The sequence below is a fragment of the Escherichia sp. MOD1-EC5990 genome, assembly GCF_002965285.1.
Taxonomy (GTDB): Bacteria; Pseudomonadota; Gammaproteobacteria; order Enterobacterales; family Enterobacteriaceae; genus Escherichia; species Escherichia coli_F.
In genome coordinates this window covers 1-115,343 of record NZ_PTRV01000005.1, presented here as the reverse complement: position 1 = coordinate 115,343, position 115,343 = coordinate 1, and the positions used below count along the sequence as shown (strand labels likewise).

85 protein-coding genes, 1 tRNA gene, 1 pseudogene and 1 other annotated feature (1 of these 88 running past the window's edge) are annotated in these 115,343 nt (G+C 53.1%); of the genes and pseudogenes, 47 read left to right on the top strand and 40 right to left on the bottom strand.

Annotation, left to right across the window (positions count from 1 at the left end; translation table 11 throughout):
- Positions 1–1,355 carry the 5' end (the start) of an efflux RND transporter permease AcrB gene (acrB, locus tag BEB42_RS07730; protein ID WP_001132492.1) on the bottom strand. The gene continues 1,795 nt to the left of window position 1, outside the view, so the window shows 1,355 of its 3,150 coding nt (coding positions 1–1,355); the start codon lies at positions 1,353–1,355; its stop codon lies off the left edge, out of view.
- 22 nt (positions 1,356–1,377) lie between these two features.
- Positions 1,378–2,571, bottom strand: coding sequence for a multidrug efflux RND transporter periplasmic adaptor subunit AcrA (gene acrA / locus BEB42_RS07725; protein ID WP_001353399.1), 1,194 nt, complete (start codon positions 2,569–2,571; stop codon positions 1,378–1,380).
- Between the two features lie 141 nt (positions 2,572–2,712).
- Here acrA and acrR point away from each other — a divergent pair, with 141 nt between their 5' ends.
- Complete coding sequence (gene acrR, locus BEB42_RS07720; RefSeq protein WP_000101739.1) at positions 2,713–3,360, top strand: multidrug efflux transporter transcriptional repressor AcrR; 648 nt, start codon at positions 2,713–2,715, stop codon at positions 3,358–3,360.
- A 127-nt stretch (positions 3,361–3,487) separates the two neighbouring features.
- Positions 3,488–6,850: a mechanosensitive channel MscK gene (mscK, locus tag BEB42_RS07715; RefSeq protein WP_105267264.1), complete on the top strand. Its 3,363-nt coding sequence runs from the start codon at positions 3,488–3,490 to the stop codon at positions 6,848–6,850.
- Between the two features lie 211 nt (positions 6,851–7,061).
- On the opposite strand, the gene rsmS is transcribed toward mscK, so the two are convergent.
- Entirely contained in the window at positions 7,062–7,223 is a 162-nt protein-coding gene (rsmS, locus tag BEB42_RS07710) for a pleiotropic regulatory protein RsmS (RefSeq protein WP_000051146.1), read from the bottom strand.
- A gap of 13 nt (positions 7,224–7,236) precedes the next feature.
- Positions 7,237–7,764: a primosomal replication protein N'' gene (priC, locus tag BEB42_RS07705; RefSeq protein ID WP_105267263.1), complete on the bottom strand. Its 528-nt coding sequence runs from the start codon at positions 7,762–7,764 to the stop codon at positions 7,237–7,239.
- 69 nt (positions 7,765–7,833) lie between these two features.
- Here priC and BEB42_RS07700 point away from each other — a divergent pair, with 69 nt between their 5' ends.
- From BEB42_RS07700 to hemH, 9 genes are all read left to right on the top strand, one after another.
- On the top strand, positions 7,834–8,211 hold the full coding sequence (locus BEB42_RS07700; RefSeq protein WP_001188905.1) for a DUF454 family protein: 378 nt from the start codon (positions 7,834–7,836) through the stop codon (positions 8,209–8,211).
- A gap of 152 nt (positions 8,212–8,363) precedes the next feature.
- Positions 8,364–8,915, top strand: coding sequence for an adenine phosphoribosyltransferase (gene apt, locus BEB42_RS07690; RefSeq protein WP_000127356.1), 552 nt, complete (start codon positions 8,364–8,366; stop codon positions 8,913–8,915).
- A gap of 128 nt (positions 8,916–9,043) precedes the next feature.
- Positions 9,044–10,975, top strand: coding sequence for a DNA polymerase III subunit gamma/tau (gene dnaX / locus BEB42_RS07685; RefSeq protein WP_105267262.1), 1,932 nt, complete (start codon positions 9,044–9,046; stop codon positions 10,973–10,975).
- Positions 10,308–10,372: a sequence feature (DnaX frameshifting element), on the top strand. (Overlaps the previous gene by 65 nt.)
- A 52-nt stretch (positions 10,976–11,027) precedes the next feature.
- A complete protein-coding gene (locus BEB42_RS07680) occupies positions 11,028–11,357 on the top strand; it encodes a YbaB/EbfC family nucleoid-associated protein (protein ID WP_000467098.1) in 330 nt (109 codons plus the stop codon).
- Positions 11,357–11,962, top strand: coding sequence for a recombination mediator RecR (recR, locus tag BEB42_RS07675; RefSeq protein ID WP_001195025.1), 606 nt, complete (start codon positions 11,357–11,359; stop codon positions 11,960–11,962). The genes BEB42_RS07680 and recR overlap by 1 nt, the downstream gene beginning before the upstream one ends.
- A 109-nt stretch (positions 11,963–12,071) precedes the next feature.
- Positions 12,072–13,946, top strand: a complete 1,875-nt coding sequence (gene htpG, locus BEB42_RS07670; RefSeq protein ID WP_000678201.1) for a molecular chaperone HtpG — start codon at positions 12,072–12,074, stop codon at positions 13,944–13,946.
- A gap of 180 nt (positions 13,947–14,126) precedes the next feature.
- Positions 14,127–14,771 (top strand): adenylate kinase, encoded by a 645-nt coding sequence (gene adk / locus BEB42_RS07660; RefSeq protein WP_001220233.1) that lies wholly within the window; start codon positions 14,127–14,129, stop codon positions 14,769–14,771.
- 181 nt (positions 14,772–14,952) lie between these two features.
- Positions 14,953–15,456: a hypothetical protein gene (locus tag BEB42_RS07655; RefSeq protein WP_198444728.1), complete on the top strand. Its 504-nt coding sequence runs from the start codon at positions 14,953–14,955 to the stop codon at positions 15,454–15,456.
- Between the two features lie 151 nt (positions 15,457–15,607).
- On the top strand, positions 15,608–16,570 hold the full coding sequence (gene hemH, locus BEB42_RS07650; RefSeq protein ID WP_001250099.1) for a ferrochelatase: 963 nt from the start codon (positions 15,608–15,610) through the stop codon (positions 16,568–16,570).
- Here hemH and aes read toward each other — a convergent pair.
- Complete coding sequence (aes, locus tag BEB42_RS07645) at positions 16,567–17,526, bottom strand: acetyl esterase (RefSeq protein WP_074501004.1); 960 nt, start codon at positions 17,524–17,526, stop codon at positions 16,567–16,569. The two genes, hemH and aes, sit on opposite strands and share 4 nt — an antisense overlap.
- 151 nt (positions 17,527–17,677) lie before the next feature.
- Between aes and gsk the strand changes: the two genes are divergently transcribed.
- From gsk to BEB42_RS07630, 3 genes are all read left to right on the top strand, one after another.
- Positions 17,678–18,982: an inosine/guanosine kinase gene (gene gsk / locus BEB42_RS07640; RefSeq protein ID WP_000671574.1), complete on the top strand. Its 1,305-nt coding sequence runs from the start codon at positions 17,678–17,680 to the stop codon at positions 18,980–18,982.
- 194 nt (positions 18,983–19,176) lie between these two features.
- Positions 19,177–19,473, top strand: coding sequence for a hypothetical protein (locus tag BEB42_RS07635; protein WP_000875258.1), 297 nt, complete (start codon positions 19,177–19,179; stop codon positions 19,471–19,473).
- Between the two features lies 1 nt (position 19,474).
- A complete protein-coding gene (locus BEB42_RS07630) occupies positions 19,475–19,927 on the top strand; it encodes a hypothetical protein (RefSeq protein WP_001195402.1) in 453 nt (150 codons plus the stop codon).
- A 24-nt stretch (positions 19,928–19,951) separates the two neighbouring features.
- On the opposite strand, the gene ybaL is transcribed toward BEB42_RS07630, so the two are convergent.
- Positions 19,952–21,628, bottom strand: a complete 1,677-nt coding sequence (gene ybaL / locus BEB42_RS07625) for a YbaL family putative K(+) efflux transporter (RefSeq protein WP_000546224.1) — start codon at positions 21,626–21,628, stop codon at positions 19,952–19,954.
- Between the two features lie 237 nt (positions 21,629–21,865).
- Positions 21,866–23,086, bottom strand: coding sequence for a fosmidomycin MFS transporter (fsr, locus tag BEB42_RS07620; RefSeq protein WP_001251627.1), 1,221 nt, complete (start codon positions 23,084–23,086; stop codon positions 21,866–21,868).
- A 217-nt stretch (positions 23,087–23,303) separates the two neighbouring features.
- On the opposite strand from fsr, the gene ushA reads away from it, so the two are divergent.
- Complete coding sequence (gene ushA / locus BEB42_RS07615) at positions 23,304–24,956, top strand: bifunctional UDP-sugar hydrolase/5'-nucleotidase (RefSeq protein WP_000771772.1); 1,653 nt, start codon at positions 23,304–23,306, stop codon at positions 24,954–24,956.
- 134 nt (positions 24,957–25,090) lie between these two features.
- Here ushA and BEB42_RS07610 read toward each other — a convergent pair whose 3' ends face one another.
- The 5 genes from BEB42_RS07610 to copA form a co-directional block, all read right to left on the bottom strand.
- Positions 25,091–25,468 (bottom strand): hypothetical protein, encoded by a 378-nt coding sequence (locus BEB42_RS07610; RefSeq protein ID WP_001353395.1) that lies wholly within the window; start codon positions 25,466–25,468, stop codon positions 25,091–25,093.
- On the bottom strand, positions 25,465–26,265 hold the full coding sequence (locus tag BEB42_RS07605; RefSeq protein ID WP_000439795.1) for a DUF6896 domain-containing protein: 801 nt from the start codon (positions 26,263–26,265) through the stop codon (positions 25,465–25,467). The genes BEB42_RS07610 and BEB42_RS07605 overlap by 4 nt, the downstream gene beginning before the upstream one ends.
- Positions 26,266–26,288: 23 nt before the next feature.
- Entirely contained in the window at positions 26,289–26,768 is a 480-nt protein-coding gene (ybaK, locus tag BEB42_RS07600) for a Cys-tRNA(Pro)/Cys-tRNA(Cys) deacylase YbaK (protein WP_000186628.1), read from the bottom strand.
- Positions 26,769–26,971: 203 nt separating this feature from the next.
- Positions 26,972–27,766: a TraB/GumN family protein gene (locus BEB42_RS07590; RefSeq protein WP_105267261.1), complete on the bottom strand. Its 795-nt coding sequence runs from the start codon at positions 27,764–27,766 to the stop codon at positions 26,972–26,974.
- A 328-nt stretch (positions 27,767–28,094) separates the two neighbouring features.
- A complete protein-coding gene (gene copA, locus BEB42_RS07585; RefSeq protein WP_000083933.1) occupies positions 28,095–30,599 on the bottom strand; it encodes a copper-exporting P-type ATPase CopA in 2,505 nt (834 codons plus the stop codon).
- A 261-nt stretch (positions 30,600–30,860) separates the two neighbouring features.
- On the opposite strand from copA, the gene glsA reads away from it, so the two are divergent.
- The 7 genes from glsA to cueR all read left to right on the top strand — a co-directional run bounded on the left by glsA (position 30,861) and on the right by cueR (position 60,300).
- A complete protein-coding gene (gene glsA, locus BEB42_RS07580; RefSeq protein WP_000883054.1) occupies positions 30,861–31,793 on the top strand; it encodes a glutaminase A in 933 nt (310 codons plus the stop codon).
- A gap of 2 nt (positions 31,794–31,795) precedes the next feature.
- The gene (locus BEB42_RS07575) at positions 31,796–33,088 is read left to right on the top strand and encodes an APC family permease (RefSeq protein ID WP_000982158.1); all 1,293 of its coding nucleotides are present in this window, start codon (positions 31,796–31,798) and stop codon (positions 33,086–33,088) included.
- A 337-nt stretch (positions 33,089–33,425) separates the two neighbouring features.
- Positions 33,426–34,781, top strand: coding sequence for a TolC family outer membrane protein (locus BEB42_RS07570; RefSeq protein ID WP_074501005.1), 1,356 nt, complete (start codon positions 33,426–33,428; stop codon positions 34,779–34,781).
- Between the two features lie 108 nt (positions 34,782–34,889).
- Positions 34,890–56,558: a BapA-related adhesin SiiEA gene (gene siiEA / locus BEB42_RS07565; protein WP_105267260.1), complete on the top strand. Its 21,669-nt coding sequence runs from the start codon at positions 34,890–34,892 to the stop codon at positions 56,556–56,558.
- Between the two features lie 3 nt (positions 56,559–56,561).
- Positions 56,562–58,724: a type I secretion system permease/ATPase gene (locus BEB42_RS07560; protein WP_000739046.1), complete on the top strand. Its 2,163-nt coding sequence runs from the start codon at positions 56,562–56,564 to the stop codon at positions 58,722–58,724.
- The gene (locus tag BEB42_RS07555) at positions 58,721–59,896 is read left to right on the top strand and encodes an HlyD family type I secretion periplasmic adaptor subunit (RefSeq protein ID WP_001014326.1); all 1,176 of its coding nucleotides are present in this window, start codon (positions 58,721–58,723) and stop codon (positions 59,894–59,896) included. Before BEB42_RS07560 ends, BEB42_RS07555 begins: the two co-directional genes overlap by 4 nt.
- A complete protein-coding gene (gene cueR, locus BEB42_RS07550) occupies positions 59,893–60,300 on the top strand; it encodes a Cu(I)-responsive transcriptional regulator (protein WP_001026752.1) in 408 nt (135 codons plus the stop codon). The genes BEB42_RS07555 and cueR overlap by 4 nt, the downstream gene beginning before the upstream one ends.
- On the opposite strand, the gene BEB42_RS07545 is transcribed toward cueR, so the two are convergent.
- From BEB42_RS07545 to BEB42_RS07530, 4 genes are all read right to left on the bottom strand, one after another.
- The gene (locus BEB42_RS07545) at positions 60,301–61,524 is read right to left on the bottom strand and encodes a hypothetical protein (RefSeq protein ID WP_000898613.1); all 1,224 of its coding nucleotides are present in this window, start codon (positions 61,522–61,524) and stop codon (positions 60,301–60,303) included.
- Positions 61,525–61,612: 88 nt separating this feature from the next.
- On the bottom strand, positions 61,613–61,807 hold the full coding sequence (locus tag BEB42_RS26470) for a hypothetical protein (protein ID WP_000779039.1): 195 nt from the start codon (positions 61,805–61,807) through the stop codon (positions 61,613–61,615).
- Positions 61,804–62,226, bottom strand: coding sequence for a hypothetical protein (locus BEB42_RS07535; RefSeq protein WP_001353390.1), 423 nt, complete (start codon positions 62,224–62,226; stop codon positions 61,804–61,806). The genes BEB42_RS26470 and BEB42_RS07535 overlap by 4 nt, the downstream gene beginning before the upstream one ends.
- Positions 62,227–62,279: 53 nt before the next feature.
- A complete protein-coding gene (locus BEB42_RS07530) occupies positions 62,280–63,296 on the bottom strand; it encodes a YadA family autotransporter adhesin (RefSeq protein ID WP_000859811.1) in 1,017 nt (338 codons plus the stop codon).
- A gap of 366 nt (positions 63,297–63,662) precedes the next feature.
- On the opposite strand from BEB42_RS07530, the gene BEB42_RS07525 reads away from it, so the two are divergent.
- A complete protein-coding gene (locus BEB42_RS07525; RefSeq protein WP_001001644.1) occupies positions 63,663–64,025 on the top strand; it encodes a hypothetical protein in 363 nt (120 codons plus the stop codon).
- A gap of 102 nt (positions 64,026–64,127) precedes the next feature.
- Here BEB42_RS07525 and BEB42_RS07520 read toward each other — a convergent pair whose 3' ends face one another.
- Together BEB42_RS07520 and BEB42_RS07515 are read right to left on the bottom strand one after the other, a co-directional pair.
- The gene (locus tag BEB42_RS07520; protein WP_000970318.1) at positions 64,128–64,586 is read right to left on the bottom strand and encodes an NfeD family protein; all 459 of its coding nucleotides are present in this window, start codon (positions 64,584–64,586) and stop codon (positions 64,128–64,130) included.
- Positions 64,583–65,500, bottom strand: a complete 918-nt coding sequence (locus tag BEB42_RS07515; RefSeq protein ID WP_000904502.1) for an SPFH domain-containing protein — start codon at positions 65,498–65,500, stop codon at positions 64,583–64,585. The genes BEB42_RS07520 and BEB42_RS07515 overlap by 4 nt, the downstream gene beginning before the upstream one ends.
- Before the next feature lie 145 nt (positions 65,501–65,645).
- Between BEB42_RS07515 and fetA the strand changes: the two genes are divergently transcribed.
- Positions 65,646–66,323, top strand: coding sequence for an iron efflux ABC transporter ATP-binding subunit FetA (gene fetA / locus BEB42_RS07510; protein ID WP_001157552.1), 678 nt, complete (start codon positions 65,646–65,648; stop codon positions 66,321–66,323).
- Positions 66,310–67,089, top strand: coding sequence for an iron efflux ABC transporter permease subunit FetB (gene fetB, locus BEB42_RS07505; protein WP_001353389.1), 780 nt, complete (start codon positions 66,310–66,312; stop codon positions 67,087–67,089). The genes fetA and fetB overlap by 14 nt, the downstream gene beginning before the upstream one ends.
- Positions 67,090–67,151: 62 nt before the next feature.
- On the opposite strand, the gene cnoX is transcribed toward fetB, so the two are convergent.
- From cnoX to tesA, 3 genes are read right to left on the bottom strand one after another with little or no spacing between them, the layout of a single operon-like run.
- Positions 67,152–68,006, bottom strand: a complete 855-nt coding sequence (gene cnoX / locus BEB42_RS07500; RefSeq protein ID WP_001295322.1) for a chaperedoxin — start codon at positions 68,004–68,006, stop codon at positions 67,152–67,154.
- 60 nt (positions 68,007–68,066) lie between these two features.
- Positions 68,067–68,876: an NADP(+)-dependent aldehyde reductase gene (gene ybbO, locus BEB42_RS07495; RefSeq protein WP_000148935.1), complete on the bottom strand. Its 810-nt coding sequence runs from the start codon at positions 68,874–68,876 to the stop codon at positions 68,067–68,069.
- Positions 68,866–69,489: a multifunctional acyl-CoA thioesterase I/protease I/lysophospholipase L1 gene (tesA, locus tag BEB42_RS07490; RefSeq protein ID WP_001295836.1), complete on the bottom strand. Its 624-nt coding sequence runs from the start codon at positions 69,487–69,489 to the stop codon at positions 68,866–68,868. The genes ybbO and tesA overlap by 11 nt, the downstream gene beginning before the upstream one ends.
- Between tesA and ybbA the strand changes: the two genes are divergently transcribed.
- Positions 69,460–70,146: a putative ABC transporter ATP-binding protein YbbA gene (ybbA, locus tag BEB42_RS07485; protein WP_001110573.1), complete on the top strand. Its 687-nt coding sequence runs from the start codon at positions 69,460–69,462 to the stop codon at positions 70,144–70,146. The genes tesA and ybbA overlap by 30 nt on opposite strands.
- A complete protein-coding gene (gene ybbP, locus BEB42_RS07480) occupies positions 70,143–72,557 on the top strand; it encodes a putative ABC transporter permease subunit YbbP (protein WP_000561888.1) in 2,415 nt (804 codons plus the stop codon). Before ybbA ends, ybbP begins: the two co-directional genes overlap by 4 nt.
- A gap of 218 nt (positions 72,558–72,775) precedes the next feature.
- Here the strand turns inward: ybbP and dinQ are convergent, their stop codons facing one another.
- From dinQ to allS, 3 genes are all read right to left on the bottom strand, one after another.
- A complete protein-coding gene (gene dinQ, locus BEB42_RS27190) occupies positions 72,776–72,859 on the bottom strand; it encodes a damage-inducible type I toxin DinQ (RefSeq protein ID WP_349808740.1) in 84 nt (27 codons plus the stop codon).
- A 411-nt stretch (positions 72,860–73,270) separates the two neighbouring features.
- Positions 73,271–74,365, bottom strand: coding sequence for a tRNA 2-selenouridine(34) synthase MnmH (gene mnmH / locus BEB42_RS07475; RefSeq protein WP_001157980.1), 1,095 nt, complete (start codon positions 74,363–74,365; stop codon positions 73,271–73,273).
- Between the two features lie 68 nt (positions 74,366–74,433).
- Positions 74,434–75,360, bottom strand: a complete 927-nt coding sequence (allS, locus tag BEB42_RS07470) for an HTH-type transcriptional activator AllS (RefSeq protein WP_000460135.1) — start codon at positions 75,358–75,360, stop codon at positions 74,434–74,436.
- 228 nt (positions 75,361–75,588) lie between these two features.
- Here allS and allA point away from each other — a divergent pair, with 228 nt between their 5' ends.
- The 9 genes from allA (at position 75,589) to glxK (ending at position 86,173) form a co-directional block, all read left to right on the top strand.
- Complete coding sequence (allA, locus tag BEB42_RS07465) at positions 75,589–76,071, top strand: ureidoglycolate lyase (protein WP_000776388.1); 483 nt, start codon at positions 75,589–75,591, stop codon at positions 76,069–76,071.
- 77 nt (positions 76,072–76,148) lie between these two features.
- Positions 76,149–76,964 (top strand): HTH-type transcriptional repressor AllR, encoded by an 816-nt coding sequence (allR, locus tag BEB42_RS07460; protein ID WP_033873180.1) that lies wholly within the window; start codon positions 76,149–76,151, stop codon positions 76,962–76,964.
- Positions 76,965–77,053: 89 nt separating this feature from the next.
- Complete coding sequence (gene gcl / locus BEB42_RS07455; RefSeq protein ID WP_001353387.1) at positions 77,054–78,835, top strand: glyoxylate carboligase; 1,782 nt, start codon at positions 77,054–77,056, stop codon at positions 78,833–78,835.
- A 12-nt stretch (positions 78,836–78,847) separates the two neighbouring features.
- On the top strand, positions 78,848–79,624 hold the full coding sequence (hyi, locus tag BEB42_RS07450) for a hydroxypyruvate isomerase (RefSeq protein ID WP_000943560.1): 777 nt from the start codon (positions 78,848–78,850) through the stop codon (positions 79,622–79,624).
- Between the two features lie 99 nt (positions 79,625–79,723).
- A complete protein-coding gene (glxR, locus tag BEB42_RS07445; RefSeq protein ID WP_000765839.1) occupies positions 79,724–80,602 on the top strand; it encodes a 2-hydroxy-3-oxopropionate reductase in 879 nt (292 codons plus the stop codon).
- Between the two features lie 169 nt (positions 80,603–80,771).
- Positions 80,772–82,226, top strand: a complete 1,455-nt coding sequence (locus tag BEB42_RS07440) for an allantoin transporter (RefSeq protein ID WP_000401118.1) — start codon at positions 80,772–80,774, stop codon at positions 82,224–82,226.
- Between the two features lie 60 nt (positions 82,227–82,286).
- Positions 82,287–83,648 (top strand): allantoinase AllB, encoded by a 1,362-nt coding sequence (gene allB / locus BEB42_RS07435; RefSeq protein WP_000006898.1) that lies wholly within the window; start codon positions 82,287–82,289, stop codon positions 83,646–83,648.
- A gap of 56 nt (positions 83,649–83,704) precedes the next feature.
- Positions 83,705–85,006: a uracil/xanthine transporter gene (locus BEB42_RS07430; protein WP_001353386.1), complete on the top strand. Its 1,302-nt coding sequence runs from the start codon at positions 83,705–83,707 to the stop codon at positions 85,004–85,006.
- A 21-nt stretch (positions 85,007–85,027) separates the two neighbouring features.
- Positions 85,028–86,173, top strand: coding sequence for a glycerate 3-kinase (gene glxK, locus BEB42_RS07425; protein WP_001353385.1), 1,146 nt, complete (start codon positions 85,028–85,030; stop codon positions 86,171–86,173).
- 129 nt (positions 86,174–86,302) lie between these two features.
- Here glxK and allE read toward each other — a convergent pair whose 3' ends face one another.
- The 3 genes from allE to allD are packed head-to-tail and all read right to left on the bottom strand — an operon-like array spanning position 86,303 to position 89,405.
- Positions 86,303–87,088, bottom strand: a complete 786-nt coding sequence (gene allE, locus BEB42_RS07420; RefSeq protein WP_000540959.1) for a (S)-ureidoglycine aminohydrolase — start codon at positions 87,086–87,088, stop codon at positions 86,303–86,305.
- 10 nt (positions 87,089–87,098) lie between these two features.
- Complete coding sequence (gene allC, locus BEB42_RS07415; protein ID WP_001353384.1) at positions 87,099–88,334, bottom strand: allantoate deiminase; 1,236 nt, start codon at positions 88,332–88,334, stop codon at positions 87,099–87,101.
- A 21-nt stretch (positions 88,335–88,355) separates the two neighbouring features.
- A complete protein-coding gene (allD, locus tag BEB42_RS07410; RefSeq protein WP_000703884.1) occupies positions 88,356–89,405 on the bottom strand; it encodes an ureidoglycolate dehydrogenase in 1,050 nt (349 codons plus the stop codon).
- 316 nt (positions 89,406–89,721) lie between these two features.
- Here allD and BEB42_RS07405 point away from each other — a divergent pair, with 316 nt between their 5' ends.
- Genes BEB42_RS07405 through BEB42_RS07390 form a run of 4 tightly spaced genes read left to right on the top strand, consistent with a single transcriptional unit; the run spans position 89,722 to position 94,377 of the window.
- Positions 89,722–91,389: an acyl-CoA synthetase FdrA gene (locus BEB42_RS07405; RefSeq protein WP_074501008.1), complete on the top strand. Its 1,668-nt coding sequence runs from the start codon at positions 89,722–89,724 to the stop codon at positions 91,387–91,389.
- Between the two features lie 9 nt (positions 91,390–91,398).
- Complete coding sequence (locus BEB42_RS07400) at positions 91,399–92,658, top strand: DUF1116 domain-containing protein (RefSeq protein WP_105267259.1); 1,260 nt, start codon at positions 91,399–91,401, stop codon at positions 92,656–92,658.
- Positions 92,659–92,668: 10 nt separating this feature from the next.
- Positions 92,669–93,484: a DUF2877 domain-containing protein gene (locus BEB42_RS07395; protein WP_001353383.1), complete on the top strand. Its 816-nt coding sequence runs from the start codon at positions 92,669–92,671 to the stop codon at positions 93,482–93,484.
- Positions 93,481–94,377: a carbamate kinase gene (locus BEB42_RS07390; RefSeq protein ID WP_105267258.1), complete on the top strand. Its 897-nt coding sequence runs from the start codon at positions 93,481–93,483 to the stop codon at positions 94,375–94,377. Before BEB42_RS07395 ends, BEB42_RS07390 begins: the two co-directional genes overlap by 4 nt.
- Before the next feature lie 233 nt (positions 94,378–94,610).
- Here BEB42_RS07390 and purK read toward each other — a convergent pair whose 3' ends face one another.
- The 4 genes from purK to ppiB form a co-directional block, all read right to left on the bottom strand.
- Entirely contained in the window at positions 94,611–95,678 is a 1,068-nt protein-coding gene (gene purK, locus BEB42_RS07385) for a 5-(carboxyamino)imidazole ribonucleotide synthase (RefSeq protein WP_000815519.1), read from the bottom strand.
- On the bottom strand, positions 95,675–96,184 hold the full coding sequence (gene purE, locus BEB42_RS07380; RefSeq protein ID WP_001295318.1) for a 5-(carboxyamino)imidazole ribonucleotide mutase: 510 nt from the start codon (positions 96,182–96,184) through the stop codon (positions 95,675–95,677). The genes purK and purE overlap by 4 nt, the downstream gene beginning before the upstream one ends.
- 116 nt (positions 96,185–96,300) lie before the next feature.
- The gene (lpxH, locus tag BEB42_RS07370; protein WP_000212256.1) at positions 96,301–97,023 is read right to left on the bottom strand and encodes a UDP-2,3-diacylglucosamine diphosphatase; all 723 of its coding nucleotides are present in this window, start codon (positions 97,021–97,023) and stop codon (positions 96,301–96,303) included.
- A gap of 2 nt (positions 97,024–97,025) precedes the next feature.
- Positions 97,026–97,520 carry a peptidylprolyl isomerase B gene (gene ppiB, locus BEB42_RS07365; RefSeq protein ID WP_000256002.1) on the bottom strand — a complete coding sequence of 165 codons (495 nt, stop codon included), beginning with the start codon at positions 97,518–97,520 and terminating at the stop codon, positions 97,026–97,028.
- 173 nt (positions 97,521–97,693) lie between these two features.
- Here ppiB and cysS point away from each other — a divergent pair, with 173 nt between their 5' ends.
- A complete protein-coding gene (gene cysS, locus BEB42_RS07360) occupies positions 97,694–99,079 on the top strand; it encodes a cysteine--tRNA ligase (RefSeq protein WP_000912345.1) in 1,386 nt (461 codons plus the stop codon).
- A gap of 35 nt (positions 99,080–99,114) precedes the next feature.
- Here cysS and BEB42_RS07355 read toward each other — a convergent pair whose 3' ends face one another.
- The 3 genes from BEB42_RS07355 to folD form a co-directional block, all read right to left on the bottom strand.
- Positions 99,115–99,636 (bottom strand): metal-dependent hydrolase, encoded by a 522-nt coding sequence (locus BEB42_RS07355; protein ID WP_001143557.1) that lies wholly within the window; start codon positions 99,634–99,636, stop codon positions 99,115–99,117.
- A 107-nt stretch (positions 99,637–99,743) separates the two neighbouring features.
- Positions 99,744–99,956, bottom strand: coding sequence for a ribosome-associated protein YbcJ (gene ybcJ, locus BEB42_RS07350; RefSeq protein WP_000190284.1), 213 nt, complete (start codon positions 99,954–99,956; stop codon positions 99,744–99,746).
- A 1-nt stretch (position 99,957) separates the two neighbouring features.
- Entirely contained in the window at positions 99,958–100,824 is an 867-nt protein-coding gene (gene folD / locus BEB42_RS07345; protein ID WP_000729155.1) for a bifunctional methylenetetrahydrofolate dehydrogenase/methenyltetrahydrofolate cyclohydrolase FolD, read from the bottom strand.
- Positions 100,825–101,295: 471 nt separating this feature from the next.
- Between folD and fimA the strand changes: the two genes are divergently transcribed.
- The 5 genes from fimA (at position 101,296) to sfmF (ending at position 106,936) form a co-directional block, all read left to right on the top strand.
- A complete protein-coding gene (gene fimA / locus BEB42_RS07340; protein ID WP_000776555.1) occupies positions 101,296–101,838 on the top strand; it encodes a type 1 fimbrial major subunit FimA in 543 nt (180 codons plus the stop codon).
- Between the two features lie 219 nt (positions 101,839–102,057).
- Positions 102,058–102,750: a type 1 fimbria chaperone FimC gene (fimC, locus tag BEB42_RS07335; protein WP_000988389.1), complete on the top strand. Its 693-nt coding sequence runs from the start codon at positions 102,058–102,060 to the stop codon at positions 102,748–102,750.
- 30 nt (positions 102,751–102,780) lie between these two features.
- Positions 102,781–105,390 (top strand): fimbrial biogenesis usher protein, encoded by a 2,610-nt coding sequence (locus BEB42_RS07330; RefSeq protein ID WP_074501009.1) that lies wholly within the window; start codon positions 102,781–102,783, stop codon positions 105,388–105,390.
- Between the two features lie 12 nt (positions 105,391–105,402).
- Positions 105,403–106,410, top strand: coding sequence for a type 1 fimbria D-mannose specific adhesin FimH (gene fimH / locus BEB42_RS07325; protein WP_000691081.1), 1,008 nt, complete (start codon positions 105,403–105,405; stop codon positions 106,408–106,410).
- A 10-nt stretch (positions 106,411–106,420) separates the two neighbouring features.
- On the top strand, positions 106,421–106,936 hold the full coding sequence (gene sfmF / locus BEB42_RS07320; protein WP_001353380.1) for a fimbria assembly protein: 516 nt from the start codon (positions 106,421–106,423) through the stop codon (positions 106,934–106,936).
- A 2-nt stretch (positions 106,937–106,938) separates the two neighbouring features.
- Here the strand turns inward: sfmF and fimZ are convergent, their stop codons facing one another.
- Positions 106,939–107,571: a fimbria biosynthesis transcriptional regulator FimZ gene (fimZ, locus tag BEB42_RS07315; RefSeq protein WP_000805420.1), complete on the bottom strand. Its 633-nt coding sequence runs from the start codon at positions 107,569–107,571 to the stop codon at positions 106,939–106,941.
- A gap of 242 nt (positions 107,572–107,813) precedes the next feature.
- On the opposite strand from fimZ, the gene BEB42_RS07310 reads away from it, so the two are divergent.
- Positions 107,814–107,890, top strand: a tRNA-Arg gene (locus BEB42_RS07310).
- Positions 107,891–107,935: 45 nt separating this feature from the next.
- Here BEB42_RS07310 and envY read toward each other — a convergent pair.
- The 5 genes and pseudogenes from envY to BEB42_RS07275 all read right to left on the bottom strand — a co-directional run.
- The gene (gene envY, locus BEB42_RS07300; RefSeq protein WP_001177464.1) at positions 107,936–108,697 is read right to left on the bottom strand and encodes a DNA-binding transcriptional regulator EnvY; all 762 of its coding nucleotides are present in this window, start codon (positions 108,695–108,697) and stop codon (positions 107,936–107,938) included.
- A gap of 182 nt (positions 108,698–108,879) precedes the next feature.
- Positions 108,880–109,770 (bottom strand): DUF4434 family protein, encoded by an 891-nt coding sequence (locus tag BEB42_RS07290; protein ID WP_001224565.1) that lies wholly within the window; start codon positions 109,768–109,770, stop codon positions 108,880–108,882.
- Positions 109,771–112,743, bottom strand: a complete 2,973-nt coding sequence (nfrA, locus tag BEB42_RS07285; RefSeq protein WP_001353378.1) for a bacteriophage adsorption protein NfrA — start codon at positions 112,741–112,743, stop codon at positions 109,771–109,773.
- A complete protein-coding gene (gene nfrB / locus BEB42_RS07280) occupies positions 112,730–114,967 on the bottom strand; it encodes a cyclic di-3',5'-guanylate-activated glycosyltransferase NfrB (RefSeq protein WP_105267257.1) in 2,238 nt (745 codons plus the stop codon). Before nfrB ends, nfrA begins: the two co-directional genes overlap by 14 nt.
- Positions 114,968–115,224: 257 nt before the next feature.
- Positions 115,225–115,343 (bottom strand): annotated as a pseudogene (locus tag BEB42_RS07275) (ISAs1 family transposase); the annotation flags it as partial.

The following is a 115,343-nucleotide window of genomic DNA, read 5'->3' as shown; positions in this document are numbered from 1 at the left end:
ACCGCCGACAGTACCATCGCGATACCGACCAGAGCGCCCTGAATCTGCCCCATCGACTTACGGGTGGCTTCTTTTGGCGGTAAACCTTCTTCCGCCATCACACGCTCAACGTTTTCTACCACAACGATGGCGTCATCCACCAACAAGCCGATGGCGAGCACCATCCCGAACATTGTTAGCGTGTTTATCGAGAAGCCAAAGGCGGCAAGGACGGCAAAGGTCCCCAGCAATACCACCGGTACGGCAATGGTCGGAATCAACGTCGCGCGGAAGTTCTGCAAGAACAGATACATAACCAGGAAAACGAGGATGATCGCTTCGACCAGCGTTTTAACCACTTCGTGAATAGAGATTTTCACGAACGGCGTGGTGTCGTACGGGTAAACAATTTTCAGACCTGACGGGAAGAACGGTTCCATCTTCGCCAGTTCAGCACGGATTGCCGCAGCGGTATCCAGCGCGTTCGCGCCCGTCGCCAGCTTGATCCCCAGACCAGAAGCCGGTTGGCCGTTAAACTCTGCGATGATGTCGTAGTTCTCACCACCCAGCTCAATTTTCGCCACATCACGCAGCAGCACGCGGGAACCATCCTGATTCACTTTCAGCAGGATTTTGCCGAACTCTTCAGTAGAGGTCAGACGCGTCTGAGCAATAATAGAGGCGTTAAGCTGTTGGCCTTTCACCGGCGGCGTACCACCGAGCTGACCCGCCGCAACCTGGGCGTTCTGCGCTTTGATGGCGGTAATGACATCAACCGGCGTTAGCTGGTATTTGTTCAGTTCATTCGGGTTCATCCAGATACGCATCGCGTACTGAGAACCGAACAGCTGAACGTCACCCACGCCCGACGTACGGCTGATGGCGTCTTTCATATTCGCCGCCACGTAGTCGGAGATATCCTCCTGCGTCATGGTGCCATCGGTGTTGATAACGCCGACAACCATCAGGAAGCTACTGGACGATTTCTCAACGCTCACCCCTTGCTGCTGTACTTCTTGCGGCAGCAACGGCATTGCCAGCTGCAGTTTGTTCTGCACCTGAACCTGCGCGATATCCGCATCAGTACCAGACTCAAAGGTCAGGGTGATCTGCACGGTACCCGTGGAGTCACTGTTAGAGGACATGTACATCAGGTTATCGATACCATTCATATTCTGTTCGATAACCTGTGTCACCGTGTCCTGCACTGTTTTCGCATCAGCGCCGGGGTAGGAGGCGGAGATCGTTACTGCCGGCGGAGCAATCGTAGGATATTGCGCCACCGGCAGTTTGAGGATCGCCAGCCCCCCTGCCAACATGATGATGATGGCGATCACCCACGCAAAAATCGGGCGATCGATAAAGAAATTAGGCATGTCTTAACGGCTCCTGTTTAAGTTAAGACTTGGACTGTTCAGGCTGAGTACCGCTTGCGGCTTGCTGGTTATTATCAGCGGTAACTTCTTGTGCTTTTACCTGGACACCAGGACGCACTTTCTGCAGCCCACTTATTACTACGCGATCGCCTGCTTTCAGACCTTCTGTCACCAGCCACTTATCGCCAATAGCCTGGCTTGCAACGATCGGACGGGTTTCCACTTTGTCATCCGCGCCTACCACCAGTACGGTAGCATCGCCACGCGGCGTACGGGTTACACCCTGTTGCGGGACTAAAATGGCGTTTGGATTAAGCCCTTCTTCCAGACGTGCGCGCACGAACATACCCGGCAGCAGAGTGTGATCCGGGTTCGGGAAGATAGCGCGTAGGGTGATAGACCCGGTGGTCTGATCGACAGTAACGTCAGAGAATTCCAGCGTACCGTCCTGTGGGAACTTAATGCCGTCACTGGTGATCAGCGACACTTTGGCTTTGCCGTTCTCTTGTTTCAGCGTGCCATTTGCCAGTTCCTGTTTCAGGCGCAGGAAGTCGTTGCTGGACTGAGTCACATCAACGTAGATCGGATCAAGTTGCTGCACGGTTGCCAGCGCAGTCGCCTGACCGTTTTGCACCAGGGCACCTTCCGTCACGTTTGACTTACCAATGCGGCCGCTAATTGGAGAGGTGACTTTGGTGTAAGCCAGATTGATACGCGCAGTTTCAACGGCAGCTTTCGCCGCAGTTACCGCGGCATTCGCCTGTTGCGCATCAGCCAGAGCCTGATCGTACTCTTGCTTACTGATGTACTGCGTACCCAGCAGTTTCTGATAACGATTCACCGTCAATTGCGCGATATTGGCTGCAGCCTGGGCTTTCGCTAAATCGCCTTTCGCACTGTCGTATGTCGCCTGATAGGTCGCAGGATCAATCTGATAGAGAGAGACACCTGCTTCGATGTCGCTACCTTCTTTGAAATTACGCTTCAGGATAATCCCGCTAACTTGAGGACGAACTTCTGCGATCCGGTAGGCACTGGTGCGACCCGGAAGCTCGGTTGTGATCTGCAGAGGTTCAGTTTTGACTGTAACTACGCCAACGGCGGGCATCTGCTGGCCACCTTGTTGGGCCTGTTTGTCGTCACATCCTGTTAGGGCTAAGCTGCCTGAGAGCATCAGAACGACCGCCAGAGGCGTAAACCCTCTGTTTTTGTTCATATGTAAACCTCGAGTGTCCGATTTCAAATTGGTCAATGGTCAAAAGTTAATAAACCCATTGCTGCGTTTATATTATCGTCGTGCTATGGTACATACATTCATAAATGTATGTAAATCTAACGCCTGTAAATTCACGAACATATGGCACGAAAAACCAAACAAGAAGCGCAGGAAACGCGCCAACACATCCTCGATGTGGCTCTACGTCTTTTCTCACAGCAGGGGGTATCATCCACCTCGCTGGGTGAGATTGCAAAAGCAGCTGGCGTTACGCGCGGTGCAATCTACTGGCATTTTAAAGACAAGTCGGATTTGTTCAGTGAGATCTGGGAACTGTCAGAATCCAATATTGGTGAACTAGAGCTTGAGTATCAGGCAAAATTCCCTGGCGATCCACTCTCAGTATTAAGAGAGATATTAATTCATGTTCTTGAATCCACGGTGACAGAAGAACGGCGTCGATTATTGATGGAGATTATATTCCATAAATGCGAATTTGTCGGAGAAATGGCTGTTGTGCAACAGGCACAACGTAATCTCTGTCTGGAAAGTTATGACCGTATAGAACAAACGTTAAAACATTGTATTGAAGCAAAAATGTTGCCTGCGGATTTAATGACACGTCGCGCAGCAATTATTATGCGTGGCTATATTTCCGGCCTGATGGAAAACTGGCTCTTTGCCCCGCAATCTTTTGATCTTAAAAAAGAAGCTCGCGATTACGTCGCCATCTTACTGGAGATGTATCTCCTGTGCCCCACGCTTCGTTACCCTGCCACTAACGAATAACCCTGAATCTGACTCCAGGATTTTTCCTGGACATTTTCGCCGTTGCTATTCTGGTTCATTGCGTCGTGATATTCTTGCGGTTTGACTTTTTCAGGTCGTTCTTCAGGTTCAGAAACCTTCATTCATCATGACTATGTTCCAGTATTACAAACGATCACGGCATTTTGTTTTTTCAGCATTCATTGCTTTTGTTTTGGTTTTGTTATGCCAGAATGCGGCGTTTGCGCGGGCGCCATCGAATGGTGATCTGCCGACAAAAGCGGACCTGCAGGCACAACTTGACTCACTGAATAAACAAAAAGATCTTTCTGCTCAGGACAAACTGGTGCAGCAGGATCTGACAGATACATTAGCCACCCTCGATAAAATCGATCGCATAAAAGAAGAGACAGTTCAGCTACGGCAAAAAGTCGCTGAAGCGCCGGAAAAAATGCGTCAGGCGACCGCGGCGTTAACAGCACTTAGCGATGTCGATAACGACGAAGAAACGCGCAAAATTCTGAGCACGCTTTCGTTGCGCCAGCTGGAAACTCGCGTTGCCCAGGCGCTGGACGATTTGCAAAACGCACAAAACGATCTGGCGTCTTATAACAGCCAGCTGGTTTCGTTACAGACGCAGCCCGAACGCGTGCAAAATGCGATGTATAACGCTTCGCAGCAGCTGCAACAAATTCGCAGCCGCCTGGATGGCACTGATGTTGCCGATACTGCCTTACGTCCCAGCCAGAAAGTGTTGATGCAGGCCCAGCAGGTTTTGCTGAATGCTGAGATTGACCAGCAGCGAAAAAGCCTGGAAGGGAACACCGTCTTACAGGATACCTTGCAAAAGCAGCGTGATTACGTGACGGCGAACAGTGCTCGTCTGGAACACCAGTTGCAACTGTTGCAAGAAGCGGTAAACAGTAAGCGCCTGACCTTAACCGAAAAAACGGCGCAGGAAGCCGTCTCTCCGGATGAAGCTGCACGTATTCAGGCTAATCCTCTGGTGAAACAGGAACTGGAAATTAACCAGCAGTTGAGTCAGCGTCTGATTACCGCGACTGAAAACGGTAATCAGCTAATGCAGCAAAACATTAAAGTCAAAAACTGGCTTGAGCGGGCGCTGCAATCGGAACGAAATATTAAGGAGCAGATTGCCGTCCTGAAGGGCAGTCTGCTGTTGTCTCGTATCCTTTACCAGCAACAACAAACGCTGCCCTCGGCGGATGAACTGGAAAACATGACCAACCGCATCGCGGATTTGCGTCTCGAACAGTTTGAAGTCAACCAGCAGCGTGATGCGCTCTTCCAGAGTGATGCGTTCGTTAACAAGCTGGAAGAAGGCCACGCCAACGAAGTTAACAGTGAAGTTCATGACGCATTACTCCAGGTTGTGGATATGCGTCGCGAACTGCTGGATCAGCTTAATAAACAGTTGGGTAACCAGTTGATGATGGCCATTAACTTGCAAATCAACCAGCAGCAGTTAATGAGCGTGTCGAAAAACCTGAAATCGATCCTGACTCAGCAAATCTTTTGGGTGAACAGTAACCGTCCAATGGACTGGGACTGGATCAAAGCGTTCCCACAAACGCTGAAAGATGAATTTAAGTCGATGAAGATCACGGTAAACTGGGAAAAAGCCTGGCCTGCCGTCTTTATCGCTTTCCTCGCTGGTTTGCCACTGCTATTAATTGCCGGGCTGATCCACTGGCGTCTGGGCTGGCTGAAAGCGTATCAACAAAAACTGGCTTCCGCTGTGGGCTCCCTGCGTAACGACAGCCAGCTCAACACACCAAAAGCGATCCTTATCGACCTGATCCGCGCGCTGCCGGTGTGCCTGATTATTCTCGCGGTTGGTCTGATTCTGCTAACCATGCAACTCAACATCAGCGAACTGCTATGGTCGTTCAGCAAAAAACTGGCGATTTTCTGGCTGGTGTTTGGCCTGTGCTGGAAGGTACTGGAGAAAAACGGTGTTGCCGTGCGTCACTTCGGCATGCCGGAACAGCAGACCAGCCACTGGCGTCGGCAGATTGTCCGCATCAGTCTCGCGTTGCTGCCAATTCATTTCTGGTCTGTGGTGGCAGAACTTTCCCCGCTGCATCTGATGGATGATGTGCTGGGGCAGGCGATGATTTTCTTCAACCTGCTGCTGATTGCCTTCCTGGTATGGCCAATGTGCCGCGAAAGCTGGCGTGATAAAGAGTCGCACACCATGCGACTTGTCACCATTACCATACTGTCGATAATCCCGATTGCGTTGATGGTGCTGACCGCCACGGGTTATTTCTACACCACGCTGCGCCTCTCCGGACGTTGGATTGAAACCGTGTATCTGGTGATTATCTGGAACCTGCTGTACCAGACGGTATTGCGCGGCTTAAGCGTAGCGGCGCGGCGTATCGCCTGGCGTCGTGCGCTGGCGCGTCGACAGAATCTGGTGAAAGAGGGCGCAGAAGGTGCCGAACCGCCGGAAGAACCAACCATTGCACTGGAGCAGGTTAACCAACAGACGCTGCGTATTACTATGTTGCTGATGTTTGCGCTGTTCGGTGTCATGTTCTGGGCGATTTGGTCCGATTTGATCACCGTGTTCAGCTATCTCGACAGCATCACGCTCTGGCATTACAACGGCACTGAAGCTGGCGCTGCGGTGGTGAAAAACGTCACCATGGGCAGTCTGTTGTTTGCGATTATCGCCTCAATGGTAGCCTGGGCGTTGATTCGCAACCTGCCTGGTTTGCTGGAAGTATTGGTGCTCTCGCGACTGAATATGCGCCAGGGCGCGTCGTATGCCATTACTACCATCCTTAACTACATCATTATTGCCGTTGGTGCGATGACGGTGTTCGGATCGCTGGGTGTCTCGTGGGATAAACTCCAGTGGCTGGCCGCAGCATTATCCGTAGGTCTTGGTTTTGGTTTACAAGAAATTTTCGGTAACTTCGTCTCCGGTTTGATCATTCTGTTCGAACGTCCGGTGCGTATTGGCGATACGGTAACCATTGGTAGCTTCTCGGGGACAGTAAGTAAGATCCGTATTCGTGCGACAACGATTACCGATTTCGATCGCAAAGAAGTGATCATCCCGAACAAAGCGTTTGTTACCGAGCGTCTGATCAACTGGTCGTTGACTGACACTACTACGCGTCTGGTGATCCGTCTCGGCGTGGCCTATGGCTCCGATCTGGAAAAAGTGCGTAAAGTGTTACTGAAGGCGGCGACTGAGCACCCAAGGGTGATGCACGAACCCATGCCGGAAGTCTTCTTTACGGCGTTTGGTGCCAGCACGTTGGATCATGAGCTGCGTCTGTATGTGCGTGAACTGCGTGACCGTAGCCGTACTGTCGATGAGCTGAACCGTACTATCGATCAGCTGTGCCGTGAAAACGACATCAACATTGCCTTTAACCAGCTTGAAGTGCATCTGCACAACGAGAAGGGCGATGAGGTGACGGAAGTAAAACGCGACTACAAAGGCGACGATCCGACACCAGCGGTTGGGTAATAACCAAAGGGGGCGACATTTAGTTGCCCCGAGATTACTGACAAAGTGCGCGTTGTTCATGCCGGATGCGGCGTGACCGCCTTATCCGGCCTACGAAACCGCAAGAATTCAATATATTGCAGGAGCGGTGTAGGCCTGATAAGCGTAGCGCATCAGGCAGTTTTGCGTTTGCCCGCAATCTTAGGGGACATTTAGCGGCCCCATTTATTTCTCACTTTTCCGCCTCATCATCGCGCGTTAATTTCTTTTCATAATCGCGTTTTACAATATCCAGCGCGCGCAGCACGGTGCGCGCTGGGATCTGATTTTCTTCCAGCAGCACAATCAAATCGACAGCCAGTTTGACATCGTCAGGGGCATTTTCCAGTGACATACTCTCTCCATTGCTAGCGGGTTAAACGCGCTAACCTGTTTTCGATTTTTTCCAGCGCATGGCGGCAGCGTGCCAGGCGCGCTTCATAAGCTTCTACTTCACGATGCAGCGTTTGCTGTTCCACGAGATCGGTCACCCGCGCCAGGCGGGCTCGACGTTCGGCTACCATCTCACGTAGCCGCCGCTCAAAATCCTGATGCTGAATACGTTTACGCTGCCAGCGGGCAATTTTCGGTGGCGCACTGTCCCACTCGCGCAATGACCAGGCGGCGGCTTCTCGCGCGATGGCTTCCAGTTGTGCAGCCAGATGTTCCGCCAGCCAGGCCACTTGCGGCAGCTGTTGCTGCTCAACCGCATGACGAAGCGCAGCCAGATTATCGCCCGCCTCATCGAGACAAGCCTGTAGCGTTGTCGCACGGGTCTGAAAAAGGTGCCTGTCAAAACGGGCGCTTAGCGTGGCAAATTGCGCTACCGGGGCACAACGCTGACGCAGCGTGGCGAGCTGCCCTTCCAGTTTTTCCAGCAGCAGGGCGGTTTTCACGATAAGACCTCAATGAAAATGATAATTGTTATGCTAAAGTAGCCACTCTGTAAGCTGACAACACTCAATATGCAACGAATCATTTTAATCATCATTGGCTGGCTGGCGGTAGTGCTGGGTACGCTGGGCGTGGTATTACCGGTATTACCGACGACGCCGTTTATCCTGCTGGCGGCCTGGTGCTTTGCCCGTTCTTCCCCGCGCTTTCACGCCTGGTTGCTGTACCGCTCATGGTTTGGCAGCTATCTACGTTTCTGGCAGAAACATCATGCGATGCCGCGCGGCGTCAAACCGCGGGCGATTTTGCTTATTTTGCTCACGTTTGCCATTTCTCTGTGGTTCGTCCAGATGCCATGGGTGCGCATCATGTTGCTGGTAATTCTCGCCTGTTTGCTTTTTTATATGTGGCGAATTCCGGTGATTGATGAAAAGCAAGAAAAGCACTGAAGCACAACAATCGCAGTTGCAATTATTGCGTACAGCCAGTACATTCTGGCGTTTTCGAGCACAGGCGCAGGCGGTCAAAGGTTAAACAATTGTTACTTTTGATACGTTTAAGACGCGCCGTGAGTACCACCGTAACAAGCAGGCATACACTTATGACCGCGACTGCACAGCAGCTTGAGTATCTCAAAAATAGCATCAAAAGCATTCAGGACTACCCAAAACCCGGCATTCTTTTCCGCGATGTCACCAGCTTACTGGAAGACCCGAAAGCTTACGCTCTCAGCATCGACTTACTGGTTGAGCGTTACAAAAATGCGGGCATTACCAAAGTTGTCGGCACCGAAGCGCGTGGCTTCTTGTTTGGCGCTCCGGTAGCTCTGGGTCTGGGCGTTGGCTTTGTACCGGTCCGTAAACCGGGCAAACTGCCGCGTGAGACCATCAGTGAAACTTACGATTTGGAATACGGCACCGATCAGCTGGAAATCCACGTTGATGCCATCAAACCGGGCGACAAAGTTCTGGTGGTGGACGACCTGCTGGCAACCGGCGGCACTATCGAAGCGACCGTTAAACTGATCCGTCGTCTGGGTGGTGAAGTGGCTGATGCTGCGTTCATTATCAACCTGTTCGATCTCGGCGGCGAACAGCGTCTCGAAAAACAGGGCATTACCAGCTACAGCCTTGTTCCGTTCCCGGGCCATTAATTATCGTCAGTCTTGCGCTGCTCACGCTACGGGCAGCACAAGATGTGCATTCAGCCTCGCCGTTCTGACGGGGCTGTGTTAGCATTACCCCTTCGTGAATCCACCTTCCAGCGTTTCAGAGCCTGCCAATGAGTTATCAGGTCTTAGCCCGAAAATGGCGCCCACAAACCTTTGCTGACGTCGTCGGCCAGGAACATGTGCTGACCGCACTGGCGAACGGCTTGTCGTTAGGGCGTATTCATCATGCTTATCTTTTTTCCGGTACCCGTGGCGTCGGAAAAACCTCTATCGCCCGACTGCTGGCGAAGGGGCTAAACTGCGAAACTGGCATTACCGCGACGCCGTGCGGCGTGTGCGATAACTGTCGTGAAATCGAGCAGGGGCGCTTTGTCGATCTGATTGAAATCGACGCCGCCTCGCGCACCAAAGTCGAAGATACCCGCGACCTGCTGGATAACGTCCAGTACGCGCCAGCGCGTGGTCGTTTTAAAGTTTATCTGATCGACGAAGTGCATATGCTGTCGCGCCACAGCTTTAACGCACTGTTAAAAACCCTTGAAGAACCGCCGGAGCACGTCAAGTTTCTGCTGGCGACGACCGATCCGCAGAAATTGCCGGTGACGATTTTGTCACGCTGTCTGCAATTTCATCTCAAGGCGCTGGATGTCGAGCAAATTCGCCATCAGCTTGAGCACATCCTCAACGAAGAACATATCGCTCACGAGCCGCGGGCGCTGCAATTGCTGGCACGCGCCGCTGAAGGCAGCCTGCGAGATGCCTTAAGTCTGACCGACCAGGCGATTGCCAGCGGTGACGGCCAGGTTTCAACTCAGGCGGTCAGTGCGATGCTGGGTACGCTTGACGACGATCAGGCGCTGTCGCTGGTTGAAGCGATGGTCGAGGCCAACGGCGAGCGCGTAATGGCGCTGATTAATGAAGCCGCTGCCCGTGGTATCGAGTGGGAAGCGTTGCTGGTGGAAATGCTCGGCCTGTTGCACCGCATTGCAATGGTGCAACTTTCCCCTGCTGCACTTGGCAACGACATGGCCGCTATCGAGCTGCGGATGCGTGAACTGGCGCGCACCATACCGCCGACGGATATTCAGCTTTACTACCAGACGCTGTTGATTGGTCGCAAAGAATTACCGTATGCGCCAGACCGCCGTATGGGCGTTGAGATGACGCTGCTTCGCGCGCTGGCGTTCCATCCGCGTATGCCGCTGCCTGAGCCAGAAGTGCCACGCCAGTCCTTTGCGCCCGTCGCGCCAACGGCAGTAATGACGCCAACCCAGGTGCCGCCGCAACCGCAATCAGCTCCGCAGCAGGCACCGACTATACCGCTCTCAGAAACCACCAGCCAGGTGCTGGCGGCGCGCCAACAACTGCAGCGCGCACAGGGAGCAACCAAAGCAAAAAAGAGTGAACCGGCAGCCGCTACCCGCGCGCGGCCGGTGAATAACGCTGCGCTGGAAAGACTGGCTTCGGTCACCGATCGCGTTCAGGCGCGTCCGGTGCCATCGGCGCTGGAAAAAGCGCCAGCCAAAAAAGAAGCGTATCGCTGGAAGGCTACCACTCCAGTGATGCAGCAAAAAGAAGTGGTCGCCACGCCGAAGGCGCTAAAAAAAGCGCTGGAACATGAAAAAACGCCGGAACTGGCGGCAAAGCTGGCGGCAGAAGCCATTGAGCGCGATCCTTGGGCGGCACAGGTGAGCCAACTTTCGCTACCAAAACTGGTTGAACAGGTGGCGTTAAATGCCTGGAAAGAGGAGAGCGACAACGCAGTATGTCTGCATTTGCGCTCCTCTCAGCGGCATTTAAACAACCGCGGTGCACAGCAAAAACTGGCTGAAGCGTTGAGCACGTTAAAAGGTTCAACGGTTGAACTGACTATCGTTGAAGATGATAATCCCGCGGTGCGCACGCCGCTGGAATGGCGTCAGGCGATATACGAAGAAAAACTTGCGCAGGCGCGCGAGTCCATTATTGCGGATAATAATATTCAGACCCTGCGTCGGTTCTTCGATGCGGAGCTGGATGAAGAAAGTATCCGCCCCATTTGATCGTAAGCACAGCTTACGTTCGTCATCCTTAACGTGATTGAGAGAGAAACCTATGTTTGGTAAAGGCGGTCTGGGTAACCTGATGAAGCAAGCCCAGCAGATGCAAGAAAAAATGCAGAAAATGCAGGAAGAGATCGCGCAGCTGGAAGTGACCGGCGAATCTGGCGCAGGTCTGGTAAAAGTGACCATCAACGGTGCACACAACTGCCGTCGCGTAGAGATCGACCCGAGCCTGCTGGAAGACGACAAAGAGATGCTGGAAGACCTGGTGGCTGCAGCATTCAACGACGCGGCACGTCGTATCGAAGAAACGCAGAAAGAAAAAATGGCCTCTGTATCCTCCGGAATGCAGCTGCCGCCTGGCTTTAAGATGCCGTTCTGATGCAAACCAGCCCGCTGTTAACACAGCTTATGGAAGCACTGCGCTGTCTGCCGGGCGTTGGCCCGAAGTCGGCGCAGCGTATGGCGTTCACGCTGCTTCAGCGCGATCGTAGCGGCGGGATGCGTCTGGCGCAGGCGCTCACCCGGGCGATGTCGGAAATCGGCCACTGCGCCGATTGCCGCACCTTCACCGAACAGGAAGTCTGTAACATCTGTTCGAATCCGCGTCGTCAGGAAAACGGTCAAATCTGCGTGGTGGAGAGTCCGGCGGACATTTATGCCATTGAGCAGACGGGGCAGTTTTCAGGTCGTTATTTTGTGTTGATGGGACATCTGTCACCGCTGGACGGCATCGGTCCGGATGATATCGGCCTTGATCGTCTGGAACAGCGTCTGGCAGAGGAAAAAATCACTGAAGTGATCCTCGCCACCAACCCAACGGTTGAAGGTGAAGCTACCGCTAACTACATTGCCGAGCTTTGCGCGCAATATGACGTGGAAGCCAGCCGAATCGCTCATGGCGTACCGGTTGGCGGCGAGCTGGAAATGGTCGATGGCACCACGCTGTCACACTCCCTTGCCGGGCGTCATAAGATTCGTTTTTAAGCAAACGAGAGTAGGATCACCTGCTCTCGCTTGAAATTATTCTCCCTTGTCCCCATCTCTCCCTCATCCTGTTTTTAACCTTAAAATGGCATTATTGAGGTAGACCTACATGAAAGGACAAGAAACTCGTGGTTTTCAGTCAGAAGTGAAACAACTTCTGCACCTGATGATCCATTCTCTCTATTCCAATAAAGAAATCTTCCTGCGTGAGCTTATCTCTAACGCCTCCGATGCGGCGGACAAGCTGCGTTTCCGCGCGCTCTCTAACCCGGACCTGTACGAAGGTGATGGCGAACTGCGCGTTCGTGTCTCTTTCGATAAAGACAAGCGCACGCTTACCATCTCCGATAACGGCGTGGGGATGACCCGCGACGAAGTGATTGACCATCTGGGGACTATCGCTAAATCCGGCACCAAATCATTCCTCGAATCCCTGGGTTCTGACCAGGCGAAAGACAGCCAACTGATCGGTCAGTTTGGTGTTGGTTTCTACTCTGCGTTTATCGTGGCCGACAAAGTGACCGTGCGTACTCGCGCGGCAGGCGAAAAACCAGAAAACGGCGTCTTCTGGGAATCGGCTGGCGAAGGTGAATATACCGTTGCCGACATCACCAAAGAAGATCGTGGTACTGAAATCACCCTGCATCTGCGTGAAGGCGAAGACGAGTTCCTCGATGACTGGCGCGTGCGTTCCATCATCAGCAAATACTCCGACCATATCGCGCTGCCGGTAGAGATCGAAAAACGCGAAGAGAAAGACGGCGAAACCGTTATCTCCTGGGAGAAAATCAACAAAGCGCAGGCGCTGTGGACCCGTAACAAGTCGGAAATTACCGATGAAGAGTACAAAGAGTTCTACAAACACATCGCTCACGACTTTAACGATCCGCTGACCTGGAGCCACAACCGTGTCGAAGGTAAGCAGGAGTACACCAGCCTGCTGTACATCCCGTCGCAGGCACCGTGGGATATGTGGAACCGCGATCATAAGCACGGCCTGAAACTGTATGTTCAGCGTGTGTTCATCATGGACGACGCAGAACAGTTCATGCCGAACTATCTGCGCTTCGTGCGTGGTCTGATTGACTCCAGCGATCTGCCGTTGAACGTTTCCCGTGAAATCCTCCAGGACAGCACCGTAACCCGCAACCTGCGCAATGCGCTGACCAAGCGTGTACTGCAAATGCTGGAAAAACTGGCGAAAGACGACGCGGAAAAATACCAGACCTTCTGGCAACAGTTTGGCCTGGTACTGAAAGAAGGTCCGGCGGAAGATTTCGCTAACCAGGAAGCGATCGCCAAACTGCTGCGTTTTGCTTCTACCCATACCGATTCTTCTGCGCAGACCGTGTCTCTGGAAGACTACGTTTCCCGCATGAAAGAAGGGCAGGAGAAAATCTACTACATCACCGCAGACAGCTATGCGGCAGCGAAGAGCAGCCCGCACCTGGAACTGCTGCGTAAGAAAGGCATCGAAGTTCTGCTGCTTTCCGACCGCATCGATGAGTGGATGATGAACTATCTGACTGAGTTCGACGGTAAACCGTTCCAGTCTGTGTCTAAAGTTGACGAGTCGCTGGAAAAACTGGCTGACGAAGTTGATGAGAGCGCGAAAGAAGCGGAGAAAGCACTGACTCCGTTCATCGACCGTGTGAAAGCCCTGCTCGGCGAGCGCGTGAAAGATGTCCGTCTGACTCACCGTCTGACCGATACGCCAGCGATTGTCTCTACCGACGCGGACGAAATGAGCACCCAGATGGCGAAACTGTTCGCTGCGGCGGGCCAGAAAGTACCAGAAGTGAAATACATCTTCGAACTGAACCCGGATCACGTACTGGTGAAACGTGCGGCAGATACTGAAGATGAAGCGAAGTTCAGCGAGTGGGTAGAACTGCTGCTGGATCAGGCGCTGCTGGCAGAGCGCGGTACGCTGGAAGATCCGAACCTGTTTATTCGTCGTATGAACCAGCTGCTGGTTTCCTGATGTAATGCCGGATGACCCTCGTGTCATCCGGCATTTTTCTTTTCATCATCTGTCCTTTCCGCAAATTATCTCGCCATTAACCGTTTCAGCCCCAGGTGCCTTTCTTGAGGCAATCGCCTGATGGTGGTATCGTTTATCGCTTTTTCAAAAAATTCGACACATTTTAAGGGGATTTTCGCAATGCGTATCATTCTGCTTGGCGCTCCGGGCGCGGGGAAAGGGACTCAGGCTCAGTTCATCATGGAGAAATATGGTATTCCGCAAATCTCCACTGGCGATATGCTGCGTGCTGCGGTCAAATCTGGCTCCGAGCTGGGTAAACAAGCAAAAGACATTATGGATGCTGGCAAACTGGTTACCGACGAGCTGGTGATCGCGCTGGTTAAAGAGCGTATTGCTCAGGAAGACTGCCGTAATGGTTTCCTGTTGGATGGCTTCCCGCGTACCATTCCGCAGGCAGACGCGATGAAAGAAGCGGGCATCAACGTTGATTACGTTCTGGAATTCGACGTACCGGACGAACTGATTGTTGACCGTATCGTAGGCCGCCGCGTTCACGCGCCGTCTGGTCGTGTATATCACGTTAAATTCAATCCGCCGAAAGTAGAAGGCAAAGACGACGTTACCGGTGAAGAACTGACTACCCGTAAAGACGATCAGGAAGAAACCGTGCGTAAACGTCTGGTTGAATACCATCAGATGACTGCGCCGCTGATCGGCTACTACTCCAAAGAAGCGGAAGCGGGTAACACCAAATACGCGAAAGTTGACGGCACCAAACCGGTTGCTGAAGTTCGCGCTGATCTGGAAAAAATCCTCGGCTAATTCGAAAGCGCGCACGGACAGTCCCTTCGCTCCTTCGGGGAGAGGGGGAGGGGAACAGGCCTACAAACTTGTCAGTTTGTAGGCCGGATAAGGCGTTCGCGCCGCATCCGGCATGAACAAAGCGCACTTTGCCAGCAACTGGAGGCTGGATACGCTTCCGGCCTTTAACAAGGACGTAAATATGCGTTATCGCTGTTTATTACCAACAGGTATTTTATTGCTTGCGTCATTGCTGACAGGGTGTGAAATGCCTATGTGTTACGTCGGTGTAGCTCTTTCTCATGTTACAAGTAATGATAAAGTTAATGAAAAACAAGAGCTTCCTGATGCTCAGGTGGGCCAGTATTACGAAACCGTCGTAAAAACGACCATAAGTTGGTATGAAGCCCCGGACATTCGTCCCGAAAAGCCTGAAACTTTGCCTGAAGGCATACAAATGTCATTGTGGGCAAAAAACAAAGAGGGTGAACTTTTCCCCATCACGGAAGAAAATGCAGAGTTTCTGAAAAAGAATACAGATTCTCTGACCGAAGAGGCGTGGGTAAAATTTTCAGGCACTCCCCAGAAAGCCGGAGAGTATACGATCAGGACCACTTTCAGAACGCCTACACCAATGTGTGGTAGGGCATCAAATTTAATCTGGCCATATACACTTAACGTCAATGGTACCCCCGTGACGCAATAGCACCTTCTGGAAAATCTGGCGCTGGCAAAAATCTCTCATTAAAGATACAGCGCCTTATGATATTTTCTGATTTAGCCTCTCACAGCAATTAGTTCTTCTTCTTCACTTTTCCGCTACAATTATCAACAAGTTGAATCGATAAGAGGCGGTAATGCGTCAAACTAAAACCGGTATTCTGCTGGCAAACCTGGGTACACCCGATGCCCCCACTCCTGAAGCGGTAAAACGCTACCTGAAACAATTTTTAAGCGACAGACGCGTGGTTGATACCTCACGGCTGTTGTGGTGGCCGTTGCTGCGCGGCGTGATTTTGCCGCTGCGCTCGCCGCGTGTGGCGAAGTTGTATGCCTCTGTCTGGATGGAAGGTGGCTCGCCGCTGATGGTTTACAGCCGTCAGCAACAGCAGGCGCTGGCACAACGCTTACCGGATATGCCCGTGGCGCTGGGAATGAGTTATGGCTCGCCATCACTGGAAAGCGCCGTAGATGAACTCCTGGCAGAGCATGTAGATCATATCGTGGTGCTGCCGCTTTATCCGCAATACTCCTGTTCAACGGTCGGTGCGGTATGGGATGAGCTGGCACGCATTCTGGCGCGCAAACGTAGCATTCCGGGGATATCGTTTATTCGTGATTACGCCGATAACCACGATTACATTAATGCACTGGCGAACAGCGTACGTGCTTCTTTTGCTAAACATGGCGAACCGGATCTGCTGCTGCTCTCTTATCATGGCATTCCCCAGCGTTATGCAGATGAAGGCGATGATTATCCGCAACGTTGCCGCACAACGACTCGCGAACTGGCTTCCGCACTGGGGATGGCACCGGAAAAAGTGATGATGACCTTTCAGTCGCGCTTTGGGCGGGAACCCTGGCTGATGCCTTATACCGACGAAACGCTGAAAATGCTCGGAGAAAAAGGCGTAGGTCATATTCAGGTGATGTGCCCGGGCTTTGCTGCAGATTGTCTGGAGACGCTGGAAGAGATTGCCGAGCAAAACCGTGAAGTCTTCCTCGGTGCGGGCGGGAAAAAATACGAATATATTCCGGCGCTTAATGCCACACCGGAACATATCGAAATGATGGCTAATCTTGTAGCCGCGTATCGCTAAAGCTGAGCGGTAAAGAACTGAGCGCCGTCGCGAAGAGCCTCGTCGGCGGCTTTCATCATCCGTGAATAATGCAAAAAGGCGTGCAGCGTGCCTGGGTAGAGTTTGAACTTACAAGGCTGCTGATGTGCCGCTAACGTCTGGTAAAGCAGACGGCTGTCATCCAGCAGAGGGTCGAACTCTGCCCCAGCGATAAAGCAGGGCGGTACTTCGCGGGTGAGATCATTATTAAACAGGCAGTAATACGGCGACTCGCGGTCTGTGTCGTGGCTTAAATACGCCTCTTCATACATCTGTAAATCCTGTTGCGTTAAGCCATCCCAAACACCGCCCAACAGACGACGAGTCACGGAATCCCGTAATCCGTAAAGCCCATACCACAGCAAAACGCCCGCAACTTCACCGCAATCTATCTGTTTATCACGCAACCACAACGCACTGGCGAGCGCCAGCATTGCGCCTGCAGAATCACCGGCAAAACCAATGCGTGACATATTGATTTGATAATCCTCTGCCTGCTGGTGGAAGTGGCAACAGGCAGCCACAATTTCCTCTATTGCCTGCGGAAAACGTGCTTCCGGCGAAAGAGTGTAAGCAATACCAATCACTGTACATTGGGTGTAACTTGCCAGCAGTCGCATAATCCGATCGTGGGTATCAAGATTGCCGAGAATAAAACCACCACCATGCAGATAAAATAGTGTCGCCGGGCTGTGACTTTTGGGTGAGTAGAGGCGAGTCTCGACCTGACCACAAGGTGTGGGAACCATGTAAGCGCTGGTTGCCATTTCTGGAGCGCCAGCATTCCAGAATCGGCGCTCAAGCGTGTAATACTGACGTTGCTCTGCAATCGTTCCCGTTGCGGGCCAGGGCGGCAAATCCGCCTGAAAAGTATTCACAACTGCCTTCATTTCAGCAGAAATGAGCTCCAGAACGGGTAATTTGTTTTCCGGTTTCATAAAAAACTCCTTCCAAATTACGTCATTGTAATAAACCGCCACCAGCAAAATGCGATCCCGCCGTCCGATATTGAAAGCCGAGTGTGTATCGCGCGTTCAGGTGTGAATGTGCTAACATTCGCCGCTCAGTTAACCACCCGTAAAAACAACCATGAAATTTCCCGGCAAACGTAAATCCAAACATTATTTTCCCGTAAACGCACGCGATCCGCTGCTTCAGCAATTCCAGCCAGAAAACGAAACCAGCGCTGCCTGGGTAGTGGGTATCGATCAAACGCTGGTCGATATTGAAGCGAAAGTGGATGATGAGTTCATTGAGCGTTATGGATTAAGCGCCGGGCATTCACTGGTGATTGAGGATGATGTTGCCGAAGCACTTTATCAGGAGCTGAAACAGAAAAACCTGATTACCCATCAGTTTGCGGGTGGCACCATTGGTAACACCATGCATAACTACTCGGTGCTCGCGGACGACCGTTCGGTGCTGCTGGGCGTCATGTGCAGCAATATTGAAATTGGCAGCTATGCCTATCGTTACCTGTGTAACACCTCCAGCCGTACCGATCTTAACTATCTACAAGGCGTGGATGGCCCGATTGGTCGCTGCTTTACCCTGATTGGCGAGTCCGGGGAACGTACCTTTGCTATCAGCCCTGGCCACATGAACCAGCTGCGGGCTGAAAGTATTCCGGAAGATGTGATTGCCGGAGCCTCGGCACTGGTTCTCACTTCTTATCTGGTGCGTTGTAAGCCGGGTGAACCCATGCCGGAAGCAACCATGAAAGCCATTGAGTACGCGAAGAAATATAACGTACCGGTGGTGCTGACGCTGGGCACCAAGTTTGTCATTGCCGAGAATCCGCAGTGGTGGCAGCAATTCCTCAAAGATCACGTCTCTATCCTTGCGATGAACGAAGATGAGGCCGAAGCGTTGACCGGAGAAAGCGATCCGTTGTTGGCATCTGACAAGGCGCTGGACTGGGTTGATCTGGTGCTGTGCACCGCCGGGCCAATCGGCTTGTATATGGCGGGCTTTACTGAAGACGAAGCGAAACGTAAAACCCAGCATCCGCTGCTGCCGGGCGCTATAGCGGAATTTAACCAGTATGAGTTTAGCCGCGCCATGCGCCACAAGGATTGTCAGAATCCGTTGCGTGTCTATTCGCACATTGCGCCTTATATGGGTGGGCCGGAAAAGATCATGAACACCAACGGTGCCGGGGATGGCGCACTGGCAGCGTTGTTGCATGACATTACTGCTAACAGTTATCACCGTAGCAACGTACCAAACTCCAGCAAACATAAATTCACCTGGTTAACGTATTCGTCATTAGCGCAGGTGTGTAAATATGCTAACCGTGTGAGCTATCAGGTACTGAACCAGCATTCACCTCGTTTAACGCGCGGCTTACCGGAGCGTGAAGACAGCCTGGAAGAGTCTTACTGGGATCGTTAAGTTATCGGACTGATGACTGTCGGATGCGGTGTAAACGCTTTATCCGACCAGCGGAAGATAGCACGCCCTTGCCGGATGCGTTAGCATCACATCCGGCTATGGAGTCAATGTCTTGACCCGTTACCACTTCAACCGCCGGTGGTGTTTCCAACATAGTGGTTTTTCCAACCAGGGCAATCCAGGGAAGCAGCAAGATGAAATACATTTCTGTGCCGCTCACACAACAGGCAATGGAACGTCTTGATTATGATTGCTGCAAGCCAAGCGATCTGTTCATTACCTTGCTCAACGGCACTTTACATATCTGTATCAATGACTTTGAAGATGAGTATGTCACGGATATACGTAAGCTTAAGCACATGGCTGCGCTTATTGAGCAAACGCTCATCACCCATCCTGAAAATTCATTCCTAAATATCTTGCTAATACAAACACGCCGGGCACTGGCAGCCAATACCGGCGTCTTTTTTACTTCTGACATGGATGCATAGAATGCAAACGGTATGGTATCTGCAACATACGCATTTTGGCGAAATGAAAGGTATCGGCATTTATACCCGTTATGAACTGGCCTTGCAGGCCAAAAAGGAGGTGGAAAATAAGCCTGGTTTTGTGGATTACCCGGAAAATTTTCAGTTTATTGAATACATCCTAAACCAGGATCTCTGGGGAGATTTTCCCGTTACACAGGTAGACGATCTTGTCGAGCCGATGGTGTACAGCCTGTGGCATATTCGTGATGATGAGGCCGATGATTATGCTTTCCTCGGCATTTATACCACGGCAAAACTGGCGGAGCAGGCCCGGGAACGAGCCTGCCGCTATTTTCATGAAGATGCTGCAAATATTCAGCCTGATCAAGGGCAGCTTGATCGTACCTGGTGGGAAGAAGGATTCATTTCATGGGACGAAGCCTCAGAATTGATTGTCCCCAATGCCGGGTAATCATCCGGAAATGAAATCAATGTCTTACCCCGTCACCACTTCACCCGCCGGTGGCGTTTCCAGCAGTTCCAGCATAGTGCGGGCGATTTCACGCTCGCCCATTACCACCTGATTCGCGCCACGTTCGGTGATATACGCCACTTCATCGTCATAATGGGCGCGGGCAATAATCTCAATATCCGGATTTTTCGCGCGGGCAGACGCCACAATCTCGCCTGCTTCATAACCGTTGGGAATCGTCAGGATCAGCCATTTTGCACATTCCAGATGCGCCAGTTGCATAATTTCTTCGTTCGCCGCATTGCCCAATACTGCGCGGACCCCGCGCTCGCGCAGTTCATCGACGCGAGTACGTGACGTCTCAATCACCACTAAAGGAATATCAGAGGCGAGCAATTTCTCCCCCAGCAGGCTGCCCACACGACCATAACCTACCAGCAGCGCATGGTTGCAGATATCCACCGGAATCTGCTTCTCCTCTTCGATAGCTTCTTCCAGCGTCTGCTCTTCCAGCGTTTCGGTCTTCGCCAGATATTTCTCCAGCAGCGCGAACAGCACCGGGTTAAGCATAATCGACAGGATTGCCCCTGCCAGCACCAGGTTTTGTCCGGCCTGCGGCAACAGATCCAGCGCCATCCCCAGCCCCGCCAGGATAAAAGCGAACTCACCAATTTGCGCCAGGCTGGCGGCGATAGTTAATGCCGTACGTTGAGAGTGACCAAACAGTCGCACCAGGAAAAACGCGGCTAATGACTTACCAAACAGAATAATCGCCAGCGTCGCTAGCACCGCCAGTGGTTGCTGAATCAGAATTAACGGATCAAACAGCATTCCGACGGAGACAAAAAACAGCACCGCAAACGCGTCGCGTAATGGCAGCGTATCGTGGGCAGCACGGTGACTCAGTTCAGACTCGTTCAGTACCATCCCGGCAAAGAACGCACCGAGTGCAAAGGAGACATCAAACAGCTCCACCGCACCAAAGGCAATCCCTAACGCCAGCGCCAGCACCGACAGGGTAAACAGCTCGCGGGAACCGGTTGCCGCGCTGCGTGCCATAATCCACGGCACCAGACGGCGACCTACCAGCATCATAATGGCGATAAATGCGATCACCTTGCCGATGGTGATCCCCATATCAACGGCCAGCGTCGCAAAGCCCACATCACCCTGTTCCATCATTCCTGCCACTGCGGGCAGCAACACCAGCGTCAGAACCATGACCAGGTCTTCCACAATCAACCAACCGATGGCGATTTGCCCACGCTGGCTGTCTATTAATTGCCGTTCTTCAAGTGCGCGCAGTAACACCACGGTACTGGCGGTGGAAAGACATAAACCGAACACGATACCGGTCATTAACGACCAGCCCAGCACGGCGGAGAGCGCCATACCCAGCAGCGTCGCCACGGCTATCTGGGCGATCGCGCCGGGAATGGCGATGGCCTTTACCGCCATCAAATCCTTCAGCGAAAAGTGCAAACCGACGCCAAACATCAGCAAAATAACGCCCAGTTCAGCCAGTTCCGGCGCAAGCTTGGTATCGGCAACAAAGCCCGGAGTGAATGGTCCTGCCAGCACACCCGCTAACAGATATCCCACCAGAGGAGAAATACGTAGTTTATTGGCCAGCATGCCGAGGATAAAGGCGAGCACAAGGCCGCCAACAATGGTGGTGATAAGCGGGGTGGCGTGATGCATTCCGTCTCCTTTTCCTGGTGGTTATTGTCCATTTTTGGCCGGGAAAACCAAAATTACAGGTAATAGTTTATGACAATTTCATTGATGATGTTTATGAATAATTGTTGAATTTTGCAGAAAAATGGAATTAGCGGCAAAAAAAGCACGGATCGGAAAACAGAAGGCGGTTTAACAGAGGAAAGGCTTATGGCGACTGTAAAACGATGCAGCCAAAGTTTGCCTTTGGCTGCAATGAAATCAGTCTTTATGCCGGTTATCAGGCAGGAATATGGTCAACATCCCCAATAGTGGCAGGAAAGCACAGATTTTATAGACTAACTCGATGCTGGTATGGTCGGCGATAAGCCCCAGAACTGCCGCTCCCAGACCTCCCATGCCGAAAGCAAAACCGAAAAAGAGTCCAGAAACCATACCGATACGTCCCGGAAGCAGCTCCTGAGCGTAGACCAGAATGGCAGAGAATGCCGAAGCGAGGATAAATCCAATAATCACCGTTAAAACCCCCGTCCAGTGCAGGCTGGCGTAGGGTAAAATCAGCGTAAACGGCGCAACGCCGAGGATAGAGCCCCAAATCACATATTTCCGCCCAATTTTATCCCCCACAGGCCCGCCAATCACCGTACCTGCCGCAACGGCAAACAGGAATGCAAACAGATGAAGCTGGGCATTCTGGATAGATAATCCGAATTTTTGCATCAGATAAAAGGTGTAATAGCTACTGATGCTCGCCATATAGAAATATTTCGAGAAAATCAGGATTAACAGAATGCTGACCGCCAGTACCACTTTGTTGCGCGGCAGTGGATTGATAATCGTTGCTTTGGGTTTGCCCTTATTCATTCGGTGCTGTGCAGAGTACCAACGGCTGATTTGCGCCAGCACCACGATTGCCAGCAGTGCTGCAAGTACAAACCACGCCACGTTGCCTTTGCCATAAGGCGCGATAATCACCGCTGCCAGCAAGGGCCCCAGGGAACTGCCAAAGTTGCCGCCGACCTGAAAGATAGATTGCGCCAGGCCATGACGGCCACCAGACGCCATTCGGGCCACGCGTGAGGATTCCGGATGAAAGACCGACGAACCAGTGCCGACCAACGCCGCCGCCAGCAGAACTGCGCCAAAACTGCCCGCCAGCGCCAGCAGCACCAGACCGCTCAAGGTAAAGCACATGCCAATCGGCAACGACCACGGCATCGGATGTTTATCCGTCCAGTAGCCGACCACAGGTTGCAATAGTGAAGAGGCGAGCTGGAAGGTGAGGGTTATCATGCCAATTTGCATAAATGTCAGAGAAAATTCTGACTGAAGCAGGGGATAAATCGCCAGAATCAGCGATTGGATCATGTCGTTCAGCAGATGTGAGAGGCTGATAGCACCTAAAATACCAAACGATGTTCGGGCCTTAGTCGTTGACGCAGCAGCGCCAGCCACTGGCTGGGTTTGTTCACTCATTGCCATAGGAAAGTCACTTTTTCAGGGTTGCGATGTAAAGAATGATCTTATTTGTGATTATTACCCGACTAACATACCTGTATGCGCCGCCTGAAGGAAGTCTCAACGCTGAATACAGAATTTCTAATCTGGATGCAGATTTATCTTCACCGGACGCAGACTTGTCTATGATGTCGCGTCATACTATTTTTCAACACGTTGAAATCTGATCAGGGAGAGAAGTATGAAATTATTGCAGCGGGGCGTGGCGTTAGCACTGTTAACCACATTTACACTGGCGAGTGAAACTGCTCTGGCTTATGAGCAGGATAAAACCTACAAAATTACAGTTCTGCATACCAATGATCATCATGGTCATTTCTGGCGTAATGAATATGGCGAATATGGTCTTGCGGCGCAAAAAACGCTGGTGGACGGTATTCGCAAAGAGGTTGCGGCTGAAGGTGGTAGCGTGCTGCTACTTTCCGGTGGCGACATTAATACTGGCGTGCCCGAGTCCGACTTACAGGATGCCGAACCTGATTTTCGCGGTATGAATCTGGTGGGCTATGATGCGATGGCAATCGGTAATCATGAATTTGATAACCCGCTCACCGTATTACGCCAGCAGGAAAAGTGGGCTAAGTTCCCGTTGCTTTCCGCCAATATCTACCAAAAAAGCACTGGTGAGCGCCTGTTTAAACCATGGGCGCTGTTTAAGCGTCAGGATCTGAAAATTGCCGTTATTGGTCTGACGACGGATGACACAGCGAAGTTAGGCAACCCAGAAAACTTCACCGATATTGAGTTCCGTAAACCCGCCGATGAAGCGAAGCTGGTGATTCAGGAGCTGCAACAGACAGAAAAGCCAGACATTATTATCGCGGCGACCCATATGGGGCATTACGACAATGGTGAGCACGGCTCTAACGCAGCGGGCGATGTGGAAATGGCACGCGCGCTGCCTGCCGGATCGCTGGCGATGATCGTCGGAGGTCACTCGCAAGATCCAGTCTGTATGGCGGCAGAAAATAAAAAACAGGTCGATTACGTTCCTGGTACGCCATGCAAACCGGATCAACAAAATGGCATCTGGATTGTACAGGCGCATGAGTGGGGCAAGTACGTAGGTCGGGCCGACTTTGAGTTTCGCAACGGCGAAATGAAAATGGTCAACTACCAGTTGATTCCGGTAAACCTGAAGAAGAAAGTGACCTGGGAAGACGGGAAAAGCGAGCGTGTGCTTTACACCCCTGAAATCGCCGAAAACCAGCAAATGATTTCGCTGTTATCACCGTTCCAGAACAAAGGCAAAGCGCAGCTGGAAGTGAAAATAGGCGAAACCAATGGTCGTCTGGAAGGCGACCGCAGCAAAGTGCGTTTTGTACAGACCAATATGGGGCGGTTGATTCTGGCAGCACAAATGGATCGCACTGGTGCCGACTTTGCGGTGATGAGCGGAGGCGGAATTCGTGATTCTATCGAAGCAGGTGATATCAGCTATAAAAATGTGCTGAAAGTGCAGCCATTCGGCAATGTGGTGGTGTATGCCGACATGACCGGTAAAGAGGTGATTGATTACCTGACCGCCGTCGCACAAATGAAGCCTGATTCTGGTGCCTATCCGCAATTTGCCAACGTTAGCTTTGTGGCGAAAGACGGCAAACTGAACGACCTGAAAATCAAAGGCGAACCGGTCGATCCGGCGAAAACTTACCGTATGGCGACATTAAACTTCAATGCCACTGGCGGTGATGGCTATCCGCGTCTGGATAACAAACCGGGCTATGTGAATACCGGCTTTATTGATGCTGAAGTGCTGAAAGCGTATATCCAGAAAAACTCGCCGCTGGATGTGAGTGTCTATGAACCGAAAGGTGAGGTGAGCTGGCAGTAATGAACCCTGTCGCGGCGTCATGATATGACGCCGCCATTTATGAATATTGAAATCTTGCATCGTAATCGCGATGTGTCAAACCAAATGCCATCAGCATATAATTCTGCGGTTCACCAGACTGTTCTTCATCTGCTTCAAACCAAAGTGTCACGCCTGAGCGATTGACGGCGGATTTGCAGATCAGCGCCTTCGTTAACAAGCATGTTAAATACACGCGTAACGTTCAACTCAGCGACGTTATTCAATATTCCTTTATCAAATCGGATCGCTTTGCCCAAATGGATTTGGCTCAAATAATCGCACCAAATCATATATAGCTTGTTGCTTTCGAAATGAAACTCAACATTGCCAAATAGCCAGATATAAAAACCATTTCCCATATCATTTTTAGAGTCCGGCTCAACAAAGTTTTGTTCCAGCCATGCCATTGTTTGCCCCGGTTCGACAAAATCGAATTTTCCGTTAAAGACAAAATTGTGGAAGCTAACATCAACAAGATGGTCAAATTTCATCTTTCGCTCCTTTGTGAATTTTTTACACGCTTCAAAAGCCAGCGTAATTTACATCGGTGCAGGCGACTCTCCAGTGTTGAGCGAAAATTTGCGATGTCGACATTGGACCGATCTACCGCAGCAACCCCCGTGTATTGTGGGATCGGTGAAGGGATTTTTTCTAACTTTCCCAGCGCCAGCAGTTGTTGAATGATCCTGCTGCCGTCGTGGTAATCATCGTAAATAGCCACTGGCAGAGGCTGCCAGTCGGGGGTCGATTTGATAAATCCGGAAAAAAAATACGGGTCCAGATCGCCGAAATCAAAGCCGTAGGCGAGGGGAACTTCAATATTTTGCTCTGTTTTTTTATTCTCAAATGCACAATGAAAACCGTGAAAACAATACTGCCACTTTCCCATTTTGCCTTTTCGCTTACGGTTGCATTTGAAGGGGGCAAAGGTAACTAGCGGGTTATTTTCCGCCATCTCAACATTCAGTTGTTCAGCCAATGCAAATATAAGCTCTGTCGCCAGCTTACGATATTCTTTCGCGCAGTGTTCGAAAAAATCCTGATGGCGGTTAATCTCTTCAAGCGATATTAATCTGGCGATCCTGATAACCGGGTCGGCAGAATGCATGCCAACAACAAATTCATCGAGCTGTGCTTTCAGCACCAGCCCGAATTCCTCACGATACCTCTCTGCTTCGCTGGCAAAATGCAGATGTAATACCTTCTCTCTCGATGTTTGCCGAAGTAAGGCGATATCCGGTATCTCATCTGCACAAGCGATACTTAATGTCTCTGTAATCCTTTCCACATCTCATCTTCCGTGTGCATCACTTAATCGCGACGAGCGATATCAGCAAATTTGGCATCGAGGATCTTCGCCAGGTCGCTTGCCGCCAGTTCGATGTCCAGCCCGCGCTTGCCGCCAGAAACAAAAATAGTGGCAAACTCTTGCGCGGGGGCGTCGATAATCGTCGGCAGGCGTTTTTTCTGCCCCAGTGGGCTAATCCCCCCAACCAGATATCCCGTCGAACGCTGCGCGACCATCGGATCGGCCATCTCAACTTTCTTGGCACCCAGCGCTTTTGCTACTTTTTTAAGATCCAGTTGACCGGCGACCGGCGTAACGGCCACTGCCAGATGTTTCATATCACCATTCACTGCGACCAGCAGCGTTTTGTAGACCTGATCCGGATTCAAACCTAATTTTTTGACGACTTCATCGCCAAAATTGGTTTCAGCCGGATCGTGCTCGTAGGTATGGATTTGAAACGAAATCTTGTTTTTTTCGAGTAATTTAACTGCGGGTGTCATGATAATTTTCCTGCCTTAAACAAAAAAACGAAGCAAGCATACGCCTGATGGCGGTCCAAAAAAAAGAGTCATCTTGCCTAAGAGTATTGGCAGGATGGTGAGATTGAGCGACAATCGAGTTACACCGTCGCTTAAAGTGACGGCATAATAATAAAAAAATGAAATTCCTCTTTGACGGGCCAATAGCGATATTGGCCATTTTTTTAGCGCAACATCTGCGGCAAATTCCCTTCTCCATACAGATGTAAAGCTCCGACCGCGACCACATAGCGCCCCGGCGGCATAGCATGCAGTTTATCCCGCCAGGCGAGATTTCGCTGATGCATCAGCACATCGTACAGCGATTGGCTGAACGTATTCGGCAGCGTTATTTCATTATTTTGCGGTAGTGCATTCAGCCACCAACTCATCATTTGTTGCAGCAAACGAGCGTTGGTGTGCCAGTGGGTCAGCGTATCGTCCAGCAGCGCCAGTCCTTTGTCAGGGAGCTGGAGCAACATGGCAATCTGGTTTTCTGCCCCTTCCAGTTCAATCACGGGTTTATGTTGTTGCTTCGCCACCTGCAATAGCTGGTAATCGATACCATATTCTGCCCGCAGCCCCAGTTTTTGCGCCTGCGTTGCCTGAAGAACCATCGCGATTTGCCACAGTGGTTGGGTGGAAAAGAGCGACGGAGAAATACCCATCTCCTGGCTTATGTTTTGCAGATTTTGTAATTGCTCCTCGCTAATGCGCTCTTCCAGCGCCTCGCAGGCAGGCAAATTGGCAAAAGGCGTATCGCTGGTGGAAACATCCGCCTCGACGATCAGCGCATCGGCGTTTTTGAGCTTTTTGAGCAAACGGGTGGGCAGGGGAGCCATATCGTGGCTGCCCATATGAATACTGCCAATCAGATGAAAATGGCGATTGCCGGGAAGAGAGATATCGATAGCAGGCCAGGTGTAATGATTGCCGCGCAGCGCGGCCCAAAGCGTTTTTACCCGGTACAACAGATCCATACGACCTCCCTTTGTGAAATATCATGCTAGCGCGCGGGGAGGGATGGCGCAAATGGAGTTGGGACGGATTAAATATTTGGCACGCCGGGAAAAACGTGCAAAAAGGTCGCGTAAGGCCAAAAAATCGCTTCATCTCGGATGCCGGATAAGGCGTTCACGCCGCATCCGGCATCCGAGCACCATTGCCTGATGCGACGCTTACGCGTCTTATCAGGCCTACAACCCTGTGCCTGAATCGTAGGCCGGATAAGGCGTTTATGCCGCATCCGGCAGGCATGCGTCGATGCCAGATGCGCCACCCTAAAGCAGCGCATCCGCAATGACATACTTATTCCTTCGGTTTAAACCGCAGCAAGCGGTTGGCGTTACTCACTACGGTGATCGACGAGAGCGCCATTGCCGCTCCGGCAACCACCGGGTTAAGCAGTGTTCCAGTGAACGGCCACAAAATACCGGCGGCGACCGGAATACCAATGCTGTTGTAGATAAACGCGCCGAGCAGGTTCTGCTTCATGTTGCGCAGCGTTGCGCGGGAAATAGCGAGCGCATCCGCAACACCCATCAGGCTATGGCGCATCAGGGTAATCGCCGCGGTTTCAATGGCAACATCGCTGCCGCCCCCCATCGCAATACCGACATCCGCCTGGGCCAGCGCTGGCGCGTCGTTAATGCCGTCGCCCACCATTGCCACCTGACGTCCTTCACTTTGCAGACGTTTAATCGCTTCGGCTTTACCGTCCGGCAGCACCCCGGCGATCACCTCATCAATACCCGCCTCTTTGGCGATCGCATTGGCGGTGGTGGGGTTATCCCCGGTTAGCATCACCAGACGATATCCCGCTTTATGCAGGCGTTGCAGTGCCGCTACGCTATCGTTACGCAACGGATCGCGCACCGCCAGCAAGGCCACCGCTTTCCCGTCAACCGCCAGCAGCACAGGCGTTGCCCCTTGCGATGCCTGAGCTGAAATATCTGCTTCAATCGCTTTAGTATCGACTTGTTGGTCATTTAACAACGCCTGATTACCCAGCAACAACGCATGACCTTCTGCTTCACCGCTCACGCCCAGCCCACGCAATGTACGGAAGCTGTTGACCTGCGGCAGTTGCATATCGCCTGCTTTATCGAGGATCGCTCGTGCCAGCGGATGGCTGGAACCTTGTTCCAGTGCCGCCGCCAGACGCAGCGCCTGCGCTTCGTCAACATCAGCAAATGTTTTCACCGCGACAACCTGCGGTTTACCTTCCGTCAGCGTCCCGGTTTTATCGAATACTACGGTATCGAGCGTACTGGCGCGCTGCAGCGCGTCGGCGTCCCGCACCAGCACGCCAAATTCAGCCGCACGCCCGACGCCGGAAATAATCGACATTGGCGTTGCCAGCCCCAGCGCACACGGGCAGGCGATAATCAGTACCGTAGTGGCAATCACCAGGGTATAAACAATTTGCGGTGCCGGACCAAAGAAGTACCAGATTGCCGCACTGACCAGCGCAATCACCACCACTACCGGCACAAATACGGCAGAGATTTTATCCGCCAACTGGCCGATTTCCGGTTTACTGCTCTGGGCCTGGCGCACCATACGAATGATCCGTGACAGCGTAGTATGGCTGCCAACCGCACTGGCACGAAACAGCACGCTACCGTCCTGCACCACGGTACCTGCATGAACACTATCGCCTTCGCCTTTTTGCTGTGGGATAGGTTCGCCCGTCAGCATTGCTTCATCCAGCCACGCTTCGCCCTGGGTAATTTCACCATCTACCGGTACGCGATCGCCGGTCGTCAGGCGCAGTAACATACCAGGCTGAACATCTGCCAGCGGCACGCTTTTTTCACCTTCGTCAGTAACCAGGCGCGCCGTCGGCGGGGTTAAATCGAGTAATTTCTCCAGCGCCTTTGAAGAACGCTGACGTGCGCGTGCTTCCAGCATATGACCGAGATTAATCAGACCGATAATCATCGCACTGGCTTCGTAATAAAGATGTCGCGCTTCCATCGGGAACCACTGCGGCCACAGGTTGACGCTCATCGAATAGAGCCACGCAACACCCGTTCCCAGCGCCACCAGCGTATCCATTGTCGCCGCACCGTTCAGCAGGCTTTTCCATGCGCTACGGTAAAAATGCCCGCCGGCGAAAACCATTACCGCCAGCGTTATCAGGCCGATAACTAACCACAGACTGCGGTTGTCGGCGGTGACCATCATGTTATCGCCGATCATCCCCCAGACCATCACCGGGATACCTACCGCCAGAGCGACAATTGCCTGCCAGCGGAAGCGCTTCATGGTAGCGACGGCGGTTTCTTGCTGGCGCTCGCGGCGTTTAGCGTCATCTTCAATCGCTTCCGCGCCGTAGCCCGCTTTTTCCACCGCCTGCACTAAATCTTGTGGGGAGGCACTGCCCATCACCAGCGCAGTACGCTCCGCCAGGTTTACCCGTGCCTGAGTGACGCCCGGTACGCTTTGCAGCGCATTTTGTACGCGGGTAACACAGCTGGCGCAGCTCATGCCGCTCAGCAGCAACTGCTGACTGTCATCGTCATCGGCGTTTGCTGCCGGAAGCGCCTCAGAAACCGCTGTCAGTGCTTCCGACGGGATTGATGACTCCGCCAGCGGTTTAGCCTTTGGGTGGCTTACAGATGCGTCATAACCCGCTTGTTTGATGGTTTCGATCAGCTGTTCTGCACTGGCAGTCCCGGTAACGTGCGCTTCAGTGATAGACACATCCGCTTGTTCCACATCCGGGCGCTGTTCGAGACTTTCTTTCACGCGTTTAACGCAGTGACCGCAGGACAGGCCGTCCAGGGTCAGGTCGATAGTTTGTGACATAACGTACTCCTTTAAGACAGTTTTGACTGGCTGTGATAAAGGTTAAACCTTCCAGCAAGGGGAAGGTCAAGAAATTAATAAACCAGGCGGGTAAAAGTCCGTAAAGATTAAAAAATCGGCTCAATTTGCATCAGGATTAGACATTTATCTCTTTGTTTTCCTGTAGTTAAGTCGCGGGTGCTAAGTTAAATCAGGATGCCTGAAAATCGGCACCGGGGTGAGGAATCCCCTCCCGCATCTATAAAAAGGAGTTAACAAAAGATGTTAGATGCAAACACATTACAGCAGGCAGTGGATCAGGCTTACACCCAATTTCACTCACTTAACGGCGGACAAAATGCCGATTACATTCCCTTTCTGGCGAATGTGCCCAGTCAACTGGCGGCAGTGGCTATCGTGACCTGCGATGGTAAAGTCTTTAGCGCGGGTGACAGTGATTACCGCTTTGCGCTGGAATCCATCTCAAAAGTCTGTACGTTAGCCCTCGCGTTAGAAGATGTCGGCCCGCAGGCGGTACAGGACAAAGTTGGCGCTGACCCGACCGGATTGCCCTTTAACTCCGTTATCGCCTTAGAGTTGCATGGCGGCAAACCGCTTTCGCCACTGGTAAATGCTGGCGCTATTGCCACCACCAGCCTGATTAACGCTGAAAATACTGAACAACGCTGGCAGCGAATTTTACATATCCAACAACAACTGGCTGGTGAGCAGGTAGCGCTCTCTGATGAAGTCAACCAGTCAGAACAAACGACCAACTTCCATAACCGGGCCATTGCCTGGCTGCTGTACTCCGCCGGATATCTCTATTGTGATGCAATGGAAGCCTGTGACGTGTATACCCGTCAGTGCTCCACGCTCATCAATACTGTTGAACTGGCAACGCTTGGCGCGACGCTGGCGGCGGGCGGAGTGAATCCGCTGACGCATAAACGCGTTCTTCAGGCCGACAACGTGCCGTACATTCTGGCCGAAATGATGATGGAAGGGCTGTATGGTTGCTCCGGTGACTGGGCGTATCGCGTTGGTTTACCGGGCAAAAGCGGTGTAGGTGGCGGTATTCTGGCGGTCGTCCCTGGCGTGATGGGAATTGCCGCGTTTTCACCACCACTGGACGAAGAAGGCAACAGTGTTCGCGGTCAAAAAATGGTGGCATCGGTCGCTAAGCAACTCGGCTATAACGTGTTTAAGGGCTGATCATGATGAACACGGAAGGTAATAACGGTAACAAACCCCTCGGTCTATGGAACGTCGTTTCCATTGGCATTGGGGCAATGGTGGGGGCGGGGATCTTCGCGCTGCTGGGGCAGGCTGCGTTGCTAATGGAAGCCTCGACCTGGGTCGCCTTTGCTTTTGGTGGTATTGTGGCGATGTTTTCTGGTTATGCCTATGCGCGTCTGGGGGCGAGCTATCCCAGCAATGGCGGTATTATCGACTTCTTTCGTCGCGGATTAGGCAACGGCGTCTTTTCGCTGGCGCTCTCGTTACTGTACCTGTTGACGCTGGCGGTAAGCATCGCCATGGTCGCCCGTGCTTTTGGCGCTTATGCCGTGCAGTTTTTGCATGAAGGCAGCCAGGAGGAGCACCTTATTCTGCTCTATGCGTTGGGGATCATTGCGGTGATGACGCTATTCAACTCCTTAAGCAACCATGCGGTAGGACGGCTGGAAGTGATCCTCGTCGGCATTAAAATGATGATCCTGTTATTGCTGATTATTGCCGGTGTCTGGTCGCTACAACCGGCGCATATTTCCGTCTCTGCGCCTCCCAGCTCCGGTGCGTTCTTCTCCTGTATCGGGATAACCTTCCTTGCCTATGCGGGCTTTGGCATGATGGCGAACGCGGCGGATAAAGTGAAAGATCCGGCGGTCATTATGCCACGGGCGTTTCTGGTGGCGATTGGCGTTACCACACTGCTTTACATCGCGCTGGCGCTGGTACTGCTTAGCGATGTATCGGCATTAGAGTTAGAAAAATATGCCGATACCGCCGTAGCGCAGGCAGCTTCTCCGCTGCTCGGGCATGTGGGTTATGTGATCGTTGTCATCGGTGCTTTACTGGCGACGGCTTCAGCCATCAACGCGAACCTGTTCGCCGTGTTTAACATCATGGACAACATGGGCAGCGAACGCGAACTGCCGAAGCTAATGAATAAATCTCTGTGGCGGCAGAGTACCTGGGGCAACATCATCGTCGTGGTGTTGATTATGTTGATGACGGCGGCGCTAAATTTAGGCTCACTCGCCAGCGTTGCCAGTGCCACCTTTTTGATCTGCTACCTGGCGGTGTTTGTGGTGGCGATGCGCCTGCGTCATGATATCCATGCCTCGTTGCCGATTCTTATCGTTGGCACGTTGGTTATGTTGTTGGTGATCGTTGGCTTCATCTACAGTCTGTGGTCCCAGGGCAGTCGTGCGCTGATATGGATTATTGGCGCACTCTTACTCAGCCTTATTGTGGCAATGGTCATGAAGCGCAATAAAGCCGTATAAAACCTCTCTGCGCGCAGTACTTTCTGTACTGCGCCTTTGTCTTTAATTCAAATTTCCTTTCTTATTCCTTTAATAAATAAGTCACAAAAAAATGATATATACGCGATAAATCTGTGATGCTAATCACTTATTGCTGTGGATTATTCTTAATGCGTATGATGGTAATCTAAAAGTCGTAGTGTATTCTAAATAAATAACGTATAAGCTTTTTAACTGCATTTCTTTTCCAATCTCAATGTTCGACAAAAGAGGTGCACAAGTTATTACCCTTCTTAATAAAATGAGACTGGTTATAAAAACTAGTTAAAATAATGACCTGGAAGGAAGTGACTTATCTATGGCGCGATTCCAGTTTAAAAACCGTAAAAATAATGGACTTATTTTTTTAATAAGTTTTATGGTGATGGGAGAAGCTACAATTGCTGCACCGCTGCCACAATGGGCGAACGCCCCAGCGGTAACGCCAGTTGCCCGATTATCTTTACAGGAAAGTATATTACGCGCCTTTGCGCTAAATCCCGACGTCACTCAACAGGCGGCGCAGATAGGTATTGGCGAAGCACAAATTGATGAAGCCAAAAGTGCCTGGTATCCGCACGTTGGATTAACCGGCAACGCGGGGCCGTCACGGCAAACGGACTCCAGCGGCAGGCTTGATAACAACGTTTCGTATGGCATAACCCTGACACAGCTGGTGTATGACTTCGGTAAAACAGATAACGATATCAAACTGCAAACCGCCGCTCGTGACAGCTACCGCTTTAAATTGATGGCAACTTTAACCGATGTTGCCGAAAAAACGGCGACTGCCTATATGGAGGTCAGTCGTTATCAGGCGTTGTGCGATGCGGCTCAACGCAATATCCACTCGCTGGAAAACGTCTACAACATGGCGGCGCTGCGCGCTAACGCTGGTCTGAACTCATCGTCAGATGAATTGCAGGCCCAGACGCGTATAGCGGGAATGCGCTCGACGCTGGAGCAATATCAGGCGCAGATGGCGAGCGCCAAAGCGCAACTGGCGGTGCTTACTGGCGTACAGCCGGAGGCGATAGCCGAGCCACCTGCTGAATTAGCCGAGCAGCCGGTATCGTTGAAAAATATTGATTACCAGTCCATCCCGCTTGTACTGGCGGCAGAAAACTTACGCCAGTCTGCACAGTACGGCGTGGAAAAAACGAAAGCGCAATACTGGCCGACGCTCAGTATTCAGGGCGGCAAAACGCGCTACCAGACCAGCGACCGCTCGTACTGGGACGACCAGTTACAGTTGAACGTCAACGCGCCGTTGTATCAGGGCGGCGCGGTTTCGGCTCAGGTGCAACAGGCTGAAGGGCAAAAAAAAATCTCTGCCTCGCAGGTCGAACAGGCAAAACTGGATGTGCTGCAACGAGCGTCTGTGGCATATGCGAACTGGACCGGCGCACGGGGTCGCGAAGAAGCCGGTTTAGCACAATCCGAAAGTGCGCACAAAACGCGAGATGTGTACCAAAATGAATATAAATTGGGCAAACGCAGCCTGAATGATCTATTAACCGTCGAGCAAGATGTCTTTCAGGCGCAATCGGCTGAAATAAATGCCAGTTATGATGGCTGGGTCGCCGCAGTGAATTATGCCGCTGCGGTTAATAACCTTATTCCATTAGCGGGAATTAAACAGGGCTTATACAACGACTTACCCGACTTGAAATAATCCTGCCATTATTAATATCAGGTATGCATCGTTGTTAAGTGATTACCTTTGTCTTATTTAGATAAATGGACTCGCTAAGGATATGCGCCATTTATCAGGAATGCCATTATGAGCCTGATTATTGATGTTATTTCGCGAAAAACATCCGTCAAACAAACGCTGATTAATCCAGGCGACGTTACGGTTGTCATTTATGAGCCCTCTGTAGTGCAGGTTCATGCTCAGGCATCTGCCGTTGTGCGTTATGTCCGTGACGGAAATGACCTGTTGATCTATATGCAAGACGGCACGGTGATCCGCTGCAACGGTTATTTCCTGCAAGCGGCAAATACCAGCGAACAATCTCAACTGGTGTTTGCCGATGGTCAACAGCTGACTCATGTCACCTTTGCCGATACCGCCGCCGGTGGCTTAGCGCCCGTTGAACTGAGCGCCCAGACTACCGCGATTGAAAGTATTGCGCCGTATCTTGATACCGTCGCTCAGACCAGCGCCTTCCCGTGGGGATGGTTAGCGGGTGCCGCGGTAGGTGGTGGCGCGCTTGGCGCTTTACTGGCAAGCGGTGGTGATGATGACTCAAAAACTGAAGTGGTTAACAACCCTCCGCCAGCCGAACCCGGCAATGCCACTCCATCGTTTTTAGTCACCGATAATCAGGGCGATCAACGCGGTATTCTTTCCGCCAACGATATCACCGATGACACCACGCCAACCTTTAGCGGCAGCGGTCAGGCGGGGGCGACCATTCAGATCAAAGACAGTAACGGCAATACTATCGCCAGCACTCAGGTAGACAGCAACGGGCGCTGGAGCGTCGATTTGCCTACGCAAAGTGCGGGCGAACACACCTGGTCGGTGGTGCAAATTGTTGGGAGCACCATTACCAACGCCGGGTCGATAACGTTAACCATCGACAATAGTCAGGCCGCCGTACAGCTCGCCACCACCGCAGGCGATAACATCATTAACGCCAGCGAACAGGCCGCCGGGTTTACGCTTTCTGGCACGACGAGCAACCTGGCGCAGGGAACGGAACTCACCGTCACGCTAAACGGCAAAACCTACACCACCAGCGTAGGCGCTAACGGCGCGTGGAGCGTGCAGGTGCCGACCGCCGACGCGCAAGCGTTAGGCGAAGGGAATCAGGCGGTGCTGGTCAGTGGGAAAGATGCCACGGGCAATACGGTCACTGGAGCGCAGCTGCTAACGGTCGATACCCAGCCGCCAACACTTGCTATCAACACCATCGCTCAGGACAACATTGTCAGCGCCTCAGAACATAACGCCGCGCTGGTAGTGAGCGGCACTTCGAACGCAGAAGCCGGGCAAACCGTAACACTGACCGTTAACGGGAAAAGCCATTCAGCAACCGTCGGTAGCGACGGAACCTGGCAAGTGACGCTGCCTGCCACGGAGGTCCAGGCACTGGCGGAGGGGAACTACGCTGTCAATGCCAGTGTCAGCGATCGGGCAGGGAACACCACCAGCAACAGCGCGAATTTCACGGTAGACACCTCAGCACCCGTGGTCAGCGTTAACACCGTTGCGGGTGACGATATTCTTAATACCGCCGAACAGATTGTGGCGCAGATTATTTCCGGGCGGGTCAGTGGGGCTTCCCCTGGCGACACGGTCACCGTCAAGTTAGGCGCCACAGTTCTGTCCGGCGTGGTGCAGGCAGACGGTAGCTGGAATGTGGCGCTTGATCCGGCGGTAACTCGCACTTTAGCGCGTGGCCCTAACGATATTATCGTCACGGTGACCGATGCCGCCGGAAATACCGGTACAGCGACTCATAACATCACCCTGGCGGGCGTCGCGCCGCAAGTCGCGATAGATGCGATCAGCGGAGATAACGTACTGAATGAGCTGGAGTCTCAGCAGCCGCTAACGTTAAGCGGCACCAGCAATTTGCCCGATGGCGGTACAGTTAGCGTGACGTTGAATAATGTCACGTATAGCGCTCAGGTCAGCGGCGGCGTCTGGTCGCTGAGCGTTCCGGTGAGTGATGTTGTTAATCTTGCGAACACCAATTACACCGTCACTGCCAGCGCCACCGATGTGACCGGCAACACTGGCACCGCGCAGAGCAATTTGCTGGTCGATACGGTGCTGCCGCAGGTGATCATCAACACCTTTGCGGGCGACAACATTGTCAACAACGCCGAAGCGGGAGCAGATCAAACCCTGAGTGGCGTCGTCGTGGGCGCCGCGCAGGGCGATACGGTCACTATTGAACTGGGCGGCAATACTTACACGGCGACGGTGGGCAGCAATCTCACCTGGAGCGTGAACGTTCCGGCGGCAGATTTACAGGCGCTGGGCGATGGTGCGTTAACCATTAATGCTTCGGTTACTACCGTACATGGCAATACGGGTAGCAGTGCGCTTGATATCACCATCAGCGCCGGGCTGCCGGGGCTGCGCATTGACACCATCGCGGGCGATGATGTGATCAATGCCGTTGAGCAGCAGCAAAACCTGATTATCACCGGTAGCAGTACTAATTTGCCCGCCGGAAGAGTGGTCACTGTTTTGCTCGGCGGCAACACCTACCAGGGGGTGACCGACAGCAACGGCAACTGGCAGGTAGGCGTGCCTGCGGCAGATCTACAGGCACTGACGCCGGGTACGATAGTGGTTAATGCCAGCGCAACGGACCCTGCCGGGAACCCGGTTACTATCGATCGCAACGTGGAGGTTAATCCGGGCGCGGTGCTTATTACCATCAATACCGTCTCCGGCGATGACATTATCAATGCCGCAGAAAAAGGCGCGCCATTGACGCTGACCGGTACCACGCAGCTGGTGGAAACTGGGCAAACCGTAGTAGTGAAATTCGCCGGGCAGACCTTTACCACTACCGTTCAGGCAGGTGGCGGCTGGAGCCTGACCGTTCCCGCCAGCGCGGTGAGTAGCCTGGCAGACGGTGCGGCGGAAATCACTGCGACCGTCACTAATATCAGCGGTAACACAGGCGACACCTCCCGTACCATTACCGTCGACAGCCAGGCCCCGGCCTTAAGCATCGACTCGCTGACGGCTGATAACATCATCAACGCCGCCGAAAGCGGGCAGGATCTTCCCATCACTGGCACCACTGACGCCCAGCCGGGGCAGACGGTGACCGTTACACTGAATGGGCAAACCTATCAGGGCGTCGTGCAGCCAGACGGCACCTGGAGCGTGACCGTTCCCGCCGCCAACGTTGGCGCACTGGCTGACGGCAACGCCACGGTGACCGCCAGCGTGAACGATATCGCTGGTAACCCGACCAGCGTCTCACGAGTGGCGCTGGTCGATGCCACGCCGCCCGTGGTGAATATTAATCCGGTGGCAACCGATAACGTCATTAACACGCCGGAACACACTCAGGCGCAAATTATCAGCGGCACGGTCACCGGCGCGCAGGCGGGCGATATTGTCACCGTTACGCTGAATGATGTGGATTACACCACGGTGGTGGATGCTTCCGGCAACTGGAGTCTGGGCGTTCCGGCCTCCGTTGTCAGCGGACTGGTGGACGGCAGTTATCCGATCAACGTTTCAGTGACTGATCGCGCCGGAAATACGGGTAGCCAGTCACTGACCGTCACGGTTGATACCGCCGCGCCGGTGATTGGCATTAACAGCATTGCGGGCGATGATGTGATCAACGCCAGCGAAAAAGGAGCCGATCTCCAGATCACCGGCACCAGCGATCAGCCTGTTAATACCACCATCACCGTGACGCTGAACGGGCAAAATTACACCACCACGACCGACGCCTCCGGCAACTGGAGCGTCACCGTTCCGGCATCGGCGGTAACCGCACTGGGCCAGGCCAACTACACGGTAACGGCGGCGGTGACGAGTAATATCGGCAACAGCAACACCGCCAGCCATAACGTGCTGGTCGACAGCGCGCTGCCCGGCGTGACCATTAACCCGGTGGCAACCGACGATATTATTAACGCCGCCGAAGCGGGTGCTGCGCAAACCATCAGCGGGCAGGTTACCGGAGCTGCCGTTGGCGACACGGTAACCGTTACGCTGGGCGGTAATACTTACACCGCCACCGTGCAGGCCAATTTAAGCTGGAGCGTGAGCGTTCCGGCGGCGGGTATTCAGGCGCTGGGTAATGGTGATTTAACGGTGAGCGCCTCGGTCACCAATCAAAACGGCAACACCGGCAGCGGCACGCGGGATATCACCATCGACGCCAATCTGCCCGGTCTGCGGGTCGATACGGTAGCGGGCGATGATGTGGTGAATATCATCGAACACGGGCAGGCGCTGGTGGTCACCGGCAGCAGCTCGGGGCTGGCAGAAGGCACGCCGCTTACCGTTACGATTAACAATGTGGAATACACCACTGCGGTGCAGGCCGATGGTGGCTGGAGCGTGGGCGTCACGGCGGCGCAGGTTAGCGCCTGGCCTGCGGGAACAGTGACGGTTACTGTGTCCGGGGAAAGTAGCGCCGGAAATCCGATAAGCATTACGCATCCGGTAACGGTCGATCTCACGCCAGCGGCGATCACCATCAACACCATCGCTACGGACGACGTGATTAACGCCGCAGAAAAAGGCGCTGATTTAACCCTTTCCGGCACCACCACGAATGTAGAACCCGGTCAAACCGTCACCGTCACCTTTGGCGGGAAAAATTACACCGCCAGCGTGGCGAGCGATGATAGCTGGACTGCCACCGTTCCTGCCGCCGATCTGGCAGCATTACCTGAGGGTAGCGCCTCCGCGCAGGCCAGCGTCAGCAATATCAATGGCAATAGCGCCTCGGCGGTGCATAACTACAGCGTCGATAGCAGCGCGCCAACCATCATTATCAATACCGTCGCCAGCGACAATATCGTTAACGCCAGCGAAGCCGATACGGGCGTGACGGTGAGCGGCAGCACCACCGCTGAAGCGGGGCAGATTGTTACGGTAACGCTTAACAGCCCAACTGTGCAGACCTATCAGGCAACGGTACAGGCCGACGGCAGCTGGAGTATTAATATTCCGGCGGCAGATCTTGCCGCTCTGACCGATGGCAGCCATACCCTGACGGCGACGGTCAATGACAAAGCGGGCAACCCGGCGAGCACCACGCATAATCTGGCGGTGGATCTCACCGTTCCGGTACTGACCATTAACACCATTGCGGGCGATGATATTATTAACGCCGCCGAACACGGGCAGGCGCTGGTGATTTCCGGTTCCAGCACCGGCGGAGAAGCGGGCGATGTCGTCACCGTCACGCTAAACAGTAAAACCTACACCACGACGCTGGATGCTTCCGGCAACTGGAGCGTCGGCGTTCCGGCTGCGGATGTCTCTGCGCTGGGCAGTGGCCCGCAAACCGTGACGGCGACCGTTACCGATGTGGCTGGCAACAGCGACAACGAGACGCACACGGTCACCGTTAACCTTACCGCGCCGACCATTGGCATCAACCCCATTGCCAGCGATGATGTGATTAATGCCACGGAAAAAGGCGCGGATCTGCAAATTTCCGGCACCAGTAATCAGCCCGCAGGCACCAAAATTACGATGACGCTTAACGGGCAAAATTACTCCGCCACGACGGACGCCGCAGGCAACTGGAGCACCACGGTGCCAGCCTCTGCCGTCGGTGCGCTGGGCGAAGCCAGTTACACGGTGACGGCGAACGTCACCGACAGCGCGGGCAACAGCAATTCCGCCAGCCATAACGTGGAGGTGAATACCGCGCTGCCGGGTGTCACCATTAATCCGGTGGCGACCGACGATATTATTAACGCGGCGGAATCGGGCGTGGCGCAGACCATCAGCGGCCAGGTGACGGGCGCGGCGGCGGGCGATACGGTTACCGTGACGCTTGGCGGGAAAACCTACACCGCTACTGTGCGGGGCAATTTAAGCTGGAGCGTGGACGTTCTGGCAGCGGATATTCAGGCTATTGGTAATGGCGACCTGACGGTTAATGCCTCGGTAACCAACGGCGTGGGTAATACCGGCAGCGGTGCGCGCGATATTGTGATAGATGCCAATCTGCCAGGTCTGCGCGTTGATACCGTGGCGGGCGATGATGTGGTTAACAGCATCGAGCACGGTCAGGCACTGGTGATAACCGGTAGCAGCAGCGGGCTGGCGGCGGGCGCGGCGCTGACGGTGGTGATTAACACGGTCACTTACGCTGCGACAGTATTAGCCGATGGCACATGGAGCGTTGGCGTTCCGGCAGCAGATGTGGGCAACTGGCCTGCGGGGACGGTGGATATCACGGTTTCAGGCGCCAGTAGCGCAGGAAACCCGGTCACCATCACCCATCCGGTCACCGTCGATCTGGCGGCGGTGGCGATCTCCATTAACACCGTTTCCGGCGACGATGTGATTAACGCCGCTGAAAAAGGGGCCGATTTAACCCTTTCCGGCAGCACTTCCGGCGTGGAAGCGGGGCAAACCGTCACCGTCACCTTTGGCGGCAAAACCTATACCGCTACCGTAGCGGGCGATGGCAGCTGGACAACCACCGTACCCGCCGCCGATCTCAGCGCGTTACGTGACGGCGACGCCACGGTACAGGCCAGTGTCAGCAATATTAACGGCAACACGGCTTCGGCAACCCACGCCTATAGCGTCGATGCCACGGCACCGACGCTTGCCATTAACACTATTGCCACCGACGATATTCTTAACGCCGCTGAGGCGGGCAATCCGTTAACCATCAGCGGCACCAGCACCGCCGAAGCGGGGCAAACGGTAACCGTCACGCTTAATGGTGTGGCTTACATCGGCACCGTTCAGGCGGACGGAAGCTGGAGCGTCAGCGTGCCGACGGCGGATCTCAGCAATCTGACTGCCAGCCCGTACACGATCAGCGCCTCGGTAAGCGATAAAGCAGGTAATTCGGCGACCGCCACCCACGGTCTGGCGGTGGATCTCACTGTTCCCGTGCTGACCATCAACACCGTCTCCGGCGATGACATTATTAATGCCGCCGAACACGGGCAGGCGCTGGTGATCTCGGGTTCCAGCACTGGCGGCGAAGCGGGCGATATCATCACCGTCACGTTAAACAGTAAAACCTACACCACGACGCTGGATGCCTCCGGTAACTGGAGCGTCGGCGTTCCGGCGGCAGATGTCACCGAGCTGGGCAGCGGCCCGCAAACCGTCACTGCCACCATTACCGACGCGGCAGGCAACAGCGATGACGCCAGCCGCACGGTCACTGTGAATCTGACCTCGCCAACCATTGGTATCAATACTATTGCCACGGATAATGTGATTAACGCCACGGAAAAAGGCGCGGATCTGCAAATCACCGGCACCAGTAATCAGCCCGCAGGCACCACAATAACGGTGACGCTGAACGGGCAAAATTACACCGCTACCACCGATAGCAGTGGCAACTGGAGCGCCACGGTGCCAGCGTCAGCGGTTAGCGCGTTGGGTGAAGCTAACTACACAGTAACCGCGAACGTCACCGATAGCGCGGGCAACAGTAATTCCGCCAGCCATAATGTGCTGGTCAACAGCGCCTTACCTGGCGTTACCATTAACGCAGTGGCAACCGATGACATTATTAATGCCGCCGAAGCGGGCAGTGCGCAAACCATCAGCGGCCAGGTGACGGGCGCAGCGCAGGGGGATACGGTTACCGTCACGCTGGGCGGCAACACCTACACCGCCACGGTGCAGGCTAATTTAAGCTGGAGTGTCAGCGTTCCAGCGGCGGATATTCAGGCGCTGGGTAACGGCGACCTGACAGTTAACGTCTCGGTCACCAATGTCGTTGGTAATACCGGCAGCGGCTCGCGGGATATCACGATCGACGCCAATCTGCCTGGTTTGCGGGTCGATACCGTAGCGGGCGATGATGTTATTAACAGCATTGAGCACAATCAGGCGCTGGTGATAACAGGTAGCAGCACCGGGCTGACGGCAGGAACGGCATTAACGGTCGTGATTAACAACGTCACTTACGCTGCCACGGTGTTAGCTGACGGTACATGGAACCTCGGCGTTCCGGCGGCAGACGTCAGCAACTGGCCTGCGGGTACGGTGGATATTACGGTAAGCGGCACCAACAGCGCCGGAACAACCTCCACCATTACCCATCCGGTTACCGTCGATCTGGCAGCGGTCGCCATAACCATTAACACTCTCTCCGGCGATGATGTGATCAATGCCGTCGAAAAAGGCGAAACGCTGGTGGTGAGCGGCAGTACCAGCGGTGTAGAAGCCGGGCAGACGGTGACCGTCACCTTTGGCGGCAAAAATTACACCACCACTGTGGAAGCCAACGGTAGCTGGACGGTGAATGTGCCGCCTGCCGATCTCGCTGCGTTGCCGGACGGCGCGGGCAACGTGCAGGCGAGTGTCAGCAACATTAACGGCAACAGCGCCCAGGCCGATCGCGCGTACAGCGTCGATGCCACCGCGCCGCTTGTGACCATCAACACCATCGCCAGCGACGATATTCTCAACGTGAGTGAAGCGGGCGCGGGGATAACCATCAGCGGCACCACCACGGCGCAGGCCGGGCAGACGCTGACTGTCACGCTCAATAACAACACGTACCAGACTACCGTCCAGGCCGATGGTACCTGGAGTGTGAACGTTCCGGCGACAAATTTAAGCGGATTAACCGCCAGCAGTTATACCGTGACCGCCACGGTGAGCGACAAAGCGGGCAACCCGGCAAGCGCGGATCATGCACTGGCGGTGGACGTTACCGCGCCGGATCTCACCATTAACACCGTCGCGGGCGATGACATTATCAACGCCATCGAACACGGGCAGGCGCTGGTGGTGAGCGGAACCAGTACGGGCGCGGCGGCAGGCGATGTGGTGACCGTCACGCTGAACGGTAAAAACTACACCACAACGCTGGACGCCTCCGGTAACTGGAGTGTGGGTATTCCGGCGGCGGATGTCACGGCACTGGCAACCGGTAGCCAGACCATCACCGCCAGCCTGAGCGATCGCGCGGGCAACAGCGACAGCACGACTCACGATGTGACCGTTGATCTCAGTGGCCCGACGCTGACCATTAACACTGTCTCCGGTGATGACATTATTAATAATGCGGAGAAAACCCAGGATCTGATCATCAGCGGCGTCTCCAGCGGCCTGGTGGCAGGCACTACGGTCACTGTGATGTTGAACGGCCTGGCGTACAGCGCCACCACCGACGGCTCCGGCAACTGGAGCGTTACCGTGCCGGCTTCGGCGGTCGGCGCACTGGGCGAGGCGGTTTATTCGATTAGCGCCAGCGCCACCGACAGCGCGGGTAACAGCGGTAGTACTACCCATACGGTGAATGTCGAATCGCTCCTGCCAGGGGTAATCATTAATACTGTGGCGGGTGATGACATTATCAACGCCGCTGAAATCGCCGTTAACCAGACCCTCAGCGGTCTGGTTACGGGGACGGCAGCAGCAGGAGATACGGTCACTGTCACGCTCGGCGGTAATCAATACACCACCACTGTACAGCCAGATTTAAGCTGGAGCGTCAGCGTGCCTGCGGCAGATTTGCAGGCGCTGGGTAACGGTGAACTGACCATCAGCGCCTCGGTGACCAATTCCGCAAATAATATCGGCACCGCGACGCACGATATCGTGATAGATGCCAACTTGCCAGGTCTGCGGGTTGATACCGTGGCAGGCGATGATGTGATTAACAGCATTGAGCACACTCAGGCACTGGTGGTCACCGGCAGTAGTACCGGACTGGCGGCGGGCGCGGCGTTGACGGTGGTTATCAATAGCGTCACCTACGGCGCAACGGTACTCGCCGATGGCACCTGGAGCGTCGGCGTTCCGGCGGCAGATGTCACAAACTGGCCTGCGGGGACGGTCAATATTGCCGTCTCTGGCACCAATACCGCAGGAACCACAACCAGCATTACTCATCCGGTCACCGTCGATCTTGCGGCCGTGGCGATTACCATCAACACCCTTTCCACTGACGATGTGATAAACGCCGCCGAGAAAGGCACTGATTTGCAGCTTTCCGGCACCACCTCAGATGTGGAAGCGGGGCAGACTATTACCGTTATTTTCGGTGGCAAAAGCTACACCACCACGGTTGCCGCGGATAATACCTGGGGGCTGACGATCCCAGCAGCCGATCTCGCAACCTTGCCGGATGGCGCAGCAAACATCCAGGCCAGCGTCAGCAACGTCGCGGGTAACAACGCCCAGGCAACGCATGTTTATAGCGTCGATGCCACCGCGCCCTCCGTTACTATCAACACCATCGCCAGCGACGATATTCTTAATGCCGCCGAAGCGGGATCGGCGCTGACCATCAGCGGCACCAGCACCGCAGAAGCCGGGCAGACAGTGACCGTGACGCTAAACGGCGTCAATTACAGCGGCAACGTGCAGGCAGACGGGAGCTGGAGCGTCAGCGTACCAACTGGCGATTTAGCCGACCTTACCGCCAGCCCCTATACGGTGAGCGCGGCGGTCAGCGACAAAGCGGGCAACCCAACCTCGGCAACGCATAACCTGACGGTGGATCTTGCCGCTCCGGTCGTCACCATTAACACGGTAGCGGGCGATGACATCATTAACGCCACGGAACATGCTCAGGCGCAGATTATCAGCGGCTCGGCAACGGGCGCGACGACGGGTAACACGGTTTCCGTGACGATTGGCACGACCACCTACACCACCGTGCTGGACGCCAACGGCAACTGGAGCATCGGTGTGCCTGCCAGCGTGATTTCCGCACTGGCGCAGGGTGATGTAACCATTACCGCCACGGTCACCGACTCCGCAGGCAACAGCGGCACGGCCTCGCACACTGTCAGCGTGGCGCTCGGTGCACCGATACTCGCCATTAACACCATCGCCGTCGATGACATCATCAACGCCACGGAGAAAGGCGCGGATCTGGCGATTTCCGGCACCAGCAACCAGCCTGCGGGCACGCAGGTAACTGTTACGCTCAACGGGCAAAATTACACCACCACTGCCGATGCTTCCGGGAACTGGAGCGTGACTGTTCAGGCGTCTGCGGTTGGTACGCTCGGTGAAGCGACTTATACGGTGACTGCCGCCGCAACCGATGTTGATGGCAATAGCGGTTCCGCCAGCCATAACGTGCAGGTTAATACCGCGCTACCGGGCGTCACCATTAACGTTGTGGCAACGGACGATATTATTAACGCCGCCGAAGCGGGGGCAACTCAAACTATCAGCGGGCAGGTCACGAGGGCCGCGGCGGGCGACACGGTGACTGTGACGCTAGGCGGGGCGACTTACACCGCTACGGTACAGGCAGACTTAAGCTGGAGTGTCGATGTTCCGGCTTCGGCGTTACAGGCGTTGGGCAACGGAGAGCTGACCATTTCGGCTTCGGTAACGAACAGCGTAGGCAATACCGGTAACGGCACGCGCGAAATCACCATAGACGCGAATCTCCCCGGTCTGCGGGTCGATACCGTGGCGGGCGATGATGTGGTCAACATTATCGAGCACGGTCAGGCGCTGGTGATTACCGGCAGCAGCTCTGGGCTGGCGGTGGGCAGCAATGTCACGCTGACCATTAACGGGCAAACCTATGTTGCGGCAGTGCTGGCGGATGGCACCTGGAGCGTCGGCGTTCCGGCGGTGGATGTCAGCGCCTGGCCTGCGGGGGCGCTGACGATTACGGCGAGCGGCAGCACTACAGCCGGAAACCCGGTCAGCGTTACGCATCCGGTGACTGTCGATCTCTCGGCGGTGGCGGTCAGCATCAACGCCATTACCGCCGATGATGTGATTAACGCCGCTGAGAAAGGCGCGGCGTTAACGCTCTCCGGCAGCACTTCCGGCGTCGAAGCCGGACAAACGGTCACCGTGACCTTTGGCGGCAAAACCTACACGGCAAGCGTCGCGGCGAATGGTTCCTGGAGCACCACGGTTCCGGCGGCGGATATGGCAGCCCTGCGTGATGGTGATGCCAGCGCGCAGGCCAGCGTCAGCAACGTTAACGGCAACAGTGCCACCACTACCCACGCTTACAGCGTCGATGCCACCGCGCCAACGGTGACCATTAACACCATTGCGGGCGACGATATTCTTAACGCCGCCGAAGCGGGTGCGGCGCTGACCATCACCGGCAGCAGCACGGCGGAAGCCGGGCAGACGGTGACCGTCACGCTCAATGGCGCAAACTATACTGGCACGGTACAAACGGACGGCAGCTGGAGTATCAGCGTACCGCCAGCCGACTTAAGCGCCCTAACCGCCAGCAACTACACCGTCAGCGCGGCGGTGAGCGACAAAGCCGGAAACCCGTCTTCAGCTAATCACAACCTGACGGTGGATACTTCCGTTCCGGTCGTCACCATCAACACGGTGGCAGGCGATGATGTGATCAACGCGACGGAACACGCCCAGGCGCAGATCATTAGCGGTTCCGCCACTGGCGCGGCAACCGGTAGTACCGTCACGGTGACTATCGGCAGCAGCATCTTCACCACGGTGCTGGATGCCAGCGGCAACTGGAGCGTCGGTGTCCCGGCAAGCGTTGTCTCGGCACTGGCAAACGGCACGGTGACCATTAACGCCAGCGTCACTGACGCCGCCGGAAACAGCGGCAGCGCCACCCATCAGGTGATGGTCAATACCGGGCTGCCGACCATTACCTTTAACGCCATCAGCAGCGATAACGTCCTGAACGCCGATGAAAAAGGCCAGCCGTTGACCATTAGCGGTAGCAGTACGGGGCTGGCGACAGGCGCACAGGTTACCGTCACGCTCAACGGTCACAATTACAGCGCCACCACCGACGCAGCAGGCAACTGGACCTTAACCGTGCCTGTCAGCGATCTGGCGGCATTAGGCCAGGCCAACTATACCGTCAGCGCCAGTGCCACCAGTGCGGCGGGCAACACCGCCAGCAGCCAGGCGAATTTACTGGTCGATAGCGGCCTGCCGGGCGTCACCATCAACCCCGTGGCAGGCGACGATATTATCAACGCCGCCGAAGCCGGGGGCGATCAAACCATCAGCGGGGTGGTGACCCGCGCCGCCGCAGGCGATACAGTCACCGTGACGCTGGGCGGCAACACTTACACCGCTACGGTACAGGGCAACTTAAGCTGGAACGTCACCGTTCCGGCAGCCGATCTCCAGGCGTTGGGAAATGGTGATTTGATCATTACCGCCTCGGTCACCAACGCGAATGGCAACACCGGTAGCGGCACGCGGGATATCACCATTGATGCCAACCTGCCGGGGCTGCGCGTGGATACCGTGGCGGGCGATGATATCGTCAACAGCATCGAGCATGGTCAGGCACTGGTGATCACTGGTGGCAGTAGTGGCCTGAATGCAGGTGCTGTGCTGACGGTTACCATCAACAGTGTGGCTTATTCTGCCACGGTACAGGCAGACGGGAGCTGGAGCGTCGGCATTCCGGCGGCAAACGTCAGCGCATGGCCTGCGGGGCCGTTAACCGTTGAAGTGACAGGCCAGAGCAGCGCCGGAAACCCGGTCAGCGTCAGCCATCCGTTCACCGTCGATTTAACGGCGGTGGCAATCAGCATCAACACCGTTGCCAGCGACGACGTGATTAACGCCGCCGAAAAAGGCACTAATCTGACCCTTTCTGGCAGCACCAGCGGAATTGAAAGTGGGCAAACCGTTACCGTCACTTTTGGCGGCAAAACCTACACCGCCAGCGTCGCCGCCAACGGAAGCTGGAGCGTAAACGTTCCGGCGGCGGATTTGGCAAGCCTGCCAGACGGCGCGGCGACCGTGCAGGCCAGTGTCAGCAGTGCGAGCGGCAACAGCGCGTCGGCAACTCATGCGTACAGCATTGACGCCAGCGCACCGACGCTCACCATTAACATCATCGCCAGCGACGATATTCTTAACGCCACGGAGGCGGGAAACCCGCTCACCATCAGCGGCACCAGCACCGCCGAAACCGGGCAGACGGTCACCGTCACTCTTAACGGCGCAACCTACACCGGCAATGTACAGGCGGACGGTAGCTGGAGCGTCAGCGTTCCCACTTCAGCCCTGGGCGCTCTGACTGCAAGCAATTACACCATCAGCGCCACGGTCAACGACAAAGCGGGCAACCCCGGCAGCGCCAGCCATAATCTGGCGATAGACACCACCGCGCCGGTTCTCACCATTAACACCGTGGCGGGCGATGACATCCTTAACGACGCCGAACACGCCCAGGCGTTGGTGATCTCCGGTACCAGTACGGGCGGGGAAGCGGGCGATGTGGTGAGCGTTGTGCTCAATGGCAAAACCTACACCACGACGCTGGATGCCTCCGGCAACTGGAGCGTCGGCGTACCGGCGGCGGATGTTACGGCACTCAGTAGCGGCGCACAGACCATCACCGCCAGCGTCAGCGATCGGGCGGGCAACAGCGACGACGCCAGCCGAACCGTCACCGTTAACCTCACCGCGCCAGCGATTAGCATCAACACCATCGCGGGCGATGACGTGATCAACACGACGGAAAAAGGATCGAATCTGGCGCTTTCCGGCACCAGCGATCAGCCTGCGGGCACGGCGATCACCGTCACCCTGAACGGACAAAACTACGGCGCCACCACCGATGCCTCCGGCAACTGGAGCGTCACCGTGCCTGCCTCGGCGGTCAGTGCGCTTGGCGAAGCCACCTACAGCGTCACGGCGAGCGTTACCAACGCTCAGGGCAACAGCAGCACCGCCAGCCATAACGTACAGGTCAATACCGCGCTGCCGGGCGTCACCATCAATCCGGTGGCGACGGACGATATTATCAACGCTTCAGAGGCGGGCAGCGCGCAAACCATCAGCGGCCAGGTAACCGGGGCGGCGGCGGGCAGCACCGTCACCGTTGAACTGGGCGGTAAAACTTACACCGCCACCGTGCAGGCTGATTTAAGCTGGAATGTGAGCGTACCTGCCGCCGACTGGCAGGCGTTAGGTAACGGTGAATTAACGGTTAATGCCTCGGTGACCAACGCCGTTGGCAATACCGGCAGCAGCACGCGTGATATCACCATCGATGCCAGTCTGCCCGGTCTGCGGGTAGATACCGTCGCGGGCGATGATGTGGTCAATATCATCGAACACGCTCAGGCGCAGGTGATTACCGGGAGCAGCTCCGGCTTTGCGCCAGGGACGGCGTTGACCGTGGTGATAAATAACCAAACTTATGCCGCCACGGTGTTGGCGAACGGCACCTGGAGCGTCGGCATTCCGGCGGCGGATGTCAGTAACTGGCCTGCGGGAACGCTGAATATTAGCGTTAGCGGCGCGAACAGTGCCGGAACGCAAACCAGCATTACCCATCCGCTGACCGTTGATCTCACTACCGTCGCTATCAGCATGAACAGCATCACCAGCGATGATGTGATTAATGCCACTGAAAAAGGTGCGGCGCTAACGCTCTCCGGTAGCACATCCGGCGTCGAAGCGGGGCAAACCGTTACCCTTACTTTTGGCGGCAAAACTTACACCACCACGGTGGCGGCAAACGGTAGCTGGAGCACCACCGTTCCGACTGCGGATTTGGCGGCTCTGCGTGACGGCGATGCCAGCGCCCAGGTGCGGGTGACTAACGTCAACGGCAACAGCGCCACGACAACGCATGAATACAGCGTCGATAGCGCCGCGCCAACGGTGACCATCAACACCATTGCCAGCGATAACATCATCAACGCCAGCGAAGCGGCGGCGGGCGTGACGGTTTCCGGCACCAGCACGGCGGAAACCGGGCAAACGCTCACCGTCACGCTAAACGGCACTAACTACCAGACCACGGTGCAGGCAGACGGCAGCTGGAGCTTAACGCTGCCTGCCAGTGACTTAACCGCACTTGCCAATAACGGCTACACCCTGACCGCTACGGTCAGCGATCTGGCGGGTAACCCTGGCAGCGCCAGCAAAGGCGTCACCGTCGATACCACCGCGCCCGTCATCAGCTTCAACACCGTGGCGGGTGATGATGTGATTAATAACGTCGAACACGCTCAGGCGCAGATTATCAGCGGCACCGCCACGGGCGCGGTGGCGGGTGATCGCCTGGTGGTGACCATCGCCGGGCAGCAGTATGTCACCAGCACCGATGCCAGCGGCAACTGGAGCGTTGGCGTGCCAGCCAACGTGGTTTCCGGCCTTGCAGACGGCACGGTGATCATCAGCGCCACCATCACCGACAGCGCAGGCAACAGCAGCACGCAGACGCACAACGTGCAGGTCAATACGGCGGTGGTGTCGCTCTCAGTCAGCACCATCAGTGGCGATAATATTATTAACGCCGCCGAAGCAGGCAGTGCGCTGACCCTGAGCGGCACCGGAACGAACTTTGCCGCAGGTACGGTGGTGACCGTGTTACTTAATGGTAAAGGCTACAGCGCCACCATTCAGAACAACGGGAGCTGGAGCGTGAATGTGTCGGCGGCAGACGTCGCGGTACTTGCGGATGGCACCAGCTACACGGTTAGCGCCTCCGCCCAGGACAGCGCAGGAAACAGCGCCACGGCCTCACGCAGCGTGGCGGTAGATCTCACTGCGCCGGTTATCAGCATCAACACCGTTTCGACGGACGATCGACTCAACGCCGCCGAACAGCAGCAGCCGTTAACCCTTAATGGCTCGACCAGCGCGGAAGTGGGGCAGACGGTCACTGTCACCTTTGGTGGCAAAACCTATACCGCCACGGTAGCCGCCAATGGCACCTGGGCGCTGAACGTGCCTGCGGCGGATCTGGCAGCGCTGGGGCAGGGCGCGCAGAACATTACCGCCAGCGTGAACGATCGCGCCGGTAACCCCGGTCAAACCACGCACGCCCTGACCGTCGATACCGTTGCGCCAACGGTCACCATCGCCACCGTGGCGGGTGACGATATTATCAACAACGCCGAGCAGCTTGCCGGGCAGACCATCAGCGGCACCACCACCGCCGAAGTGGGTCAGACGATCACTGTTACCTTTAACGGGCAAACCTGGACCGCAACGGTTGGCAGCGGCGGAAGCTGGTCGGTATTTATTCCGGCGCAGCAGTTTTCCGGATTAAGCGACGGCAGCTACACCATCAGCGCGACGGTCAGCGATCAGGCCGGAAACGCCGGCAGCGCCAGCCGTGGCGTGACCCTCAATGGCGACGTGCCAACCGTCACCATCAACACCTTTGCGGGCGATGATGTAGTGAACGCGGCGGAACACGGCGCGTCTTTGGTGATCAGCGGCACCACCACCGCCCCAGTCGGGCAGACGCTGACTCTGACCTTAAACGGTAAAACCTACACCACTACGGTGCAGACCGGCGGTAGCTGGAGCTACACCCTCGGCAGCGCCGATGTCACCGCGCTGGCGGACGGCAATGCCTATGTGATTAACGCTTCGGTGAGCAACGCCATTGGCAACATCGGTAGCAGCAATCACACCATTACCGTCGATCTCAGCGCCCCGGCGATGGGCATTAATATTGATTCCCTGCAAGCCGACACTGGCCTTAGCGCCAGCGACTTTATCACCAGCGTCAGCCCGGTGGTGGTCAACGGCTCACTCACCGCCGCGCTTGCCAGTAACGAGACGGCGCAAATCAGTATCGACGGCGGTGTAACCTGGAGCACGCTTACCGTTACTGGCACGACCTGGCGCTATAACGACAGCCGCACGCTGACCGATGGTAACTATCTCTATCAGGTGCGGGTGATTGATACGGCGGGCAACGTCGGGGCGACTGATAGCCAGAATGTGGTGATCGACACTACTGCGCCAGATCCCGCGGTGAAAACCATCACCATTAGCGCGATCACCACCGATACAGGTCTGATTACTAATGATTTTGTCACCAGCGACACGACGCTTGCGGTGAGTGGTACGCTCGGCGCGGCGCTCTCTGCTGGTGAGTCCGCGCAAATCAGTATCGATGGCGGCACCACCTGGCAGAATCTGGCGGTAAATGGATTAACCTGGACTTATCTTGACGGGCGCACGCTGACCGACGGTAACTACAACTATCAGGTACGGGTGATCGACACCGCCGGAAATATCGGCGCGACCGCCAGCCAGATAGTCACCGTGGACACCACCGCGCCGCTGGCGAGCAAAACCATCACCATTGCGGGCATCAGCGATGACACCGGTTTAAGCAGCAGCGATTTTGTCACCCGTGACACTACGCTGACCGTGCGCGGGACGCTCGGCGCGGCGCTGGCGGCAGATGAACGGGCGCAAATCAGCCTTGATGGTGGCGTTACCTGGGCCACTTTAACCGTTAACGGCACCAGCTGGAGCTATGCCGATGGTCGCACGCTCACCGACGGCACATGGAACTACACGGTGCGGGTGGTGGATCTGGCGGGGAATGTCGGGCAGACCGCGACGCAAAATGTGGTGGTCGACACTACCGGCCCGGAAGCGGCGAAAAGCATCACTATTACCGGTATCAGCGATGACACCGGAGCCAGCAGCAGCGATTTTATTACCAGCGACACCACGCTTACCGTGCGCGGCGTGCTGGGCGCGGCGCTCGGCGCTAATGAGTTCGCGCAAATCAGTACCGACAACGGCGCAACCTGGGTGAACGTGACCGTTGCCGCAGACGGTCTGAACTGGACATATGTGGACGGGCGTACGCTGACCAACGGCACCACCACCTGGCAGGTGCGGGTGGTTGATTTAGCGGGCAACGTTGGCGCAACCGGCAGCCAGTCGGCGCAGATTGACACCGTTAACCCGGCGCAGGTGCTCACCATCGCCAGCATCAGCACCGATACGGGGAGTTCGGCCACCGACTTTATCACCAGCGATACCACGCTCACGCTGACCGGTTCGCTGGGGGCGGGGCTTGCCAGCGGCGAAGTGGCGCAGATTAGCCTCGATGGCGGCGCGACCTGGACCACGCTCACCACCAACGGTACGCAGTGGACTTACACTGACAGCCGCACGCTGACCGACGGCAGCTACGTTTATCAGGTACGGGTGCTGGATCTGGCGGGAAATACAGGCCCGGTGGTATCGAAAACGGTGGTGGTCGATACGATTAACCCCACCGCCACGCCGACCATTGTGTCGTATACCGATGATGTCGGGCAGCGGCAGGGGACGTTTAGCAATTCGCAGGCCACCGACGACACCACGCCGTTGCTCATTGGCGTGCTCTCTGCGCCGCTTGCCAGCGGTGAAGTAGTTTACCTCTACCGTAACGGTCTGCTGTTAGGTGCGGTAACGATGGTCGGCGCGCTGAACTGGACTTACAGCGACAGTGGTCTGGTCAGCGGTGCCTATACCTACAGTGCGCGTGTGGTGGATCTGGCGGGGAATATCACCTCCTCCAGCGATTTTGTTCTGACGGTCGATACCTCAATTCCGACGACGCTTGCGCAAATCACCAATCAAACTACGCGCGATACCACGCCGATTATCAGCGGCGTACTCACCGCGGCACTCGCCAGCGGGCAGTATGTTGAAGTGGTGATCAACGGCAAAACCTACACCTCGCAGCCGGGCGGTGCGGTGGTGGTCGATCCGGCGCACAACACCTGGTATGTGCAACTGCCGGATACCGACGCGCTGGCGGCGTCTGCGACCGCCTATAACGTCACCGCGCAGGTGAAAAGCTCGGCGGGTAACGGCAACACTGCCAACGTCAGCACTGGCACGGTAACGGTTAACGCAGCGATTGATTACACACCGACCTGGACCACCGCCAGCAAATCCACCGCATGGGGGCTGACCTACGGCCTCGACACACACGGGATGTGGACAGTGCTGGCCAACCAGCAAATTATGCAATCCACCGATCCGCTCACCTGGTCGAAAACCGCCCTGACGCTGGTGCAAAGTGGCAACAACTATGCCACCAGCTCCATCGCCGATTACAACCGTAACGGTACGGGCGATCTGTTTATTACTCGCGATGACTACGGCACGGGGTATATCAACGGCTTTACCAATAACGGCGATGGTACGTTTTCCAGCGCCATCCAGGTGAACGTTGGCACCCTGACGTGGTATGGCTCGATTGTGGCGTTCGATAAAGAGGGCGACGGTTATCTTGATTTCTGGATTGGCGACGCCGGTGGACCGGACTCTAATACCTTCCTGTGGAACAACGCCGGCACCCTGACAGGCAACTCCACCACCGCTAATAACGGGGGGAGTGCTACGGTCGGTGGGGCGGTAACCGGTTATCTGTCACTCAACGAAGGTTCCGGTGTCGATCTCAATAATGACGGCAGAATTGATCTGGTTCAGCACACTTTCAACCTGAACAACAACTTCACCCTCTCATCGTTGATAAGTCAGGGCAATGGCACCTTCGTCTGGGGACAAAACACCGTCAATACTTTCCTCAGTAGTCCCGGCTCGGGGGGGAACTCGACATCCGTTTCCATGACATGGGCCGATTTCGATGGTGACGGCGATATGGATCTCTTCCTGCCCGCCAGCCAGGGAAGAGCTAACTACGGCTCGCTGTTATTCAACACCAACGGCGTGCTGGGTAGCCCGGTGGCGGTCGGCGCGACGGCAACCACCTACGCCAGTCAATTCAGCCTGGCCGTCGACTGGGATCATGACGGGTTAATGGACATCGCCCGTATCGCCCAGACCGGACAGTCGTATCTTTATACTAACGTCAGCAGCGCCAGTAACTGGACACAATCGGCACTCGGTGGCAGCCAGAGCGGCACCACCAGCGGCGTGGCGGCAATGGACTACGACTGGGACGGCGCGGTGGATGTGCTGGTAACCAAACAGTCGGGCAGCGTGTTCCTGATCCGTAACACTAACACGGTGAGCTACGGCACCTCGCTGCACCTGCGTATCACCGATCCCAACGGTATTAACATCTATTACGGCAATACCGTGAAGCTGTACAACTCGGCGGGTGTGCTGGTGGCGACACAAATCATCAACCCGCAGTCGGGAATGGGCGTTAACGACACCTCGGCGCTGGTCAACTTCTACGGACTTAACGCGGGAGAAACCTACAACGCGGTGCTGATCAAATCCACCGGCACTACCGCCAGCAATATCGACCAGACGGTGAATACCAGCTGGGGCGGCTTACAGGCCACCGATGCTACTCACGCTTACGACCTCAGTGCTGAAGCGGGTACGGCGAGCAACAACGGCAAGTTTGTCGGCACTGGCTATAACGACACCTTCTTCGCCACCGCAGGCACCGACACCTACGACGGTTCCGGCGGCTGGGTGTACAGTTCCGGCACAGGAACCTGGCTGGCGAACGGCGGCATGGACGTGGTCGATTTCCGTCTCTCAACGGTGGGCGTCACCGCTAACTTAAGCGTTACCACCGCACAGGCCACCGGTTTTAATACCTCGACATTTACCAATATCGAAGGGATTTCCGGCTCGAATTTTAATGACACTCTGACCGGCAGCAGCGGCGATAACCAACTGGAAGGGCGCGGCGGCAACGACACGCTCAACATCGGCAACGGCGGCCATGACACCTTGCTCTATAAACTGCTCAGCGCCAGTGACGCCACCGGCGGCAACGGTTCGGACGTGGCGAATGGCTTTACGGTAGGCACCTGGGAAGGCACCGCCGACACCGATCGCATTGATATTCGTGAACTGTTACAGGGCAGCGGCTACACCGGAAACGGCAAAGCCAGCTATGTCAACGGTGTGGCAACGCTGGATGCCCAGGCCGGAAACATCGGTGATTTTGTCAAAGTCACCCAGAGCGGCAGCGACACCATCGTGCAGATCGACCGTGACGGCACGGGCGGCGGCTTTGCGACAACTAACGTGGTCACGCTGACGGGCGTGCATACCGACCTCGCCACCTTACTGGCGAATCATCAGTTGATGGTGGTGTAGAGAATGAAAAAAAATGCCCAGTCCGTGGAAGCCTGGCTGGAGGCGATGATCGCCGTGGCGCGCTATTACCGCCTCGATTTTTCCCAGGAGAATGTGCGCGCGACCGTCAACTGGGAGCGCGACAGCAAACGGGAGGAGTTACTCACTGATATGGCGCGGCAGTTGGGGATGGGGCTACGGCTGGTGGAATTTTCCGCCGACTCGCTTAACCCGTGGCGGCTGCCGCTGATTGCGGTGTTTGATAATCAACAGATTGGCGTGATCACTCGCCGCGATAACCACGACAATATCAGCGTTCAGTTCAGCGGTGACGAAGGGCTGGAAACCACGCTAAATGTTGCGGATATTGAAGATAAAATCGTCGAACTGGCGCTGCTGCGCCCGCTCAGCGCCATTCCCGATGCGCGGGTGGATGACTACATTCGCCCGTATCAGGCGAACTGGTTCTGGAATCTTTCGCTAAAAGACTGGCGGCGTTACGGCGATATTATGCTGGCCTCACTGGTGGCGAACGTGCTGGCGCTGGCGGCGATGATTTTCTCGATGCAGGTTTACGACCGGGTGGTTCCGGCGCAATCGTACCCGACGCTATGGGTGCTGTTTGCCGGGGTGATGATGGCGATCCTGTTTGAGTTCTGTATGCGTATGGTGCGCACACATCTTTCGGATGTGATCGGCAAGCGGGCGGATCTACGGATTTCGGATCGCGTTTTTGGTCACGCATTGCGGCTGAAAAATAACGTGCGATCGAAATCCACCGGATCGTTTATCTCACAGATCCGCGAACTGGAATCGGTGCGGGAGCTGATCACCTCCACCACCATTGGCGCGGTAGCGGATCTGCCATTCTTCCTGCTGTTTGTTTTTATTCTGTGGATGATCGGCGGCTGGCTGGTGCTGGTTGTTTTGCTGGCGCTGCCGTTGCTGGTGATCCCCGGCCTGCTGGTGCAACGCCCGCTGGCGCGGCTGGCGAACGAAGGGGTGCGCGAATCGGCAGTGCGCAACGCTACGCTTGTCGAGGCCGTGCAGTCGATTGAAGACATTAAACTGCTGCGTGCTGAACAGCGTTTCCAGAATCAGTGGAATCACACCAACGACGTGGCCTCGTCCATCAGTATGAAGCAACGTTTTCTCACCGGGCTGCTGCTCACCTGGACGCAGGAAGTGCAATCCATCGTCTATGTGGTGGTGCTGTTGGTGGGCTGCTTCATGGTGATGAACGGCGACATGACCACCGGCGCGCTGGTGGGGACGACGATTCTGGCTTCGCGCACCATCGCGCCGCTGTCGCAGATATCCGGCGTGCTTTCGCGCTGGCAGCAGGCGAAAGTGGCGCGTAATGGCCTTGATGAACTGATGAAGCGCCCGGTGGATCAGCCGGAGCACGGCAAACTGGTGCATAAAGCGGTACTGCACGGTAATTATCAGTTTAGCAACGCGGTGTTTTATTACGACGAAGAAGAGAAGATTGCCGATGTGGCGATCGGCAAACTCAACATTCAGGCCGGAGAGAAAATCGCCATTCTCGGGCGCAACGGAGCGGGTAAATCCACGCTACTGCAAATGCTCGCCGGAATGCGTATCGCCCAGCAAGGGCAGGTGTTGCTGGATAACATCAGCATCGGGCAGCTTGATCCGGCGGATCTGCGCCGCGACATGGGGCTGCTCAGCCAGACCGGGCGACTGTTCTTCGGTTCGCTGCGGGAAAACCTCACCATGGGGATGCCAGAAGCCAGCGATGAAGATATCGAACGCGCATTAACCCTCAGCGGGGCGCTGCCCTTTGTGCAGAAGCAGAAAAACGGCCTCAACTACATGATTCAGGAAGGGGGATTTGGCCTCTCTGGTGGTCAGCGACAAACGCTGCTGCTGGCGCGGCTCCTCATCTCTCAACCCAATATCGTGCTGCTCGATGAACCCAGTGCCTCGCTGGATGAAATGGCGGAAGCGTATTTAATTGAACAACTAAAACAGTGGATTGGCCATCGCACGCTGGTCATCGCTACTCACCGCACGGCAATGCTGCAACTGGTGGACAGGATAATTGTGATGGATCAGGGGCGCATTGTGATGGACGGCGCGAAAGAGACCATTTTGCGTGAACAGGGCGAACCCACGACGCGACGCGTGGTGTTGCAGGAGAAGAATAAGGGGTCTGCCGCATGAACGGACAACTGCAATACAACCGTGGCCTGACTGAACCCCGCCTGCCACGTTCGGCGCTGGCGGTGCGCGTTACCGCTGTGATGCTGCTCTGTTTTCTCGGCTGGGCGTGGTACTTCCAGCTTGATGAAGTCACCACCGGCAGCGGCACGGTAGAACCTTCTGGACGCGAACAGGTGGTGCAGTCTCTGGAAGGCGGGATTTTGTATCATCTCGACGTGAAGGTTGGCGATATTGTCGAACAGGGGCAGCCGCTGGCACAGCTTAACCGCACCAAAACGGAATCCGACGTCCAGGAAGCGATGTCGCGGCTGTACGCGGCGCTGGCAACCTCGGCGCGGCTGCGGGCGGAAGTGAGCAATAAACCGCTGGTCTTCCCTGACGAACTGAATAAATTCCCCGAACTTATCGAGTCGGAAACGGCGTTATATAACACTCGCCGCGATGGGCTGAACAAAGCCACCACCGGGCTGACGCAGGGGATTAGCCTGGTCAACCGCGAACTGGCGATGACCCAGCCGCTGGTAAAACAGGGGGCGGCGAGCAGCGTCGAAGTGCTGCGCCTGCAACGTCAGGCCAATGAACTGGAAAACAAACTTAGCGACGTGCGCACGCAATACTACGTTCAGGCGCGCGAAGAGTTAGCGAAAGCCAATGCGGAAGTGGAAACCCAGCGTTCGGTGATCCGCGGGCGGGAAGATTCTCTCACGCGGCTCAACTTTACTGCGCCGGTGCGAGGCATTGTTCAGGACATTGACGTCACCACGGTTGGCGGCGTCATCGCCCCCGGTGGTAAACTGATGACCATCGTGCCGCTGGATGAGCAACTGCTGATCGAGGCAAAAATCTCCCCCCGCGATGTGGCGTTTATCCATCCGGGGCAAAAATCGCTGGTGAAAATAACCGCTTACGATTATTCCATCTACGGCGGCCTGCCAGGGGAAGTGGCGGTGATTTCACCGGACACCGTGCAGGATGAAGTGCGGCGCGATGTTTATTACTATCGGGTGTACATTCGCACTTTCAGCAACCATCTGGAAAATAAACATAAACAGCAGTTTCCGATATTTCCCGGCATGGTGGCGACGGTCGATATCCGCACCGGCAAAAAAAGCGTGCTGGATTATCTGTTGAAACCCTTTAACAAAGCACAGGAGGCGTTGCGCGAACGATGAACATTAGCGATGTAGCAAAAATTACCGGCCTGACCAGCAAAGCCATTCGCTTCTATGAAGAAAAGGGGCTGGTGACGCCGCCGATGCGCAGCGAAAACGGTTATCGAACCTACACGCAGCAGCATCTCAACGAACTGACCTTACTGCGCCAGGCGCGTCAGGTGGGCTTTAACCTGGAAGAGAGCGGCGAACTGGTGAATCTGTTTAACGACCCGCAGCGGCATAGCGCCGACGTCAAACGGCGCACGTTGGAGAAGGTGGCGGAGATCGAACGACACATTGAGGAGCTGCAATCCATGCGCAACCAGTTACTGGCGCTGGCGAATGCCTGCCCCGGTGATGACAGCGCCGACTGCCCGATTATCGAAAATCTCTCCGGCTGCTGTCATCATCGGGCGGGGTGATTAACGCTTGCGAAAATAGTCGTCCATTATTTTCGTCAACTCCGGACGTTCGCCGTCATCATTGATGGCAAAATCCAGAAAAAAAGCATCTGCTTGCGGCGTTCGGTTTTGCGCCATCAACCGGAAGGTGAGGGGGCGATAACTGGCGTATGCCGGATAGCTGATAACGAATCGGGCAAAGTCAATAAAAAGCGGCGAGTGTGTGGAAAACAGTGCCTGCAAAATTACATCAGCCTTTTCATCCTCCCCCAAACCTTGTTGGATCATGCTCTTAATACGAGTTTCGCTCAAATTCCCGGCCTCAACAATTTGCCAGGCTTGATCCAGTGAAGGGTACCGACTGACGCTCTGCTGCAACTCTTCAGACCAGGTTTCGGATGGGCTGATGTGCTTATCAGGGCCGAAACTCTCCCATGCGCCGGGCGGTAATGTTTTCCACTCAGTGAGTTTGGGAACGTGGCACAGTAGCTCTGTTTTGTGCAGACATTCTCCGCCCGGAAATACCAGTGTTTGTTGCTCATCATTAAAACGGGTTGCCGTGCTGAGTACCAGTGTTTTGAGCGGTCGCCCTTCCAGTGCGGCAGCAGTGGCCTTATGGTGCCCGTCGAGCAGAACGCAGAGATAGGAATCAGGGAGATACCAGGCCAGAGCGCGGGCGTCCGGTTTATCGCGATAAAACGTCGCACGCTCAGGATTAAAATGTGATGGCGGCTGGCCGGGTAGAAGAAAACAGGGGGCGGTGTCACTGAAATAGCAATATTCAGGATCCCAGACGGCAACGGTCGCCGGATTACTGGCGCTATGGTCCGTTGCCGCCCAAAAGAAATGCCCGTTGCCATCCGTCGGGTAAATTTCACGATCTTCGAGCAGATAATAGCCATCAGCCATGCATGAGAACAGCGGTGTCAGCGCGGCAAAAGCGTCCGTCATGCCAGACCACGGGCGATTCCAGTTTTCGAGAGCAGACAAAAACCGGGCGGCTCCCTGTTCATCATCCGCAAAACCGCTGTAGACAAATTCCGCACAGGTGGGGCAGCCAGCCTCGGACCAGAAACGTATTAACGGGACATCCTGCCAGCAGAGCGAACGGATAAGCCCATAAGGGTGCGGATCGTAAATCACACATTGACGCAGAAATCCTTTACCTGACTTCACCGAAAAAATGACGCCCGCAGCGGTATTTTTCAGCAGACGTACTTCAGGTTTTCGACAGGGAAAAAGCATGGCTACTCCTTAGCCAAAATTTCAGTTCCCTGAACTGTGCCAGAAAATTACGCGGGTGACTATTGCTCTATAAATGGAAGCGGTGCTCTTACCCGTTAATCCCCGGTTGCACAGACAGAATATGCTGCAAACTTTCTACCATAATGCGCCCCGACTGAAATAAGCCTTCCTGGATTTCGTTGTTAACATTCACAGCGTGAACCAGGGAGGCTAATAATACCACTTGCAAGAATGCAAAGATAAAAGCGCCAATAATCATAATATGTATAAGCGTGAGTTTCATTTTAAATAACCCACAAACTGGCCTTCTTTCATTAAGGCTACTTTTCCTGTGTGATGATAAACAATGACGTTATACAGACCCGACTGATAAACCGTGGCATCGGCATTATCTTCATCTATGGCACATAATGAATCATTGAGATAAGCAAAGTTCTTACTGCTCATTCTGAAGGTGACGCCAAATCCTTTATAAATAGATTTTTTAGCGGCCTGGGCATGTTGTGCGGCTTCTGCATTTTTAAATGCCTGTGCTTCTGATGCACTTAAAATAGCCGCCTGACGCTGTTGTTCTGCGAGATAACAGGTGTCATGACTGACTCCCTGCGCTTGGCAATCTGCGATGCGGGAAGTGGGTGAACTACAGCCAGCCAGTAATATAACCGCCAGCAGGGAAAACGATTTAATGGAGCTATTCATCATTGTTAACCTTAAATAATGTACGGAAAATTGCGAATAAGAAATTGCTATTAAAATTAGAACGAATACCCCACGCCGACACCCGCGCCGAAATCAGATTGTGTATCCGCAGAGACTCCCGCTTTAATTACTGTATGAATTCCAGCATTAAATGATGTTCCGACAGACACCGCAGATTCACCGTTGAACGTTCCCGCTCCTGCAGACACCATCATAAAGTCACCGGTTTTCACCTGTGGTTGTGAAGCGATAGCGATGGCAGATGCAGTTCCCGCATTGGCTTCTTTACGATTGTCCTCAACTTCGTTTTTCAGAGAATCGAAATGGTTATTGAGCGTGTTAATTTGTTGGCTGTTATCTGCGACCCGTTTTTGGGTGTTGGTTAACTGTTGCTGCGTTTGTGCGGAATCTTGTCTCAGACTTTCAATTTGCTCATGTGCCTGGACAGACTTCTGCGCCAGACTTTGCATTTGTTTATCGTATTGAGCCCTTTCTTTTTGCTGTTGTGCTGCCACATCGGTTGTCAGTGCATTCATTTTCTGCCCTTGTTCCGTGGTAGTGCGCTGATTAGCCTCATTTTGAGCCGCCAGTCTGGCATTAATCATCTCCTGATAATGCGCAGTATTTTGCGTATCTCCAGTCGCGGCGAGCGTTTTTTGTGTGGCTACGATCTGCGCCTGTTGCTCTGTAATTTGCGTTTGCTGGGCATCAGTTACCGCAGACTGTCGGGCGTTGATCATGCTCTGATAACGGGCGGTTGTCTGTACATCACCTGTAGCGGCAACGGTTTTTTGTCCTGCGTCAGGATCTGTCTGGACAGGGGGAGTCTGAGTGGTATCAGGTGTTTCAGAAGGGATGTAGTGATGTTCAGTCAAATAGGTATATGCAGCGGGGCTGTTGTCGGTGCGTTCTAAAAAGCGGGTAATCTTCTGCTCAATCTCCGATTGCGACATGCCAGAGTTAATGGCTGAAAGCTCTGTTGCCGCCGCTTCAATGGTATCACCAGCTAAAACAACAGGGCTGGATGTTGCTGAAATTATGAGTGCCAGTAAAGCTACGTTTACAGTTTTCATTCATTTTCTCTTGTTCAAAATAAGTCGCATTAATGTTTCTATAAGAAACAAATAATATTGTTTTAAGAAATAAACTACGTTGCAATTTAATCGAAATCTACGCCGCCATTTGTGTGATGTAAAGCACATTTTTGTCTGGTGTAAGCGTAAACACCACAAATAAGAAACAAAAAATGTTTCTTTTATAAATTAAAAAGGAAAACATTTCGTGCTCTTTTAATGTAAAAAAGAGTAAAGACTTGTTTTGATAAGCGAAATAAATTCTGTTTCTGGACTAAACGTGAAGCAGTTCCTGATGTGTGCTAAAATGCGTTTCTTTGATAAATCTCAATTTTTAAGAGGTTTACGCCAGGCAGGAAAATTTAAATGAATGAATTTGAGAAGATTTTTAATGAAATGAATCTGGACCGGGCATTGCTACCGATCCTTTTTCGTTCGAACCGGTCAACAGTGTGGAAATATTTAAGTGGCGATAGTACGGCTCCTGCCTCAGCTATGTCACTGATTATGCTGTTGCAGTTAATCCAGAAACGAAACCCCGATCTATTAGCCGAATGGTTAACGCTTTCTGATTTCACCATTCCGCCAGAAGTTTACCTGGACCAGCCTGATTACTGGAAAGGGTGGGTGTATACGCAACACAAGGTCAATAAAAACGTCCTGGAATATCTAAAAAAACATTATCCGGATGAAGACCAAAAAAGTATGGGTAAAGGCCGGGAAGAGTAATTTTGCCTCTACTCGGCTATATGCCGGATGCGGCGCAAGCGCCTTATCTGGCCTACGATTCGGGCATATTTTGTAGGCATGATAAGACGCGCCAGCGTCGCATCAGGCGATGACCGCACGGATAATCAGCGTTATCCCTTCTATCGCAATCACCTCAACATGCGTACCTGCGCCGAGATCCTCGCTGGCGCTGACAGGCCATGAACTGTCACCGACGCGCATATGACCGCGCCCGTTGACCAGCGGAGATTCCAGCACAAAACGTCGGCCAATAAGCTGCTGCCCGCGCTGGTTTAAATGACTGTCGCTGTGCTTTTGTTCGCGCACCCGCCGCGACAACCATTTCCACCACAGCCAGGCGGCGAGCAGCGTCAGGACGGCAAACATCACCCCTTGCCACTCCCAGCCCAGCGGCAGCAACCAGACCACCAGGCCGGTAATCACCGCTGCCACGCCGCTCCACAACAGATAACCATTACCGCCCAGCATTTCGGCAGCCAGCAGCAACCCGCCGAGACTGAGCCAGAAAATATGTGGATGAACGACCATTAACTCCATCATGGCTGAGTCCGTTTGTTGGCGCTGTCTTTCACCAGCTCGGCAATCCCGGCAATCGACCCCATCAGGCTGCTGGCCTCTAATGGCATCATCACTACTTTGCTGTTACTGGATGAACCGATCTGCTGTAACGCTTCGGTGTATTTCTGTGCGACGAAGTAGTTCACTGCCTGAATATCACCAGAGGCGATGGCTTCCGACACCATTTTAGTGGCACGGGCTTCTGCTTCGGCGGAACGTTCACGCGCTTCAGCCTGTAAAAATGCCGACTGACGCTCACCTTCCGCTTTCAGGATTTGCGACTGTTTTTCACCTTCGGCTTTGAGGATTTCCGCCTGACGGATCCCTTCCGCTTCAAGGATGTAAGCGCGTTTGGTACGTTCAGCTTTCATCTGCGCGTTCATTGAAGAGATAAGCTCTGCCGGTGGGCGCACGTCGCGAATTTCAATACGGGTGACTTTAATCCCCCACGGGTTGGTAGCCTCATCGACAATACGTAGCAAACGTGAGTTGATGCTATCGCGCTGGGAGAGCATTTCGTCAAGTTCCATTGAACCCAGTACGGTACGGATGTTAGTCATGGTCAGGTTGATGATCGCCAGCTCCAGATTGCTGACTTCATAAGCCGCGCGCGGGGCATCAATCACCTGAATAAAGCACACGGCGTCGATGGTAACGTTGGCGTTATCTTTCGAGATAACTTCCTGGGAAGGGATATCGAGCACTTGCTCCATCATATTGATCTTGCGACCAATGCGATCCATAAACGGCACCACCAGACTTAGCCCTGGCTGTAACGTTTTGGTATAGCGACCAAAACGTTCTACTGTCCACTGATAGCCCTGCGGCACGATTTTGACGCCCGCGCCAACAATGACCAGCGCGACAAAAATGAGAATCGGGATAAAGATAAGCATCGGAAAAACCTCCTGTTGTACCGTCCATAATCAGCAAAATTGCTGCTTGATTAAACAAATTATACCTGATTACTGAAAGAGAGTTCCCCCTTATTCCTGCGAAGGATAAACTGTTTTTAGTAAAAATCAGAAAAAGGGAACAGCGATGCAGGAAAATAGTCCTTTGCTTCAGCTACAAAACGTAGGATATCTGGCGGGTGATACGAAGATTCTTAATAACATCAATTTTTCGCTACGTGCTGGCGAATTTAAGTTAATTACCGGCCCTTCCGGTTGTGGCAAAAGTACGCTGCTGAAAATTGTTGCTTCATTAATCAGCCCAACCAGCGGAACGTTGCTGTTTGAAGGTGAGGATGTCAGTACACTCAAGCCAGAAATCTACCGCCAGCAAGTATCTTACTGCGCCCAGACGCCGACGCTGTTTGGCGATACGGTATACGATAATCTGATCTTTCCCTGGCAGATCCGTAACCAGCAGCCTGACCCAGCCATTTTTCTCGATTTTCTCGAACGCTTCGCTTTGCCGGACAGCATTTTGACAAAGAATATCGCCGAGCTATCTGGTGGTGAAAAACAACGCATCTCATTGATTCGTAACCTGCAATTTATGCCAAAGGTATTATTGCTGGATGAAATCACCAGTGCACTGGATGAAAGTAATAAACATAACGTTAATGAGATGATCCACCGTTATGTGCGCGAGCAAAATATTGCCGTGCTGTGGGTGACACACGATAAAGACGAAATTAATCATGCGGATAAAGTGATTACACTGCAACCGCATGCCCGAGAAATGCAGGAAGCACGCTATGAACTCGCATAATATTACTAACGAATCATTGGCACTGGCATTAATGCTGGTGGTGGTGGCAATCTTAATTAGCCATAAAGAAAAACTGGCGCTGGAGAAAGATATTCTCTGGAGCGTTGGGCGCGCGATAATTCAGCTGATTATTGTCGGCTATGTGCTGAAGTATATTTTCAGCGTGGATGATGCCAGCCTGACATTATTGATGGTGTTATTTATCTGCTTTAATGCGGCGTGGAATGCGCAAAAACGCAGTAAATATATTGCTAAAGCTTTTATCTCATCGTTTATTGCCATTACGGTCGGAGCGGGAATTACCCTGGCGGTACTGATCCTCTCTGGGTCGATTGAATTTATCCCGATGCAGGTGATCCCTATCGCCGGGATGATAGCCGGTAACGCCATGGTAGCGGTGGGGTTGTGTTACAACAATTTAGGGCAACGGGTGATTAGCGAACAACAACAGATTCAGGAGAAACTGAGTCTTGGCGCGACGCCGAAACAGGCTTCAGCGATATTGATTCGCGACAGTATTCGCGCGGCTTTAATTCCGACGGTCGATTCAGCAAAAACGGTTGGCTTAGTGAGTTTACCGGGAATGATGTCCGGGCTGATATTTGCCGGGATTGATCCGGTGAAGGCGATTAAATATCAGATTATGGTGACCTTTATGCTGCTCTCAACCGCCAGCTTGTCGACCATTATTGCCTGCTATTTAACCTATCGTAAGTTTTATAATTCGCGCCACCAGTTGGTGGTGACGCAATTGACGAAGAAATAATGCGATGCCGGATGTGCAGCCTCGCATCCGGCGTTGTGGTTCATCTGCTGTTCAACGAAATATCAATACAACAACGCATACAGCTGGCGGCGATACTTCGACGCCAGTGCATCACCGGTCCCCAGCGCAGCAAGGATCTCCTGGAACGTTTTACGTGTCTGACCGTCTGCGGCGGTGAGATCTTTACGCAGATGCCCAAACAGCAACTCCAGTGCCTCTTCATTGCGCCCAACCTGATGCAGTTGCAGTGCCAGTTGCGTCGCCAGTGCGGCATCTTCTGGATTCTCTGCCACCTGCTGTTGCAACTGTTGAATTTCCGGCGTATCAGCCGCCTGCTTCAGCAGTTCGATTTGCGCCACCAGCCCCTGGTAGCGGGTGTCCTGATCCTGCAACGGAATGGTTTTCAGCACGGCTTCTGCATCCTCAGAACGGTTCAGCGCAATCAGCGTTTCTGCCAGCAGCAGGCCGATCTCCCCGTTTTGATTCGACAACTGCCAGGCGTCTTTCAGCAATGGCAGGGCGTCGGTGTAATTGCCTTCCTGCATCAGCTGCATCGCCTGCTGCGCTTTCAGTTCTTCTTCGCGCGGCAGCACTTTATCCAGCAGGGCGCGGATCGCTTCTTCCGGTTGTGGCCCCTGGAATCCGTCTACCGGTTGCCCGTTCTGGAACAGATACACGGTCGGGATCGCGCGCAGACCAAACTGCGCGGCAATCATTTGCTCCGCGTCGCAGTCCAGCTTCGCCAGAATAAATTGCCCGTTGTACTGCGCCGCGAGGCTTTCCAGAATTGGGGTTAACTGCAAACAGTGCTGGCTACGTTCAGACCAAAAATAGAACAGCACCGGTGTGGTCATCGACTGTTCAAGAACCTGTTGCAGGTTAGATTCGTTAATGTTGACAATATTTTCTACGGACATGGAGTTGCTCTCTGTTGTCGATATTTTCTTTGACATGGGGGCTTAAGCGCGCGCTTCAACTCACCCCTGCAATATTTTGTCCATCACGCGCCCCGGCAGCAGGCGCTTGAGCACCATTACCGCCCAGGTCACCAGCGTCACCGGATAGCGCATCTTCGGCTTCTCGCTAATAAAAGCATGGCGCACTTTGTCGACCACTGCTTCCGGCCCCAACGTAAAGCGGGCGGCGATGCCGGGGTTTTCGACCGGTTTATCGCTTTGCGTCTGGTTGACGTTGTCGGTGAAGCGAGTGCGAATAGGGCCGGGTTCTATCAGGCTAACTTTAATTCCGCTGTGGCGCAGCTCCATGCGCAGTGCGTCTGACCACGCCTCCAGCGCATATTTACTGGCCGCGTAAGCGCCTCGACCCGGTGTGGAGATTAATCCCATCACCGATGAGGTCATCACAATACGCCCTTCACCGTGCGGTAACATAGCGGGTAACAGGCGCATGGTGAGCTGGTGTGCGCCGAAAAAGTTGGCAGAAAACTGCTGTTCCATCTGCGCGCGGCTGATGGTGGAAAGGGGGCCATACATGCCGAATCCGGCATTGTTAAAGATCCCATACAAACAATTATCGGTCAGGGCGATCACTTCGTCGGCTGCGCGATCAACATTTTCTGGCGAATCCAGATCGATCAACACGCCGGTGAATCCCATATTGTTCATGCGCTCAACATCATCCGGTTTCCGGCAACCTGCCAGCACATGAAAACCCTGGCGTTTTAATTCGAGCGCGCTTTCCAGGCCAATTCCACTGGAACATCCGGTAATTAAGACCGATTTTTGCATAACTTTACCTGTCAGGATCTCCGTTGCTTTATGAGTCATGATTTACTAAAGGCTGCAACTGCTTCGCCATCCAGTCGGCAATAAACGGCTGGGCGTCGCGGTTGGGATGAATACCGTCATCCTGCATCCATTGTGGCTTGAGGTAGACCTCTTCCATAAAAAAGGGCAGCAGCGGAACATCAAACTCTTTGGCGAGTTTGGGGTAAATGGCGCTAAAGGCTTCATTATAACGGCGACCATAGTTTGCAGGCAGACGTATTTGCATTAACAATGGTTCAGCGTTGGCGGCTTTGACATCCTGCAAAATCTGGCGCAGCGTTTGCTCGGTTTGTTGTGGCTGAAAACCACGCAAACCGTCATTGCCGCCCAGTTCAACCAGCACCCAGCGCGGCTGATGCTGTTTCAGCAGAGCCGGAAGGCGTGCCAGCCCTTGTTGCGAGGTGTCGCCGCTGATGCTGGCATTAACTACCGACGTTTTACTCTGCCACTTATCATTCAACAAGGCAGGCCAGGCCGCGCTGGCAGACATTCGATACCCGGCGCTCAGGCTATCACCCAGAATCAATAACGTGTCCGCTGCGGCGGCACGGAAGGTTAACAGGACCAGGAACAGGAAGGGCAAATGCCAGCGGAAAACATTGTTGAAGTTCATCATCTTAAGAAGTCCGTCGGTCAGGGGGAGCATGAACTCTCCATCCTCACCGGAGTTGAGCTGGTTGTCAAACGTGGCGAGACCATCGCGCTGGTGGGCGAGTCGGGATCGGGTAAGTCAACCTTGCTGGCGATCCTCGCCGGGCTGGATGACGGCAGCAGTGGCGAAGTGAGTCTGGTGGGACAACCGCTACATAATATGGACGAAGAAGCGCGGGCAAAGTTGCGCGCGAAGCACGTAGGCTTTGTTTTTCAGTCATTTATGTTAATTCCTACCCTTAACGCGCTGGAAAACGTCGAGCTTCCGGCGCTGCTGCGCGGTGAGAGTAGCGCAGAAAGTCGTAACGGAGCGAAAGCGTTGCTCGAACAGTTAGGGCTGGGTAAACGTCTTGATCATCTTCCGGCACAGCTTTCCGGCGGTGAACAGCAACGAGTGGCGCTGGCCCGAGCCTTTAACGGTAGACCTGATGTGCTGTTTGCCGACGAACCCACCGGCAACCTTGACCGCCAGACGGGCGATAAAATTGCCGACCTGCTGTTTTCCCTCAACCGTGAACATGGCACCACGTTGATTATGGTGACCCACGACCTGCAACTGGCGGCACGCTGCGACCGCTGCTTACGGCTGGTGAACGGGCAGTTGCAGGAGGAAGCATGATTGCACGTTGGTTCTGGCGGGAATGGCGCTCGCCGTCGCTATTAATTGTCTGGCTGGCGCTAAGCCTGGCGGTGGCCTGCGTGCTGGCGCTGGGCAATATCAGCGATCGCATGGAGAAAGGGTTAAGCCAGCAGAGCCGTGAGTTTATGGCGGGCGATCGGGCGTTGCGCAGTTCGCGCGAAGTGCCGCAAGCGTGGCTGGAGGAAGCGCAAAAGCGCGGCCTGAAAGTCGGCAAGCAGCTGACTTTCGCCACGATGACTTTTGCGGGCGATACGCCGCAACTGGCGAACGTCAAAGCGGTGGATGATATCTACCCGATGTATGGCGATCTGCAAACCAATCCCCCTGGCCTGAAACCACAGGCGGGCAGCGTATTGCTGGCCCCACGCCTGATGGCATTGCTTAACCTGAAAACGGGCGACACCATTGACGTGGGCGATGCCACCTTGCGGATTGCCGGAGAAGTGATTCAGGAACCGGATTCCGGTTTTAACCCCTTCCAGATGGCTCCGCGTCTGATGATGAATCTGGCGGATGTTGATAAAACCGGAGCCGTGCAGCCGGGGAGTCGGGTCACCTGGCGCTATAAATTCGGCGGCAGCGAGAACCAGCTCGACGGCTATGAGAAATGGTTGTTACCTCAGCTTAAACCCGAACAACGCTGGTACGGTCTGGAACAGGACGAAGGCGCGCTGGGGCGATCGATGGAACGCTCGCAACAGTTTCTGCTGCTTTCGGCGCTTCTGACCTTGCTGCTGGCAGTGGCAGCGGTGGCGGTGGCGATGAATCATTACTGTCGTAGTCGCTACGATCTGGTGGCGATCCTCAAAACGCTGGGGGCTGGGCGAGCGCAACTGCGTAAGCTAATCGTCGGTCAGTGGCTGATGGTGCTGGCGCTTTCAGCCGTTACCGGCGGGGCGATAGGCCTGTTGTTCGAAAACGTGTTGATGGTGCTGCTCAAGCCCGTTCTGCCTGCCGCACTACCGCCTGCCAGCCTCTGGCCATGGCTGTGGGCGCTTGGCACCATGACGGTCATCTCGCTGCTGGTGGGGCTACGACCGTACCGCTTGTTGCTGGCAACACAGCCTTTACGCGTATTGCGTAATGATGTGGTCGCGAACGTCTGGCCGCTCAAGTTTTATCTGCCGATTGTCAGTGTGGTGGTTGTGCTGCTGCTCGCCGGATTAATGGGCGGCAGTATGCTGCTCTGGGCGGTGCTGGCGGGCGCGGTAGTACTGGCTTTGCTGTGCGGTGTGCTGGGCTGGATGCTGCTGAATGTACTTCGCCGCATGACGCTGAAATCGCTACCTCTGCGCCTGGCGGTTAGCCGCCTGTTACGTCAGCCGTGGTCAACGTTAAGCCAGCTTTCGGCATTTTCGCTCTCCTTTATGCTGCTGGCACTGTTGCTGGTGTTGCGTGGCGATCTGCTCGATCGCTGGCAACAGCAGCTACCGCCAGAAAGTCCTAACTACTTTTTAATCAACATCGCCACAGAACAGGTTACTCCGCTAAAAGCGTTCCTCGCGGAACATCAGATAGTCCCGGAATCGTTTTATCCGGTGGTGCGGGCGCGGCTGACGGCGATTAACGGCAAGCCGACAGAAGGCAATGAAGATGAGGCGCTCAACCGCGAACTCAATCTCACCTGGCAAAATACGCGGCCCGATCATAATCCGATTGTCGCTGGTAACTGGCCGCCAAAAGCCGATGAAGTATCGATGGAAGAGGGGCTGGCGAAACGCTTAAATGTTACCCTCGGCGATACCGTCACCTTTATGGGCGATACCCAGGAGTTCCGCGCTAAAGTGACCAGCCTGCGCAAAGTGGACTGGGAAAGTCTGCGGCCTAATTTCTATTTTATTTTCCCGGAAGGGGCATTAGACGGGCAGCCGCAGAGCTGGCTTACCAGTTTCCGCTGGGAGAATGGCAACGGCATGTTGACGCAACTCAACCGCCAGTTCCCGACCATTAGCCTGTTAGACATTGGCGCGATTTTAAAACAGGTCGGTCAGGTGCTGGAGCAGGTAAGTCGGGCGCTGGAAGTGATGGTGGTGCTGGTCACCGCCTGCGGTATGTTGCTGTTGCTGGCACAGGTGCAGGTGGGAATGCGTCAGCGTCATCAGGAGCTGGTGGTGTGGCGCACTCTCGGTGCGGGCAAAAAACTGCTGCGCACGACATTGTGGTGTGAGTTCGCCATGCTCGGGTTTGTCTCCGGCCTGGTGGCCGCAATTGGTGCGGAAACGGCACTGGCGGTACTGCAATCAAAAGTGTTTGATTTCCCGTGGGAGCCAGACTGGCGATTGTGGATTGTTCTGCCTTGTAGCGGTGCACTGCTGCTGTCGCTTTTCGGCGGCTGGTTGGGTGCGCGACTGGTTAAGGGTAAGGCGCTGTTCAGGCAGTTTGCGGGGTGATGACAGGTGTTAGATTGCCTGATGCGCTAAGTCTTATCTGGCCTACGAAGATCGTGCAATATATTGAGTTTTCGAGATTTTGTAGGCCGGATAAGGCGTTCACGCCGCATCTGGCATGAACAGCGTGCATTTTGGCAATAAATCTGAAACCAACTGTCATGTCGGTTTTTTTAAAGGCCGAAGGTGGTAAACCTTCGGCCTTAGCTACGTTTCCTCAGTTATTCAATAAACTGGCGGATCAGTTCCAGCAGCGCGATTAGCGCCTTAAGAACGATGAGAACTTTATCGAGAAAAGTTTTCATCCGTTGCTCCCTTAAGGGAGAAAGACAATCACAGCTTACCCTTACGTTGCCTGTAACTATGATTTTCTTCATGTGCTAGATGAGGACTGCCTCTCTCCAAATTAGAGCACCAGAATCAGCACCACCTGTATCCTGACCAGGACTTAAAAGTACTTTTCCGCACTGCGGTAATTCCTTGAGGCAGTATCACTACTAGCGTCGGGATTGTATCGCCAACATAGCTGTTTGAATATGTAGGCATCCTGACTTATAATCCATTTGCTAGATGAGGACTGTTTCATTTCTGTCCGGAACCACCAAGTCTTGGGCGGAAAAAATAAAAAAACCGACTGTCATGTCGGTTTTTTTATATCTGTATTCTGATGCAACCATTCTGTTCTCACGACAATCGCCGTTTCAGAATACCGCCCATTAACGCGACTTCACCCATTCCGCTACTTCCGCCCACTCACCGCGAAAGACAACTTTTTCCGCTTTTTTCTCAAGCTGATAGCGATACATCGGGTCGTAATATTCTTCAAGTAACGGCACCAGCCAGGCCAGATGACCGTCGGTGCTGCCGGTGGTAAGTTGCGTTGTCAGCGCCGCATCCAGCCTTGCAGCCAGTTCGTTATAGCGTTGTAGCCCCAGCCGACGCTTAATCGCCGAAAGTCCGTGATGCAGGTATTCGCAATACTCCTGCCAGCCCTGTTCGTCGCCGTACGCATGGGTAAAATCATGATGCATACGCAAGAAATACTCTTCGTTCAGGCGTTCAAGACGGATCTCAAACGGATCTTCTACCACCGCAATCGCCGCCTGAGTCATTCGCTCGCGCAGGCATTCCGGCAGGTGATTCGAACCGATCATCCGGCTTTCGTCTTCCAGCACCCATAGGTGCAGCTCCTGACGGGCGTCGGTTTTTAGCATTTCGGCAGCCAGCAGGTTTTCAAAACTCGCCTGGCTAAGTTGTGGTTGTAACGTGCGACCAAACGCCGAACCGCGATGACGCGCCAGCCCTTCCAGATCAACACCGTTCGGCTGTTGTTGCACTAACAGCGTTTTACCGCTGCCGGTACAACCGCCAATCAGCACTATCGGTTTTTGTGCCAGTTCAATAGTCGCCTGAATCGCCGTCTGGCGCAGTGCCTTATAACCGCCTTCCACCAGCGGATAATCAATCCCCGCTTCATGCAGCCAGCGTTGCACAATATGTGAACGTTGACCGCCTCGGGCGCAGCAGAGAATACCTTGCGGATTTTGCAGGCACGCAGCCCTCCAGGCGTCCATGCGCTGCTGACGAATTTCACCCGCCACCAGTTTATGCCCCAGCGCCAGCGCCGCGTCTGACCCTTGCTGTTTATAGCAGGTGCCAACGGCGGCGCGTTCATCGTTATTCATTAACGGCAGGTTGATAGCGGCGGGCATTGCGCCTTGCTCAAACTCGATGGGGGCGCGAACATCAATAATGGGCGTATCAGCAATCAGCAGGGCACGATAGTCCTGTTCCGTGTGTCTCTCTTGCATAGTTAAAAGTGAACCTCAAATCAGCTTGCACGCTATTTTACGCGCCAACGCGCAAGGAAACTTGATTTTTAACTGCGTGGGTTGCCGAAAATTTCTAAAAATCCGCTGATTTCCGGCCTGCGCTGAGTAAACAAGGTCACAATATCTTCTACCGCTTTGCCACTGCCAAATTTGCGCCATGCCAGACTCAATGGCGAAGGAGGGCGCATCGTTGGGATTACCCGGCTGACCAGTTGTTGATTATCGATCATTGACTGGCAAAGTGATTTTGGCAAAAAACCAATGCCAACGCCCGCCAGATGGGCGGCGATTTTCGTTTCCATATCGGGAACAATAATCTCTTTTTGCCCCGGCAATCGCCAGGCGACGCGTTTGGTTAGTGTGCGGGCGCTGTCTTCAATATTAACCGCCGGAAAGCGCCGCAACTGCGCTTCTGTTAGCGGCTCTTCAACTTTCGCCAGCGGATGATCCGCCGCCATGACAAAGCGCCATTGCACCGATCCTAAGGGATCAAGACTAAAGGTATTTGCCAGCGCCTCGGTTCCCGTGACGCCGATAGCCAGTGAAAAACCTTCGTACAATAGCGAGTCCCAGACGCCCATATAGATTTGTCGGGAGATGTGAAACTGGGTAAAGGGGTAACGTTCATTCAGCCACGCCAGCAGCTGGGCGACGGCCTGGGGGTTGTAGAGCAGGTTGTTGATGACAATATTCACCTGGCGTTCCACGCCATCATTCACCTGTTGCAGCTCGCTGGGCATACTTTCCAGCCAGCTCAGCCAGTCTCTGGCCTGAGAAAGTAGATGCTCGCCAGCCGCTGTCAACGTCACGCTGCGAGTCGTGCGGAAAAACAGCGCCACTCCGGTGTTCTCTTCCAGTAGTTTAATGCGATAGCTGATCGTCGCCGTGGTTTTACATAGTCGTTCTGCCGCTTTTGAAAAACTTCCTGTTTCAGCAACCGCAATGAAAGTCCGCAAAGTTTCTGGATCGAACATCTTCAGGTATCCCCTTTTAAATCCGCAGGTTGCGTGATTTTCCTGTCCTTTGATTTACCTGTATTTTCACATGATAACCCTGTGTGATTTGTGGGCTAAATCTACTTTTGGAAAAATATTCCAACTTTTGTGTTGATGTTGTTCTCTTAAGGTTTTAGATTGCCTGTTATTGAACCACATTGTCCGGTCGGCGGTGGTTGAACGGAATTATGTTACAAGGACAAAAAGATGAAACTTCAGGTATTACCGTTAAGTCAGGAAGCCTTCAGTGCTTATGGCGACGTAATAGAAACGCAGCAACGGGATTTTTTCCATATTAACAATGGACTGGTGGAGCGTTACCACGATTTGGCGCTGGTTGAGATTCTTGAGCAAGACCGTACGCTTATCAGCATTAACCGCGCGCAACCGGCCAATCTGCCGCTGACCATTCACGAACTCGAACGTCATCCGCTGGGCACTCAGGCCTTTATCCCGATGAAAGGTGAAGTGTTTGTGGTGGTCGTGGCGTTAGGTGACGACAAACCAGACCTGTCAACCCTGCGGGCGTTTATTACCAACGGCGAACAGGGAGTGAATTACCATCGTAACGTCTGGCATCACCCACTTTTTGCCTGGCAGCGCGTCACCGATTTTCTGACCATCGATCGCGGCGGCAGTGACAACTGTGATGTTGAAAGTATTCCTGAACAGGAACTCTGTTTTGCGTGACGCCTGCAACCGACTTGCATAAGATAAATTAATTGTTCATTGTTTATGCTCACTTGTAGGTCGGAGTTAACGTAGGTATGACGGAAGTTAGACGGCGCGGCAGGCCAGGACAGGCGGAGCCTGTGGCACAGAAGGGCGCACAGGCGTTAGAGCGGGGAATTGCGATTCTGCAATATCTGGAAAAAAGTGGGGGAAGTTCGTCGGTTAGCGATATTTCTCTCAATCTGGATTTGCCGCTCTCCACGACCTTTCGCTTGCTGAAGGTTTTACAGGCAGCGGATTTTGTCTATCAGGACAGTCAGTTAGGCTGGTGGCATATAGGATTAGGTGTCTTTAACGTCGGTGCGGCGTACATCCATAACCGCGATGTCCTCTCCGTCGCCGGGCCGTTTATGCGCCGCCTGATGTTACTTTCCAGCGAAACGGTCAATGTCGCGATCCGTAACGGCAATGAAGCAGTATTAATTGGTCAGTTAGAGTGTAAATCGATGGTCAGGATGTGTGCGCCACTGGGCAGTCGTCTGCCGCTGCATGCTTCCGGTGCGGGCAAGGCGCTGCTTTATCCGCTGGCGGAAGAGGAGTTGATGAGCATCATTCTGCAAACCGGTTTGCAGCAGTTTACGCCAACTACGCTTGTGGATATGCCCACCTTGCTGAAGGACCTGGAACAAGCGCGTGAACTGGGCTATACCGTAGATAAAGAAGAGCATGTTGTAGGTCTGAATTGCATAGCTTCAGCAATTTACGATGATGTAGGTAGCGTTGTTGCCGCTATCTCCATCTCCGGACCTTCATCAAGACTGACAGAAGATCGTTTTGTCAGTCAGGGTGAGCTGGTCAGAGACACCGCCCGCGATATCAGCACGGCGTTGGGACTGAAAGCACATCCATAGTGTCTGTCGCATCCCGCTCTGCGGAGCGGGTTTTTTTGACAAAATTTGAAAGTTGGAAAATTTTTCCAATTAATAGAGGTAGGAATAAAATGGCAAAAATGAGAGCCGTTGACGCGGCAATGTATGTGCTGGAGAAAGAAGGTATCACCACCGCCTTCGGCGTTCCGGGAGCTGCAATCAATCCGTTCTACTCAGCGATGCGTAAGCACGGCGGTATTCGCCACATTCTGGCGCGTCATGTGGAAGGTGCTTCGCACATGGCGGAAGGTTATACCCGCGCAACGGCAGGGAATATCGGCGTATGTCTGGGGACTTCCGGTCCTGCGGGCACGGACATGATCACCGCGCTCTATTCCGCTTCTGCTGATTCCATTCCTATTTTGTGCATCACTGGTCAGGCACCGCGTGCTCGTCTGCATAAAGAAGATTTCCAGGCCGTTGATATTGAAGCAATTGCTAAACCGGTCAGCAAAATGGCGGTTACAGTTCGTGAAGCGGCGCTGGTGCCTCGTGTGCTGCAACAGGCATTTCACCTGATGCGTTCTGGTCGTCCGGGTCCGGTACTGGTGGATTTACCGTTCGACGTTCAGGTGGCGGAAATCGAGTTTGATCCTGACATGTACGAACCGTTGCCGGTCTACAAACCAGCGGCCAGCCGTATGCAGATTGAAAAAGCGGTCGAAATGTTAATCCAGGCTGAACGTCCGGTGATTGTTGCCGGGGGCGGGGTCATCAATGCTGACGCAGCTGCACTGTTACAACAGTTTGCTGAACTGACCAGCGTTCCGGTGATCCCAACGCTGATGGGCTGGGGCTGTATCCCGGACGATCATGAACTGATGGCCGGGATGGTGGGTCTGCAAACCGCGCATCGTTACGGTAATGCAACGCTGCTGGCGTCCGATATGGTGTTTGGTATCGGTAACCGTTTCGCCAACCGTCATACCGGTTCGGTAGAGAAATACACCGAAGGGCGCAAAATCGTCCATATCGATATTGAGCCGACGCAAATTGGTCGCGTGCTGTGCCCGGATCTGGGGATTGTCTCTGATGCTAAAGCTGCCCTGACGTTACTGGTTGAAGTCGCTCAGGAGATGCAAAAAGCGGGTCGTCTGCCGTGTCGTAAAGAGTGGGTCTCCGACTGCCAGCAGCGCAAACGCACTATGCTGCGCAAAACCCACTTCGACAACGTGCCGGTTAAACCGCAGCGCGTGTATGAAGAGATGAACAAAGCCTTTGGTCGCGATGTTTGCTATGTCACCACCATCGGGCTGTCGCAAATTGCTGCGGCACAAATGCTGCACGTCTTTAAAGACCGCCACTGGATCAACTGTGGGCAGGCAGGCCCGTTGGGCTGGACCATTCCGGCGGCGCTGGGCGTGTGTGCCGCTGATCCAGAGCGCAATGTGGTGGCGATTTCCGGTGACTTCGACTTCCAGTTCCTGATTGAAGAGTTAGCCGTTGGCGCGCAGTTCAACATTCCGTACATCCATGTGCTGGTGAATAACGCCTATCTGGGTCTGATTCGCCAGTCGCAGCGCGCGTTTGATATGGATTACTGCGTACAGCTCGCGTTCGAAAATATTAACTCCAGCGAAGTGAACGGTTACGGCGTCGACCACGTAAAAGTAGCGGAAGGTTTAGGTTGTAAAGCAATTCGTGTCTTCAAACCGGAAGATATTGCTCCGGCCTTTGATCAGGCGAAAGCCTTAATGGCGCAATACCGTGTTCCGGTAGTTGTGGAAGTTATTCTCGAACGTGTGACCAATATTTCAATGGGCAGCGAACTGGATAACGTCATGGAATTTGAAGATATCGCCGATAACGCAGCGGACGCGCCGACTGAAACCTGCTTCATGCACTATGAATAAGGGAGATAAATAATGTTACGTTTCTCTGCGAATTTATCGATGTTATTTGGTGAATATGATTTTCTCGCCCGTTTTGAGAAAGCTGCGCAGTGTGGTTTTCGCGGCGTTGAATTTATGTTTCCTTATGACTACGACATTGAAGAATTAAAACAGGTGCTGGCGAGTAATAAACTCGAACATACGCTGCACAATTTACCGGCAGGTGACTGGGCGGCGGGCGAGCGGGGTATTGCTTGTATTCCTGGCCGTGAAGAAGAGTTTCGGGATGGCGTAGCAGCAGCGATTCGTTATGCTCGTGCGCTGGGTAATAAAAAAATTAACTGTCTGGTCGGTAAAACGCCGGCTGGTTTCAGCAGTGAACAGATTCACGCAACGCTTGTAGAAAACCTGCGTTATGCCGCGAATATGCTGATGAAAGAAGATATTTTATTACTGATTGAACCTATCAACCATTTTGATATTCCTGGTTTCCATCTCACCGGAACTCGGCAGGCGCTGAAACTGATTGATGATGTTGGTTGCTGCAATTTGAAAATTCAGTATGACATTTATCATATGCAGCGGATGGAAGGTGAATTAACCAACACTATGACTCAATGGGCCGATAAAATTGGTCACCTGCAAATTGCCGATAATCCGCATCGCGGCGAACCGGGAACCGGAGAAATTAATTATGAGTATCTCTTTACGGTAATTGAAAATTCTGACTACAACGGTTGGGTTGGGTGTGAATATAAACCCCAAACCACCACGGAAGCCGGTTTACGCTGGATGGATCCGTACCGTTAAAACGTAACGCTGTTCAGGCAATGCTTTTTTAGGCCGCTAAGTTGGCAGGGGATCGTGTTGTCTGAATTCAGGAAAAGCGAAATTTAAAAGAGGTTAATTATGAAACTGGGATTTATTGGCTTAGGCATTATGGGTACACCGATGGCCATTAATCTGGCGCGTGCCGGTCATCAACTGCATGTCACAACCATTGGTCCGGTTGCTGATGAATTACTGTCACTGGGTGCCGTCAGTGTTGAAACTGCGCGCCAGGTAACGGAAGCATCGGACATCATTTTTATTATGGTGCCGGATACGCCACAGGTTGAAGAAGTTCTGTTTGGTGAAAATGGTTGTACCAAAGCCTCGCTGAAGGGCAAAACCATTGTTGATATGAGCTCCATTTCCCCGATCGAAACTAAACGTTTCGCTCGTCAGGTGAATGAACTGGGCGGTGATTATCTCGATGCGCCCGTCTCCGGCGGTGAAATCGGCGCGCGTGAAGGGACGTTGTCGATTATGGTTGGCGGTGACGAAGCGGTATTTGAACGTGTTAAGCCGCTGTTTGAACTGCTCGGTAAAAATATCACCCTCGTGGGCGGTAACGGCGACGGCCAGACCTGCAAAGTGGCAAATCAGATTATCGTGGCGCTCAATATTGAAGCGGTTTCTGAAGCCCTGCTGTTTGCTTCAAAAGCCGGAGCGGATCCGGTACGTGTGCGGCAGGCGCTGATGGGCGGCTTTGCTTCCTCACGTATTCTGGAAGTTCACGGTGAGCGCATGATTAAACGCACCTTTAATCCAGGTTTCAAAATTGCGCTGCACCAGAAAGATCTCAACCTGGCACTGCAAAGTGCGAAAGCACTGGCGCTGAACCTGCCAAACACCGCGACCTGCCAGGAATTGTTTAATACCTGTGCGGCAAACGGTGGCAGCCAGTTGGATCACTCTGCGTTAGTGCAGGCGCTGGAATTAATGGCTAACCATAAACTGGCCTGATACCCGCAATAAAAATGGCCGATATCAGAAAATGAATCGGCCAGCAATATTAAAAAAGAAAGCAGCCAAAGATGTTGCTTCAGTATTTAAAATAATATTTGTTTTTTATTTGTTCCTCATAGCTAGATTAAAAACAGCGTTATTCGATACGTGAAATTAAGAGGGATTTATGGAACATCAGAGAAAACTATTCCAGCAACGCGGCTATAGCGAAGATCTATTGCCGAAAACGCAAAGCCAGCGGACCTGGAAAACATTTAACTATTTTACCTTATGGATGGGTTCGGTTCATAACGTTCCCAATTATGTGATGGTCGGCGGCTTTTTTATTCTCGGCTTGTCTACCTTTAGTATTATGCTGGCAATTATCCTCAGTGCCTTTTTCATTGCCGCGGTAATGGTATTAAACGGTGCTGCGGGCAGTAAATACGGCGTACCGTTTGCCATGATCCTGCGTGCTTCTTACGGCGTACGTGGTGCACTGTTTCCCGGATTATTAAGAGGCGGTATTGCTGCCATTATGTGGTTTGGCCTGCAATGTTACGCGGGGTCACTGGCCTGCTTGATTCTGATTGGCAAAATCTGGCCGGGATTTTTGACTCTCGGTGGTGATTTCACTCTGTTAGGCCTTTCTCTACCGGGATTAATTACTTTCTTACTCTTCTGGCTGGTTAACGTTGGTATTGGTTTTGGCGGCGGAAAAGTTTTAAATAAATTCACTGCCATTCTTAACCCGTGCATCTATATCGTTTTCGGCGGTATGGCGATTTGGGCAATTTCGCTGGTCGGGATCGGTCCAATCTTTGACTACATTCCGAGCGGTATTCAGAAAGCAGAAAACGGTGGCTTCCTGTTCCTGGTGGTGATTAACGCGGTAGTTGCGGTCTGGGCGGCACCGGCGGTGAGCGCATCCGACTTTACGCAAAACGCCCACTCGTTTCGTGAGCAAGCGCTGGGGCAAACGCTGGGTTTAGTTGTGGCCTATATTCTGTTTGCGGTCGCCGGGGTATGTATTATTGCCGGAGCCAGTATTCACTACGGCGCTGACACCTGGAACGTGCTGGATATTGTTCAGCGTTGGGACAGCCTGTTCGCCTCGTTCTTTGCGGTACTGGTTATTCTGATGACGACCATTTCCACTAATGCCACCGGTAATATTATTCCAGCCGGATATCAGATTGCCGCTATTGCGCCGACGAAACTGACTTATAAAAATGGCGTACTGATTGCCAGTATTATTAGCCTGCTGATCAGCCCGTGGAAGTTAATGGAAAATCAGGACAGTATTTATCTGTTCCTCGATATTATCGGCGGAATGCTGGGTCCGGTCATTGGTGTGATGATGGCGCATTATTTTGTGGTGATGCGTGGGCAAATTAATCTTGATGAGCTGTACACCGCAGCAGGCGATTATAAATATTACGATAACGGCTTTAACCTCACCGCGTTCTCAGTAACTCTGGTCGCCGTTATTTTATCTCTTGGCGGTAAGTTTATTCCCTTTATGGAACCGTTATCGCGTGTTTCATGGTTTGTCGGCGTCATCGTCGCCTTTGCGGCCTACGCCTTATTAAAGAAACGTACTGCAGCAGAAAAAACAGGAGAACAAAAAGTCACAGGTTAATTAATCCCGATATTGAACATTGAGTTAAAAAACCAATCTGTATTTTACAAGGAGTTTGTTATGTCTTTTGATTTAATCATTAAAAACGGCACCGTTATTTTAGAAAACGAAGCTCGCGTTGTAGATATCGCCGTTAAAGGCGGAAAAATTGCCGCTATCGGTCAGGATCTGGGCGATGCAAAAGAAGTTATGGATGCGTCTGGTCTGGTGGTTTCGCCAGGCATGGTTGATGCGCACACCCATATTTCTGAACCGGGTCGTAGCCACTGGGAAGGTTATGAAACGGGTACTCGCGCAGCGGCAAAAGGGGGTATCACCACCATGATCGAAATGCCGCTCAACCAGCTGCCTGCAACGGTTGACCGCGCATCGATTGAACTGAAATTTGATGCCGCTAAAGGCAAGCTGACTATCGATGCGGCGCAACTCGGTGGCCTGGTGTCTTACAACATCGACCGTCTGCATGAGCTGGATGAAGTGGGCGTTGTCGGCTTCAAATGCTTCGTTGCGACCTGTGGCGATCGCGGTATCGACAACGACTTCCGTGACGTCAATGACTGGCAGTTCTTCAAAGGTGCGCAGAAGCTGGGCGAACTGGGACAGCCGGTGCTGGTGCACTGCGAAAATGCGCTGATCTGTGACGAACTGGGCGAAGAAGCGAAGCGCGAAGGTCGCGTAACTGCTCATGACTATGTGGCTTCGCGTCCGGTGTTTACCGAAGTGGAAGCGATTCGCCGCGTACTGTACCTGGCGAAAGTCGCCGGTTGCCGTCTGCACGTTTGCCACATCAGCAGCCCGGAAGGTGTTGAAGAGGTGACTCGTGCGCGTCAGGAAGGCCAGGACGTTACCTGTGAATCCTGCCCGCATTACTTTGTACTGGATACCGATCAGTTCGAAGAAATCGGTACTCTGGCGAAGTGTTCACCACCGATCCGCGATCTGGAAAACCAGAAAGGCATGTGGGAAAAACTGTTTAACGGTGAAATCGACTGCCTGGTTTCCGACCACTCTCCATGCCCGCCGGAAATGAAAGCAGGCAACATCATGAAAGCATGGGGCGGTATCGCCGGTCTGCAAAGCTGCATGGACGTGATGTTCGATGAAGCAGTACAGAAACGTGGTATGTCTCTGCCGATGTTCGGCAAATTAATGGCAACTAACGCAGCAGATATTTTCGGTTTGCAGCAAAAAGGCCGGATCGCCCCAGGAAAAGATGCCGACTTCGTCTTCATTCAGCCGAATAGCAGCTATGTTCTTACCAATGACGATCTGGAATATCGCCACAAAGTCAGCCCGTATGTTGGCCGTACCATTGGCGCGCGTATCACGAAAACCCTCTTACGTGGTGATGTGATTTACGACATCGAACAGGGTTTCCCTGTTGCGCCGAAAGGTCAATTTATCCTTAAACATCAGCAGTAATCTGGCCCCTGCAATGCCCGTCCTTGCGGCGGGCATTCTCCGGTTAAGGTGTGTTTATGTTCAATTTTGCAGTCAGCCGTGAAAGCCTGTTATCAGGATTTCAGTGGTTTTTCTTTATTTTTTGTAACACGGTTGTGGTTCCTCCTACGCTACTTTCGGCTTTTCAGTTGCCGCAAAGTAGCCTGCTTACGCTCACGCAATATGCTTTTCTTGCTACCGCGCTGGCCTGTTTCGCTCAGGCGTTCTGCGGTCATCGTCGCGCTATTATGGAAGGGCCGGGTGGCCTGTGGTGGGGAACCATCCTTACTATCACCCTTGGCGAAGCATCGCGCGGGACCCCGATCAACGATATCGCTACCAGTCTGGCGGTGGGGATTGCGATTTCTGGCGTGCTGACGATGTTGATTGGTTTTAGCGGATTAGGTCATCGCCTGGCGCGGTTATTTACGCCGTCGGTGATGGTCTTGTTTATGTTGATGCTGGGCGCGCAGCTGACCACTATCTTTTTCAAAGGTATGCTCGGCCTGCCGTTTGGCATAGCCGACCCAAATTTTAAAATTCAGTTACCGCCGTTCGCGCTCTCGGTCGCGGTGATGTGCCTGGTACTGGCGATGATTATCTTCCTGCCGCAACGTTTTGCCCGTTACGGCTTACTGGTTGGTACGATAACCGGCTGGTTGTTGTGGTACTTTTGCTTTCCTTCTTCGCACTCGCTTTCCGGTGAGTTGCACTGGCAGTGGTTCCCGCTTGGCAGTGGCGGTGCTTTGTTGCCGGGGATTATTCTGACGGCGGTGATTACAGGTCTGGTAAATATCAGTAATACCTACGGTGCGATTCGCGGAACGGATGTTTTTTATCCGCAACAGGGCGCGGGGAATGCGCGTTATCGTCGCAGCTTTGTGGCGACCGGATTTATGACGCTGATAACCGTGCCGCTGGCGGTAATTCCATTTTCACCGTTTGTTTCATCTATTGGTTTATTAACCCAGACTGGCGATTACACGCGGCGTTCGTTTATTTATGGCAGCGTTATTTGCCTGCTGGTGGCACTGGTTCCGGCACTCACGCGACTGTTTTGCAGTATCCCCTTACCAGTGAGTAGCGCGGTCATGCTGGTTTCTTATCTGCCTTTACTCTTTTCCGCGCTGGTGTTTAGCCAGCAAATCACGTTTACCGCTCGCAATATTTATCGACTCGCATTGCCGTTATTTGTCGGCATATTTTTAATGGCATTACCGCCTGTGTATCTGCAAGACCTTCCATTAACGCTTCGTCCTCTGCTCAGTAACGGCTTACTGGTCGGAATTTTACTGGCTGTTCTTATGGATAATCTTATTCCGTGGGAACGCATCGAATAATTTGTTGAAAAAGGATTGATAATGAAGATTGTCATTGCGCCAGACTCGTTTAAAGAGAGCTTAAGTGCAGAAAAATGTTGTCAGGCAATTAAAGCCGGGTTTTCGACCATATTTCCCGATGCGCACTATATCTGTTTGCCGATAGCGGATGGCGGCGAAGGGACGGTGGAGGCGATGGTCGCCGCGACGGGCGGCAAAATCGTGACGCTTGAAGTCTGTGGACCGATGGGCGAAAAAGTGAATGCTTTTTATGGCATTACCGGCGACGGGAAAACGGCGGTGATTGAGATGGCGGCGGCAAGTGGCCTGATGCTGGTCGAACCTGAAAAGCGTAATCCGTTGCTGGCGTCAAGTTATGGCACTGGCGAGCTGATTCGTCATGCGCTGGATAACGGTATTCGCCATATTATTCTCGGCATTGGTGGTAGCGCGACGGTCGACGGCGGTATGGGCATGGCGCAGGCGCTTGGTGCGAGTTTCCTTGATGCCGACGGTCAGGCGCTGGCGGCTAACGGTGGCAATTTAGCGCGCGTGGCAAGCATTGAGATGGATGAATGCGATCCGCGCCTGGCGAACTGCCATATTGAAGTAGCGTGCGATGTAGATAATCCGTTGGTAGGGGCACGCGGCGCGGCGGCGGTGTTTGGCCCGCAAAAAGGGGCAACGCCAGAAATGGTCGAAGAGCTGGAACAGGGGCTGCAAAATTACGCCCGTGTTTTACAACAGCTAACTGAAATCAACGTCTGCCAGATGGCGGGCGGCGGTGCTGCCGGAGGCATGGGCATTGCGGCGGCGGTATTCCTCAATGCGGATATTAAACCGGGTATTGAGATTGTGTTGAATGCGGTCAATCTTGCGCACGCGGTGCAGGGTGCAGCACTGGTGATCACCGGGGAAGGGCGCATCGACTCGCAAACGGCAGGCGGTAAAGCGCCGCTGGGTGTGGCATCGGTGGCGAAGCAGTTTAATGTACCGGTGATTGGGATTGCTGGCGTATTGGGTGATGGCGTGGAAGTGGTGCACCAGTACGGCATTGACGCGGTATTCAGCATTTTGCCACGTCTGGCACCTTTAGCCGAAGTGCTCGCCAGCGGTGAAACCAATCTCTTCAACAGTGCGCGAAATATTGCCTGCGCCATTAAAATAGGTCAGGGAATTAAAAACTGACTCTTACCTTTAAAGCGGATGCGATTTATATCGCATCTTTTTTTTACCTGAATTGACTACAAAAAAAGCCACGGTATAAACCGTGGCAAAATCCAACATAGCTAAAAATAATCAGGCGTGTGGTATGACTTAAATCTCAACGTCGCGGTTACAATCCTTCGAATAAATATAACTAAACGCTTCACCACGCCCTACGCCATAACCGGCCTGTAAGGAATAAGCGCCCATAAAGATGTAATCGCCTTTTTTCACCGGGATCCAGTTATTGTCGAGGTTATAAACCCCCTGACCGGAAAGAATATAGGCACCGTGTTCCTGAACGTGAGTTTCGATATAACCGTGGCTGGCACCTGGCGCAAAAGAGAGGATATGCATGTTCATATCAAAACCTAACTCTTTGGGCAGAAAATCCAGCAGAATAACATCGTCCATGCCTTCATAATGAATGCGTTCCAGTTCGCTGGCATTGCCAGAAACCAGCCACGGCGCATGACCTTCTACCGGAACATAGCGACGCTTATATAAAAAGATTTGGCTGTCTTCGGCCTGGGCGTTAACAAACGTCATTAAGGAGCCTGGCGGGCAATAAAGATAACCACCTTCGCTTAAGGTAAATGTTTTCCCTTCGGCTTTGGCAGTGATATTTCCAGAGATCACATACAGGAACGTTTCAATTCCTTCACCACCGAAGCCCTGTTGGTTGCCGCCGTTTTGATGCAGTGTGACCAGATAATCAACAAAAGAGGCCCCCAGCTTTGGCGTGGAGAGGATTGTCGCGTCACAATTTTCAAAGCCCGGAATAATATTTTTTACCAGACCGTCCGGGGTTAGCAGCGCGAAATTACCGTGTTTAACAATCGCACGGTTAGCCAGTAAATCATCGCGGTAACCGGTGACGTTATTTAAATATCCCATTTATAACTCCTTATTTCTGCCAGGCAAGTTGATAAAGCATGAGTGCCAACGTTTTGACCCCTTCGGCAAGGTCGGTAATATTGGTGCGTTCCGCCGGGTTATGGCTGATCCCGTTGATGCTGGGAATGAAAATCATGCAGGTCGGCACGCGAGGCGCGAAAATTTGTGCGTCGTGCCCGGCACCACTGTGCATTACCCGATAATTCAGTTTTTCGCTTTCACACAATTCTGTCAGGGTGGCGACAAGCTCCTTGTTCATCGGCACGGGTTCTTCGTCCATCCATAAATCGATATCAATACCAATGTCCATTTCATCGCAAATCGCCCGCATGTCGTTTTCTAACTGTTGGGTAAAATCGCGCAACACGGCAGTGTCGGTATGACGACAATCAATAGTGAACTTGGTTTTACCCGGCACTACATTCACCGTATTCGGGCGCGGCTCCACCTTGCCAAAGGTCAGCACCAGCGGATCGCCCATCTTTTTCGCTTTCTCAACTGACTGATGGCAAATGCGACTGAAAGCGTAAACCGTATCACGACGATAACCCATCGGCGTGGTGCCTGCATGGTTTGATTCGCCGTTCAGCGTCACCGTATAGCGACGTTGCCCGACAATTGCATTCACCACGCCAATTGACTGACCATTACTTTCCAGCACACAACCCTGTTCGATATGCAGTTCGACAAAGGCTTTAATATCCTGACGCGGAGTTAGTGGGGCGTTCGGCAGTGTAAATCCGCAAGCCTTCATTGCATCGACAAAACTATTTCCTTTGGCATCACAGATATTCCGCACGTCGTCAGGATTCGCCAGCCCAAAGATATTTTTACTGCCCCAGAAGACATACGGGAAGCGGCTGCCTTCTTCTTCCGCCATTGCCACCACTTCGACCGTTCGCAGCGGCGCGCCGTATTGCGTTTTCAGCCAGTCAATCGCCAGCCACGCCGCCAGTGCGCCGAATTGTCCGTCGAGGTTACCGCCGTTAACCACGGTATCAATATGCGAACCGCTCAGAATCACTTCCTGGGGGTATTCGCTGCCGTTCAGGCGGCCGTATAAATTCCCCACTTCATCGAAACGTGTTTCCAGCCCACTTGCTGCCATTCTTTTTTTAAATTGCTGCTGGGTTTCCAGCCACTCCGGCGAATAAAGTAAACGGGTCATTCCACCCGTTGGGTCAGCGCCAAAAGAGGAAAGCCAGGGCAGCGTTTCTTCTATGGCTTGACGGAAATGTGTAATCATAAGAAAGTCCTGTCTCAACAATTATTGCGCAAAGGGATTTTTCGTTTCGTATGACGTGTTATAAAGCGCGTCGGAAATTAAATACTGGTAAATATCATCAACAATTTCGATGCCTTCGACGGCGGCTTTGCGTTGTTTAATATCCTGATCCTGTCCGGGATAATAAACCTGGTTAAAACCGGGCGCGGGGGTAATGGCATTTAATTCGCGCATGGTCTGGCTAAGATGTTGACGGAATAATTCGCTGGGGGAGAAAAAGTTCGGATTAATAACTACATGTAATTGCCCCAAATTACGTCCGGAGTGTAAATCGTCATACATCGAACTGACCTGACGCCCGAACGGTAAGCCGAGTAAGACGCCTGAGAGGACGTCAATCATCATCATCAGGCCATATCCTTTTGGCCCTGCGGCGGGGAGCAGAGCATGTACCGCGAACGGATCGGTTGTTGGTGCACCGTTTTTATCGACCGCCCAAGTATCCGGGATAGACATATTACGCGAGCGGGCGTCGAGCACTTTTCCCCATGCCTGTACGGTAGTCGCCATATCAAAAGTAAGAATCTCGTCGCCTTCTCCCGGCGCGGCAAAGGCCAGTGGGTTAGTGCCGTAGTAAATTTCCGCGCCGCCAAACGGCACCACCATTGGATCGGACTGGCACATCGAAATGCCAATCAATCCGGCGCGGGCTGCCTGCTGCACAAAATAAGAGATTGCGCCGCTGTGACCCATCCGGCTGATACCGACCACCGCAACGCCTTTTTGCTGGGCGGTTTTGATGGCATGTTCCATACCCATTTTTGCCGCGACCTGTCCGGCGGCATTGTCGGCATGTAAAATTGCCGAGCACGGTCCGGTTTCTTCAAGACGAAACTCTGGTTCGCGGTTGGTGCCGCCTTTTGATATGCGCTCTGCGTAGTATTCAACGCGCACCGCGCCATGAGAGTGGATCCCTCTGGCATCGGCGTAAACCAATACTTCAGCCACGGTTGCAGCGTGCTCACGTTTTAACCCAGCCTGACAGAGTTTATTCTCGATTAGCTGGTGGAGTGTTTCCCGACTGATTTTCATCTGTCTTCCTTTTTAACGACGGTGTGAAGCATGACTGCAATTAACATACAGGGAAAATATCTGGATTATGTGATCCAGACAGGCAAAAAAATATAGTTAGAATTTATTTGATAATCCGCTCGCTTTTAACCTAGTTTTTAAAACAACTATGCTTATTAAAAAATAACGCGTAATAGTCTGGCGGTTATTTGAATTCTTTTGTTAATAATGTCTGTGTGATATTCATCACCTTATTTACTCGTTGTCATCTATACCGTAATCGCCACATTAACACTGCTCGTGCAATTGCCATGGGTGCAATTTTTAAGGAGTTGTTATGATCCACGCCTTTATTAAAAAAGGGTGTTTTCAGGATTCGGTCAGTTTAATGATTATTTCACGAAAACTCAGCGAATCAGAAAATGTTGATGATGTTTCCGTAATGATGGGTACGCCCGCCAATAAAGCGTTATTAGAGACTACAGGTTTCTGGCATGACGATTTTAATCACGCCACGCCGAACGATATTTGCGTGGCGATTCGTAGCGAAGCGGCGGATGCAGGGATCGCGCAGGCGATTATGCGGCAGCTTGAAGAGGCGCTAAAACAACTGGCACAGGGTACAGGAAGCAGCCAGGCGTTGACGCAGGTGCGTCGCTGGGATAGTGCCAGTCAGAAATTACCCAATGCCAATCTGGCGCTGATTTCAGTGGCTGGAGAGTATGCGGCGGAATTGGCGAATCAGGCGCTGGATCGCAACCTCAACGTGATGATGTTCTCCGATAACGTCACGCTGGAAGATGAAATCCAACTTAAAACCCGCGCACGGGAAAAAGGCTTGCTGGTGATGGGGCCAGACTGCGGTACGTCGATGATTGCCGCCACGCCGCTGGCTTTTGCTAACGTGATGCCGGAAGGCAACATTGGCGTCATTGGCGCTTCCGGTACCGGGATTCAGGAGCTGTGCTCACAGATTGCGCTGGCAGGTGAGGGAATTACTCACGCGATTGGTCTTGGCGGGCGCGATCTCAGCCGTGAAGTGGGCGGCATCAGTGCGCTAACGGCGCTGGAAATGTTAAGCACCGATGCGAAAAGCGAAGTGCTGGCATTTGTTTCAAAACCGCCTGCCGAAGCTGTGCGTCTGAAAATTGTTAATGCCATGAAAGCAACCGGCAAACCGACGGTGGCGCTGTTTTTAGGTTATATCCCGGCGGTGGCTCGCGACGAGAATGTTTGGTTTGCCTCCTCGCTGGATGAGGCTGCGCGCCTGGCTTGCCTGCTTTCACGCGTTACGGCGCGACGTAACGCGATAGCGCCTGCCAGCAGCGGATTTATTTGCGGCTTGTATACCGGCGGTACGTTAGCCGCCGAAGCGGCGGGATTACTTGCCGCGCATCTTGGCGTGGTAGCCGACGATACCCATCATCACGGCATGATGCTGGACGCCGATGGTCACCAGATCATTGACCTCGGCGATGATTTCTACACCGTCGGGCGTCCCCATCCGATGATCGACCCAACCTTACGCAACCAGTTAATTGCCGATCTCGGCGCTAAAGCGCAAGTGCGCGTATTGCTGCTTGATGTGGTGATTGGCTTCGGTGCGACCACCGATCCTGCAGCCTCGCTGGTAAGCGCCTGGCAAAAAGCCTGTGCCGTGCGTTCAGACAATCAACCACTGTATGCCATTGCCACAGTGACAGGCACTGAACGTGACCCGCAATGCCGCTCGCAGCAAATCGCCACGCTGGAAGATGCAGGGATCGCGGTAGTGAGTTCGCTGCCGGAAGCCACCTTGCTGGCGGCGGCGTTAATTCATCCGCTCTCGCCTGCCACACAGCAACACACACCGTCACTACTGGAAAACGTCGCCGTGATTAACATCGGGTTACGCAGCTTTGCGCTGGAACTACAAAGCGCCAGCAAACCGGTTGTGCATTACCAATGGTCACCAGTCGCCGGCGGCAATAAAAAACTGGCTCGTTTATTAGAACGTTTGCAATAAGGGGTTCCCATGTTTACATCAGTGGCGCAAGCCAATGCTGCGGTTATCGAACAAATTCGTCGCGCTCGTCCACACTGGCTGGATGTGCAACCGGCTTCTTCACTCATTAATGAATTAAATCAGGGTAAAACACTGCTTCACGCCGGGCCGCCGATGCGCTGGCAGGAGATGACCGGGCCCATGAAAGGGGCATGCGTGGGCGCGTGTTTGTTTGAAGGCTGGGCGAAAGATGAAGCGCAGGCACTGACGATGCTGGAACAAGGGGAAGTGAACTTCATTCCTTGTCATCATGTGAATGCTGTCGGGCCAATGGGCGGCATTACTTCTGCCAGTATGCCGATGCTGGTGGTCGAGAACGTGACCGACGGTAACCGGGCGTACTGCAACCTCAACGAAGGTATCGGTAAAGTGATGCGTTTTGGCGCTTACGGCGAAGATGTCCTGACTCGCCATCGCTGGATGCGTGATGTGTTAATGCCGGTATTAAGCGCGGCGCTGGGGCGCATGGAGCGCGGTATCGATCTCACCGCGATGATGGCGCAGGGCATTACGATGGGCGATGAATTCCATCAACGCAATATTGCTTCCTCAGCACTGTTAATGCGTGCGCTGGCCCCACAAATTGCTCGCCTCGATCATGATAAACAGCACATTGCGGAAGTGATGGATTTCCTCAGCGTGACCGATCAGTTCTTCCTTAACCTCGCGATGGCCTGTTGCAAGGCGGCGATGGATGCTGGTGCGATGATCCGCGCAGGCAGCATCGTCACGGCTATGACCCGCAACGGCAATATGTTCGGGATTCGGGTCAGCGGGCTGGGCGAACGCTGGTTTACTGCGCCTGTAAACACTCCCCAAGGTCTGTTTTTCACCGGCTTCTCGCAGGAGCAGGCGAACCCGGATATGGGCGATAGCGCGATTACCGAAACCTTTGGTATCGGTGGTGCGGCAATGATCGCCGCCCCTGGCGTAACGCGCTTTGTCGGTGCGGGTGGTATGGAAGCAGCCAGAGCGGTATCTGAAGAGATGGCGGAAATCTTCCTTGAACGCAATATGCAGTTGCAGATCCCCGGCTGGGATTTCCAGGGCGCGTGCCTGGGGCTGGATATTCGTCGCGTGGTAGAAACCGGCATTACACCACTCATCAATACGGGTATCGCCCATAAAGAGGCGGGTATCGGGCAGATTGGTGCAGGCACTGTGCGGGCACCGCTGGCGTGCTTTGAACAGGCGCTGGAAGCTCTGGCTGAAAGCATGGGTATTGGTTGAGGAACGCGCAATGACGATGATCCATCCTCTGCTTGCCAGCCGTAGTGCACCAGACTATCGCCAGTCCTGGCGGTTAGCGGGCATCTGGCGGCGAGCGATTAATCTGCTGACGGAAAGTGGCGAACTGTTAACGCTACATCGTCAGGGAAGTGGTTTCGGTCCCGGAGGATGGGTGCTTCGCCGCGCGCAATTCGATGCGTTATGCGGTGGATTATGCGGCAATGAACGACCACAGGTTGTAGCTCAAGGGATTCGCCTCGGGCGTTTCACGGTTAAACAGCCACAGCGTTATTGTTTGCTGCGTATTACGCCGCCTGCGCATCCTCAACCGCTTGCAGCGGCATGGATGCAACGCGCGGAGGAAACCGGGCTTTTCGGGCCGCTGGCGTTGGCGGCAGGCGATCCGCTGCCTGCTGAATTACGCCAGTTTCGTCACTGTTTTCAGGCCGCGCTCAATGGCGTTAAGACCGACTGGCGGCACTGGCTGGGTAAAGGGCCGGGATTAACGCCGAGTCATGATGACACGCTAACGGGAATGCTGCTGGCAGCCTGGTATTATGGCGCTTTAGATGCGCGCTCCGGTCGCCCGTTTTTTGCCTGTTCCGACAATCTTCAACTCGTTACCACAGCGGTGAGCGTTAATTATTTGCGTTATGCCGCGCAAGGATATTTCGCCTCGCCACTCCTGCACTTTGTTCATGCTCTGAGTTGCCCGAAACGTACCGCTGTTGCGATTGATTCGCTGCTGGCGCTGGGGCATACGTCAGGGGCCGATACGCTGCTGGGGTTCTGGCTTGGTCAACAATTATTACAAGGAACACCATGAAAACACTGGTTGTAGCTCTTGGGGGCAATGCCTTACTCCAGCGCGGTGAGGCGCTGACGGCAGAAAATCAATATCGCAATATTGCCAGTGCTGTTCCCGCGCTGGCGCGCCTGGCGCGTGCTTATCGGCTGGCGATTGTTCACGGCAACGGGCCACAGGTGGGGCTGCTGGCGTTACAGAATCTGGCGTGGAAAGAGGTCGAACCGTATCCACTGGATGTGCTGGTGGCGGAAAGCCAGGGGATGATTGGCTATATGCTGGCGCAGAGCTTGAGCGCACAGCCGCAGATGCCGCCTGTCACGACGGTGCTGACGCGCATTGAGGTTTCGTCTGATGATCCGGCGTTTTTGCAGCCAGAGAAGTTTATCGGCCCGGTTTATCAGCCAGAAGAACAAGAGGCACTGGAAACGGCTTACGGCTGGAAAATGAAGCGTGATGGCAAATATTTACGCTGGGTGGTGGCATCTCCCCAGCCTCGTAAAATTCTCGACAGCGAAGCCATCGAGTTGTTGCTCAAAGAGGGGCATGTGGTGATTTGCAGTGGCGGCGGCGGTGTTCCGGTGACGGATGACGGAGCAGGGAGTGAAGCGGTGATTGATAAAGATCTCGCCGCGGCGTTGCTTGCCGAGCAGATTAATGCCGATGGACTGGTGATCCTCACCGATGCTGACGCGGTTTATGAAAACTGGGGAACGCCGCAGCAACGCGCCATTCGCCATGCCACACCGGATGAGTTAGCGCCATTTGCCAAAGCCGATGGGGCGATGGGACCGAAGGTAACGGCGGTGAGTGGCTATGTCAGAAGCCGTGGTAAACCTGCGTGGATTGGGGCGTTATCGCGGATTGAAGAGACGCTGGCGGGCGAAGCGGGGACCTGTATTTCGCTGTCGTGATGGGAGCATCCAGCATATGGCGCACCATGCCTGATGCGACGCTTGACGCGTCTTATCAGGCCTACAATGGGTACCGGATTGGTAGTCGGATAAGGCGTTCACGCCGCATCCGGTAATCGGCGCACCATGCCTGATGCGACGCTTGACGCGTCTTATCAGGCCTACAATGGGTACCGGATTAGTAGGCCGGATAAGGCGTTCACGCCGCATCCGGCAGGAATATGAGTACCAGGTTAACTGAACTTACTCTGCGCCCACATCACGCCACTGGCATACTCCGGCGGCAGCAGCGGGATTAATGCTTCCAGCGTCGCGGTCAGACGCGATGTGTCGCTGTCGGTCAAATTCAGATGCCCCACTTTACGGCCCGGACGCACTTCTTTGTCGTACCAGTGCAGATGCACCAGCGGCAGTTTCAGCCAGTCATAATTCACATCGCTACCAATCAGGTTGATCATCACCGACGGACTATTCACTACCGGTTGCGGTAACGGCAGATCGGTAATCGCCCGCAGATGCAGCTCAAACTGGCTGATGCTGGCACCGTTTTGCGTCCAGTGACCACTGTTATGTACACGCGGAGCCAGTTCGTTGATCAGCAGACCTTGCGGCGTGACAAAACACTCCATCGCCATCACGCCAACATAGCCCAGCTCCTGCATAATCGCCGACAGCATCTCTTCGGCCTGCGCCTGCTGCTGTGCGTTGGCCTGCGGGAAAGCGACGCTGGTGCGCAAAATACCGTCCTGATGCAGGTTATGCGTCAGCGGATAAAACACAGTGCTGCCATCAAAGCCGCGCGCGCCAACCAGCGATACTTCGCCAGAGAAGTTAATGCCCTGCTCGACAATACATTCGCCGTAGCATTCAGTCGGTAACTGTGCGGTTTCATCGGCGCGTAAACGCCATTGACCGCGACCGTCATAGCCACCAGTGCGACGCTTAACAATCGCCAGTTCACCTAAACGATCAAACACCGCAGGCCACTCACTGCGATCGGCAAGTAACTGCCACGGTGCGGTCGGCAGGTGAAGCTTGTCGAAAAGCTGCTTCTGAGTCAGACGGTCGGCAATAATTGGGAACACATCGCGGTTCACAAAGGCTGGATGGCGTGCCAACTCGCGCGTTAATGCGGTTTCCGGCCAGCGTTCGATCTCAGCGGTAATCACGCTTTGTTGAAAGGGCACCGCCGCCGGTTCAGCGTCCAGCCCGACCGGCCAGACAGCAATGCCTAACGGTTCGCCTGCCTGGCGCAACATACGGCCTAACTGCCCGTTACCGAGGACGCAAACCTGTTTCATGCCGCACCTCGCGGGTCCGGGTTTTCCAGCACTTCATCAGTTTGTGCTTTGCGCCAGTCATTCAGACGCTGGTGCAGTTCTTTATCATGAGTCGCAAGAATTTGTGCTGCCAGTAACGCCGCATTTGCCGCGCCAGCTTTACCAATCGCCAGCGTACCCACCGGAATGCCGCGCGGCATTTGTACGATGGAGTAGAGGCTATCGACACCGCTCAGTGCGGCGCTCTGTACTGGCACACCCAGCACTGGCACCAGCGTTTTGGCGGCAATCATGCCCGGCAGGTGCGCTGCGCCGCCTGCGCCCGCAATAATCACCTGATAACCGTTCTCTTCGGCACTTTCGGCGAAGCTGAACAGTTTATCGGGGGTGCGGTGAGCAGAAACCACTTCAACGTGGTGCGGGACATTCAGGATTTCGAAGATTTCGGCGGCGAACTGCATGGTAGCCCAGTCGCTTTTGGACCCCATCACGATGGCGACACGCGCCGGATTATTGCGGGAAGACATGCGTCTTAAAACTCCTGTGGTGCACAACTCTCGGCTTTAGAGGGCACAGAGAATAGCACGGAAAGAGAGCAAGGAAAACGGTTGCGTGGCTGTGAAATCAGCAAAGTTGCGGGTATTTAAAACGGAAAATGAATCAGCTCAACGTCATCCGCCGTGACTTTCACCATTGAACCTTCCGTATGCCAGGCACCCAGCACGACGCGGAAAGCAGGTTGCTGATTGGCGATAAGTTCATGGATCGCCGGGCGATGGGTATGCCCGTGGATCAGCCATTGCACCTGATGTTTTTCCATCGCACTGACCACCGCGTTTTGGTTAACGTCCATGATCGCCAGCGATTTACTGCTGTTGGCTTCTTTGCTGTTCGCGCGCATTCGCGCGGCAATGCGTTTACGCACAAACAACGGCAGGGCGAGGAATAGCGTTTGCAGCCAGGGTTTGTGGACTTTGGCGCGAAAAGCCTGATAACCGATGTCATCGGTGCACAGCGTGTCGCCATGCATAATCAACACCCGGCGACCATAAAGTTCGAGCACTTTTTCTTCCGGCAATAACGTCATGCCACTCTCACGGGCAAAGCGTTTGCCAAGCAGAAAATCACGGTTGCCATGAATGAAATAGCAGGGAACGCCGGAATCGGATACCGCTTTGATCGCTGCGGCCATCTGGCGATGGAGTGGGTTGGGATCGTCATCGCCAATCCATGCTTCAAACAGATCGCCAAGAATATACAGCGCGTCGGCCTTGCGGGCTTCCCCCGCTAAAAAACGCAGAAAACCGGCGGTGATCGCCGGTTCTTCCACGCAGAGATGAAGATCTGCAATAAAGAGTGTCGCCACGATTACTCGCTAACGGTCACGCTTTCAATGATAACGTCTTCTTTTGGCACGTCCTGGTGCATACCGCTACGACCGGTTGCTACACCTTTGATTTTGTCTACCACGTCCATGCCTTCAACCACTTCAGCAAACACGCAGTAACCCCAACCTTGCAGGCTTTCGCCAGAGAAGTTCAGGAAGTCGTTATCAACCACGTTGATGAAGAACTGTGCAGTTGCAGAGTGCGGTGCCTGAGTACGGGCCATTGCCAGCGTACCGCGGGTGTTTTTCAGACCGTTGTTGGCTTCGTTTTTGATCGGTTCTTTGGTGGCTTTTTGCTTCATGCCTGGCTCAAAACCGCCGCCCTGAATCATAAAGCCGTTGATAACACGGTGGAAAATGGTGTTGTTGTAAAAACCTTCGCGGCAGTAGTCCAGGAAGTTTTTAACTGTTTCAGGTGCTTTATCGTCAAAAGTTTTGATGACAATATCGCCGTGATTGGTGTGGAAAGTAACCATTTTTGCATCCTGTTCCGTTTGATTGGTGCTTCAACCCGATTCGGGTCATATATAGGGTGGTGTTATAGCATAACCGCACGATCGGATCATCACGCAATGTATGCTGATTCGCGCGGGAAATATGGGTATTATACGCAACTCAATTACCCACACATGTCTAAACGGAATCTTCGATGCTAAAAATCTTCAATACTCTGACACGCCAAAAAGAGGAATTTAAGCCTATTCACGCCGGGGAAGTCGGCATGTACGTGTGTGGAATCACCGTTTACGATCTCTGTCATATCGGTCACGGGCGTACCTTTGTTGCCTTTGACGTGGTTGCGCGCTATCTGCGTTTCCTCGGCTATAAGCTGAAGTATGTGCGCAACATTACTGATATCGACGACAAAATCATCAAACGCGCCAATGAAAATGGCGAAAGCTTTGTGGCGCTGGTGGATCGCATGATCGCCGAAATGCACAAAGATTTTGATGCTTTGAACATTCTGCGCCCGGATATGGAGCCGCGCGCGACGCACCATATCGCAGAAATTATTGAACTCACTGAACAACTGATCGCCAAAGGTCACGCTTATGTGGCGGACAACGGCGACGTGATGTTCGACGTACCGACCGATCCAACCTATGGCGTGCTGTCGCGTCAGGATCTCGACCAGCTGCAGGCGGGCGCGCGCGTTGACGTGGTCGACGACAAACGCAACCCGATGGACTTCGTTCTGTGGAAGATGTCGAAAGAGGGCGAACCGAGCTGGCCGTCTCCGTGGGGCGCGGGCCGTCCAGGCTGGCACATTGAATGTTCGGCAATGAACTGCAAGCAGTTGGGTAACCACTTTGATATCCACGGCGGTGGTTCAGACCTGATGTTCCCACACCACGAAAACGAAATCGCTCAGTCCACCTGTGCCCATGATGGTCAGTATGTGAACTACTGGATGCACTCGGGGATGGTAATGGTTGACCGAGAGAAGATGTCCAAATCGCTGGGTAACTTCTTTACCGTGCGTGATGTGCTGAAATACTACGACGCGGAAACCGTGCGTTACTTCCTGATGTCGGGCCACTATCGCAGCCAGCTGAACTACAGCGAAGAGAACCTGAAGCAGGCGCGTGCGGCGCTGGAGCGCCTCTACACTGCGCTGCGTGGCACAGATAAAACCGTTGCGCCTGCGGGTGGCGAAGCGTTTGAAGCGCGCTTTATTGAAGCGATGGACGACGATTTCAACACCCCGGAAGCCTATTCCGTGCTGTTTGATATGGCGCGTGAAGTGAACCGTCTGAAAGCAGAAGATATGGCAGCGGCAAACGCGATGGCGTCTCATCTGCGTAAACTTTCAGCCGTGCTGGGCCTGCTGGAGCAAGAACCGGAAGCGTTCCTGCAAAGCGGCGCGCAGGCAGACGACAGCGAAGTGGCTGAGATTGAAGCCTTAATTCAACAGCGTCTGGATGCCCGTAAAGCGAAAGACTGGGCGGCGGCAGATGCGGCGCGTGACCGTCTTAACGAGATGGGGATCGTGCTGGAAGATGGCCCGCAAGGGACCACCTGGCGTCGTAAGTAATTGCGCTATTGCCGGATGCGAGTTTTCGCATCCGGTTATCGTCTGCGCCACCACAACATTCCCATCAGTAGCATCCCCGGCAACCACACCCACATCAATTCAGAAATAATCACCTGATGCCCGTACGGCGTGGTGTAACGAGACAATGCAAACGGCGCGACTTTAATCACCTGCCAGGGAGCGAAAAAGCGTTCATCTGACCACGGCCACAGCCAGCCAACGCCTTTACCGCCAGTGGTTACCGAATCCAGCAAGCTGTGCGATAGCAACGAAACGGTTAAAAACAGCCAGCAGCGAATCAGCCCAGCCCTGAACCATCGACGTCCAATCAGCACACATAACAGCGGGACAACAAACGCAAACACCAGCGAATGGGTAAACCCGCGATGACCAACAACATTGCCGTAAGCAACGCCAAATTTAAACGACAATACGTCGGCATCGGGCAGCATCGCCAGGATGATTCCGGCAAATAACAGGCGCGGAGGGATGACTTTCGAACCCAACCCTAAACCAATGCAAAGGGGAACGGCGGCGTGCGTAATAACGGTTGGCATGATGGTCGCTTCGGCAAAATGTCGATGCTATCAGCATGGATGAACGGGGCGTAGAGGGCAAAAGTCTGAAAAGAGAACCGGCCTGTTGATACAGGCCGGAAAAGGGATCAGGCAACAACCTGTACGCTGTGACCTGCAAAACTCACTGTCTGACCGGCGACGATTTTGCAGCGTTTGCGCGTTTCAATCGCGCCGTCGACTTTCACCTGGCCTTCGGCAATCGCGATTTTCGCCTGCGCGCCGCTTTCGCTCCAGCCTTCCAGTTTCAGCAAGTCGCACAGCTCAACGTGCGGATGTTTACCTAAAGAAAATGTCGCCATGTTACTCACCCTGTGGATCATGATATTCAACGCACGCCTGTAGCGTGTTTTCGATCAGCGTGGCAACCGTCATCGGGCCAACGCCGCCCGGAACAGGCGTAATGTATGAGGCGCGTTTAGCCGCGTCTTCAAACACGACGTCGCCCACAACTTTGCCATTTTCCAGACGGTTGATGCCGACATCAATCACAATTGCGCCTTCTTTGATCCAGTCACCGGGAATAAAGCCTGGCTTACCGACGGCAACGATCAATAGATCGGCATTTTCTACGTGATGACGCAGATTTTTAGTGAAGCGGTGAGTCACGGTGGTGGTGCAACCTGCGAGCAACAGTTCCATGCTCATTGGGCGACCGACGATATTCGATGCGCCAATCACCACGGCGTTAAGACCGAAGGTATCAATGTTGTATCGCTCAAGCAGTGTGACGATACCACGCGGGGTGCAAGGACGTAGACGCGGCGCGCGCTGGCACAGACGACCGACGTTATAAGGATGGAAACCGTCAACGTCTTTGTCCGGGTGAATTCGTTCCAGCACTTTGACGTTATCAATACCCGCCGGTAACGGCAGTTGGACCAGAATGCCATCAATGGTGTTGTCGGCATTCAGCGCATCGATAAGCTCCAGCAGCTCCGCTTCGCTGGTGGTTTCCGGGAGGTCATAAGAACGGGAGACGAACCCGACTTCTTCACAAGCTTTGCGTTTGCTTGCGACATAAATTTGCGATGCAGGGTTGCTACCCACCAGTACTACGGCCAGTCCTGGTGCCCGCAGTCCAGCTGCAATACGTGCCTGAACTTTTTGAGCAACTTCAGAGCGCACCTGCTGCGCAATCGTTTTACCGTCAATAATCTTTGCTGCCATCAGAGAGAGGATTCCATCTGTTACGTAGGTCGAAGGGGATGCGCCTATTTTGTCAGAAGCGGGGCGCGCTGTCAGGTTTCGTTTCAGATTTATCGCGTGAAGCGACCTCTTGCGAAGGTGAGGCGCACCGTCGCTGAGATTGAAAGCTTCATTTTTCGTCCATGATGACGTTGTAAATCTGGAACTGATTTATTTCCTTGTCTAAGGATTAAGATAATTTAAGAAATACCTGACAATATAAAAAGAATTTTCAGCCTGGTAATTTACCGCTTCAGGTCTATATTTGTGTTGAATATATTTTGCGCGGAAATATTCATCTAACGGGGCTCTCTATTTTTTAGAATAGAGTGCATATTTTCAATTAAGACATTCTTAGAGGATAAAAAGGAATTTTACTACTATCAGTGTCTTAAATAAAGTAATCGGTTATATACGGATGTGGAGTCGATAAATGAGATTGAAGGAATATATATGAAATTAAGGTTTATTTCGTCTGCGCTGGCTGCCGCACTATTCGCCGCTACGGGTAGTTATGCTGCCGTTGTAGATGGCGGTACAATTCACTTTGAAGGCGAACTGGTGAATGCTGCCTGTTCAGTGAATACTGACTCGGCAGACCAGGTTGTCACACTCGGTCAATATCGTACCGATATTTTCAATGCTGTTGGTAATACCTCTGCATTAATTCCATTCACTATACAGTTGAACGACTGCGATCCTGTTGTTGCCGCTAATGCTGCCGTTGCATTTTCTGGTCAGGCTGATGCAATCAATGATAATTTATTGGCCATTGCATCCAGTACCAATACAACAACAGCAACGGGTGTCGGTATTGAAATACTTGATAATACATCCGCAATTCTCAAACCTGATGGGAATAGCTTCTCAACCAACCAGAACTTGATCCCCGGGACCAACGTTCTTCATTTTTCTGCACGTTATAAAGGCACCGGTACAAGTGCATCAGCAGGGCAAGCAAATGCTGACGCGACTTTTATTATGAGATACGAATAATCAAAACTACGTAGTTTTGAATTTTATATCACGTCTTATAACAAAGTAATGTACCGGTAGTCTGAAGCGGTATGGTGGCAATGTAAATCGAAATCACGCTCACTTTGTATCATGCCGCTTTATTAAATGAAAAGGGAATGATGTGTTGTAATAAACCAAAGCAATCATTTCTTTATACTCCTTATTTTTGCCGTCAGGAATACACAAGGCGTATTAACTATGATGACTAAAATAAAGTTATTGATGCCCATTATATTTTATTTAATAATTTCGGCCAGCGCCCATGCTGCCGGAGGGATCGCATTAGGTGCCACGCGTATTATTTATCCCGCTGATGCTAAACAGACTGCGGTATGGATTAGAAATAGCCATACCAATGAGCGCTTTCTGGTCAATTCGTGGATTGAAAACAGTAGCGGTGTAAAAGAAAAGTCATTCATCATTACACCGCCACTGTTTGTTAGTGAACCCAAAAGCGAAAATACCTTGCGTATTATTTACACCGGTCCACCGCTGGCGGCAGATCGTGAGTCTTTGTTCTGGATGAATGTTAAGACGATCCCTTCGGTAGATAAAAATGCATTGAACGGCAGGAATGTTTTGCAACTGGCGATTTTATCGCGCATGAAGTTATTTCTCCGTCCAATTCAACTACAAGAATTACCCGCAGAAGCGCCGGACACACTCAAGTTTTCGCGATCCGGTAACTATATCAATGTTCATAATCCATCACCTTTTTATGTCACCCTGGTTAACCTGCAAGTGGGCAGCCAAAAGTTGGGGAATGCTATGGCTGCACCCAGAGTTAATTCACAAATTCCCTTACCCTCAGGAGTACAGGGAAAGCTGAAATTTCAGACCGTTAATGATTATGGTTCAGTAACCCCGGTCAGAGAAGTGAACTTAAACTAACCGAATCATCTGACAATATCAGAGCTAATTATGAAAATACCCACTACTACGGATATTCCGCAGAGGTATACCTGGTGTCTGGCCGGAATTTGTTATTCATCTCTTGCCATTTTACCCTCCTTTTTAAGCTATGCGGAAAGTTATTTCAACCCGGCATTTTTATTAGAGAATGGCACATCCGTTGCTGATTTATCGCGCTTTGAGAGAGGTAATCATCAACCTGCGGGTGTGTATCGGGTGGATCTCTGGCGTAATGATGAGTTCATTGGTTCACAGGATATCGTATTTGAATCGACGACAGTAAATACAGGTGATAAATCAGGTGGGTTAATGCCTTGTTTTAACCAGGCACTCCTTGAACGAATTGGCCTTAATAGCAGTGCATTCCCCGAGTTAGCCCAGCAGCAAAATAATAAATGCATTAATTTACTGAAAGCTGTACCTGATGCCACAATTAACTTTGATTTTGCAGCGATGCGCCTGAACATCACTATTCCTCAGATAGCGTTGTTGAGTAGCGCTCACGGTTACATTCCGCCTGAAGAGTGGGATGAAGGTATTCCTGCTTTACTCCTGAATTATAATTTCACCGGTAACAGAGGTAATGGTAACGATAGCTATTTTTTTAGTGAACTCAGTGGGATTAATATTGGCCCGTGGCGTTTACGCAACAATGGTTCCTGGAACTATTTTCGCGGAAATGGATATCATTCAGAACAGTGGAATAATATTGGCACCTGGGTACAGCGCGCCATTATTCCGCTGAAAAGTGAACTGGTAATGGGAGACGGTAATACAGGGAGTGATATTTTCGATGGCGTCGGATTTCGAGGTGTACGGCTTTATTCTTCTGATAATATGTATCCAGATAGCCAGCAAGGGTTTGCCCCAACGGTACGTGGGATTGCCCGTACGGCGGCCCAGCTAACGATTCGGCAAAATGGTTTTATTATCTATCAAAGCTATGTTTCCCCCGGCGCTTTCGAAATTACAGATTTGCACCCGACATCTTCAAATGGCGATCTGGACGTCACCATCGACGAGCGCGATGGTAATCAGCAGAATTACACTATTCCGTATTCAACAGTGCCAATTTTACAACGCGAAGGGCGTTTCAAATTTGACCTGACGGCGGGCGATTTTCGTAGCGGTAATAGTCAGCAATCGTCGCCTTTCTTTTTTCAGGGCACGGCACTCGGCGGTTTACCACAGGAATTTACTGCCTACGGCGGGACGCAATTATCTGCAAATTACACCGCCTTTTTGTTTGGGCTGGGGCGCAACCTCGGGAACTGGGGCGCAGTGTCGCTGGATGTAACGCATGCGCGCAGTCAGTTAGCCGACGACAGTCGTCATGAGGGGGAGTCCATTCGCTTCCTCTATGCGAAATCAATGAACACTTTCGGCACCAATTTTCAGTTAATGGGTTACCGCTATTCAACACAAGGTTTTTATACCCTTGATGATGTTGCGTATCGTCGAATGGAGGGGTACGAATATGATTACGATTATGACGGTGAGCATCGCGATGAACCGATAATCGTGAATTACCACAATTTACGCTTTAGTCGTAAAGACCGTTTGCAGTTAAATATTTCACAATCACTTAATGACTTTGGCTCGCTTTATATTTCTGGTACCCATCAAAAATACTGGAATACTTCGGATTCAGATACCTGGTATCAGGTGGGGTATACCAGCAGCTGGGTTGGCATCAGTTATTCACTCTCATTTTCGTGGAATGAATCTGTAGGGATCCCCGATAACGAACGTATTGTCGGACTTAATGTTTCAGTGCCTTTCAATGTTCTGACCAAACGTCGCTACACCCGGGAAAATGCGCTCGATCGCGCTTATGCCTCCTTTAACGCCAATCGTAACAGCAACGGGCAAAATAGTTGGTTGGCCGGCGTTGGCGGAACATTACTGGAAGGCCACAACCTGAGTTATCACGTAAGCCAGGGCGATACCTCGAATAATGGGTACACGGGCAGCGCCACGGCAAACTGGCAGGCCGCTTACGGTACGCTGGGGGTCGGGTATAACTACGACCGCGATCAACATGACGTTAACTGGCAGCTGTCTGGCGGTGTGGTCGGGCATGAAAATGGTATAACGCTGAGCCAGCCTTTAGGGGATACCAATGTTTTGATTAAAGCGCCTGGCGCAGGCGGTGTACGCATTGAAAATCAAACTGGAATTTTAACCGACTGGCGCGGCTATGCGGTGATGCCGTATGCCACGGTTTATCGGTATAACCGTATCGCGCTTGATACCAATACGATGGGGAATTCCATTGATGTTGAAAAAAATATTAGCAGCGTTGTGCCGACGCAAGGCGCGTTGGTTCGTGCCAATTTTGATACCCGCATAGGCGTGCGGGCGCTCATTACCGTTACCCAGGGCGGAAAACCGGTGCCGTTTGGATCACTGGTACGGGAAAACAGTACCGGAATAACCAGTATGGTGGGTGATGACGGGCAAGTTTATTTAAGTGGTGCGCCATTGTCTGGTGAATTACTGGTTCAGTGGGGAGACGGCGCGAACTCACGCTGCATTGCGCACTATGTATTGCCGAAGCAAAGCTTACAGCAAGCCGTCACTGTTATTTCGGCAGTTTGCACACATCCTGGCTCATAAAGGAAATTATCAATGAAGATAATCTGCAGGTCATTATTGGCAATGGCATGTTTGTGGTTAACAAACATATCCTGGGCTACTGTTTGTGCAAATAGTACTGGCGTAGCAGAAGATGAACACTATGATCTCTCAAATGTCTTTAATAGCACCAATAACCAGCCAGGGCAGATTGTTGTTTTACCTGAAAAATCCGGCTGGGTAGGTGTGTCAGCAATTTGTCCACCCGGCACGCTGGTGAATTATACATACCGTAGTTATGTCACCAACTTTGTTGTTCAGGAAACTATCGATAATTATAAATATATGCAATTAAATGATTATCTATTAGGTGCGATGAGTCTGGTTGATAGCGTGATGGATATTCAATTTCCCCCGCAAAATTATATCCGTATGGGAACAGATCCTAACGTTTCGCAAAACCTTCCATTCGGGGTGATGGATTCTCGTTTGATATTTCGTTTAAAGGTTATTCGTCCTTTTATTAACATGGTGGAGATCCCCAGACAGGTGATGTTTACCGTGTATGTGACATCAACGCCTTACGATCCGTTGGTTACACCTGTTTATACCATTAGTTTTGGTGGCCGGGTTGAAGTACCGCAAAACTGCGAATTAAATGCCGGGCAGATTGTTGAATTTGATTTTGGTGATATCGGCGCATCGTTATTTAGTGCGGCAGGGCCGGGTAATCGACCTGCTGGTGTCATGCCGCAAACCAAGAGCATTGCGATCAAATGTACGAATGTTGCTGCGCAGGCTTATTTAACAATGCGTCTGGAAGCCAGTGCCGTTTCTGGTCAGGCGATGGTGTCGGACAATCAGGATTTAGGTTTTATTGTCGCCGATCAGAACGATACGCCGATCACGCCTAACGATCTCAATAGCGTTATTCCTTTCCGTCTGGATACAGCTGCGGCGGCCAATGTCACACTTCGCGCCTGGCCTATCAGTATTACTGGTCAAAAACCTGCCGAAGGACCGTTTAGCGCGCTGGGGTATTTACGCGTTGATTATCAATGAGGTATGGAGAATGAGAAGAGAACTCTTTAGCTGTTTCTGCGGGCTACTGTGGAGTTCCAGCGTATGGGCCACGGACCCTTTAGGAACGATTAATATCAATTTGCACGGTAACGTTGTTGATTTCTCCTGTACCGTAAACACAGCGGATGTTGATAAGACGGTAGATTTAGGAAGATGGCCCACGACACAATTGCTGGCCGCTGGCGATACCACGGCACTTGTTCCTTTTAGTCTGCGCCTGGAAGGATGTCCTCCGGGATCAGTCGCGATTTTATTTACGGGAACGCCGGCATCCGATGTCAACCTGCTGGCCCTGGACGATCCCGCAATGGCACAAACCGTCGCCATCGAATTACGCAAGAGCGATCGCTCCCGGCTTGCGCTGGGCGAGGCGAGCCCGACTGAGGAGGTAGATGCAAATGGCAATGTAACGCTAAACTTTTTTGCCAATTATCGAGCGTTAGCCAGCGGTGTCCAACCAGGTGTGGCGAAAGCGGATGCGATATTTATGATCAATTATAATTAATATTATATTAATTCATATAATTTGGCGTAGTCGATAAGTTCTACAATTGAATGCAAACCGAGTTTGCCATAAATATTAGATTTATGCGCACTAATTGTTTTATTGCTAAGTAATAGTTTGTCTGCAATTTCTTTATTAGATAATCCGCTAACCAGATAGCGTAATATAGTCACTTCACGATTAGATAGCACAGTAGCTGTTGAATTATTGGTGCTGCATTTATTACTTTTTATATAGTTGAGCGTTTCACTGGGAAAAAAAGTGTATCCAGAGAGAATCATCTGAACGGCATGAAAAATATCATTCTGATCATTGCATTTACTGACAAAACCGTTAGCACCCGCTTGTATCGCTCTGCCCGCATAAAAGCATTCTGATTTTGATGATAAAAATAATACCTTCACCGTACTCTGGATTTGTTTGATTCTTTTCAGGAAGGTAAAACCGTCTGTACCGGGCAAGTCTATATCCATAATGATTAAATCAACAGGACGGGTTCGGAGATAATCGATGGTTATGCGGTAATCATCCGTTTTCAGGACAATCTGCAATTCACTGTTTTTTTGCAACAGAACTTCAATGGACATTCTGATGATAGGATGGGTATCCATAATGATCACCGACGTTGGTTTCATAGTTACCAGTCTCACAGGGTAGGACAATTTTCCGTTAGGGCTGGAAATTGTACTTTGATACATGAAAATACGGGTTTTCTTGATTCAGATGCGCAGCGGGGTGCGTTTGTTTGCCGCTATAGCGAAATAAATCAGAAAATCAGACGTGGTCGTTCACTTGTTCAGCAACCAGATCAAAAGCCATTGACTCAGCAAGGGTTGACCGTATAATTCACGCGATTACACCGCATTGCGGTATCAACGCGCCCTTAGCTCAGTTGGATAGAGCAACGACCTTCTAAGTCGTGGGCCGCAGGTTCGAATCCTGCAGGGCGCGCCATTTCTTCTTCATTTATGCCAGTCTTATCTGTTTCCGCTTTGCCCTTCACCACATCACTTTTTGTCGCTGTTTGGCGAGATAATTCAACGGTGTCAGGCCGTAAAACGCCTTAAAAACAGAGATAAAGTACGACGTGCTGCTATAGCCACATAATTGCGCTACCTGAGTGATATTTTTGTTATCCATCAATAACATCTGTACGGCGTAACGCATACGACACTCTGTGACAATCTGGCTATAGCTGGTATTTTCGTTTTTTAATTTCTTTTTGAGCAGGCTGGGGCTTAAACATAGCGAACTGGCGACAATTCGCAGATTCCAGTAATGCTGAATATCGCTTTGAATAATGCGGCAGACGCTGTCGCGGACGCTGCTGCGTAAGATATACATCAGTAGGGCAATAAACCGCGATTGCTCAAGAAAGTTAGACAATACGGTAAAAAGCAATGCGCGCGTCAACTCCGCTTCGCAGGGTTTGCTGGGTTGCTGCTTGCTGTGGTTGGCGGCTAGCCGGAACACTTCCGGTGTACGGCTATGACAAGCGATAACCGGGGTAGCCAGCCGCGACCAGGGCTTTACACAGGTTAAGTTCTTATTTAAAAACAACAGATAATCGTTGATGATGTTACGGTTGATGTGGGTGATTAATACGTGATTTAACGTTGAGAGTTCAATGACGTTATTGTTGCACGCGAAGGCGGCCAGGTAGTTTTTCGGAAGGGTAAACGTAGCATGGTTATTGACGCTTACCTCTACCTCTTTTTCGGTCAGGATCACCACGCAAGGTTCACTGCTGCTCAATTGCATTTCGCACTCCTCAGATATCAGAAACTCCGCTCAAAGGATCTATGCTTCCTGCATGAGTGATCGGCCCGTTCGCCGATAACGATCTTCTTTCTTTAGCACGCTTTTTAGCAATTAATCTTGATGGAATTCTGACGAGAGCGAAAGAGGTAAGCCAGGTCGTACCCGACTTACCTGGAGGGGATTTAATACTCGAGAATGCCGTGCGCGACGGGCAAATAGCGCAGAGAGAAATAGAGCGTGTCTTTACCACAAGAGGAACGTTTTGCTAACAGTGAGGCAATTTCTGCGTCTGGCTTCGGTTTCGCGGTAAAGGTTTTGCCTTTACCGGCGACAAACAGTTCATAAACAATGCCGCTGGCAGGGGCGGAACTTTGGCAATCGGCGCAGGCCTGTAGATAACGTTCACGCTGTTCAGCAGTAAGTTTATCCACGCCGCTGCCATCCTGAACCCAGACATTAACGCCGGTTGCTTTAACGTGTTCCAGCAGTTGGCGATAGCCATCGGGCGACATATTTCCGGCGAAAAAACTACTGATATAAACCGGTTTTGCTGAAACATCGCTAATCAACCGCTGCGCGTTGTTTAACCATGTCAGCAAAGGTTGACGGGCGGCTTCGCTGCGCCAGTTCAGGTCGTCAATTTCCGCGCTGATGTACCAGCCATCCGGCGTTACGCCAGGCGCGGCGCTCCATAATCTGGCTTGCTGGAGATCGGCAGCCAGCAGGCGATTAAGATAGCTTTCCAGCGCCGCGGATGACTGTTTCTGGTGCATAAAAAATTCCGGATCGGCATTCAGCCCGACAATCAGCTTCAGGCCAGCCTGTTGCGCAGCTGCGGCACGCTTAAACAATAACGCACGCTGTTCTGGCTGGGTGAATGCATCGCCGTAACGGGTCCATTGCAAAACCAGGGTATCGAAGCCTTGCAAACGTAACTGACTCATCAGCCCCTGCCACTGGGTATCGGTAACCTGACTATCACGGTTTTGTGGTTGCCAGATAATACCTTTCATCGCAAAGGAAAAAGGGCTGACCAAAAGCAGTGTCAGCAATACGAAAATGAACTTACGCATTTACCAGTGCACTCCAATGGTGAGAAACGCGTTGTTGCGCTCTCCGTTACGTTGATTAATCGCCTTAAAGGTATGTTGATATTCGACGCCGAGACTGACTTTGTGCGGCCAGGCGTCGTAGTGCGTCTCGCCGGTCCAGATATTCCAGCGGACCCCGACACCGCCAAGCTGCGCGCCCTGAGTGCCTTTATCACGATAACCGTTGTCCTGAACGTGAGCGTAAGGCTCAATAGTCTGTCCGTTAGCCACCTTCTGATGCCAGCTTAAGCGATAATCTGCCGTCCACGCCTGAATATCCTGGCGGACATATTGCGCCGCATCGAGGTACAGGTTTTGGGCAAACCAGCCTGAACCGTTCGGGTGCCATTCGTCGCTGTATTTGCCTCCATTAAAGAATGAGGCGCTGGCGCGCAGCATGGTATCGGATGCGCCATTTTGCCCGTTCAGCGGCAACTGCTGTTCGACGGCGAGGAAAAAGATCTGATCGCGCAGCGGCTTCCAGCGCAGACCGGTGCCGGACATCGGATTTTTCACCGGCATCATCACCCCGTTTTCTCCGGTATCGGCAAATACACGGCTGTAAACCGAGAGCAGGTCGCCTTCCAGCAGCATATTGCGTCCGATGCGGTACTCGGCTTCCAGTTGCCCGTAGCTACGATAGCTTTTCCCTGGCGCTGCGCCGCCGACATTATTGTTAGCGGTACTCATTGCGCCGGAACGCAAGCCGATAGAAGAATCGAAACTGAACGTCCAGCGGCGACCGACCTCCTCATGCAGACGGCGGAAATTGAAGCGTTGCTGATTTTGCTCTGGGGTCAGTGGGGTTATCAGCGCCTGATTATCAATGTCATCAATCACCAGCCGGGCGTAGTGCTGCGTCGCAGGCATATCATCCAGACGCTGGTTCACGTAGGCCAGTTGTCGGATAAGTGCCGGATCGTCCGGTAGCCCTTTATGCGCCTGTTCGAGCATTTCCCGCGACTGTGCGATATCACCGCTATCCCACAAGGCGTAACCGAGCGCTGCCTGGGTGTTGCTATTATTCGGTTCCAGTTCCAGAGCGGCGCGCAAATCACTCACCGCCGCCGGGACATTATGACGTTGGCGATAAATTGTCGCCCGCGCAACGTAAGCGTTGGCAGAAGGCGCAATATTGATTGAGCGCGTGAGATCGTTCAGTGCGAGTTCCGGCTGACCAGGAATGTAACGTTGCGCATGCAGCCACCAGTAGAGGGCATTGTTTCCCAGCCCACGTTGTTCTGCCTGCTGAAGCCAGCGATCGCGAGCCGCACCATTTCCTGCCGCCTGGGCGGTATTGGCAGCAGCAAGCAGATCCTCATTGCTCATGTCGTGAAGACTGATTTTCTGCCAGGCCGCCAGTGCGGTGGCGTAATCCTCAACCTGATACGCCTGATAGGCTACCGCACGATGTTGCCAGGCGTTCGGTTGCCGTTGTTCGGCCTGAAGCCATGCATACAACGCCACACCGGGTAGCGTGTCCCGATAACACTTTGCCAGACGGTTCCAGGCGGCAGCATCGTAGGAAGGCGACATATCGCCCAGCAAGCGAACTATTGCCGGGCAATTATCTGCAATACCCGGCAACTGACTTTGCCACTGACGTTGCTCCGCCAGCGGTAAGGGTTTCGATAAAATCGCCACCTTCGCCGGAGTTGCCAGGTAAGGATGACTTTCCAGCAGAGACGCCAGTCGCGCCATTAAAGTCTGGCTGACACGCGCATCGCCCTGGAAAGGATAGCGTTGCAGCAATAAATCGGCAGCTTCGCGTGACTGCTCGTTCTGCATCAGTTGCCAGGTCAGTTGATCCAGGCGGGTAAGATTTGCCGGTTCTTGCTGATATAGCAATCGTGCCAGACGCAGAGCTTCAGCCTTGTTATGGGTCGCTACGCTAACGGTATAACGCTCCTCAAGCATTTCATTGGCGGGGAGGGTGGCGAGCAGTTTTTGCGCTGCGTCGTACTGACCTTCTTTTAACAGCACCGGTAGCGTCGCGCCAACAACATACTGGCGGTTATCGGCAAACTGTACCGTATAATTCGCCAACGCCTGAACGGGGTTGGCGCTGTATTTAGATAACAGATAGAGCCAACTTTTCTCTTGTGCGTCCGTGGTAAACAGCGGCTTATTTTCAATGAGATAATGCTGGAGGCGTGCTTTCTCGCCACGATAAGCCAGCGCGGTCGCGTAAGTAATATATGACTGTGGATCGGTGAAGATCCCCTGTGATTGCAGCGCCAGGATCCGATCATCCAGCTGCCCGGCAAGAAGCACGTCAAACCACTGACGGCGTTCTGCCGCGCTTAATGTGTTCTGCTGGCGTGCTTCATTGTATAGCGTATCTGCCTGGGACCATTGTTTCAGGTAGATTGCGCGTTGCAGCAGATCGGTTCGCAGCGTTTTTCCTTCCGTCGATGCAGCAAACGTCGCATCGTTCAGTTGCGCTCTGGCGACAGGTAATTGTGCCAGCCGCAGGGCATTCTGCCCGACTTCACTGCGACAACGCAGGGTCGGCGCAGCGTCGCACGCTTTTTGCTGGGCAAGCAGTTCTTCAACAGTCGTAACGCTTTTCACTTCAACTGGAATAGCCGCCAGACTGCGCTCAAGTCGGGCATCTCCTGGGTGACGTTTCAGTTGATCCTCAAGCAACAGCCGCGCCCGGTCATCATGACCAAAATGGCGATAGGCTTCCGCAAGGTATAAAGTCAGCGGAATATTATCCGGCACCTGCTGGTGTATATATTCAAATTCGCGGATGGCGGTTGCTTCGTCGTTATTTTTCTGTGCCTTCAGCGCCTTATCGAGACGGGGATAAATAACAAAATGGCGATAATTGCTCAGCCCCAGCTCTTCTGCGCTGGTGCCGATATTGTCTGCGAGTGCGCTGGTACTCAATAAAGACGTCAGCAGTAAACCAGACCATCCGATGACGCGATTAAGGTTATTCTCCTTCATTTTCGGACTCCAGTTGCGCAACCTGTTCTGTGTTTAAACCTACTTTGAGTAATAGTGATTGCATCGAAACTTGTAATTCGCGTTGAATTGTCAGGACGCGATCCAACGTTTCCTGGCTGATAACGCCTTCGGTGACCAAAAACTTGCCGAGCGGCAGAGAACTGCGTTCATGGCGCAATAACAACACGTTAATTGCTGAACGATTAATATGACCGAGCGTGGTCAGTATTTCGGCGAACAGGAACTGATGCGGCACATATTGCCGCCAGATTTCACCGGCCTGCTGTTCCGTGAGCCACTGATGCTGAACCGCATTGTACAACATTGCCCGCGGATCGTGACCGCGTCGGCGTGCATACCAGTGACGTAATCCGGTGACAATTTGTCCTCGCAGAACAATGACGTAACGCACTTTGCGTCCAACTTTACGCGTCAGGGCTGCCAGCGAAACCGGGTCAATACCATCTTCACTGCCGACAATTAACTCATCATTTTCCAGACGCAGCGGTAGCACCGTATAATGCAGCGCCACGGAGGCCGGCATCGCGGCAATCAGCGAAGAAGGGATCTGCCAGGCATCGATGGACTCCCACGCCACGCCGTTTTGCTCTGCCAGTGCCTGTGCCAGCTGTTCGGCGCTAATCAGCCCCTGCATCAGCATTGAACCGCCCAGGCGTAGACCTTCGACACGATTACGCAGTGCCGTATCGAGTTGTTCTTCAGTGATGACCTGATTTTCCAGCAGAATTTGACCTAACGGGCGCAACGAGCGGGTATCGCCAGTGACGCTGGGGAAGTCATGCGTTGTTTTATCCCACGCGACGCGACGTGGATCGCCGTGTTGAAGCACCTGTTTTAACGCGCGCCAGTTGGCCATGAAGTTAATCAGGTTGCCCCAGAAAAGACGCAGGACAGATAGCAGCCCCTGCGTCAGACCGTAGTAGCCAGTGACAAAAATCACCCGCTGCACGATGCGGTTAACCATCAAACCAAAGTTTAGCCACAGCAGGGTCATTAACCATGTGCTGCCGCTGAAAATAGAAAGGAAATGCCAGGCATCGGGCCACAAACTTTCATACGCCAGTAACAGCAAAAGCTGGATCATCACCAGCATCGCGAGGAAGCTGACAAAGTTACTGATTGCCCCTTTGCGGTCGCGCCAGAGAAAGTAGTTCAGCGTCAGGCTGGAGGTCCATTTATGGGTTTTAAAGCCCTGGAAAACAATGCCGATGATCCAGCGAGACTTTTGTCGAACCGCCGTCGAAAAGGTATCGGGGAAATATTCGCGCACGCAGATCATGTTTGACGTCCGCGCGTGCTGTAAAAATTTACGCTGCTCGCGTTCTTTGGCTTCGTCCACCACCGGAAAACGGACAAAAATTTCCGTCATACCTTTTTCTTTCAGGCGGAAACCAATGTCGTAATCTTCAGTAAGACTCTGCACGTCGAAAGCAATACCGTCACCGTCAGCTAACAGTGCGGTCACGGCGCGGCGGCTGAAACAAGTACCGACGCCTGCGCTGGGCACTTGTCCGGCGAGGGCTTCACGCACCGGAACATCTTTGCCATGCAGTTCTGAAAACTCATCAATGTAAGTCATGCTGGTGAAGTGCGTCCATTCGCGTTCGAATGGGTATACCGGGATCTGAATCAGATCTTTACGCTCGACCAGATAGTTGAACAGACGCAATTCCATCGGTGAAATTACGTCTTCGGCGTCATGCAGAATAAAACCAGCAAAAGCGAAATTGGCGCTACGCTCAAACTGGGTGATGGCGTCCAGCACGTTGTTCAGGCAGTCGGCTTTGCTGGTGGGGCCAGGACGCGCGCAGACTACCTTATGCACGTTTGGGAAGCGAGCGCACACTTCGTCAACATCACGCTGAGTATCGGGGTCGTTGGGGTAGGTGCCAACAAAGATATGATAGTTTTCATAGTCGAGCGTGGTCGCCGCCAGCTCGGCCATATTGCCGATGACGCCCGTTTCATTCCACGCCGGAACCATAATCGCTAACGGTTTTTCATCTGGTTTATACAGTTCGCGGTAACTCATTCGCGGGTAGCGGCGATAAACACTCAACTTGCGTTTAATGCGGCGTACCCAGTAGACGACATCAATAAAAAAATCGTCCAGCCCGCTGATGAACATGATGACCGCTAACGTTATCGCGATTACTTTTAAGCCATATAGCCAGGTTGCAAAAACATCAAGAAGCCAGTCCACACAAAAACCTTACATTAACGCTGGTTATGTTTAGGGTGGCGTATATTAAAGTTTTTTATGAATTGTGACAGCTTTTTATCATTAATAGGTAGGATTATTGCGGCACGTTATTTTTACACTGGTTATAAAAGTTGCCGATTGTGCAGGATGTAGGCAAAAGCGCGGAGGTGAAGGTCATAGTGAGGAGGATAGGCGGCAACCGATCAGGTCATCATGTTGTGGAAGTGCCTGGAGGAGGTGAGCAGGGCAGGGAAAGATTACGAAAGCCCGCTCCCCGCAAGGACTGACGCCAGATACTTTCTGTCCATGGCTGCTTTTCGCATCTTACGTCTTAACCCTGCCTTGAATACCTTATCATTCGTCAAAATATTAATAG

Bases quoted from the DNA above. Each gene is read 5' to 3' on its own strand.
- ybaK (WP_000186628.1), bottom strand. From the start codon at position 26,768: ATGACACCCGCAGTTAAATTACTCGAAAAAAACAAGATTTCGTTTCAA.
- BEB42_RS07560 (WP_000739046.1), top strand. From the start codon at position 56,562: ATGAAAAAAAATGCCCAGTCCGTGGAAGCCTGGCTGGAGGCGATGATC.
- htpG (WP_000678201.1), top strand. From the start codon at position 12,072: ATGAAAGGACAAGAAACTCGTGGTTTTCAGTCAGAAGTGAAACAACTT.
- purE (WP_001295318.1), bottom strand. From the start codon at position 96,184: ATGTCTTCCCGCAATAATCCGGCGCGTGTCGCCATCGTGATGGGGTCC.
- BEB42_RS07520 (WP_000970318.1), bottom strand. From the start codon at position 64,586: ATGATGGAGTTAATGGTCGTTCATCCACATATTTTCTGGCTCAGTCTC.
- BEB42_RS07610 (WP_001353395.1), bottom strand. From the start codon at position 25,468: ATGAAATTTGACCATCTTGTTGATGTTAGCTTCCACAATTTTGTCTTT.
- glxK (WP_001353385.1), top strand. From the start codon at position 85,028: ATGAAGATTGTCATTGCGCCAGACTCGTTTAAAGAGAGCTTAAGTGCA.
- allB (WP_000006898.1), top strand. From the start codon at position 82,287: ATGTCTTTTGATTTAATCATTAAAAACGGCACCGTTATTTTAGAAAAC.
- fimH (WP_000691081.1), top strand. From the start codon at position 105,403: ATGAAGATAATCTGCAGGTCATTATTGGCAATGGCATGTTTGTGGTTA.
- ybcJ (WP_000190284.1), bottom strand. From the start codon at position 99,956: ATGGCGACATTTTCTTTAGGTAAACATCCGCACGTTGAGCTGTGCGAC.
- hemH (WP_001250099.1), top strand. From the start codon at position 15,608: ATGCGTCAAACTAAAACCGGTATTCTGCTGGCAAACCTGGGTACACCC.
- dinQ (WP_349808740.1), bottom strand. From the start codon at position 72,859: ATGAAAACTTTTCTCGATAAAGTTCTCATCGTTCTTAAGGCGCTAATC.
- allE (WP_000540959.1), bottom strand. From the start codon at position 87,088: ATGGGATATTTAAATAACGTCACCGGTTACCGCGATGATTTACTGGCT.
- ybbA (WP_001110573.1), top strand. From the start codon at position 69,460: ATGCCAGCGGAAAACATTGTTGAAGTTCATCATCTTAAGAAGTCCGTC.
- BEB42_RS07390 (WP_105267258.1), top strand. From the start codon at position 93,481: ATGAAAACACTGGTTGTAGCTCTTGGGGGCAATGCCTTACTCCAGCGC.
- allD (WP_000703884.1), bottom strand. From the start codon at position 89,405: ATGAAAATCAGTCGGGAAACACTCCACCAGCTAATCGAGAATAAACTC.
- BEB42_RS07525 (WP_001001644.1), top strand. From the start codon at position 63,663: ATGAATGAATTTGAGAAGATTTTTAATGAAATGAATCTGGACCGGGCA.
- dnaX (WP_105267262.1), top strand. From the start codon at position 9,044: ATGAGTTATCAGGTCTTAGCCCGAAAATGGCGCCCACAAACCTTTGCT.
- gsk (WP_000671574.1), top strand. From the start codon at position 17,678: ATGAAATTTCCCGGCAAACGTAAATCCAAACATTATTTTCCCGTAAAC.
- BEB42_RS07330 (WP_074501009.1), top strand. From the start codon at position 102,781: ATGAAAATACCCACTACTACGGATATTCCGCAGAGGTATACCTGGTGT.
- ppiB (WP_000256002.1), bottom strand. From the start codon at position 97,520: ATGGTTACTTTCCACACCAATCACGGCGATATTGTCATCAAAACTTTT.
- acrA (WP_001353399.1), bottom strand. From the start codon at position 2,571: ATGAACAAAAACAGAGGGTTTACGCCTCTGGCGGTCGTTCTGATGCTC.
- glsA (WP_000883054.1), top strand. From the start codon at position 30,861: ATGTTAGATGCAAACACATTACAGCAGGCAGTGGATCAGGCTTACACC.
- BEB42_RS07290 (WP_001224565.1), bottom strand. From the start codon at position 109,770: ATGCGTAAGTTCATTTTCGTATTGCTGACACTGCTTTTGGTCAGCCCT.
- fsr (WP_001251627.1), bottom strand. From the start codon at position 23,086: ATGGCAATGAGTGAACAAACCCAGCCAGTGGCTGGCGCTGCTGCGTCA.
- BEB42_RS07575 (WP_000982158.1), top strand. From the start codon at position 31,796: ATGATGAACACGGAAGGTAATAACGGTAACAAACCCCTCGGTCTATGG.
- ushA (WP_000771772.1), top strand. From the start codon at position 23,304: ATGAAATTATTGCAGCGGGGCGTGGCGTTAGCACTGTTAACCACATTT.
- BEB42_RS26470 (WP_000779039.1), bottom strand. From the start codon at position 61,807: ATGAAACTCACGCTTATACATATTATGATTATTGGCGCTTTTATCTTT.
- BEB42_RS07555 (WP_001014326.1), top strand. From the start codon at position 58,721: ATGAACGGACAACTGCAATACAACCGTGGCCTGACTGAACCCCGCCTG.
- fimZ (WP_000805420.1), bottom strand. From the start codon at position 107,571: ATGAAACCAACGTCGGTGATCATTATGGATACCCATCCTATCATCAGA.
- ybaL (WP_000546224.1), bottom strand. From the start codon at position 21,628: ATGCATCACGCCACCCCGCTTATCACCACCATTGTTGGCGGCCTTGTG.
- tesA (WP_001295836.1), bottom strand. From the start codon at position 69,489: ATGAACTTCAACAATGTTTTCCGCTGGCATTTGCCCTTCCTGTTCCTG.
- sfmF (WP_001353380.1), top strand. From the start codon at position 106,421: ATGAGAAGAGAACTCTTTAGCTGTTTCTGCGGGCTACTGTGGAGTTCC.
- BEB42_RS07515 (WP_000904502.1), bottom strand. From the start codon at position 65,500: ATGCTTATCTTTATCCCGATTCTCATTTTTGTCGCGCTGGTCATTGTT.
- allC (WP_001353384.1), bottom strand. From the start codon at position 88,334: ATGATTACACATTTCCGTCAAGCCATAGAAGAAACGCTGCCCTGGCTT.
- BEB42_RS07680 (WP_000467098.1), top strand. From the start codon at position 11,028: ATGTTTGGTAAAGGCGGTCTGGGTAACCTGATGAAGCAAGCCCAGCAG.
- BEB42_RS07430 (WP_001353386.1), top strand. From the start codon at position 83,705: ATGTTCAATTTTGCAGTCAGCCGTGAAAGCCTGTTATCAGGATTTCAG.
- BEB42_RS07405 (WP_074501008.1), top strand. From the start codon at position 89,722: ATGATCCACGCCTTTATTAAAAAAGGGTGTTTTCAGGATTCGGTCAGT.
- mscK (WP_105267264.1), top strand. From the start codon at position 3,488: ATGACTATGTTCCAGTATTACAAACGATCACGGCATTTTGTTTTTTCA.
- ybbP (WP_000561888.1), top strand. From the start codon at position 70,143: ATGATTGCACGTTGGTTCTGGCGGGAATGGCGCTCGCCGTCGCTATTA.
- fimC (WP_000988389.1), top strand. From the start codon at position 102,058: ATGATGACTAAAATAAAGTTATTGATGCCCATTATATTTTATTTAATA.
- allA (WP_000776388.1), top strand. From the start codon at position 75,589: ATGAAACTTCAGGTATTACCGTTAAGTCAGGAAGCCTTCAGTGCTTAT.
- BEB42_RS07545 (WP_000898613.1), bottom strand. From the start codon at position 61,524: ATGCTTTTTCCCTGTCGAAAACCTGAAGTACGTCTGCTGAAAAATACC.
- mnmH (WP_001157980.1), bottom strand. From the start codon at position 74,365: ATGCAAGAGAGACACACGGAACAGGACTATCGTGCCCTGCTGATTGCT.
- BEB42_RS07395 (WP_001353383.1), top strand. From the start codon at position 92,669: ATGACGATGATCCATCCTCTGCTTGCCAGCCGTAGTGCACCAGACTAT.
- aes (WP_074501004.1), bottom strand. From the start codon at position 17,526: ATGAAACCGGAAAACAAATTACCCGTTCTGGAGCTCATTTCTGCTGAA.
- nfrA (WP_001353378.1), bottom strand. From the start codon at position 112,743: ATGAAGGAGAATAACCTTAATCGCGTCATCGGATGGTCTGGTTTACTG.
- fetA (WP_001157552.1), top strand. From the start codon at position 65,646: ATGCAGGAAAATAGTCCTTTGCTTCAGCTACAAAACGTAGGATATCTG.
- cueR (WP_001026752.1), top strand. From the start codon at position 59,893: ATGAACATTAGCGATGTAGCAAAAATTACCGGCCTGACCAGCAAAGCC.
- BEB42_RS07700 (WP_001188905.1), top strand. From the start codon at position 7,834: ATGCAACGAATCATTTTAATCATCATTGGCTGGCTGGCGGTAGTGCTG.
- ybbO (WP_000148935.1), bottom strand. From the start codon at position 68,876: ATGACTCATAAAGCAACGGAGATCCTGACAGGTAAAGTTATGCAAAAA.
- copA (WP_000083933.1), bottom strand. From the start codon at position 30,599: ATGTCACAAACTATCGACCTGACCCTGGACGGCCTGTCCTGCGGTCAC.
- BEB42_RS07535 (WP_001353390.1), bottom strand. From the start codon at position 62,226: ATGATGAATAGCTCCATTAAATCGTTTTCCCTGCTGGCGGTTATATTA.
- BEB42_RS07630 (WP_001195402.1), top strand. From the start codon at position 19,475: ATGCAAACGGTATGGTATCTGCAACATACGCATTTTGGCGAAATGAAA.
- rsmS (WP_000051146.1), bottom strand. From the start codon at position 7,223: ATGTCACTGGAAAATGCCCCTGACGATGTCAAACTGGCTGTCGATTTG.
- BEB42_RS07655 (WP_198444728.1), top strand. From the start codon at position 14,953: ATGCGTTATCGCTGTTTATTACCAACAGGTATTTTATTGCTTGCGTCA.
- allR (WP_033873180.1), top strand. From the start codon at position 76,149: ATGACGGAAGTTAGACGGCGCGGCAGGCCAGGACAGGCGGAGCCTGTG.
- acrR (WP_000101739.1), top strand. From the start codon at position 2,713: ATGGCACGAAAAACCAAACAAGAAGCGCAGGAAACGCGCCAACACATC.
- hyi (WP_000943560.1), top strand. From the start codon at position 78,848: ATGTTACGTTTCTCTGCGAATTTATCGATGTTATTTGGTGAATATGAT.
- siiEA (WP_105267260.1), top strand. From the start codon at position 34,890: ATGAGCCTGATTATTGATGTTATTTCGCGAAAAACATCCGTCAAACAA.
- purK (WP_000815519.1), bottom strand. From the start codon at position 95,678: ATGAAACAGGTTTGCGTCCTCGGTAACGGGCAGTTAGGCCGTATGTTG.
- glxR (WP_000765839.1), top strand. From the start codon at position 79,724: ATGAAACTGGGATTTATTGGCTTAGGCATTATGGGTACACCGATGGCC.
- folD (WP_000729155.1), bottom strand. From the start codon at position 100,824: ATGGCAGCAAAGATTATTGACGGTAAAACGATTGCGCAGCAGGTGCGC.
- BEB42_RS07530 (WP_000859811.1), bottom strand. From the start codon at position 63,296: ATGAAAACTGTAAACGTAGCTTTACTGGCACTCATAATTTCAGCAACA.
- BEB42_RS07355 (WP_001143557.1), bottom strand. From the start codon at position 99,636: ATGCCAACCGTTATTACGCACGCCGCCGTTCCCCTTTGCATTGGTTTA.
- adk (WP_001220233.1), top strand. From the start codon at position 14,127: ATGCGTATCATTCTGCTTGGCGCTCCGGGCGCGGGGAAAGGGACTCAG.
- apt (WP_000127356.1), top strand. From the start codon at position 8,364: ATGACCGCGACTGCACAGCAGCTTGAGTATCTCAAAAATAGCATCAAA.
- envY (WP_001177464.1), bottom strand. From the start codon at position 108,697: ATGCAATTGAGCAGCAGTGAACCTTGCGTGGTGATCCTGACCGAAAAA.
- BEB42_RS07570 (WP_074501005.1), top strand. From the start codon at position 33,426: ATGGCGCGATTCCAGTTTAAAAACCGTAAAAATAATGGACTTATTTTT.
- cysS (WP_000912345.1), top strand. From the start codon at position 97,694: ATGCTAAAAATCTTCAATACTCTGACACGCCAAAAAGAGGAATTTAAG.
- BEB42_RS07440 (WP_000401118.1), top strand. From the start codon at position 80,772: ATGGAACATCAGAGAAAACTATTCCAGCAACGCGGCTATAGCGAAGAT.
- fimA (WP_000776555.1), top strand. From the start codon at position 101,296: ATGAAATTAAGGTTTATTTCGTCTGCGCTGGCTGCCGCACTATTCGCC.
- BEB42_RS07400 (WP_105267259.1), top strand. From the start codon at position 91,399: ATGTTTACATCAGTGGCGCAAGCCAATGCTGCGGTTATCGAACAAATT.
- recR (WP_001195025.1), top strand. From the start codon at position 11,357: ATGCAAACCAGCCCGCTGTTAACACAGCTTATGGAAGCACTGCGCTGT.
- gcl (WP_001353387.1), top strand. From the start codon at position 77,054: ATGGCAAAAATGAGAGCCGTTGACGCGGCAATGTATGTGCTGGAGAAA.
- BEB42_RS07635 (WP_000875258.1), top strand. From the start codon at position 19,177: ATGAAATACATTTCTGTGCCGCTCACACAACAGGCAATGGAACGTCTT.
- cnoX (WP_001295322.1), bottom strand. From the start codon at position 68,006: ATGTCCGTAGAAAATATTGTCAACATTAACGAATCTAACCTGCAACAG.
- fetB (WP_001353389.1), top strand. From the start codon at position 66,310: ATGAACTCGCATAATATTACTAACGAATCATTGGCACTGGCATTAATG.
- allS (WP_000460135.1), bottom strand. From the start codon at position 75,360: ATGTTCGATCCAGAAACTTTGCGGACTTTCATTGCGGTTGCTGAAACA.
- BEB42_RS07590 (WP_105267261.1), bottom strand. From the start codon at position 27,766: ATGGATCTGTTGTACCGGGTAAAAACGCTTTGGGCCGCGCTGCGCGGC.